Raw genomic sequence first — 111,222 nt, 5'->3', positions numbered from 1 at the left:
GAGGCGGAACGGTCGGCCACCGTCCTCGGGGCGGAGTTGCTGTGGCTCGACGAACCGGACGGCTTTCTGTACGACACCCCAGCCACGCGCGCGAAGATGATCAGCGCGATCCGCACCGCGCGCCCCGATGTAATCATCACGCACTCCCCGGAGGATTACCATCCCGACCACCGCACGGCATCGAAGATCGCGGTGGACGCCAGGCAGCTGGGATGCTGTGCGCTGTTGTCGCCGGAGGAGCCACCCGCGGGCACGATCCCGGTGGTGCTGCTGGCCGACACCCTCGGCGGGATCGGCTGCGAGCCCGAGTTCTGGGTCGATATCAGCGCGACGATCGGGATCAAGCTGGCGATGCTGCGCGAGCACCGCAGCCAGAACGACTGGTTGCGCTCGCTGCACGGCACGGACTACACCGAGTTCGTCGAGCGGCTCGGCTCGCTGCGGGGGCTCCAGGCAGGTACCGGCTACGCCGAGGGTTTCCGGCTGTACCGGGGCTATCCCGTACCTGCCGATGTCACCGAGCTGTTGCCGGGGAAGTGAGGCACCCGCGCAGATCCACCACCGGTACGTACGCCCGCGAAATAGGTAGTCATCTCCGCAATACGCACGATGCCCGGCACCGAATCACAGAGGAGCGTGTCTGGTGTCACATCCCTGCGAGGTGCGTTATGACTGACCACGAACTGCGACTGCTCCGGCATGCCGCCTGCGGCGAGCTACTGTTCCACAGGGGGTCCTGGGGTGGGCCGTCCGGCTACCGGTGGCGCGGCCCGGACGGCATCGAAGCCGGGCGCGTCCCGCCCTGGGACGAGACTGCCCTCGACCGCCTTGCCGAACACCGCCTCATCGCCATCGAAAGCAGGCGCGGCCCGCTCGATCGCCGCGTACACATCACCGGAGCCGGAGTCGCCGCGTTGGTGGCCACGGCACGGGCAGCCTGACCGGGGTGGGATCGCGATGGCGATCGACTCGAGCCCGCAGCCCTGTCCTCGCTGCTGCCGCCCCACAGTGCTGCTCACGCAACCGTGGGGGCGCCAGTGGGTGCATCTCGGCACCTGGCGCCCGCAGTGCGAGCCGTCGCTACGCACGCATGCCAGGCACTACTCACCGCCGCCATAGCACCGGCGCCCCCTCGCCGGTACGCGGCAGTGGTGACGGATACGGTCACACCAGATCGCGGGGCACCGAATCGTCCCAGTTGTAGGACGCGATCCGCTTCTCACCCTCGTAGGCATCCAGCTCCGCGCTGAACTGGAACTCCTCGGCCGTCGACGTCAGCACGGTGCGTGTGCGGGCCGAGATCTTCCAGTCGCCGCGCTGGAAGCCAATGCACCACTCCGTCTCACCCGTCGCCGAGGTGACATCGTTACCGACCCAGGAGTAGCGCTCGTAGGCGCGACGCGTCACGGTCAACTCGATGTCATCGAAGCGCACTGCACCCAGATCCTTGACGACCTCCAGCGCCGACCGGTAGTTGACCAGGTCCCGTGTCACGGTCCATCGCTCGTCACCCGGATCGATCTGGGTCACCGAGATCGGCTCGGCTCCCTCCGGCTCACCGAACGGCGCTTCCTGGTCGCCGTCCTTCTCCCGAGGCGGGCGGATCGGCAACCGCAGCTTGCTCGTCCCGGCGAACACCGTCAACCGCACTGGCTGCGGCGGTGGCCAGGCCAGCGGCCAGTAGGAGGTGGAAAACGCCAGCCGCAGCCGGTGTCCCGGCGGGATCGCCTGCGCCATGGCGTTCAGGGTCACGGTGACGCGGTACCGCTCCCCCGGCACGAGCGGCTCGGGGTCCTCGTGCCCGTTGCGGTGGGTGAGGTTGAGCAACCCGTAGCTGATGCGGGTGGCCTGGCCGTCCTCGGCGACGTCGGACAGCCGCACCGCCACCATCGCCACTGGCTGGTCCACGGAGAATTCCAGGTCGATCTCCGGGGCGCCCACGATCTCGCAGCGCTCGGTGAACTCATCGGTGTCGAACACCAGCGAGCCACCGTCCTCCTCTCGCTGGTCGTAGGGCAGATCAGGGGGCGCGTTGTAGGAGCACCACTTACCCGCGTACTGCCCGACCGACAGCGGCGACTCGATGGTCAGTTCCTCCTCGTTCACGTCCTCGCCCTGCCGAGCGATGCGGTTGCGTTCCAGCGGGAGCGTGGTCTCCGTGACGTTCGGCGACGGCCAGCTCGGCTCGCTGACCCAGCGGCCCGGGCGTTCGACGTAGGCGGTGAACGGCGGGACGGTCTCCTGCATCCAGATCCACAACATCGGATCGGCCATGACGTCGTTCTCGACGTCCTTGAGCCAGTGGTCCCACCAGCGCACCACCTCTTGCAGGAACCCGATCGCTGGCCCTGGCTCGCCCAGGTGCGGATACTTGTGACCCCACGGACCGACCAGGCCCTTACGCGGCACATTCAGGTTGGCCAGCATGCGGAACACGGCGTTGGTGTAGCCATCGGCCCAGCCACTGACGGCCATCACGGGGCACTGCACCGCGGAGTAGTCCTCGCAAATGGAGCCGTGCTGCCAGTACTGGTCGCGGCGCTGGTGCAGCAGCCACTCTTCCAGCCACAAACCGCTGCGGGACAGCCGGCGCAGCCACATGTCGCGCCACCGGTCGCCCACCACGGCGGGATCCGGCGGGCAGGAGTTGTAGGCGAACATGGTCGATGCCCACGACAGGTTGTCCGACAGCAGGCATCCACCCATGTAGTGCACGTCGTCGGCGTAGCGATCGTCGGTGGAGCTCACCGTGACGATGGCGTCCAACCCCGGTGGGCGGCGCGCGGCGACCTGCAGCGAGTTGAACCCGCCCCAGGAGATCCCCATCATGCCCATCCTGCCCGTGCACCATGGCTGCTTGGCCAGCCACGCGAGCACGTCCTCGGCGTCGGCCAGCTCCTCGTCGAGGTACTCGTCGGTCAGCACGCCCTCGGATTCGCCACTGCCCCGCAGATCCACCCGCAGGCACGCATAGCCGTGCCCCGCGAGGTACGGGTGATGGATGGAGTCCCTGCGGGAGGTGAGGTCGCGCTGCCGGTAGGGAATGATCTCCACGACGCCCGGTACCGGCTCAAGATCGGAATGCGCCGGACGCCACAACCTCGCCGACAGGCGCGTGCCATCGGCCATCGGGATCCAGATGTGCTCTTCTTCCCGGACGGCATAGGGCAGCTGAGTCACCGTCCGCATCGTTCACCGCTCCTCGACGCCTTCACTGTGTGCCTTCTAGTCTACGTTGTCGATCTCGAACTGCAGTGCAGCGACAACCTGCTCGAACTTCGCCGTCAGCTCCGCCTCGTCGTCGGCACCCATGTAGACGCTGGCGAGCTGGTAGCTGTAGTTGTCCTGCCGGTGCAGCTCAGACAGCCGATCGCCCTGGTGCACGGTGAGTTCGATCGTGGTGCCTGGCACGATGTGCTGGATCGCCTCGATCTCCTCCGGGGTGGGGATGCGCCGCACCACACCGTCGGTGAACCGCCGCACGAACCATTTCGCGGCGACCGCGTACGGGCCCTCGCGGTGCGGGAACCGCGGGTCCTGCCCCAGCGCCAGCCGCAGCATCGCCGCGTGGTTGGCCATACCGTCGACATAGGCGAACAGCTCGGCGTGCGACTGCGAGTGCCGGGAGTTGATCTCCAACAGTGCCACCGCGTCAGTCCCGGGGTCCCAGAAGTACTCGATGTTGAACGTCATCCGTTCCAGGCCGATCGCGCGGACCAAGCGGTCCGAGATGTCCTCGAGCCGCTCGATCACCGGTTCCGGCAGCGAAGACGGGTACTGGTACCGGAGGAAGCTGGGGCTGTTGTCGTAGCACACCGAGTCGACGACACCGTAGAGGACGACCTTGCCTTCGTAACGGTAGCCCTCGACGGTGACCTGCCTGCCGATGATGGCTTCCTCGACAAGGCACGCCCTGCTCCCTGCCTCGGCGATCTCGGCGGGTAGGTCGACGTACTTCAGCAGCGCTTCGAACGGGGTGGCCACCCAGTCCATGTTGGCGCGGATCGTGCTCAACGCATCCTGGAAGGCCTCGTCATCGTTCACACCGATGGCCAGGACCGAAGCGAACGACTTCACCGGCTTAACCCACATGGGGTATCGCAAGCCCTCCGGCGGTCCGCCGTCGTGGTCGGGGTCGACCAGCCCAAACGCCGGGTACTCCTCGATCACCTGCTGCTGCACCAGCCTGCTCCAGTACTTGTGCTCGCACATGAGCACCTCCTCCGGGCGCGCTCCCGGTAGGCCGTAACGCTTGCGCAGCAGCGGCAGCATGGTGCTGATGGGGAAGTCCCAGAACCCGATGATCGCGTCGATCGGGCCGTCGAAGGAATCGAGTTGCCGCTGGGCCTGCGCCAGCAGCTGGTCGAGGACGATCTCATCGCGGTAGATCTCCTCGAAGGTCAGTAACTGGTGGAAGGCACAGTCCGCGGCGCCGGGCATGTCCTCGAGGACTTGCCGGTTGTGCTCGTCCATTCCCAGGACGAAAACGTTCTTCGGCATCAGGTTCTCCGGTCAGCGATGGGGGTTGGCAGCCGACTGCGCCACGGGAGGCGGATGTGCGTCGTGCCCCTCTCAGCTTGCCGGATCTGGCCGCCAGCCGCAGCGCAGGACGCTCGCTGAGCCGCGCCACGTCAACACGGCGTGTCCAGGCGCCCGACACGACATGCCCGCGCGCCCGACACGGCATGCTGGGGCGCCCGACACGGCATGGCCGGGCCGGTGGTTGCGCGGGTACCTGGTCGGTGGTAGGCACCGAGCGTGGCTACCGTGGGATTCATCGGCCTTGGCATCATGGGTGGCCCCATGGCAGGCAACCTGGTCGCAGCCGGGTTCGAGGTGCTCGGCTACAACCGGAGCGAGCCAGCCAGGCAGCGGCTTGCCGGGCGGGGTGGGCACACGGCCGGTTCGGTCGCCGAGGCCGTGCGTTCGGCCGATGTCGTGGTGACGATGCTGCCCAATTCGGACACCGTTGAGCGGGTCGTGCTCGGCGACGACGGCGTCCTCGCCCATGCCGCCGACGGCGCGACCATCGTCGACTGCAGCACCATCCACCCCGAGACCGCGCGTACCGTGCACCGGCGCGCGGCCGACCGCGCGGTGGGCGCCCTCGATGCGCCCGTCAGTGGGGGTGAGCAGGGAGCCGTCGACGGCGACCTGGCGATCATGGTCGGGGGTGAGGCCACCGACGTCGCGGCCGCACGACCGGTATTGGATGCCATGGGCGCCACCGTGGTCCATGTCGGCCCGGCAGGCACCGGCCAGACGGTGAAGGCGGCCAACCAGCTCGTCGTGGCGGGAATGATTCAGGCCGTCGCCGACGGGCATCGTGTTCCTAGACGCGCACGGCGTGAACACCCAGGCGGCCGTGCGTGTGCTCTCCGGCGGCCTCGCGGGCAACGCGATCCTCGACCGCAAGGCGGACGGCCTGCTACGGCGCGACTTCCGCCCTGGTGGGCGGATGGAACTGCACCACAAAGACCTGGGGATCGCGCAGTCGGCTGCCCGCCAGGCGGGGGCGGCGATCCCGGCGGGCACCGAGGTGGCCCAGCTCATGGGTGCCATGGTGACGCGCGGCGACGGCTACCTGGATCATTCCGCGCTGCTGAAGCTCGTCGAGGAGCTGTCCGGGCGATGAGCCGGGAGCCGAACGTGGCGTTGGTTCCGTAGAAAGCGCTGAACGTCACGTTCAGCCCCACGCCCGACTCAGCGGTGGGCGACTCCGTGCCCGGCCAGTACCGCGCGGTAGCCCTCCCGGTAGGTGGGATAGGTGAAGCGGAAGCCGCTGGTCACCAGGCGGTCATTGCGGCAGCGCTTGCCGCGTACTGGTTCCCGGCCGGTACCCGCTGGTTGCGGCACGCCGAGCTCCGTCGCCAGGAACGACATGATCTCGGCCTGGGACGCGGGCGAGTGATCGGCACCGAGGTAGACCGAGGCGGGGTCGGCGACCCGGGTGGTCAGGTGCACGATCGCCGCGGCGGCGTCGTCGCGGTGGATCCGGTTGGTGTAGCCGGGAGGGTCCGGCACCGGCTCGCCCTCGCGCACCCGCCGCAGCAGCGCACCCCGACCAGGGCCGTACAGGCCGGCTAGCCGGAACACCGTCGCGCGGGGCACCCGCTCGTGCAGCAGCCGCTCGGCTTCGAGTAACACGGCCCCGTTCGGTGATGCCGGTTCGGCGGGCGTCTCCTCGTCGATCCAGCGCCCATCGGAGACCCCGTAGACCGATGTGGACGACACGAACAGCACGCGTTCCGGGTGCACTCGCCGCACCGCCTCCAGGGCGTTGGCCACACCATCCATATAGGTGGAACGGTAAGCCGCTTCCGTGCGCTGGTCGGCAGTCAGGGCGATCACGACGATCTCCGTGGTGCCCGGGATATCCGGTACCCCGTCGGTGAGATCGACCGGGTACCCCGTGATCTCCACGGGCAGGTTCCCCACCGTGCGGCGCAGCGCGACCACGTGGCGCCCCTCCGCCGCGAAACGTAACCCGACCTCGGTGCCGAGATCCCCGCACCCGACAAGCAGTACGCTCATGCTCACCTCTTCTGTCCACCGCCGGGTTCATCATCGCAGCGGTACCGCACCACGCCCGCAGCCGGTTCCCGCGAGGACGATGGAGCTAGTACTCCCTAGACCGTTACCGGCGGGAGTTCGGTGAGCACGTCAAACCGCATCTCGCTGGCCTTGGCCAGGTACACGCGCTGGTTCAGGTGATTGCTGCTGAGCCGAACCTCACCGCGTGGCCCGCCATACGCCACGGCCTCGGCCTCGGTGTACATCCGCCGCACGTCCAGCGCGTCAGCCTGGCAGGCCAGCGCCGACAGCAACCGCATCCCCTCGTAGCACGACTCACCCATGCTGTTCAGCAGCGGCGCTTCCGGGCCGAATCGCGTCGCGTACCGGCCGATGAAGTCCAGCGACTCGGGCGTGGCGACCGATTCGAAAAAGCCGGAGGCGCTGTAGATCTCGCGCGTGGCGCCCGGCCCGCTAGCCGCCAGCATGTTCTCCTCCATCAGTGGGCTCAGCCGCAGCAGCTCGCGGTCGAGCCCGGCCTGCGCGAAAGCCCGGTTGAACCGCACCGCGTCGTTGCCGACGAGGAACATCAGCACACCCTGCGCGCCGCTGCGCTCGATGCGTCGCAGCGGTCCGGCGAAATCCTCCGTGCCGAGCCCCACGTACACCTCGTCGCAGATACGCGCGCCGCACCGTTCGGCGTACCCGTGCGCTGCCGCGGCGGAGCCGCGAGGCCAGACGTAGTCGTCACCCACGATGCACCAGCGGCGCACACCGAGCTCGGCGGCCATCCACCGCATCGCGGGCAGCAGCTGGCGGCCCGGCGTCTCGCCTGTCAGGAACACCCCCGGCGTACGCTCGCCACCCTCGTAAAGTGGGGTGTACACGTACGGCACCCGATCGGCGACACGCGGTGCCACCACCTCGCGGACCGCCGAGATGTGCCAGCCGGTCACGGCGTCGATCGCCCCTGCCGAGATCAGCACGTCCAGCTCGTCGGCGACGCATTCCGGCCCGGCCGCGCCGTCGACGACGACCAGGCGCAGCTCCCGCCCGAGCACACCGGAGGTCGCGTTGATCTCGTCAACCGCGAGCTGGGCACACGCCTCGCAGGACGGTCCGAAGATTCCCTCCGGGCCTTGCAGCGGGATCACCAGCGCCACCTGCATGGTTCCCGTCTCCGGAGTGATCGGGCGTGTCACATCGCCTCGGGTCGACGATATCGGCTGCATGGAAGACTCCCATCGCTTGCCGCCCGGTCGGGAACACATAGTTCCAACAGGAATCATTTATAGTGACTATGACCGTAGTCGCGATCGGACGTGAGGCGCAATGACCGCACGCGTTGGCTGGCAGCTCGCCGAGCTCCTCACCCGCGCCGAGCACGAGGTGTCCCGTCGGCTGGGTGCGGCGCTCGATGCCGAGGGCCTGACGCTCCCCCAATGGCGCGTGCTCGCGTTGCTCGCCGATGGATCAGGGCACACCATGCGCGACATCGCCGAGCACGCCATGCTGCCCGCCGCCACGCTGACCCGGGTGATCGACCGGCTGGTCGAGGTCAACCTGATCTACCGGCGTGGCGACATCGCCGATCGCAGGCGCGTGCTTGTCTACCTCTCCGCCCGAGGCAAGAACCTCTACCGCAACCTCGCCGCCACGCTGGAACGGGAGGAGGAGGCCCTCACCGCGGCACTCACCGAGGAGGACAAGGCCCGGCTGGCCGAGCTCCTCGAACGCCTCACCGCACACCGTCGCTGACCCGGACGCCGCCACCATCCGGCGACGCAGGCAGCACCGCCTCAGCAGCAACGGAAGCCCGTATCAGTCTTGACTTATATTTCCATCCGGATTAGTTTCATCTGAAACTACTTGCGTCGGAGGGACCATATGCCGAGCTATGAGTACCGGTGCCGAAGCTGCGGCCCTCTGGAGCGCGTACACGCCATGGGAGCCGCACCTACCACCGAACCCTGTCCGGGCTGCGACGGCCACGCTCGCCGCGCATTCTCCCCGCCCCGACTGAATCGGGTATCCCGCGAGGTCAGCGCGGCCCGCGAATGCGCGGCCGAGAGCAGCGAGCGCCCGCGCGTCACCCGTCGCGACACCGACCCCCGGCCGGATCCCGCCCCGGCCCGACCGGAACTGGTGAAGCTGGTCGGCAAGCAGGCTGCCCAGCGACTGCGCCAGGCCCCGCACCCGGCAGACCCCGGCCGGTGATCCCGGCGACGAGCGAACGTGACAGCCCAGCCCATCAAGGAGGAAAGCCATGCCTGACGTGGTATTCAGTGTCGATCAGTCGAAAAGCATGACCGAGCAGGACGTTCCCGGGCACAACCGCTGGCATCCCGACATTCCCGCTGCGGTGGAGGTACGTCCCGGTCAAGAATTCCGTGTGGAATGTCGTGAGTGGACCGATGGGCAGATCGGAAACAACGACTCGGCCAACGATGTACGCGACATCGGCCTTGACCGATGCCATATGCTCAGCGGGCCGATCTCCGTCGCGGGAGCTGAGCCAGGTGACCTGCTGGTCATCGACATTCTCGACCTTGGCCCCGTACCGCAGGAGACCGGCCCGGTCGCCGGACAAGGGTGGGGCTATACCGGCGTGTTCGCCAGGAACAACGGCGGCGGCTTCCTCACCGACCACTACCCCGACCCCCTCAAGGCCATCTGGGACTTCCACGGGCAGCAGGCGACCTCCCGGCACCTTCCGGGGATCCGCTACACCGGCATCACCCACCCCGGGCTGTTCGGCACCGCACCGTCGGCGGAGCTGCTGGATCGATGGAACCAGCGGGAGCGCAACCTGATCGCCACGGACCCGGATCGCGTGCCACCGCTGGCCTTGCCGCCCAACACGTCCGACGTGCTCGCGGGAACGCTGCGCCCCGGTTCCGTCGAGTTCGACAAGGTCGCGCGCGAGGGCGCCCGGACCGTGCCAGCCAGAGAGAACGGCGGGAACCACGACATCAAGAACTTCACCCGCGGGTCACGCATCTTCTACCCGGTCTTCGTCCCCGGCGGGAAGTTTTCGGGCGGCGACCTTCACTTCAGCCAGGGTGACGGCGAGATCACCTTCTGCGGCGCGATTGAGATGGGTGGCTTTATCGACTTCGCCGTCGACGTCATCAAGGGCGGTATGGAGCGGTACGGCATCACCACCAACCCGGTGTTCATGCCGGGCAACGTAGAGCCTCGGTACTCGGAGTTCGTGACGTTCATCGGCGTCTCGGTGGACCACGACACGAACACGAACCACTACATGGACGCCACCGTCGCCTACCGGAACGCCTGCCTGAACGCCATCGAGTACCTGAAGCGGTTCGGCTACACCGGGGAGCAGGCCTACCTGCTGCTGGGGTCGGCACCGATCGAGGGGCGGATCAGCGGCGTGGTCGACCTCCCCAACGCCTGCTGCTCGCTGTACCTGCCGACGGCGATCTTCGACTTCGACATCCGGCCGTCTTCGACGGGTCCGGTGTCAGGCGATCGCGGCCAGGCCGCAGTCGCCAGCTGAGCACCGGGAGCACACGATGATCATCGCACTGGTGCTGCTGTACGTCGGCGCCGTACTGGTCGTGAACGGCATTTGGCTGCTCGGCCACATCGCCGACCGCGAGGTCGGGGTGCTCAATACCTTCGCGGGCGGTATCGGGCTGATCTCCGCGATCACCGTGGCGGTGGTGGGAACGATCGAGGGGAACCTCGCCTCGATCGAGCTCGCCGCCTACATCCTGCTGTTCGCCTTCACCTACCTGTGGGTGGCGATCAACCAGTATCTGGATGTCGACGGCAGGGGGTTGGGCTGGTACTGCCTGTTCGTCGCGATCACGGCCGTACCGACCGCCTGGCTCACCTTCACCGCTGCCGACGGCCAGCCGTGGCTGACCTGGTTGGCCGTGAACTGGGCAGTGTGGGCGGTGTTGTGGTTCCTGTACTTCCTGCTGCTCGCGCAGCGGCTGGCCATCACCCGATTGGCAGCTGCGGTGACGCTGCTCGCGGGGGTCGGGACCGCCTGGCTGCCCGCCTACCTGCTGCTCAACGAGCTCCTGCCGTTACCGGCAGCCTGACCGGTGTGGCCCCGGGCAGATCACGCCCGGGGCCACACAACCGCACATCAAAGGATCGATCCGATCAGGACAGTCCCACGTCCTGGAGCATCTCCAGGGTCTCCTCCAGTGGGGCCAGCTCGGACAGATCGATGTCCGGGCTGGGCAGCTCGTCAATCGGCGGCAGGTCGTGCACTGTGGACGTCACCCCGTCGCGGACCGCGTACTCGGCGGTCTCGTCGGCGAAGTACTGCTGCGCATCCTCCGAGACCAGGAAGGCAGCGGCCTCCTCGGCCGCATCCTGGTTGTCACTGCTGTTCAGGATACCGACCCCGGCGATGTTGACAAGCGCGAGCGGGTCGTCCTGCTCCGCGTAGTGGATCTCGACGTCGACGTTGTCCTCACCGCGCTCCTCGACCAGCGCGTGGTGGTAGTAGTGGTTGATCAACCCGAGGGAGACTTCGCCGTTGTCGACCCCTTCCAGGGTGGAGGAGTTGTTCTCGAACTGCTCCGGCTCGTTGTCACGGAACGCCATCAGCCAGTCACGGGCACCGTCATCGCCTTCGAGTACCCGCAAGCCGGTGACGAAGGCCTGCCAGGAAGCATTGGTCGGCGCGAAGCCCACCTCGCCGCGCCAGCGCTCGTCGACGAGCTCATCGAGGTTGTCGGGCAGCTCGGCCTCGTCGACCAGCTCGGCGTTGTAAGCGATCACCCTGGCACGCGCCGAGGTCGCCGCCCAGGTGTCGTCCTCGGCCCGGAAGCGTTCAGGAACCACGTCGAGAACCTCGTCGGGCAGTTCGGCGAGCATGCCCTGCTGGGACAGTGCGCCCAGCGCCCCGGCGTCCTGCGAGAAGAACAGGTCGGCGTCGGTGGCGTCGCCCTCTTCGAGGAGCTGCGCGGCCATCTCGGCACTGTCGCCGTAGCGCACCTCGACATCCCGGCCGGTGGCCTCCTCCAGCTCGTCGAGGATCCCGCCGACCAGCTCCTCGTTGCGCCCGGAGTAGATCGTCAGGGTGCCGCCCTCGCCGTTCTCGGCGGCAGCATCGCCGCCACCGTTCTCCTCGTCGGTGCCGCACGCGGCCAGAGCAGGCAGCAGCACCGCACCGGCGGCCAGCGCGCCGAAACGCAACAGCACAGGTCTTCTCATCGAACTCGAACCTTCCTTGCAGGGAACGATTAACTCGAAGGGAAGCCTAACCTAATTTAGGCAAACCTAACAGTGATGTATGTCGCTCCGGTTTCATCCTCGCTGCGGGTGAGCTGTCCTGCCGAATGGCTCGCTCGGATCTACTCTCATGGGTCCAGATACCGCACTCCCGCCACCTGGCGGGAGCAGTCCCATGAAGGAGGAACCTGCCATGCGTTTGCGGACCTCGCTCGCGGCAACAACCACCCTCGCCGTGCTGCTCGGCGCGTGCTCACCCGCGGACGACCAGGCCGAGGATGCGGCTGACGAACCAGCAGGAACGGCGAGCGAGGACAGCGGAAAGGACGGAGCGACACCGTTCACCTTCGGCTCCGGCACCGACGAGCAGGCCACCGAGGGCGCTGGCCCCATGGTGGTGATCACCGACGTCCGGATGGGCAGCCACGAGGGTTTCGACCGCCTCGTGTTCGAGATCGGCGGCGAGGGCGACGCGGGCTGGCACCTGGCCTACACCGACGACCCGCGCACCCAGGGCAAGGGCGAGGAGGTCGACATCGAGGGGGAGGCGGTGCTGGCGGCCGCGGTCACCAACATCGCCATGCCCACCGACGAGGAGGCCATGCCTGAGGGGATCGAGCCGTGGGACGGCCCGGAACGACTCGACGGCCCGGAGGATGGTCACATCGCAGAGCTCGTCGAGGACACGGTGTTCGAGGGACGGCACCTATTCCACGTGGGGCTGGACGGTGAGGTGCCGTACACGGTGCAGCGGCTCGACGACCCGCAGCGCGTGGTCATCGACTTCCTCGTCGAGCAGACATAGGCGGGCATGATCGCCGGTCACAGCGGCCGGATCACTATCGGCGGAGGCAGGCAGTCGGGCACCGAGCACCGGGGGTGCGGCGTCTCGACCGCCATCGGAGCCCCCTCAGCGCCCGGCGACGGAAGCGCCAGCATCGCACGCAGCGTCCACACGGCGGTGGCGTGGTACTGATAGGAGACCGTTCGTGGGGTGAGCACCGAGGACGCTCCCCACGAGGTGGCGCGGTAGCCCGTGGCATCCTCCTCGGCGCGCAGGATCACCACATCCGCACACCCGTGCCGTTCGGCGATCGCCGCCAGCAGCTCGGGGTTGACCGGAGAGCCCCAGCGCAGCAACGTCCAGCGCCGCCTACGCAGCTCTCCCAGCAGTTCCTCCAGACTCCAGGAGCGCAACGTCACCGCATCCGGCATCGACGACACCTGCCACCATCCCGGCGAGCTCGCCACCTCCCCACCCACTCCGATGCGCGTCCCCCGGCGAACGCGATCGCGGGCAGGCTGAGCACGGCTGCGCCGAGCACGCAGACCGCCATCACCACCAGCAATGTTACGAAACTGGCCATCGACACTCCCTGAACATCATTTCCCCAGTCATTCGAACCTCCAGCCCTCGAAGCACTGTCAGTCCAAGTTTATTCACAACTTATTGCATAAATCAAGAAGTGAAGCGCTGCTGGTCAAGCGTCAGTTCAGGTCAACCGGCGTTCTGGTACACCGCAGTGATGCGCTCCAGGATCGCGCGGGCGTCGTCCCCGTACGAAACGAACGGCTGTAGCTCCGCCCAGTGAGCTTCGTAGTCTGTGACCTCGCGCGATTCGGTGACCAGTGCGGTCGCGGTCTGAGTGCCGAACAGGACGGCACGTGAGTCATAGAGGTCGAAGGCATGAAGCACTGGAACGGTCACCGGAGTGGACCATGGGATCACCCCAAGGCGAACATTATCCCTGCGCGAGACCTCGTCGAGGTACGCCAGCTGCTGGCTCATGACGCGCGCACCGCCCATGTTCCACCACAGAGCACCTTCAGTCAGCACGAAGGTGAACTCACGTTGCGTGTCCAGTAGCCGCTGTCGCATCATGCGCGCATCGACAGTTCGCTGTCGATCATCGTGTGTCAGCGACTCCCCGAAAAGCGCCTCGGCATACCCCCGAGTCTGCAATAGACCTGGGACCAGCGTGGGAGCGACGCTCCGAACGCGACCAGCGACCTCCTCGATACGCCCGATGCGCTCCTGGAGCCGCCAGCCGCCGCGTTCCAATACGATACGCGCCGAGATGCGATCTTCCTGCACCTCACGAGCCATGCCCACCAGGCCTTTTCGCACCTCAGTCGGTGCATCGTAAACCTGACAGAGGGCGTCGACCTGTTCCGGTGTCGGCATGAACGTGCCGGTCTCGGTACGAGACACCTTCGGCTGGCTGAGGCCAGCGCGCCGAGCAGCCTCGGCACCGGACAAGCCAGCATCCTTCCGTAACCGGCGCAGTGTGGCCGAGAGCTCGTTGGTGGGTTCCCGCATCGACACCTTTCTCGGGCTATTGGCTAGCCACGATGGTACTGCGGGTGCTCCCTCCAGTATGCGTTGAAGTCCACCCCGGCTGACCACGCCGCATCGCGGGCGGCGATATAGATAGGAAGTAAGCGGGTATCCCCGACACTCGCTCCCTTGAACGCACCGTGCTCGTCGTAGTGCATGAGGAGGAGGTGTTCGTCGCCGATCAACCAGAAATCCTCGTCCGGAACCGCGTCCGGTTTGCGATGCTCAGCGGTATCGATGATGCGGATACGCTCGCCAGCCAACGAATTGTAGACATATCCCCACTCGAACTCGTATCGCAAGTAATCGGTCAGCGGTGACCGGACCACGTGCACCCGATACGTGTACAGACCGCGAGCTACTTCGCGTCGGATCACGTCCGGCCAGGTACTGCTGGGCTCGGACTCGCCTGCCAGGTAGCGGTAGTAGTCGTGTGCGTCGCTGTCCACCGCATAGTACGGCAACGTCTCCAACCGGAACAATGTCGACGTGAAGTGCTGCTCGATATAGTTTCCGAGCTCGTACTCGGTCAGCATCAACATGGCTCCAGCTCGCGCAGCACCGATCTGGACACCTCGACGGCGTTCTCGCCGTGCGGCATGTTCAACTCTGCCAACAGTTCGGGATCCGTTACCGCAACTCCGCACACGAGGAGGTACTCGTGATCAACGGTTATCAACCCCGCACGCGGTTGTGCATCGCGAAGCTCAGGAACCAGTGACCACGGCACAGCCACCGCAGCAGTACCTACCCCACCAACGTGAGCGCTTGACCACGCGTACCCCTGGACCACAAAAGTACCGTGGTCCGTCATGTTCACATTCGGACATGTTCGCCCGTTGGAACACTGTCCTCGTACCAGCACAACCCCCATCCGACCTCCCACCGCCACGACATCGCTACAAATTATTCACTATACTACGCATAACTTCACCGGGTGTCCATGGCCCTAGTTGCCGCGCTCCCTCGGTACAGCCGAAGGCAACAACATCGCCCGTGGGCTCGCGGCGCGCCGGAAGATGTCAGCGCTGGTCAGATCACGGCGCGGGTGCTTACCCTCGGCGCATGGCCACCTACTACGCCGTGCATCCGAAGAACCCGAAACGGCGCTCCATCGGCCAGGCGGTGGACAGCGTGCTCTCCGACGGCATCATCGCCTACCCGACCGACTCCTGCTTCGCGCTCGGTACCCGGCTGGGCAACCGGAACGGGATCGAACTGATCAAATCCATCCGGCAGCTGGACCACCGCCACCACTTCACCCTCGTATGCCGGGACTTCTCCCAGCTCGGCCAATTCGTGCACGTCGACAACACGGTCTTCCGCGCCGTCAAGGCGGTCACCCCCGGCAGCTACACCTTCATCCTGCCCGCGACCAAGGAAGTGCCGCGCAGGTTGATGCACCCGAAGAAGAAGACCGTCGGGGTCCGCATCTCCGGACACCCGGTCGCCCAGGAACTCGTCCAGATGCTGGGGGAACCGCTGCTGTCCAGCACCCTGCTGCTGCCTGGCGAGGAAGAGCCGCTCACCGACGGCCGCGCCATCGCCGACCGGTTAGGCAAGCAGCTCGACGCGGTGCTCGACTCCGGGGATTGCGGTACCGAACCGACCACAGTGATCGACTTCTCCGCAGGCGTTCCCGAGATCGTCCGGCGCGGCGCGGGCGACACCAGCCCGTTCGAGTAGCGGGCACGCCCGTTCTTGACTGACCGGTCAACTACCCGTACCGTCACCGCGCATGAGCGCACGAGGCGAACCACGTGAGCGCATCGTGCGTCGCGCGGCCCGCCTGTTCCTGTCCCGTAGCTACCGGGACGTCGGGGTGGACGAGCTCTGCGCGGCCGCCGAGGTTCGCAAGGGCAGCTTCTACCACTTCTTCGCGGGCAAGTCCGACGTGGCCAAGGCCGTCATCGACCTGCACACCACCGCCCTGCTCGACCGGCTGTCCCGGGCGTCAGGGGCCACGGCCGCCGAGCGGCTGCACGGGCTCGCCGATGCCATCGGGACCATCCAAACCGGCTTCGAGGAACGGTTCGGCCGCGTCGTCGGCTGCCCGTTCGGCAACCTCGCCGCCGAGCTGGCCACGACCGATGAGGACCTCCGTACCCACCTGGCCAACACCTTCGCCCAGTGGGAAGGCGAGTTCGCGACGGTGTGCAGGCAGGCCGCCGCCGAAGGCGCGCTGCGCCGGGGCGTGGACCCCGACCGGCTGGCCCGCGCGCTCCTTGCACAGGCCCAGGGCCAGATCCTGCTGGCCAAGACCGCCACGGAACCGGCAGCAGGCATCGCCGCGGCCCTGCACGACCTCATCGACGCCCACCTGGAGGAAGGCTTGGCGACATGACGACCGAACCGGCCGACGTCGACTTCCACTTCGATCCGATGTGCCCGTTCGCGTACCACACATCCCGCTGGATCCGCGCCGTACGCGACGAGCTCGGGCTGACCGTGCACTGGCGGTTCTTCAGCCTCGAAGAGATCAACCGACCCGATGGGGCCAAGCACCCGGCCGAACGGCCGTGGTCCTACGGCTGGTCGCAGATGCGCATCGCCGCGCTGCTGCGCAGGCATGACATGGCGCTGGTCGACGCGTGGTATGCCAGGGTGGGCCGGGCGCTGCATGTCGACGGGGAGAAGCCGCACGACCCCGACACCGCGCGCAGGCTACTCGGCGAGGTGGGAGCCGACCCCGCGCTGCTCGACGCGGCGCTGGCCGATGCGACCACGCACGACGAGGTATCCGCCGACCATCACCGGGTGACCGGGGCAGGCGGGTTCGGTGTGCCCACCCTCTTCTTCCCCGACGGCCAGTGCCTGTTCGGCCCCGTGCTGATCGATCCGCCCACCGGGCAACGGGCCGTGCGGCTGTGGGAGCTGGTGACCGGGATGCTCGAGTTCCCTCAGCTCTACGAGCTGCAACGACCGAAAGGCGCGCGGGATCAGCAGGCGATCGGCGACTATCTCGCACCGTACCTGCGCGGCCGCGACTGGCTGAGCATCGATCGCGGCCAGGTCGTCGACCTGACACCACGTCACGATGAGGAGGTCACCGGATGAGCACCGCAGCGACCGGCAAGGAGACCCTGGTCGACGCCCTGGTAGGGCAGTGGGAATCGATGGACGAGCTGCTGGCCTCGCTGCCGGAGCGGGCATGGTCCACGCCGAGCACGTTGCCCGGGTGGACGGTGCAGGACCTCGTCTCACACGTGATCGGCACAGAATCCATGCTCGCGGGCGAGCAGGCGCCGGAGCCGGACATCGACGTCTCCTCGCTACCGCACGTGCGCAACGAGATCGCCGCGTTCAACGAATGCTGGGTCCGCGCGCTGCGCGAGGACACCCCGGCGCGGGTGCTCGAGCGGTTCCGCGACATCACCGCCACCCGCGCCGCGTCGCTGCGCGCGATGACGCAGGAGGACTTCGACGCACCGTCGTGGACCCCGGTCGGCGAATCCACCTACGGCAGGTTCATGCGGATCCGGGTCTTCGACTGCTGGCTGCACGACCAGGACATCCGGGATGCGGTGTCCCGGCACGGCAACGACACCGGGCCGTGTGCCGAGATCGCGCTCGAGGAGATTACCGGCGCTCTCGGCTACCTGGTCGGCAAGCGTGCGGGCGCGCCGGACGGTACCCTGCTGACCATCGAGCTCACCGGCCCGGTCCACCGGACGCTGCACGTTGCCGTGGACGGGCGCGCCGCGCTGATCGATGAGCTGCCGGGCCAGGCGCACGCCACGATCCGATTGGGCTCCGGGCTCTTCGCGCGGCTGGCAGGTGGCCGTGTGCAGCCGGACGACCACCTGGCCGATGTGGAGATCCTGGGTGACACCGAGCTGGGCGAGCGGGTGGTGCGCAACCTCGCGTTCACGATCTGACGTTGCTGGGCGCCCGGACGCGAGCAAGCCGGGCGAGGTAGGCGCCTGTGACTCGCCGATGCAGGTCCTCGGGAAGATCAACCGTAGTTCGCACGGCTACATCATCGCATCGCTGCATCAAGATGTGCAGCGCATCAGCACCCCGTCCCGAACCGCATCCGGAAATCCCGTGCTGCCGCGCTGGCCAGCGGGCTGCGGCCGTGCAGGAATCCGAGCGGCCCGGCAGGCTGGATCGCCCACGACGCGCGAGCCATAGCGGGCCGTGCCGACACCCGCACCGGGCTGCGCAGGGGTCCCTGCTGGATTACGGAGAATCCCGCGGGGATCCGGGCAGGCAACGCGGGCAGCGTCCGGAACCGGGCCGCGGCGATGCCGCTGGTCGGGGTACACGCACTCGCCTCGAACAGCTGGGCGTGGCGCATATCGAACCCGGCGAGCCCCTTCGGGATGTGCCACAGCGCACGGCCCCCGTCGCGGGACGAGGGGCTGTCCACCCAGATATGCGTGATCGACGCGGCGATACGGAGTCCGTCTAGAACAGCCACAGTGGACAGTAGCTCGCGATACGCGAGCACGCCGCCCGGCTGGTAATCCACCCAGGCAGTGATCACGAACCCGCTACCCGCGACCGTCAGCGGCCGCACGCCCGCAGGCAGCGCTGGCAGGCTCGCCACCGGCAGCCGCCACACCGACAGGTACGCCTGGCCTCGCAGGTTCCATGGCTGTGGCGGGTAACCCGGGTCCGTCATACTCCTCCTCAGCGCGGGGTGATCGGCAACCGGAGCGCGCCAGGGGCGTTTCCTGGCACGGCCGGGTTCTTGGGTGCCACGGGGTCCACCTTCCGGTAACCGGCGCCGAGCTCCGGACGCGGATCGGGTTCACCCCGGTTCGGCCAGAACGCCATCGCCCGCTCGGCCTGCGCGGTGATCGTCAGCGAGGGGTTCACCCCGAGGTTGGCGGTGATCGCCGAACCGTCAGCGACGTGCAGCCCGGGATAGCCGTACACCCGCTGGTACGGGTCCACCACACCGGTCTCCGGCGAATCACCGATGACGCAGCCGCCGATGTAGTGGGCGGTGGAGGGGATATTCACTGCGTCCATGTACAGCCCGTACGCGTCGCCGTCGATAGCCTCGGCGAAACGGCGGTTGACCTCATGCCCGATCGGGATCCAGTCGGGATTCGGTTGCCCGCTGCCCTGCCTGGTCGACAGCCGTCCGGTCCGGGTGCGGAAGGAGGTCAGCGAGTTGTCCAGCGACTGCATTACCAGCAGGATCACCGAGCGGTCCGACGCACGGCGCACGTCGAGCGAGCGCGCGAACAGCTTCGGGTGTCGCAGTATCAACAGCAGGAACCGCAGCGCCCGCATCCGGCCCCCGTCCACCATGGGCGCCGCCAGCGGGAACAGCGCGTTCTGCCCCGTTCCGTAGTGGCACACCTCGATGTGGGTGTCGGGCTGCGGGTGGATCGACGAGGTGATCGCGATCCCCTGCGAGAAGTCGGTCCTGCTCCGGCTACTCGCGGTGAGGATGGCCTCGGAGTTCGTACGCGTCAGCTCGCCGAGCCGCGGGGACAGGGCGGGCAGGCTGCCGCTGTCCTTCAGCGTGTGCAGCAGCTTTTGAGTTCCCAGCGCGGCGGCGGCGAAAACCACCTGCTCGGCGGTCAACCGGCGTGGCTGCTTGCGCAACAGCCGCCCGGAACGCACTGCGGTGATCTCGTAGCCGCCACCCGGCAGCGGGCGCACGTCGGTCACGGTCCGCATCGGATGCACCTGTGCGCCCGCCCGCTCTGCGAGGTACAAGTAGTTCATGGTAGTGGTGTTCTTCGCCCCGTACGGGCAGCCGGTGAAGCACCGCGCGCAGTGCACGCAGCCGGTACGGTCGGGACCCGCGCCGCCGAAGTACGGGTCGCTCGCGGTGACTCCCTCCTCACCGAAGTACACCCCCACCTGGGTGGGATGGAAGGTATCGGCCACACCCAGCGACTCGGACACTTCGCGCAGCACCTCGTCGGCCGGGGTCATGCGTGGGTTGGTCGCCACCCCAAGCATCCGCTTGGCCTGGTCGAAATAGGGGGCAAGTTCGGACTTCCAGTCGGTGATGTGCGCCCAGGCGGGGTCAGTGTAGAACTGTTCGAGCGGCTCGTACAGGGTGTTGCCGTAGATCAGTGAGCCGCCGCCCACGCCTGCGGCGCTGAACAGCGCGCACTTGCCGAGCAGGCTGATGCGTTGGGGACCGGTGAGGCCGAGCTTCGGCGCCCAGATCGACTTGCGGATGTTCCAGTTGGTCCGCGGGTAATCCTCCGGGTTCCAACGCCTCCCGGACTCCAGCACGCCGACCCGATAACCCTTCTCGGTCAACCGCAGCGCCGACACGCTGCCGCCGAATCCGGACCCGATGACGAGCACGTCGTAGTCGAACGCGGACATCGACGCCCACCTGCCTTCCTCGCGGCGCACCGTACGCGCACTACCCGACGGTAGCCGGAGCATACCCGCGAAGCGTAAAGACCGGCGGCCGGTGGATCCATAGTTCCGGCCAAGCAGCGTCGGGGTGTGCGACTGCCCGGCACAGGGCGCCTGGCCGGCCCGGTGAGCGAGGGCCGGCCAGGCGCCTGTATATCGCTGGAGGACGACCGGTGGCCAGTTACGACTTGGGGTCGCCCTCGTGCGCATCGGCTTCGGCGTGCGCCACCTGGACATCGACGAACTGGTCGGTACCCGGCAGCGGCGTCTGGAGATCAACCGTCACCCGCACCGCGTTGGCCGCGATGCCCCCGGGAATGGTCTCGGTCTCGTGCAGCACGACGCGAACGCACAAGCTCCCGACCCCGTCCGGGGCCTCCAAGCACTCGTCGATGATCCCGGTGTCCGGATCCGGCTGGACCGCCAGCTCGTCACCCTCCCCGTCGATGTGCAACGAACCACCGACAATGGTCACCTCGCTATCGGTCGTGACCGAACCATCCGGCTGCAACGTGGCCGTGGCGATGGTCTCGACGGCCTGGGCAGTCAGCACCACGGGGACACCACCTGCATCACTGAGGTTGTTCAGGTCGAGCTCGAAGTCCTCATAGGTGATCCTGGTCGTGCACCCCTCTTCGGGTGTGCCACTGTTGTCCGCCTCCAAGGTCACCGCGGTGGCGACTGGTTCGGTGGCGCCGAGTACCGGCATGAACAGTGCCAGCTCGGACAGCGTCTCGTTGTCCGGGAAGACATCCTGCTGGGTCTTGATCGCGGGACCGGCGTAGCCGTCCACGATGCCCTCCGCGTCGACGCGCACATCGAACGCATGCCCGGTGCAGAAATCGGGCTCAGGCGGGGGCGGGGTCGGAGTCGGGTCCGGTTCCTTGTGCTCCTTGTAACAGAACGACGCGTGGCTGAGGCCAGCCTGCTCGCCGGACTTGGGATGGGTAGGCGCCCGAAGTCCGTCGTCGGAGGTTTCCCCGTCGGGCCGGTAGTCGTAGACATTGGTATCGGGACCGCCTTTCACTGCCACCACCTGCACGGGCAGGTTGGACTCCCAGTCGAATGTGGAGTTCGCACCGGAGATGGTGACCTCGAGGGTTCCGTCGGTATACGTACCGTCCTTGACCGGTTCGATCTTGAGCTCGTTGGATGCCGGCACGACGTCGCTGCACGACTGGTTGCCCGAGTGCCGTTCCGGCTGGACATGGCTCGCCGCCGCCCACGGAGCCGCGAGCAAGCCGGCCACCAGTACACCCGCAGCCGTAATGGGCACGATCGTCAGGATGTTTCGTTGTCTGCGCGTAGGTTTGGTCATCTGACACTCCCAGCCCCATCGTTACTAGCGAGTACGCAGCGTTATCTACTGCACATCCAGGGTCGTTTCGGAAAGACACTCCATTAGCGGCATCGAGGAGTTCCACGCGAAAAGACCAGTTACACAACGCGAGTTACGGCAACACGTTCCAGCACTCTGGACCTTTCACGCCCGGTGCAGTACCGTGCACCGAGCGCTCGCACCGACTGCCCTCCGGGTCCGTTGCGGCGCTGTCGAGCCAGCGATCCTGACTCGCGTGGGGTGATCACATGAGCCAACCAGCCACCATGGCGGGACACTGGGTGCGGCGTTACTTCCAGATCCCGCTGATCTGGAAGTTCGCGGTCGCGCTCGTGGCGGGCGCGATCGTCGGATTGATCGTCGGACCGCCGATCGCGGTGATCGAACCCCTTGGCGAGCTGTTCCTGCGACTGCTGCAGATGCTGGTCGTGCCGCTGGTCATCGTCACGCTCATCGCGGGCGCGTCCTCGATCTCACCGGTCCAGCTCGGCCGCTCCGGGGTCAAGATCTTCATTTACTACATCGTCACCTCGGCCGCCGCTATCTGCATCGGCATCGGGCTCGCCCTGCTCGTCACCCCCGGCGCCGGCCTCGACATGCCTGCGGCCGACGCGGAGGAACCGGAGGAAGCGCCGCCGATCATCGACACGCTGCTCGGCATCGTGCCCGAGAACCCGTTCACAGCCATGGTCGAGGGCAACATCCTGGGCATCATCTTCCTCGCGGTCATCGTCGGGATCGCGCTCGGCGTGCTGCGCCACAGCGAGAGCGAGCGGATGCGTGAGCTCGGCGAGCACGTCCGGCGGCTGACCGACGCGGGCGTGCAGATCATGTTCATGATCATCCGCGGCGTGCTGGAGTACGCTCCGATCGGCGTGTTCGCGCTGATCGCCGTGGTGCTCGGCGAGACGGGAACGGATGCGTTGGTGCCGCTCGCGAGCCTGACCGGTGTCGTCTACGGGGGCGTGGCGCTACAGATCGCGTTCTACACCGTGCTCCTGTTGCTCATCGGCGCGAGCGTGCGGCAGTTCTTCGGCGCGGCTCGCGAGCCGATGATGACCGCGTTCGTGACACGGTCCAGCAGCGGGACACTGCCCGTGACGACCCGTGCCGCCCAGAAGCTGGGAATCAAGGAAGGCGTGTACGGCTTCAGCCTGCCGTTCGGCGCCACCATCAATATGGACGGTACGGCGCTCTATGTCGGCGCCTCGACGATCTTCGTCAGCCAGGTGGCGGGAATCGACCTGTCGTTCGGCGAGATCCTCAGCGTGGTGCTGGTCGGCACGCTCGCCTCCATCGGCACCGCGGGCGTGCCGGGAGCCGGGCTCATCATGCTCTCGCTGGCCATCACCCAGGCAGGGCTGCCGTTCGCCGCGGTGGCACTGGTGGCGGGTATCGACGCGCTACTCGACATGGCGCGGACCATGTGCAACGTCACCGGCGATCTCACCGGTACCCGGATCGTCGCGAAGACCGAACCGGGGATGCTGGCCGAACCCGAGCAGCAAGAGACCTCGTGACCGACCCCTGCGGCCGATGAGTTTGCCACGTCCCGCGAGTCCACCCCTGTGGAACCCTGTCACGTCACCCGGCCTCCAGGAGGGCTCGCATGACCGCCAACCCCGCTACTTCCAGCACCGCCCACACGCTGCGCATACCCGGCGCCACCTTGCACTACGAGGTGCGCGGCGACGGCCCCCTGGTGGTGCTGGTCGGCGCCCCGATGGACGCCACGTCTTTCGAGCCACTCGCCGACCAGCTCGGCACCGACCACACGGTACTCACCACCGACCCGCGCGGGATCAACCGCAGCACGCTCGACGACCCCGAGCAGGACTCCACACCGCAGCTGCGCGCCGACGACCTCTCCCGGCTACTTGCGCACCTCGACGCCGGCCCAGCCGCAGTGTTGGGCTCCAGCGGCGGCGCTGTCAGCGCGCTGGCCCTGGCACAGGCCCACCCCGAGCAGGTTCATACAGTCGTGGCACACGAGCCCCCGCTGGACGACCTGCTGGAGGACAGCGAGCAGCTCCACGCGCAGACCGACGACATCATCGCCACCTACCTCGCGGGCGACGTCACGGGAGCGTGGGCGGCGTTCATGGAACAGGCAGGCATCGCCCTTCCGGCGGACGCGATCGAGGACATGTTCGGCGGGGAACGCGACCCGCAGCAGGTCACGGACGAGCGCTTCTGGTTCGCGCACGAGCTCCGCGCCACCACCCGGTGGCGTCCCGACCTCTCGGCGCTGCGCGCGGCGAGTACCCGCATCGTGGTTGGTATCGGTGAGGAATCGGCTGGGCAGCTGTGTGACCGCACGGCGCGTGCCCTCGCCGCGGAGCTCGACCTCGAACCAGAGATGTTTCCCGGGGGCCACATCGGGTTCGTCGAGCAGACGGAGCCGTTCGCTGCCCGGCTCCGTGCCGTGCTGCACGGGGGATGAACGGGCGAGGACGGTTGAAAGCACACCGGCACGGCGTCTACCAAGGAAGTAGCGTGTGCCGTCCAGCCTTCGTCATGTCCGTGACATCGCAGGAGGGGGCCGGGATGAACGTGCGGCTGTACAATCCGAAACGCGAGGTACAGGTGCGTGGCCCGCTGCGGGTCGAGGAGCTCTGCGAACAGCTGGGATTCCCGCGACAGTCGGTGCTGGTCATTAGGGAGGACGAGCTCGTCACCCGGGAGGCCACGCTGGAGGACACCGACACCGTGGAGATCCGTCCGGTGATGTCGGGAGGCGCGCGATGAAGTGCCGTCGCTGCCGCGCGGACGCGGTGATCGAGCTGCCGCAGCACCGCACCGCGTTCTGCGCCGAGTGTTTCCTGCACCACTGCCGCCAGCAGGTGCGCCGCACGATCGAGAAGTATTCGATGATCGGTGCCGGGGAGCGTCCGCTCATGGCGATCTCCGGGGGCAAGGACTCGCTGGCGGCGTGGGACCTGCTGCTGGACCTGGGCTACGACGCCGATGGTGTCTATCTCGGCCTCGGCATCGGCGGCTACAGCGACCGCTCCGGCGAGTACGCCCGCGCGTTCGCACACCAGCGGGGTGTCAAGCTGATCGAGCTGGACCTCGCGACCGACGTCGGCTTCACCATCCCGGAGGCCGCTGCCCAGCGGCGCACGCCCTGCTCGGCGTGTGGCCTGTCCAAGCGGCACCTGCTGAACACCGTCGCGCTGGAGCATGGCTACACCGTGTTGGTCACCGGACACAACCTGGACGACGAGGCAGCGGTGCTGTTCGGCAATGTCATGCGCTGGGACACGGAGTACCTGGCCCGCCAGCAGCCCGTGCTGCCAGGCGGCGATGGGTTCGCCCGACGGGTCAAGCCGCTCGTGCGGCTCGGCGAGCGGGAAACCGCGGCCTACTGCATCATCCGCCGGATCGACTACCAGGTCGAGGAATGCCCGATGGCCGAGGGGAACCGACACCTCGGGTACAAGGAACTGCTCAACCGGATGGAGGAACGCTCCCCCGGCACGAAGCTCGAGTTCTACAACGGCTTCCTACGGCGGATGCAACCGCTGCTCGACGGCGTCAGCTCCCAGGACAAGGGCGACCTCGGCTCCTGCGGCCGGTGCGGCTCGCCCACCACCGGCGAGCTGTGCGCGTTCTGCAGGCTGACCGACCAGGCGACCGACCCCCAGCACCGGTCCACACCGCGCGGGCGACGTGGTCGCAAGCGGCGGAATAACAGCCGCCGGCAGGTTGTTGGTGCCGGGTGAAGGCATCGGATGTCATCGGCGGTGCCTTCGATCACGTGAGAAGCTACGGCGACTTGCGTGAAAGGGGGTGATCGCGATGGCGCTGACGATGCCGAGGAGGTTGGACAAGATCAGATCGGTACCAACCTCGGCCCCGGCCTGACAGGCCGGGGCCTTCCCCATATCGGCGGGGACGCGGAGCGAACTCGCCCTCAGCGGATAGGGCGGGGTCGACATGCGCCGCGCTCGTGGCTCGTGTCGCAGAGCCGTTCCCGGATCTCCCACGTGAGGGAATGGCGCGCGTCGGTGCCGAGTGGACGTCGCACGTCGAGACCGGCCTCGTAACCGCTGTCCTCGCCGATCCAGTGCCGGTACTCCTGACGGGTCGCCCTGACATAGTGGCCGTAGAACGGCCGCGCCAGCGGAGTCGGGCCCCAGTCCGGGATGGTCCACGCGGCGTAGCCCTGGGCCCGCTCCGGATCGATATACCAGCAATCCCACTCCACCGGCGAGAAAGACCACCGGCAGGTGCGCCGCTGCATGCCACCGTGCCGCGTCACCGAGGGATCGCGGGAGATACCGTGCAGCGTGTCGCTGTCCGCGTCGTAGTGCTCGTGGTACCAATCGCCGCACCGATCATCGGTGTCGCGGCAGCCCACCCACGGCTGCCATGCCGCACGGCGGCGCTCGCGCTCGCTACCCTCGGCCGCGCAGTATCGCGCGCTCATCACGCGTGCCGCCTCGTTCGCCGCGTGCCAGCTGTCGATGCGGGCCCAGACCGGCATGTGGGCGCCCGAGCCCGCCGAGTCGAACTGCCACATCCCCACCCCGGGGTGCCAGAACGCTCGCCGCGCGGTCGTGGGATCGCCGAACGAATGCAGGCCGTGCTGGATATCCCACCGACCGAGCGTCATCGGCGATGGTGCCGTGTCGGGTGTGGCCCCGGTCTCGGGCCAGACCACCGCCAGCATCATCGCGGCCAGCCTGTCCCGGGACAGGCCGCAGTCGCGGTGCGCCTCGGCCCGGTCCAGTACGTCATCCAGCGGCTCGTCCCCGAAGACGTGCTCGGCGGAGACGGGCACGGGCACCGCGAGCAGGCCCAGTGCCAGCATCACCACCAGCACGGCGCGGCAGCCACGGCGCACGGCGGCGCGCATCACGACCCCACCACCCACAGCATGGGCATCACGCCACCGAACTCCGCGCCGGGATCCTCCGGTTCGGCATGCAGGAAATCGGCGAGATCGCCCGGTTCTTCCGCATCGAGTGCGGGCAGGCGATCCCCGGAGCCGGGTCGCACGACCGGCGTCTCCGCGACGTGTAACACCTCTCCCTCATCGCCAAGCCAGGCGATCACGACTGCCGGTTGCTCGATCGCCGTCCCGGCATGGTTACGCACCGACCCGTACAGCAGGTAAGGACGCTGCTCAGCGACAGCCTCGTCGAGCAGGTTGCCCACCGCGACATCGCGGCCCCCGCCATAGGAACGCAGCCAATGCACGATGATCTCGGCGTCCCGCCGGGACTCCGCTGCGGCATCGCCCGCATTGACCTGCCAGCGCACCTCGCCGACGGCGGCGGCGGGTACGTCGGCGGCCATCCGGAACGGGCCCGGCTCTCCCGCCCGTAGCGGATCGACAGGAACGGGGGCTGATGCCGAGCCCAGTGCGGTGCCCTCCTCGTCGAACAGCACCGCGTGCACTGTGACCCCGCCGACCGCTTCGCGGGTCTCGTTGCGCACCAGCCCCGTGGCCGTCCACTCGTCACTGCCGGTTGTGCGCACAGTGGACTCCAGCACCGTCAGGTCGTCGCGCACGAGCTCGGTGATGTAGTGCGGCCCGCGGAAACCGGCGAGGTTGCGGTGCGCTCGCTCGTCCACCGGACCCGCGTCCCCCGGCAGGGGCTCGGCGCCGCAGTCGGCCTCGCCCTGCTCGTCCGGCGGGACGCGGATACAGCCCTGCTCGTCGTAGAGCTCCGGGGCACGCTCGTGAAGCGGCGGGAGCTCGGGCAGCTCGACGGTGTCCCGGCCGATACCCGACCCCGCGTGACCGTTCACGCCGAGCAGCCACACCGGTGTCGAGGCCGGTACCAGCGCGATCGCCAGGGTGACCAGCAGCGCCCAGCCGGCGCGGCCAACCCCCGCGGCCGGTGAAGACCTCCTGGACATCGAGCCCACACCTCCGCCGACGCCGGCAACCACTTCGCCCGCTACTCGTTACGGGTGACCATCCGCTGGAGTGCACCGCTCCAACGAGCGTACTCGCAGGCCGTTGCCGGGACACGGTCGTGAACGAGGCGCCGGGGTTCGGCCGAGGCCTGCCGCGCCACCGTGCGCGACTCGCTGAGCGCGGCCGCCGCGCGCGGCCGGTAGGCGGGGCGGCTCACCGCGAGGAAGGCGCGGGTCCGGTCACTCCGGCCAGCGGCTACCGGATCTCGATCGACTCCAGCATCGCCTCGGCGTCCGGTCGCCACTCCTCGAAGGTGTCCGGCCTGGCGGTGTACGTGACGATCACCGCCTCACCGTCCGCCACCGTGTAGCGCGTCAGGAAGCGCATGTCCCCGTACTCGTGACCGCGGTCGCCCGCGTACTCGACCTCGTAGCCGACGCGCCCGTCGAGCTCGACCTCTCGCTCGGAACGTACGTCCGCGAGTTCGTCGAGCTCGGCAATGGACTGCGCGTGGAACTCGTCGGGGCTTGCGCCGCGCGCCGGGTCGACCAGCACGTTGAGGTTGTCGCAGAAGTTCGCCCCGCAGGCTTCCGGGTTGACGATGGTCGTGGCGCCCTCGAGCACGTCGGGGCCGAGCTGCCACCCCGGCAGCATCTCGACCAGCACATCGACCGGCCCCTGGTGCACAACCACGTCATCGTCGGCCACTGCCGGCTCGTCGTCGGCTGCCTCGGCCTGCCCTGAGACGTGCTCGGCACAGCCGGCCAGGAACGCAACTGCCGCGACGGTTGCCGCGGCCGTCGCCGCGCGAGCGGGATTCCCCATGAAGCTCAGCTTCGGGCCGGCGCGCGCCGCTGTCAACCGACGGCAACGGGGACCGGGCAGGCGGCGCAGCCGGTAGGCAGCCGGGACCGCGCCACACTACCCCTTCGTCACGGCGCGCGGGCGGCCCACGCGCCGGTTCGACTAGTGTGTGTCCATGCCGAGCAACCTGGGGTATTGCGCGGCATGCCGCACCTGGCAACCTGTCACCGACGGTCGGCTGGTGTGGCATGACCGCAAACCGTCCAGCCCGACCATCGTCCCGTCCCGACTGCGCTGCGCAGGTTCGGGCGATCCACCCGCGGCTCCGCCGGAGGACGACCCCGACGAGTGACGGGACCGGGCCGGAAACGACCGATCGGGTGCACAGGGTGGGAGCCGAGGGGATCCTCCGGTGCGTATCCGGTACCCGAGGAGCCCTTCGGCTCCCACCTGGCCGGTACGGCGTGCACGTGCCGGTGCAGGGGCGCGGTGTGGCTGACGTCATGGCGAGGTATCTGTGCCGGTCGTGGTGCTCATCGGCGCTGGTCGGCGCTGGTCGGCACCGGGCCAACGAGGTTCCGCGACGTGTCCCCGCTGCGACGGAATAGTTGACAGTTCATCTATGTTGCACGCACCGTATAGATGAAGTTTCAACAACCATTCCGGTTACGGAAACCGCAGGAGGAGACGTCCCCATGGGTCAGCCCGTCAAGATCAGCATCATCTACTACTCCGCCACCGGCACCATCGCCGAGATCGCCTCGACGCTGGGCAAGGTGGCCGAAGCCGAGGGCGCTGAGGTACGCATCCGCCGCGCGCCCGAGCTGGCACCCGACTCGGCGATCGACGCCAACCCCGCGTGGCGTGCGCACGTCGACGCGACCCGGCACATCCCGGAAGCCACTGCCGACGACGTGGTGTGGGCCGACGGGGTGATCTTCGGCTCCCCGACCCGTTTCGGCAACATCGCCGCCCAGCTCAAACAGTTCCTCGACACCCTTGGCGGGCAGTGGCAGCAGGGCCAGCTGGCCGACAAGGTCTACAGCGGGTTCGCCTCCAGCGCCACCCGACACGGCGGCCAGGAATCCACCCTGCTCGCGCTGTACAACACCATCCACCACTTCGGCGGCGTCATCGTCAGCCCCGGTTACACCGACCCGGCGAAGTTCGTCGACGGCAACCCCTACGGCACCAGCCACGTCGATGCCCAGGGGCAGCTGCCCGTAGACGATGACACCCGCACCGCCGCGACGGTGCAGGCCAAGCGGGTGGTCGCGCTCGCCCGCACGCTCGCCGAGTCCGAGGCAGCCTGAGATGCCCGGTGGCGTGCCCCGGATCCCCGCGGAGCACGCCACCGGCGGGATCGGCCGGGCTCACCGGGTGCGTACTACCCGGCTGACGAGGCCACGTTCGTGAGGTTCTCCATCACCCGGGCCGCGTGCAGATCGTTCGCGGTGATACCACCGGCGGAATGCGTCGTCAACGTGACCGTCAGTTTGTTATAGCCGTGGATGAACAGGTCCGGGTGGTGGTTGAGCTCGTTCGCGGCGAACGCGATCGCGTTGGCCAGGTTGACCACCCCGAGGAAACCCTTGCGTTCCCACGTCTTGCTAATAGCAGAGCCGTCCTGCGTCCAGCCCGGTAGCGTCGCGAGACCGTCAGCGATCTCGGTATCCGACAGGAGTTCCGGCATATCCGCCCCCTTTCTCCGCGGTCGCTGGCGGCGCGACCGGCGATCGCTGTCCCTGGCTCAGTGCCAGTGTGCGGGATCGCGCGTGGCCCGGATCGAACCCACCGGGATGTACCGGGCCCGCTCGCCCCGTACATGAGTCAACCACCGCAACCGCAGTGTCACAACGCGGTACCCGCCTGTCGAACGCGGCAAGCACGGCCGAGGTCACACCGCAGGCGGCAGCCGGTCCGGACCGCCCGCTCACGCAGCTCGGCCGGGCACCTCTTCGACGTTCTCCCTGACATGACTCCATCCGTCCCAAAGAATGGAGTCTCCGAACTCGACGGAGCGGTTCAGAGGGAGAGTTGCCCGCTCAGAGGTCAAGCTCGTGCGCTGTGAGGGACGGCGGTTCGAGGTTTGTTCATGTTGCTGGCACTTGAATGGCGTTCTCAGGGAGGCCCGATCCGCTGGTGTGGATGGTGAGATGATTGGTTCCCTTGGGCATGCCGGGTTGGAAGTACAACTCGTCCCGCAACTCGGTGCCAGTACCTCCGGTGCGGCGGGTCATCATCCGATAGGACGTGCCGTGCTCGTCGGTGATACCGATGTTGATGCGGTTCAGGATAAGGGGTCCGGGTTCCTCGGGCGGGGCCTCGGATGTGTCGTTCGGGCTTTGTTGCCGCCGTTCTGCCCATGCCGTCATATCGTGTTCGTGCTCATCGAGCATTCGTTGAGTAGCTTCGTTCGGGAGTCCGGCTAGTCGCAGGACAATTCCGTCGTCCCACAGCTCCACCGTCAGGAGCGCGACGGCAATTCCGTCGACGTCCGTGAGTTGAGTTCGAGGCACCAGTATCCGTGGTAAAGCAGTCACATATTCAGCGTAGGCGAACACGGGGACTACGTCCTCCGTGTCACCTTCACCTTTGCGTGTGCGTAGCTTCGGCAGGATCAAGGGTGCGCGGAGCGCATCGCGTAGCGACGCCGTAGACGCCCTTGATGCCACCGGCGCGACGTTCGATCCGGTTCCGGCATGGGTCCTGCTGGTCCTGCAACTCGCGCAGAAGTCGACGGTGCTGGTCGTCGTAGCCGCTGCCTACAGCGAGTCGTTGGCGATACTTCGTGCGGGCCTCGAGGTCGGGCCGATCCATGCGCTCGTCGGTGATGATCTCGCCGGGAACGATAGCGAGGCTGCCGCCGAGCACGAGCAGGTCGCGATACTCGCCGGTCTCGTGCGCGATGGTGACGGTGCTGGATGGTGATTCGCCGGTCGCAAGGTCGAAGTGGTCGGCCGTTTCGCGGATGGTCTCGGCCAGCGTGGCTGTGAGGTCGGCATCCAGGACCCTGGTCAGCGAGAGGCGCAGGCGCTCGGCACTGGACACGAACGTGCCTGGCGAACCGGAGTGACGCTTGACACTTGATCGGTAACAGGGTTGCCAAATACTAACTCCCAGGTCTGTGACCTGGGAGTTTGGCGCGCCCGTAGGGATTCGAACCCCAAACCTTCTGATCCGTAGTCAGATGCTCTATCCGTTGAGCTACGGGCGCCTGTTCGGTTGTCCGGTCGACTAGGCTAGCCGACCGCCCGATCGCTACTGCAACCGGGTGGCGGAGGCTGCGGGATTCGAACCCGCGAGGGGCGTAAACCCCAACCGCATTAGCAGTGCGGCGCCATAGACCAACTAGGCGAAGCCTCCCAGGGGCCATCAGGCCACTGCCTTAACAGGCTACAGGCCTGCCTGCGCGGCCGTCACAGCGGCCCCGGCACCCTGCCGGGGCCGCTCAGCCCTGCCCGGCGCGCTCCAGAAACGGACGTAGCGCGTCGGGGTTGGCCAGGGCATCGGCGCTGACCGCCCGCTCCGGCGCGGCGCCAGCCAGGATCTTCTTCACCGGCACCTCGCACTTCTTGCCGTTCAGCGTGCGCGGCACGTCGTCGACCGCGACAAACTCGTCGGGCACGTGCCGTGGCGACAGCTCGACTCGCAACTCGGTACGCAGCCGCTGCCGCACCTCCTCCAGGTCGGCACCCTCGGCGAGCACCAGGAAGCACAGCAGCTTGCCCTCGTCCTCGCCCGCGCGTGTGGTGTCGATCACCAGCGAGTCGAGCACCTGGTCGTCGCCTTCCACCACGCGGTAGAACTCGGCGGTGCCCATCCGGATCCCGCCGCGGTTGAGGGTCGAGTCGCTACGACCGTAGATCACAGCCGAGCCACGCGGGGTGATCCGCACCCAGTCGCCGTGCCGCCACACGCCGGGGAAGTCCTCGAAGTACGCGGCGCGCAGGCGCGAGCCGTCGGGATCGTTCCAGAAGAACACCGGCATCGACGGCATCGGCTTGGTGAGCACCAGCTCGCCGACCTCGTCGATCACCTCGTTGCCCTCGTCGTCGTAGGCGGCCACAGCCGCGCCGAGCGCGCGGCAGGACAGCTCTCCCTGCCACACCGGCACGTCCGGCGAGGCCCCGAGGAACGCGGTGCACACGTCGGTGCCGCCGGACACCGAGCAGATCTGTACCGGGCGTCCCTTCGCGTCGCGCCCGAGCTCGTCCACGATCCAGCGGAACCCGTCGGAGCTCAGCGGCGCACCGGTGGTGCCGACGGCACGCAGCGCCGAGAGGTCGTGCTCGACCGCCGGGCGCACCTGGCGTTTCAGGCAGGTTTGCACGTACGGCGCCGAGGTGCCGAAATAGGTGATGCGGTGCTGCTCGGCCAGCCGCCACAGCGCCCCCAGATCGGGATGCCCGGGACTGCCGTCGTAGAGCACCACGGCTGCGCCGACCAGCAAGCCGGAGATGACGAAGTTCCACATCATCCAGCCGGTGGTGGTGTACCAGAAGAAGCGTTCGCCCGGCCCCAGGTCCAGGTGCAGCGCCAACGACTTCAGGTGCTCCAGCGTGATCCCACCGTGCCCCTGCACGATCCCCTTCGGCAGGCCCGTGGTGCCGGAGGAATACAGCACCCACAGCGGATGTTCGAACGGCACCGGTTCGAACTCCAGGTCGGCACCTTCGTGCCGCGCCAGCAGCTCGGTCCAGTCCCGCGCCCCCTCGACCTGGCCGGTCCCGGCGTAGTCGATCGCCACGACCTCCCTGAGCGACGGGATCTCGTCGGTGAGCGTGGCCACGGTGGCGCGCACGTCGAAGGTCTTGCCGCCGTAGCAGTAACCGTTCACGGTCACCAGGACCGCCGGTTCGATCTGGGTGAACCGGTCCGCGATCGCCCGGACCCCGAAGTCCGGGGAGCACGACGACCAGACCGCGCCCAGGCTGGCTGCTGCGAGGAACGCCACCAGCGTCTCGGGGCAGTTCGGTGCGAGCGCCACCACCCGATCGCCGCGCCCGATCCCTAGCTCACGCAGCGCCGACCGCGCGGCGGCGACCTGCGCGCGCAACTGCCCGTAGGTGAGCTCGCTGGCCAGCCCGTCCTCCCGGTGGAAGATCACCGCGAGCTCGTCGTCGCCCTTTGTCGTGCCAGCCACGCCGGGGGCCAGCGCGTGCTCCGCGTAGTTCAGTGTGGCGCCGGGGAACCACCGCACCTCGGGCATACGGTCCCCGTCGCGCACCCGCTCGGCCTCGGCGTGCCAACGCACCCCGAGATACTGGGCACACGCCGCCCAGAAGTCGTCGAGCTCAGCGACCGACCACTCCCACAGCTGCGTGTAATCACCGGTATCCACGCCCTTCTCGGCACGCAACCAGTCGCGGAACCGCGCGATACGGGTGTCGGCCACCTCCTCCGGATCCGGACGCCACAGCACCTCGGGAATGTCGGTCGACGCTCGCAACTCGGTGGTCATGTGCCCTTCCTATCGGAAGCCCGGTTCGGTTCGCCAGGGTCCGAAGCCGGCAGTATCGCGGCACACCTCGAACCGGGCCACCTCACCAGGCGGCGCTGTCCGCGGTTCAGGAGCTGGTTCTCACCCGGTGAGCGAGCCGAGCATGTCCTCGGCCATGCCGAGCAGCCGCGCGTGGTCTGCCGGGGTCACGGTGAGCCATTCGCCCTGCTTGCGCAGCGCGAACCGGCCGTCGGCGGTGTCGACCCAGTTCAGGGTCTCCGGCAGCCACCTCCAACGGGCACCGCCGTCGCGCGACCGCGCCTCCAACCTGCCACCGGCGGCCCTGCCCCCGATAGCACGCGCGATCACACCGACCTCGGCGCCACGCACTCCACCATCACGCAAGGCTTCCTTGAACCCCTCGACACCTTCGCGCTCGCCCACCCGGCAGGCGCGGGTGAACACGTCGACGGCGACGTTGGCTGGTGCACCGGGACCGGCGCCCGCAGGCGGCACGACATCCAACATCGTCGCGGCCATCCTCGTCTCCCGGACCGGGCCGAGCCTGATCTCCGTGCCCGCGCTCGCGACGATGACGCATTCCCGCCCCGGCACGCCGACCGCGCGCAGCGCTGCGTCGGCGGTATCGATGTGCAGTTCACACGCGCGGTTGCCACCTGCCAGCGCCTCCAGGTAGCGCCGCAGATCCGGTGCGGGTCGCTCGACGGTGCCGAGGTCGCGCTCGGCCAACGCCGCCCCAGCCGCTTCGGCGAACCTCGCCCTGGCCGGTGGTGTGCGCCCGATGTGCGGCACACCCAGCACAGCGGGCAGCTCCCCCAGCTCGAGGGCCGACCACAGCAGGAAGAACTCGCCGTGGTGCAGCTGGATCCAACCGGTGTCGGGGTCACGCATCGTCGGGCTCCCGGCTGTCGCCGAGATCGACCGGCGCGCCCTTCTCGTCAGGTGCGAATACGTCCGGGTCACCTTCCAGGTAGTCGGGGCGCTTGCGCTCGCTGCCCTCGCCCTGGCGCCCCGCCCCACCCATCGGCATCCCGGCCATGCCCATGCCACCCCGGGGTGCCGCGCCGGAGGCAGTCGAACCGGAGCCGCCGGGCACGGCAGCCCCCGGACTACCCGCGGTCCCCGCGGCCGTGCCTGGCGCGGCCCCGCTTCCCGGTGCCGGAGCCATGCTGCCGGGCTGCGCTCCCCCTGCAGCAGCGCCGATCCCGCCTACCGCGCCGGAGCCCGCGGTGGACGCCGACGTGCGCTGCTCGTCCGTACCGCTGTCACGGTCCCGGTCACCGGAGGCCCCGTCGCCGTCGCTGTCCTCGCCGTCGAGGTCCGACCGCTGTGCAGGCGGGATGAAGCTGGGCACCGAGCCGTGCACCTCGGCCGATTCGCGCTGCATCCGGCGCATCACCTCGGCTGCCTGGCGGTGACGCTCCCTGAGTTCCTCCTGGTCCGGCCCTACCGGCCCCAGCACATTGGGTGCGGTCTCGAAGCTCCCTCCGGTGAACGGGCTGGCCGACATCGGTGTGGTCGCCCCGGAAGGGCCACCGCCATCGACGATCACCTTCGGTGGTCCCGGCCGCTCATGACGGAAGTCGATCACGTCGAGGGAGTACTCGTGCGGAGGCGGCTCCGGCATGGCGTTCCGTGCCCGCTCCGCGATGTCGGCCTGCCTGCTCACGCAGCCACCCGCCTCGGCTGCCCGAGCGCTCGAATCCCGTGCCCATTCGGTCAGCCGTTCGGCTGTCTCCCTGGCACGCTCCGCGGCCGCACCGCGCCACCCGGCCGCCGCGACCGTCACGACCTCACTCAGCTCGTCGGCGATCGCGTCGAGCTCCTCGGCGAGCTTGGCCCACTCGGCCGCGACGGAGTTCGCCCCCGGCAGGTCGAGGAAGTGACGCACCATCATGTACAGGTGCGCATGCGGGTAGGTCATCCAGTCCAGCGGCTGAGCGAGGTCCTCCTCGCCGGGATCCGGTTCCTCGGGGGGCCACTGCTCCGGCGGCCACGGAACGGGCAGGATCCGCTTGGTCATCGCACACCCCCCTGGTCATCCACACCGGAACCGATGGCATCCAGCTCCGCCGCCGCGTCCTCATCCGTGAGGCGATAGCCGGTCACGGCTTCGCGCACGATCCGCTCGAAGTCGGTGATCAGCTCGTCGAAGGCCGCCAACACCGGGATGGCCGAGGTGTCCTCGCCCGAGGCGGCGCCGTGCAGCCGTCGGGACATCACCCCCGCCACCCAGTTGTTCCCCAGCTGCAACGGGGCATCGAGGCCGGGGGCTTCGGATACGACCCTGGCCACGTGGCAGCGCACGCCGTCCAGCATGGCGAGCACGCGCTCGGCGGTATCCTCGTCCAGCTCCAGATCCCCTTCGGCGACCGCCTCCCGCATCGCGGTCACCCGGCGCGCGGTCTCGTCCAGCTGCGCCGACCCCACCACGGCGAAACCGGCACGCGGGTCCGCCGCCTGCACGGTGGACTCGGTGTCGTCCTGGCTGTCCTTACTGTGCTGCCACGACGAATCGGTCATGTGCCCCTCCCGGAACCGCCCAGTACCACCCAGGTCCCCGACGCGCCCGAACGGCCGGGCGCGCGGAACCTCACGCTAGCAAGAACGCGTGCACCACACCGGCGATTCGACGAAATCGAACGGACCGGTGATCGGCGTGCTAGTGCGGGCGATGGGCGGCTAGTGTCTGGGGCACACCATGCCGACGCGTGTAGAGGTAGGAGCCAACCATGCCCGCATCGCCCCGCGCCGATCTCGACTCGCTGCCCGCCTACGTACCCGGGCAGTCCGTGCCGGGAGCCATCAAGCTCGCCAGCAACGAAACCCCGCTCAGCCCGTTGCCGAGCGTGACCGACGCGATCGCCCGCGCAAGCAGCACCATCAACCGTTACCCGGACATGGGTGCGTTCGCGGTGGTGGAGCGGCTGGCCGCGGAGCTCGGTGTCGAGCAGGACCGGATCGCCGTTGGCTGCGGTTCGGTCTCGCTGTGCCAGCAACTCATCCAAGCGATGTGCACTCCGGCCGACGAGGTGTTGTTCGGGTGGCGATCCTTCGAGGCCTACCCGATACTGACGCAAGTCGTGGGCGCGCAGCAGCGCACCGTGCCGCTCGACGCCAACCACGTCCACGACTTGGACGCGATGTCGCAGGCGCTCACGCCCGCGACCCGGGTGGTGTTCGTGTGCAACCCGAACAACCCCACCGGCACCGTGGTACGCAGCGCGGAACTGGAACGCTTCCTCGACGCCGTACCGGACGACGTGCTGGTGGTGTTGGACGAGGCCTACCGGGAGTTCGTCAGCGATCCGGACGTACCCGATGGGTTGGGCTTCCTCGGCGAGCGCGACAACGTGGTGGTGCTGCGGACGTTCTCGAAGGCCTACGGGTTGGCGGGGTTACGCGTCGGCTACCTGGTGGCCGAGCCGCGCATCACCGAGGCGGTACGCAAGACCTTCATCCCGTTCAGCGTGAACGCGCTCGCCCAGGCCGCGGCGCTGGCCTCGCTGGATGCCGCCGACGAGCTGCTGGCCCGGTGCTCACACATCGCTGCCGAGCGCGACCGCGTCCGGTCGGCGCTGCTCGACCAGGGGTACGAGGTTCCGGAATCGCACGCCAACTTCGTCTGGTTGCCGCTGGGCGAGCGGACCACCGAGTTCGCCGAGCACGCGCTGTCCCGCAAGGTCGTCGTCCGCCCCTTCGCGGGTGAGGGTGCCAGGGTGACCGTCGGCACGTCCGAGGAGAACGACACGCTCCTCGAGGTGACGCGCACCTTCTGAACGTCGCCACCGTGTCCGGGGCTTCGACACCTCGTGTCCGGGCCTGTGGCACATCGTGTTGGGGCCTACGGCACGCCGTGTTGGGTGCTGTCATGATGCTTCGCCCAACACGGGGTGCCGCATCGCCGGACACGGGGTGCTTGGCAGGTGTGTGCCGCTAGGCCCAGAGAAAGTTGACGATGGCGGCCAGCCCGATCACCACGATGGTGGCGCGCAGCACCGCGGGGGGAAGCCGCCTGCCGACGACGGCGCCGAGGTATCCGCCCAGCATGGAGCTCACCGCCAGTAAGCCGATCACCGGCCAGCTCACCGGGGCGTAGAAGGCGTAGACCAGCCCCGCCACCACGTTCACCACGGCGGTGAGCACGTTCTTCACCGCGTTGAGCCGTTGCAGCGAGTCGTGGACCAGGATGCCGAGCACGCCCATCAGCAGCACCCCCTGTGCGGCGGTGAAGTAGCCACCGTAAACGCCGATGAGCAGGATCAACGCCACGGCCATCAGGCCGCCGTGCGAGGCGCGACCACCCCCGCTGCGCAGCACCCAGCCACTCACCTTCGGCTGGATGATCACCAGGATCACGGCAAGGCCGATGAGCCAGGGCACGATCGTCTCGAATGCCGCCTCCGGCAGCGCGAGCAGCAGAACCGTACCCCCTACGGCGCCTGCGGCCGAGAAACCTGCGAACCGCAGCACCCGGTCCCGTTGCCCGGCCAGCTCCCTGCGGTAGCCGATGACCCCGCTGATCGTGCCCGGAGCCAGCCCGATGGCGTTCGAGGTCGTCGCCGTCACCGGCGGGTACCCGAGAGCCACGAGCACGGGAAAGGTGACGAGCGTGCCGGATCCAACCACGGTGTTGATCGTGCCCGCCCAGGCCCCCGCCAGCAGGATCACGACGACTTCCCACCACGTCATGCGCGCATCACGCGAGCAGACTATGCCCCGGTGACGCACGGTCGCGATATGGGCGGGACGCGAGGGTGACCAAGCGAACAGTCGGTGACGCAGCTCACCGTGACTACAGGGGGAACAGAGGGTTGTATTTACCCGCCCCGTTTGGTTAGCCTAGCCTTACGAGCTTCACCTGTAGGAGTGATCATGTACGCCTGTATCTGCGCTGCGGCCACCACCCAGCACGTGCGTGCCGCCATCCTGGCGGGCGCGTGCACGGTGGAGGACATCGGTGACCGCTGCGGCGCGGGCACTGGCTGCGGCAGCTGCGTCGAGCGGCTGGAATGCCTGCTTGGACAGCGTTCCGCGCAACCGGCCGAGTTGGAGGATCTGCCCCGCATCGCCTGACGTGACGCTTGACGATCTCGCCCGGGCACAGCTGGCCTGACGAGCCGCGTGCCCGAGTTGAGTGTGCCTCGCGCCGGGGATATGTTCCATATCACCCGACCGTTTGGAGGCATCAGGCAATGCGCGGCGACGATGAGGTCCTCTCGCTCCTCAACGAGCAACTGACCAGCGAGCTCACAGCCATCAACCAGTACTTCCTGCACTCCAAGATGCAGGCCGACTGGGGGTTCACGAAGCTGGCCGAGAAATCCAGGGAAGAATCCATCGAAGAGATGCACCACGCGGAGTGGATCACCGACCGGATCCTGTTCCTCGGCGGGCTACCCAACTACCAGCGCCTGTTCACGCTCCGCGTCGGCCAGACGGTCCGGGAGCAGTTCAGCTCGGACCTGGCGATCGAGGAGGAGGTACTGGAGCGAATCCGCCCCGGCATCGCCATGTGCCGGGAGAAGGGCGACATCACCACCGCAAACCTCTTCGAGCGGATCCTCCAGGACGAGGAGCATCACATCGACTACCTCGAGACCCAGCTCGAACTCATGGACAAGCTGGGCGAGCAGCTCTACCTCAGCCAGCTCGTCGAGCGCCCGCCCAACGGCTGACCCGAGGTGTGCGGCGTGCGGGATCGCGGTGGCATCACCGTCACAGCCCGTAGGTCCTGGCGATGATGTCGCGCTGGATTTCGCTCGTCCCGCCGTAGACCGTGGACACCACGGTCGCGCGAAGGTGACTTTCCATGTCGTACTCGGTGGAGTAGCCGTACCCGCCCATCATCTGCATACCTTCCAGCGCCACTCGCTTGGCCGTTTCGGTGGCCTTCAGCTTGGCCATCGAGGCCTGCCTCGGTAGCAGCCGCTCGGGGTCCGCGTCGACCGCCTGCGCCACCGAATACACCAGCAGCTCAGCGCACTCGAGCTCGGTGGCCAGGTCGGCCACGCGGTGCGACAGCGCCTGGAAGGACCCGATGGGCCTGCCGAACTGATGACGCTCGCCGATGTAGAACACGGTGTCGTCGAAGGCGCGCTTGGCGCGCCCCAGCATGGCTGAAGCCAGGTACAGGCGCTCGCCGTTGAGCCCGGCCATCAGCTGGGGCCAGCCCCGATCCACCTGCCCGATCACGGCGGTCGAGGGCACGAAGCAGTCGGTGAAGTAGAGCTCGCTGACCTCGTCGGCACCCATGGTGGGTATGCGGCGGACCTCCAAGCCGACCGCGTCGGCCGGGACCTCCAGCATGGTCAGCCCCTCGTGCTTGGCGCCCGCGGTATCGGTGCGCGCCACGAGCAGGATGGTGTCGGCGATGTGCGCGTTGGAACACCAGGTCTTCTGCCCGTTGATGCGAAAGCCGCCGTCGACGGGTTCGGCGCGGCACGACAGCGCGCCGACGTCGGAGCCGGCCTCCGGTTCCGACATCGAGATCGCGTGTACCCTGCCCGCGCTGATCGAGGAGACCATGCGCCGTCGCTGCTCCTCGGTGCCGAACGCCAGGTACGGACCGGCGACGACGCTGGTGGTCACGTACCCGCCGACCGGGGCGAGACCGTAGCCGGTCCGTTCCAGCAGGATGCATTGCTCGGTGATACCGCCCCCGGAACCGCCGTCGGCTTCGGGCAGGCCGACTCCGAGCCAACCCAGCTCGGCGAGCCCTGCGTAGAACTCCGCGTTGTGGTGCTCGCGGCCGCCTGAGGTCAGCGCGTCACGTTGCTGCCTGGTGCCGCACTCCTTGCGGCACAGCTCGTCGATGGCCGCGGCGAACGCCCGCTGCTCCTCGGTCCATGTCGCAGGCATGGCACCTCCCTCACGCCGGGGATGAGACCCCGGCCGGTGCGCGGGATCGTTCACCCCAGCGAAGCAGCTCTATTGGCATTATGTCAACAACCGGTTCGGTGAGCTTGCCGAGCTGGTGTCCCCGTTGACCCGACTACCCGAGGCCGACATGCTCACCACATGGTTGATCAACGTAGCCGGGTCTGTGACGTGGCCGTGGTCGGTGCGGGCTTCGCTGGCCTCGCCGCGGCACGAGCGCTCACCGCTCACGGGCACGCCACCACCGTGATTGAGGCGCGCGATCGCGTCGGCGGCCGTGTCCACAACGAACACCTGCCCTGCGGTACCGCGCTCGAGGTGGGAGGCCAATGGCTAGGCCCGACCCAGGATGCCGTGCTTGAGCTGCTTGGCGAGCTCGGCCTGGCCACCTACGACACCTACGACGAGGGCGTGAAGCTGTTCGAGTTCCATGGCCAGATCCACCGCTACCGCGGGACAATCCCCCGACTCAACCCGCTGACCCTCGCCGATATCGCCCAGACACAGCTCCGCCTTGACCGCATGGCGCGGCGGATACCGCTCGACGCGCCCTGGAACGCACCCCGTGCGCACAGGTGGGATAGCGAGACCTTCGCCTCCTGGATACGGCGCAACGTGCGCACCGCGGGGGGCCGCGCCTACTTCACGCTGATCTGCGAGGCCGTGTGGGCCGTCGCCCCCTCCGACCTGTCGCTGCTGCACCTGCTGTTCTACATCCATTCCGGCGGCGGGATTGACCGGCTGATCTCCACAAGCGACGGTGCGCAGCGATGGCGGGTCACCGGCGGTACCCAGCGCATCGCCGAGCGGATGGCGGCCGAGCTCGGCGACGCCGTCGAGCTCGGCAGACCGGTACGCCGGATCGCGCAACACCACAACGGGGTCACCGTGGACGCCGACGGACTCCAGGTGCAGGCGAACCGAGTCATCGTCGCCGTGCCACCCGCACTAAGCGTGCGGATCGCCTATGACCCGCCACTACCCGGCTACCGGGACCAGCTCTGCCAACGCTACGCGCAGGGCTCGGTGATCAAGTGCATGGCGGTCTACCCGGAGCCGTTCTGGCGCGACGACGGTCTCGCCGGGCAGATCACCAGTGACAACGGGCCGGTCAAGGTGGGTTTCGACAACTCGCCTCCCGACGGGAAACCGGGCGTGCTGCTCGGCTTCCTGGAAGGCAACCAGGCGCGTGAGCTGGCAAGACTCGACACGGCCATGCGCCGCACGATCGTGCTCGACTGCTTCAGCCGCTTCTTCGGGCCCCGTGCCAGCAACCCCGAGCACTACGTGGAGCGAAGCTGGGCAGACGAGGAATGGTCGCGGGGCTGCTACGGCGGGTTCCTCCCGCCCGGTGGGTGGACCGCGCATGGTCCCGCGCTGCGCGAGCCAGCCGGGCGTATCCACTGGGCGGGCACCGAAACCGCCACCCGCTGGAACGGCTATATGGAGGGCGCCGTGCGCTCCGGGTACCGGGCGGCCAGCGAAGCAGCGGCAGCGCGGTCCGGGATCCAGCATCCCGGCAGGTGACCAGGTCGCCTCCGGTCAGGCGCCGGTGCTCACCGCGCTCCACCGGTTGCCGGTGATGCGCTCGTAGGCCTCGATGTAGCGTTCGCGGGTGGCTGCCACGACATCGGCCGGGATCTCGGGCCCCGGTTCGGTCTTGTCCCACCCGGTCGACAGCGCCCAGTCGCGCACGAACTGCTTGTCGAAGGCGTTCTGCGAGCCGCCGGGTTCCCACTCGTCGGCCCGCCAGAACCGAGACGAATCCGAGGTCAGCACCTCGTCGCCCAACGTCAGCGTGTCGCCGTCCCAGCCGAACTCCAGCTTCGTGTCAGCGATGATCACGCCGTTCTCGGCCGCCCGTGCCGCACCCTTGGCATAGATCTCCACGGTCAGCTCGCGCAGCCGCTCGGCGACCTCCTTGCCTTCCTGGGCGACCACGTCGTCGAAGGTGATGAACTCGTCGTGCCCGGTATCGGAGTACTTCGTGGTGGGGGTGAAGATCGGCTCCGGCAGCTTGTCGCCCTCCCGCAGCCCCGGCGGCACGGGCACGCCGGAGATGGTGCCGTGACGCTGGTACTCCCGCAGCCCCAGACCTGCCAGGTAACCGCGAGCGATGCACTCCACGTGGATCATGTCCAGCGGCTTGCACCGTATGCCACGTCCCGCGAACTCCGGCGGCACGTCGGTCGCCGAGATCAGGTGGTTCGGCACGACGTCGGCGAGCTGTTCGAACCACCACACCGACAGCTGGGTGAGCAACACACCCTTGTCCGGGATCGGCGTGGGAAGCGAGACGTCGTAGACCGATACGTGGTCCGTGGCCACCAGCAGCAGGTCGTCGCCGTCTTCGTACAGGTCACGTACCTTGCCGGAGTGAATGTGCTTCATTCCCCGCCTTTCCTTGCTCGGGCAACGAGCCGAAGGCCTCCCTGGGTACCGCACAGGTACCGTAGAGGCCCTTCGGCTCGGCCTCACGCCGAGCGGAGGCGGAGGGATTCGAACCCCCGGACCCTTGCGGGTCGCTCGCTTTCAAGGCGAGTGCATTCGGCCGCTCTGCCACGCCTCCACGGCAGCGCGCACGCTGCTCCCCCAGCGTATCCGGTCGGCCGAAGCGAGCCGTCGCGGCGTTGGGTGTGCTGCGGGACGCCCCGTCACAGCAGGACGGAAGCGCCCCGCAGCCCGGCGACCGGCGTCAGGACGCTTGGTGATGCCCCTGTGAGGCCGCACCGGCATGCATAAGCTGTTGCCCGGCACGCTCGGCCGCCCGCTGCTGCATCGAAACCATGTCGCCCGGGCCGACACCGTTGACGTCCTCGGTGCTCAGCCCGTACGAGCCGATCACGTAGGCCGCCGCCTTGGCGTTGTCCAGCAGCATCTGCCGGTCGAGGTTGCCCAGGTGGTCGCAGGCCTGGTGGTAGCACGGGTCGTAGGCTTGACCTGCCGTGCCGCCCCACTTGGCGGCCTGCTCCTCGGTCTTGACGCCTTCCGCGCCGGTGAACAGGCCACCGATGGGGATGCCCTGATTCATGAACTCGGCGTAGTCCGAACGCATGCTCAGCTCGGACGGTTCGGTTTCCACGCCCTGCTCACCGAGCCGCTCGACGAAGGCGCCCTCGATCGCGGCCGAGCCGTGCGGGCCCGGGACACCGAACTCCTCGCCGTCCCCGTCATAGACGAAGTAACCACCGTTCGGGGAACCGATCATGTCGAAGTTCAGGTACATGGCGATGTCGAGCTGCTCCTCGAAGTCCAGTTCCTGCACATAGTGGGTGGAGCCGACGAGACCGACCTCCTCTGCGCCCCACCAAGCGAACCGCACCGCGTTGTTGACCTCGGGCTCGGGACCCATCTCTACCGCGGCCTGCAACAGCGCGGCCGAGCCGCTGCCGTTGTCGTTGATACCTGGCCCCTCCAGCACCGAGTCCAGGTGCGCACCGGCCATCACCACGTTGTCGGTGGCGCCGGTGGCGGTCTCGGCGAGCACGTTATCGGTGGTGCGCTCCTCGCTAATCGCCCGCAACTCCAGCGTGGCTTCCTCACCCGCGGCGTAGACCAGGTCCGCGCCGGTGGTGTCGCTGACCCCACCGGTCGGGATACGAGCGTCCTCGGGGTCACCGAGCGTGCCGTGCAGCGGACCCTCCACGTTGTTGTAGATCAGCGCGGCCACGGCACCCTCGTCGGCGGCGACCTGCTGCTTCTGCGCGAACGTGCAGGCACCCCGCTGGATCAGCGCGATCGCGCCGTCGACGTCGATGCCCTCGTAGTCACCGGCGTCGCAGCCGGGCTCGTCGCTTTCCGGCACGACGACGGTCGGGGCCGTCAGTCCACCTTCGGGGGTCGCCGGGCTGTGCCGCATGAGGTGGACCTCGTGCTGCTGATTGCCACTTTCCAGCCGTTCCTCGAGCACCTCGAAGTAGGTGAACTCGAACTTCTGGCGTGTTACGTCGAATCCGGCGCGCTCCAGCACGCCCTCGACGTAGTCGGCCGACCGGTCGTAGCCCGGCGTGCCGGAAGCGCGGTGCCCGTCGTGCTGCCAGGCGATGCGCTGGAACGCCGTCAGATGCCGGTTGATGTCGCCGACTGTGAGCGATTCCGCCACTCGTTCGGGTAGCTCCGAGGTGGTATCCGGCTGTTCGGCGAGCGCGGCGGGACCGCTGGTGACGGCAAGCGCCGCGCTCGCCACGATCGCCGTGGGTAAAGCGATCTTCCTGCGTATAGCTGACATGGTGAGAACTCCCCTAGTTCGTGCGACCAGTACGACCACGCTCACGGAACGCTGAGCCCGCGAACGCGGCCGGTAACCGCACAGCTTTGTGGTAGATCACCACACGGTCAAGGGGCCGTCCGTCGGATCATCCCACCGACTCCGTGAGGTGGTCCTCCGCGCGAGGGTCGTAGCCGCTGATCCGTCTCTTCTCGCGCGCGGTCCGATACGCTGGCGGATCATGCATGCGATCACGATCACCGAACCCGGCGAGCCCGACGTCTTGCGGTGGACCGAGGTGCCGGACCCCGAGCCCGGTCCCGGCGAGGTCGTCGTGGACGTGGCGGCGAGTGCGGTCAACCGTGCGGACCTGCTGCAGCGGCAGGGCTACTACGCGCCCCCTGAGGGGGCAAGCGAGTACCCGGGGCTCGAATGCTCGGGAACGATCGCCGAGCTCGGCGAGGGCGTCGAGGGGTGGCAAGTCGGCGACGAGGTGTGCGCGCTGCTGGCAGGCGGCGGCTACGCGGAGAAGGTCGCCGTCCCCGCCGCGCAGCTCCTCCCCGTGCCGGGGGAGGTGGAGCTGCTGGCTGCCGCGGCGCTACCGGAGGTGGCCTGCACCGTGTGGTCGAACGTGGTGATGGTGGCCGCGCTCTCCCACGGCGAGGTGATCCTGATCCACGGCGGGGCGGGCGGCATCGGCACCCACGCGATCCAGGTGGCCAAGGCCCTTGGCGCCACCGTGGCGGTGACCGCGGGGGACGACCAGCGCCTCGAACGCTGCAGACAGCTCGGGGCCGACATCACCATCAACTACCGCGAACAGGACTTCGTCGCGGAGATCCGCGAGGCCACCGGTGGGGCGGACGTCATCCTCGACGTGATGGGCGCCAAGTACCTGGACTCCAACGTCAAGGCGCTGGCCACCGGCGGCAGGATCGCCGTCATCGGCATGCAGGGCGGCACGAAGGGCGAACTCAACCTCGGCAGGCTGATCGGCAAGCGGGGCAGCATCTCGGCGACGACGCTGCGCGCCCGCCCCGTCGAGGAGAAAGGGCGCATCGTGGCCGAGGTGCGCCGGCACCTGTGGCCGCTGGTCGAGCAGGGCACGGTGCTGCCCGTGATTCACGAGGCGTTCCCGCTCACCGAAGCCGCCGCGGCACACCGAGCGATGGACGAGGGCGGCGTGTTCGGCAAGATCCTGCTCACCGCGCATCCGTGACGCCTCCCCGCACCCAGGACCAGGCCCGGCCGCAGGCCCGAGGGTGACGTGGTTCTCCGTGGTGCATACCCGGCGCCGTGGCGGGCTACCCTACAAGGGAGCACCCTGCCACGAGACGACGCGACACAGGATGGAAGCAGATGACTGAGCCGCAATCCTCGCACCAGCCCTCGCGGAACCCCGACGACGGTGAGCGGTCGCAACGCGTGGTGGTCGTCGGCCCGGACGGCTCCCCCGTCGGCGCGGCGAACGTCCCGCAGCAGGCCGAAGGCGAGGACCAGCAAGGGCCAGGCGACCTCGTCGAGGAGCCGGGCAAGGTCATGCGGATCGGCACCATGATCAAGCAGCTCCTCGAGGAAGTGCGCGCCGCCCCGCTCGACGACGCCAGCAGGAACCGGCTCCGCGAGATCCACGAGACGTCGATCAAGGAGCTGGAGCAGGCGCTCGCGCCCGAGCTGCGCGACGAGCTGGAACGGCTGGTCGCACCGTTCACGGCGGACACCACGCCCTCCGACGCCGAGCTCCGGGTGTCGCAGGCGCAGCTCGTCGGCTGGCTCGAAGGGCTGTTCCACGGCATCCAGACGGCGCTGTTCGCCCAGCAGATGGCCGCCAGGGTGCAGCTAGAGCAGATGCGCAAGGGACTACCGGCGGGCAGCCACGACCAGCAGGGCGGCGAGGGACCGCATCACGGCGTCACCGGCACCGGCCAGTACCTCTGAGGGTGGCGAGCCGAAGGGACCGTTCGGTACATATCCGGTACCCGAGGAGTCCTTCGGCTCGCCACCCTCAGCGCAGTTTCGGCCCGTAGCCGCCGTGGTTGTAGGCGGCGCGGGCGATGGAGTGGATCTGCTCGTCGTCGTTGTCCTCGATGAGGTTCAGCTGGCCGTGAACTCGCCTCGCGGCGCGGTTGCAGAACGAGTCGGCGATGAATCGCTCCTGCCCCGAGGCCTCCACCCCCTGGTCGGCGAGCAGGTCCGTGGTCCGCGAGATCGTCGCCACCTGCGCGAAGATATCGGTACTGGCATCGGCTAGCCGCTTCTGGTGCCGCTGTCGCAGCTTGATGTCCTTGCCGTGCGAGCGCAGCAGCTTCTCCACCGTGCCCCGCAGCCGCTTGGTCTGCTCGGCAACCGCCTCGGAGTGGCCACGCAGCTCGGGATGAGCGCTCTCCAGCTGTGCAGGCCGCAGGGTGCGGGACACCCGGCCTCGCACGAAGTCCGCGATGGTCCCGATCGTCCTGATCGGATCGCTCAGCTCGATCTTACGCAGGTCCTCAAACTCGTCGGCGATCACCTTCATGCCGGACAGCGCGATGAACGCGCGCAGCACGTCGTTGGCGCCTTCGAAGATCGGGAAGATCCGGGTGTCCCGCAGCGTCTTCGCGATCGGCGAATCGGCCATGTACGCACTGCCACCCATCAGCTGGAACACGCGGTTGACCGCGTACCACATGAACTCCGTCGAGGCGACCTTCGACATCGCCGACTCCACGGAGTAGTCCTCGACCCCGGCGTCCACCAACCCGGTCGTCAGGTAGGCCAGTGACTCCAGGCCGTACAGATAGGACACCATCCAGCCGATCTTGTCCTGCACCAGCTCGAAATCCGACAGCGGCATGCCGAACTGCTCGCGGTTGCTGGTGTAGTCGATCGCCTGCCGGATCAATGCCTTGGTCCCGCCGACGACACCGGTGCCCAGCGACATCCGCCCGTTGTTCAATGTGGCCATCGCGATACGGAACCCGTCACCCGGCTCACCGAGTACGTTCTCCTTCGGAACCTTCACGTGGTTGAACGTCAGCTTGCGCAGGTCGTTGCCAACCAGCCCGAGGGTGTCGAAGCGATGGGGCGCTTCGAACCCGTCCATCCCCCGCTCGACGATCAGCGCGACGTGCCCCTTGCGCCCGCCGGTGTCGCACCGCGCGAACACCACGACCACGTCCTTCGACCCGTTACCGATCCATCGCTTCTCGCCGTTGAGCACGAACGAGCCATCGGCCTGCTGCTCAGCGTAGGTCTGCACGTTGTAGGCATCAGACCCCGCCGAGGGCTCCGTCAGGCCGAATGCCGCCAGCTTGCGGCCTGCTGCCAGGTCGGGAAGGAAACGTTCACGCTGTTCGGCCGTGCCGAACATGTGAATGGGCTTCATCCCAATGGACTGGTGCACGCCCATGACCACCGACAGCGTGGCGTCGTATCCGCCGAACTCCTCCATCACCCGGCAGTAACCGGTCTGCGACAAACCCGCCCCGCCGTACTCGGGAGAGACGTACAACCCCAGCAGGCCGCGCTCGCCGAGCCCGCGGATGATCTCGTCACCGACCCAGCGCTCGCGCTCGACCACCTGGGGGTCGTAGTGCTCGTCCAGGAACTCGTGCGCCGAGGCCAGCAGCTCCCGCACAGTACGGGACTCCTCACGCCCCAGCCGCGGATACGGGAACACCATCTCGTCCGGCAATGCCCCGGCGAACAGCGACTTGGCGAACGAGGAGGGCTGCCCTCCGGCCCCTTCCGGTGTAGTCATGCGCGTTCTCCCCTCTTCGCGTGGGCCTCGCTCCCGATCCTTCCGGACTGTCGCGCTGCTCGCATCAGCAGCCGTAGACACGTTTGGCGAGGTCGAGCTTGGCCTGCCGCAACCGTGCCACATCCTCGGTGGCGAAACCGGCACCCGACGGTCGTTCGACGACCCCACCGGATCCGTCGAGGATGTGCCAGCCCGAGCCCAGCTCGACCAGCGACCGGTGCTTGACGGTGTAGTAACCGGGTTTGACCGGCACAGCCACCCCCGCGGCACCCGCGGCCGCCGCCATCAGGTGCACGTGGAAACGGGTGGAGATCCAGGTCTGACCGGGGGCGGCAGGCAGGCCGGAGTCCCAGACATCGGCGAACGGGTAGAAGCGCGCGCCCGGGAGCTCGCGCTCCAGTAGCGCGAACACCTCGCGGTCGGTGCCGGGTATCCCCTCGACGAAGCACACCCGTTCCGGAGCCACCCGCCAGCCCTGCAGCAGCTCCCACACCCTGCCAGCGAGCGCGTTCACCCCCTCGTCGACCAGGTCACCCTGTACGCACAGGAACACGTCGGGGGCATCCCCGTCTGGCCAGGTGGCGGCCACGTCGGCAACGCCCAACCTGCCGATGGCCAGGAAGGCATCGTCGACCCCCTGCTCGATGCCCAGCATGCCCGCCGACTCCGCGTCCCGCGCCTCGGCGATGTCGAATCGCCCAGCTAGCGAGGTCAGCAGCGAAGCCCCGTCCTCGACGACGGGCAGTAGCCCGTGGCCGGTCATCGCCGCCCGACCGCCGGACCGCCGTACCGCGGCCGCGACCCCGGCGAGCAGCCCGATGTGCCGCGGCCACAGCGCGTTGATGTAGCCGCCGCCGAGCACGTGCACCACCTCGGCGCGCCACAGCAGCATGATGCCGTGGTGCAGGCGAGGCACCATACCGGGATTCTCGACGGCGGCCTGCACCCAGCTGCCGAGCTGCCAAGCCTGTGACGAGGGGGCCGCGGCACTCAGCTGCCACAACGTGTCGGTGACCCGAAGCCCGGGATGGAGCCCGTCCAGCAGCACCCGGGCCTGCCCAGGGGAGTGGGTGTCGAGCCAGACCTCGGCGTGCGGGGCGTGCTCAGCGAGATACTCCAACCACGCGGCGGCGATCAGGTCATCACCGAAATTGGGGAATCCTGCGGGGGTTACCAGGTAGTACAGGGACTGCGCGGGGGATTCCGGGTTATCGTGCCGGAACGAGCTGAGTGGCATCGGCCCATGATAGGCCCGCACCCGCGCCAGGCAGGTGATCGCGCCACAAGCCCCAGCTCGACCACCATCCCGTTGCGGCCGCGTGCCGCCAGATCCACACAGGGGCCCCCATGCAGCGACGGCTACGTCGAGCGGTTCGATCCCGGCTGTCCGGTGCCGCACACCGCCTCGCCGACCTGATGGCCGAGCGGGTGACCGAGCGGATGTACGCCGAGCAGCGCGCCGAGAACGAGCGGTTGCGCAACGAGGTGTCGGTGCTGCGCGAACTGACCGAACAGCGGCTGGACAAGCTACAGGTCGACCTCGTCGCCGAGCACGAACGGCAGGTCGACCGCGCCATCGATCGGGTCGGACAGTTCGAGTGGCGCAGCCGCCACGACATGGTCTTCGCGGGGGATCGCGAGGCGGCGAGCGAAAGCAGCAGGTTCACCTACGAACACTTCACGGGCCGCCCACATTTCACCCGACCGTGGGAAACCCTGCAGTACGGCCTGTCGCTCGCACCGCAGGGTGGCCTTGCGCTGGAGTTCGGCGTGGCCACCGGCAACACGCTGCGTCAGATCGCCGAGCGGCGCGGCGACGGGCGGGTCTACGGGTTCGATTCCTTCCAGGGGCTACCCGAGGCCTGGCTACCCGGTATCGGCGCGGGTAGCTTCGCCAGCGAGCAGCTCCCCGAGGTAGCAGGCGCCGAGCTGGTGGTCGGCTGGTTCGCCGACACCGTGCCGGAGTTCCTCGCGGCGCACCCCGAGCCGGTGGATTTCGTACACATCGACAGCGACATCTACAGCGCGGCGGTGACCGTGCTCGACCATGTCGGCCCGCGGCTGCGGCCGGGCAGTGTGCTGGTGTTCGACGAGTTCCTCAACTACCCGGGGTGGCAGCAGCACGAGTACCGGGCGTGGTGCGAGTTCGTCGAGCGCACCGGGGTCGCTTTCCGCTACGAGGCCTACACCTACCAGGATCGTCAGGTCGTCGTCCGCTTGTGCTGAACCAGGGACTCCGGCTCCGGCAACAAGGCCGAGGGGGGCAAACGGTACCCTCATCATTCGTGCATACCGTCAGCACGACGCGATCGGGACCACCCCGGGGGGTGGGTGAGCCCGACACCGAGCGCATCCCGCCCGCCAGGAGTTTCCAGCGCGCGTTTGACGACCTGCGCGACGGCCTTGCGATGCGTGAGCTGTGGAGCCACCTCGGCTGGCAGGACATCAAGCAACGTTACCGCCGGTCGGTGCTGGGTCCGCTGTGGATCACCGCGAGCATGGCGATCACCGCGGTGGCGCTCGGCCTGCTCTACTCGCAGCTGTTCGGCGCCGAGATCGGCACGTTCCTGCCCTACATCACCGTCGGCCTGATCCTGTGGCACTTCATCATGGGCTGCCTGCAGGAAGGCGCCAACACCTTCATCGACAACGACGACATGATCAAGCACATGCCTGCGCCGTTGATGGTGTACGCGCTGCGCACGGTGTGGCGGCTGACGATCATGTTCGCGCACAACCTGATCGTGTACGCGGCGATCCTCGCGGCCTTCTTCCCCTGGCTGCGCGAACCCGGGTACACGATCATCGAGAACGGCATCCCGCAGATCGGTCTCGGCTGGTGGTCACTGATGGCGGTGCCCGCGTTCGGCGCGCTCGTGCTCAACGGGGTCTGGGTCGTACTGCTGTTCGGTATCTGCAGCACCCGCTTCCGCGATATCCCGCAGGTGATCACGGCCATCAGCAGCCTGCTCTTCTTCCTGACCCCGATCGTGTGGTCCATCGACATTCTCATCGCCCGATTCGGTGAAGCCGGAGCCGGTTGGCGGGAGTTCCTCTACGAGTTCAACCCGCTGTACCACTTCATCGAGATCATCCGCGCTCCGATGCTCGGCCACACGCAGTCCCTCCATCACTGGTACGTGGTCGGCGCCATCACGGCGATCGGCTGGCTGCTGACCGTGATGATCATGCGCAACTACCGTGCTCGCGTCTCCTACTGGGTGTGAACGATGGTCAGCATTGACGTACGCAACGCCTACGTGGACTTCCCGATCTTCGATGCCAAGACCCGGTCACTGAAGAAGCGCGTGCTCGGCAAGGTCGGCGGCAGGATCGGAACCGAAAGCAAGGTTCCCATCATCGAAGCCCTGCACGACATCACGATGTCCATCCGTGAAGGAGACAGAGTCGGGCTGGTCGGCCACAACGGATCCGGCAAGTCGACCCTGCTGCGCCTGCTGTCCGGCATCTACGAGCCCACCCGCGGGACATCCCGCATCGTCGGCCGGGTCGCTCCCGTGTTCGATCTCGGAATCGGCATGGACAACGAGATCTCCGGCTACGAGAACATCATGATCCGCGGGCTGTACCTGGGGATGACCCGCAAGCAGATGCAGCGACGGGTGGACGACATCGCGGAGTTCACCGAGCTCGGGGACTACTTGCAGATGCCGCTGCGCACCTACTCCACGGGTATGCGAGTACGGCTGGCGCTGGGTGTCGTCACCTCCATCAACCCGGAGATCCTGCTGCTGGACGAGGGAATCGGCGCAGTGGATGACGCGTTCATGACCAAGGCACGTAACCGATTGGTGGATCTGGTCCGCCGCTCCGGCGTGCTGGTCTTCGCCTCGCATCAGGACGCGTTACTGTTGGAGCTGTGCACCTCGGCGGTGTGGTTGGACGAGGGCAACATCCGCGCCAGCGGCTCACTCCGTGACGTCATCACCGCTTACAAGGGCAAGGACCCCTACGAGAGCATCGACGCCGAGACCGCGGCGCGTCTCGGCATTAGCAGGCAGATCATCACAGGAAACGGCGAACCATCGTGAGCAGGGCAGTACCGTGAACGGCACGGGGCACACCGACCCCGACCTCCCGGCATCACCTCCGGGCGAGGCCACGGTCGCCGTCGTCGTCACAAGGGACCGTCGCGAGTTGCTCGCGCACTCGCTGAAGCTCATCGCCGCACAGACTCACCCCGTAAGTCACCTGATCGTGGTAGACAACGCACCCGCGATGCCCGCACGCGACGTGGTGGATAACTGCCCACTACCGCACACCTACCTGCACTCCCACCACAACCTCGGCGGCGCGGGCGGCTTCGCGCTCGGCATGCTGCACGCCCTGACACTCGGCGCGAGTTGGATATGGCTGGCCGATGACGACGGCTGCCCCGCCGACGAGGACGTGCTCGCCATACTGCACCAGGAAGCGCGTGTGCGCGGGCTGGACGAGGTCTCCCCCGTCGTCGTCGACATCGACCGGCCGGACCGGCTCGCCTTCCCGCTACGCAGGGGCCTGCGGTGGAAGCGGTCGCGCGCCGCGATCGGCGAGGAGTTCCTGCCAGGCATCGCATCGCTGTTCAACGGAGCGCTGTTCCGCTCGAGCACGCTGGACGTGGTGGGGGTACCCGACCTCCGGCTGTTCATGCGGGGTGACGAGGTCGAGCTGCACCGCAGGCTGCGACGGTCGGGGCTGACGTTCGGCACCACGCCGAGAGCGGCCTACCTGCATCCGGACGGCAGCGGGGAGTTCAAGCCCATGCTGGGTGGCCGGCTGCACGCCCAGGACCCAGAATGCGAGACGAAACGCTACTACACCTACCGCAACCGCGGTTACCTGCTCTCCCAGCCAGGGATGCGCAAGATCGGCGCGCTCGAGATCATCCGCTTCGGCCTGTACTTCATCGCCGTCAAGCGCAGCCCGAGAGAGTTCACCCGCTGGCTCCGTCTCGCCAGCCAGGGCAGGAAGGAACGCTTCTTCCGCTGCTAGGAGCAGCGGGGGCAGGCGGGCGGGGTGAGCGGATCCGGAGTGCGGGCCGCTGCCGTTACCGCCGTCCCGCTCCCACTCGCTCGTCGACGCCGTACAGCCGGGCCCAGTTCGCCCTGCTGGTCAGCTCCGGGAGCGCGCGGCGGTACGCGGCCGCCGCTGCGGGACCGTCCTTGCGCAGCCGGTTCAGCGCCGTCGCGGCACGCTTGGCCATCTCGATCATGCGTGCCCTGTCGTAGCTGCGGACCCGCACCCCCTGCTGCGAGGCGTCGGTGACCACCGCGGTGCCGAACAGCGAGACATGCCACCAGTGCGCTTCATCGGCGGGAATCGAACCGGATTCGTGGACGTGCTTGCCCAGGATCCGCCACAGGATCCGCTTGATCAGCACCGCGCGCTCCATACTCGGCCGCGGCCCCGCGTTGACGATGCGCAGCTCGATCGGATCGAGACCGGTCTCGGCAGGTTCCTTCCGCTGGGTTTCCGGGTACTGCTCGCGGATCCTGCGGATCTCGGCCATCGCGGCCACCCCGCCGTCGTGCAGCACCCGCGGGCCTGCGAGGAAGTCCTCGATCGCCTTGATCAGTGTGGCCGCCAACCCGTACTGCATACCGAGCAGGTACCGCACGAACTGCGCGACAAGCACGCGCATCAGCACCGTCATGTCGAACGAGCTGTGCAGCGCGGCGGTGATCATCGAGTTGCGCAGGTTGAAGTACCGGTGCCACTCGTCCCAGTCCTTCCACCCGAAATCGACGTGCCACACCCCCGCTCCCGGCAGGGTGACCGTGGCAATGCCGCGCGAGGCCGCCCGGTACGAGTACTCCGCGTCGTCCCACTGGAAGAAGAACGGCATCGGGTAGCCGACCGTGTCGACGACCTCGGCCGGGATCAGGCACGACCACCAGCCGTTGTAGCCCGCATCGACCCGCCGATCCTGCCGATCCGGCCGGTCCATGCCGCGGCGCAGGCCGAGCAGGTCGGCTGTGGTATGACCGTGCGTGGCGGGAATCCCGGGCTCGAGCGTGTTCAGGCTGGCCCACTCGGCACCGACGTGCAGCTGGTGCGGGTGCAGCAGGTTGAGCATCTGGCCACCGACGATGGTCGGTTCGACGGTGTGATTGGCGAACGCCGTCAACCGCACCACCATGTCGGGCTCGAGCACGATGTCGTCGTCCATGAACAGCACGCTGGTGCGCCGATCCTCGTCCTGGCCAGCCACCTCGTACAGGCCGCGGGTGAACCCGCCCGAGCCGCCGAGGTTGGGTTGTTTGATGTAGCGCAACATGCCACCGAGATCCTTGCCGACTTGCTCGAAACCCTCCCGGCTGTCCACCGTGTCGGTTCCCTGGTCGGCGACGTAGACGGCGGTGATCGTCTCCAACGCTTCTAGATCGCGAGCCAGCGACTCCAGCGTCGCCAGGCAGTCGTCGGCGCGGTTCATGGTGCAGATGGTGATCGCGGTGGGGCGCAGCGTCTCGGGTGCGTCGACCAACCACCGCACGCGCTCGACCGTCAGCTCCTGACCCACCTCGGTCTCGCATCGCAGCCACAGCGCGCCACCGTCGTAGTGGCGATCGATCGGCACGGTGAGCGCCACGTGCTCGGCGACCGAGCCCTCCACCGCTCGCGCGAGTACCGTCCGCGGCTCACCGACGAAGTCGCAAGCCTCCACGAAGATCCGGCCGCTACCGGTGGCGACCAGCTCCAACCGGACCTCGCGCACCGGCGTCCATCGCTGCCAGTAGGTGGTGGGGAAGCGTCCGAAGTAACTGTTTCCGGAAACCTCAGTCGCTGGCTGCAACGTGACGCTGTCCCGCCGCCGGACTGCCTTCCCGGTGGTGACCTCGGAATAGAGGTCACGGCTGACCACATCAGATGGACCGGCAAACAGCCCACGCTGCGCGAGAAGCCTGCCGTGCTCGAGATACGTCGCTGTCACGATCTCCTCCGGACATGCCGCGGGTGTGATGCCGATAACGTACATCGGACGCATCTGTGATCTTCAGGGGGATCACGCATCGCATAGCGTGATCACTTTCTGTGACCACGATGGTCCGCGTTCCGTAGTTCTCATGCACAAGTCGGGGCGATCACGCGACAGATTGCCGGTCGGACTCCCGGAAGACCACCAGTTTGAGCATCACGAAGTTGATCGCGCTGGCCATTGCCTGCGAGATCAACCAGGCGAGGCTGCTCTGCCACGGAGTGACGGGCAGCACCTGCAGCATCCATCGGTTCACCCCCACCGCCACGAAGAACACCGTGCCGTACAGCAGCATGAAGCTACTGAGCTGCTTGAGGCCACCCGTCGCGGCGAAAGTGAACCGCTTGTTGGCCAGGTACGCCGTGGTGGTCCCGATGACAAAGCTGATCGCCCTTGCGAGGTCGATCAGGATCCCGGTATCCATACCCAGCGCGCGCAACCCGTGATACGTCGCGAAGTCCAGGATCGCGCAGCAAACCCCGATCGTCCCGAAACGCCAGAGCTGTCCGACCACCCGGGGCCGCGGTCTGACACGGCGCAACCACGAACGTGCCATGAGCCTCCGACGGTTGTGCGGTTACCCCCGATTGTCCTCGCAGGCGCGCGCGGCCGACATCGCGGCCCGCCGGGAAGGGTCGCCGCCGCGGTGTGGCTACCCTTGACAGGCGTGGCAGCTTCGGCACAACCCCGGATCGGGCACCGCCGCGTCCTGCACGGCTGGGGGCGGACCGCCCCGACGGTGGCAGACGTCGTGCCGGTGACCGGTACCGCGGCTGCCTGCGCGGCGGTGGCCGAGGCAGGGCCGCGCGGCGTGATCGCCAGGGGCCTCGGTCGTTCTTACGGGGATCCCGCGCAGAACGCGGGCGGGCTCGTGCTCGACACCACGGGGCTGGACCGCATCCACCGCATCGACGCCGCGACCGGTCTCGCCGAGGTCGACGCGGGCGTCAGCCTGGATCGGCTGATGCGGGCGGCGTTGCCGTTCGGGTTGTGGGTACCCGTGCTGCCCGGCACCCGCCAGGTCACCGTGGGTGGCGCCATCGGAGCCGACATCCACGGCAAGAACCACCACTCGGCAGGCAGCTTCGGCGCCCACGTCCGCTCGATCGAGCTACTCACCGGCGACGGGGATATCCACCACCTCACCCCTGACGGCGAGCGCGCGCCGCTGTTCTGGGCCACCGTGGGCGGGATGGGACTCACCGGGGTCGTGCTGCGCGCCACGGTGGCGCTGCGACCGACCGAGTCCGCCTACTTCGTGGCCGACACCGACCGGACTGCCGACCTCGACGAGACGCTCGCGCTGCTGTCCGAGGATGCCGATACCGCCTACGACTACTCGATGGCCTGGTTCGACGCGCTGTCCACCGGAGGCGACCTCGGCAGGGCGGTGTTGTCCAGGGGGAGGCTGGCCACCCGCGACGAGCTGCCACCCGCGCTGCGTGCCGACCCCCTCCGGTTCGACGCCCCGCGACTGTTGCGGCTGCCCGACGCCTTCCCGTCCGGGCTGGCGAACCGGTTCACCTTCGCAGCGCTGAGCAGCCTGTGGTACCGCAAGTCGCCGAAACGCGCGCGTGGCCAGGTGCAGAACCTGACCGAGTTCTACCACCCGCTCGACGCGATCACCGACTGGAACCGCGCGTACGGGCCGCGTGGTTTCCTGCAGTACCAGTTCCTCGTGCCGCTGTCCGAGGAGCGCACGCTGCGCAGGATCGTGCAGCGGATCGCGAGCTCGCCCCACCCGTCCTTCCTAAACGTCCTCAAGCGGATGGGCGAGGCAAACCCGGCCCCGCTGTCGTTCTCGAAACCGGGGTGGACGGTGACAGTGGACTTCCCGGTAGCCGATGGCCTGCACCGCTTCTGCTCCTGGCTCGACGAGTTGGTGCTCTCCGCGGGAGGCAGGCTGTACCTGGCTAAGGATTCCCGCACCTGCCCGCGGTCCTTCGCAGCCATGTACCCGCGCCTTGACGAGTGGCGGTCCGTTCGCGACGGTGCCGACCCGCACGGGGTCTTCACATCGGATATGGCCCGCCGCCTCCACCTGCTGTAACCAACGGGAGCTGCCGTGATCGATGCCGTAGGGAACCCGCAATCGGTGCTGCTGCTCGGCGGTACCTCCGAGATCGCACTGGCGATCGCCCGCCGCTATGCCGCGGCGCGGACACTGCACGTGGTGCTGGCGGCCCGCCCTTCGCAACGCCGCAAGGACGCGGCCGACCAGCTACGAGCCGCGGGCAACGACGTCACGGAGCTGGACTTCGATGCCACCGACACCGCGAGCCATCCCGATGTCATCGACGCCGCCTTCGCCACCGGCGACATCGACGTCACCGTGGTGGCCTTCGGCGTGCTCGGCGACCCCGAACAGGCCTGGCGGGATCACCGCACCGCGGTGGAGCTGGCGCAGGTGAACTACACCGCGGCCGTGTCGGTCGGTGTACCGCTGGCCTCCAGGCTGGCCGGGCAGGGACACGGTTCGGTGATCGCGCTGTCCTCGGTGGCCGGGGAGCGGGTGCGCAGGGCGAACTTCGTGTACGGCTCCACCAAGGCAGGCTTCGACGGCTTCTACCTCGGGGTCGGCGAGGCGCTCGCGCCGTACGGGGCACGAGTGACGGTGGTGCGGCCCGGTTTCGTCCACACCAGGATGACCGAGGGCGCATCGCCCGCACCGCTGTCGCAGACTCCGGAGCAGGTCGCCGAGATCGCGGTGCGCGCGGCGCAACGGGGCAAGGAACTCGCCTGGGCACCTCCCGCGCTGCGGCTGGTGATGTCGGCGCTGCGGCACGTGCCGAGGGCACTGTTCCGGCGGCTGCCCGTATAGCGCTTACAGGTACACCGACAGCGCGAGGGCACCGACCCAGGCGAGCCCGAGCACCTGCAGCACGCGGTCACGGAGTGCGATCTCCTCCGGCTCGCCCGCGTTACCGCCGTCGACGTCGACGGCATAGCGCAGCACCGCCACCACGAACGGCACCATCGAGATCACCGCCCAGATGTCACCGCCGGAACCGCCGCGGATCTCGAACGCCCACAGGCAGTAAGACATGATCGCGATCGCCGCAGAGGTGGCCCACACGAAACGCAGGTAGCTCGTCGAGTACTTGGCCAGCGCATCGCGGATCCGCGCGCCGGTGCGCTCGTACAGCACCATTTCGGCGAACCGCTTGCCCGCCACCATGAACAGCGATCCGAATGCCGTGACCAGCAGGAACCACTGGGACAACGCGATACCGGCCGCGACGCCGCCCGCGATCGCTCGCAGCAGGAACCCGGAAGCGACGATGCACAGGTCGATCACCGGCTGGTGCTTCCACCCGAGGCAGTAGCCCAGTTGCAGCCCGCAGTACGCACCGAGCACGAGCAGCAGCTGCCAGCCGGCCAACGCCCCGATCGCGGTACCCGCCGCCAGCAGTATCGCCGAGGCGGCGTACGCCACCGGGACCGACACGACCCCGGAGGCGACGGGGCGTTCGCACTTCGTCGGGTGGGCGCGGTCGGCGGCCGCGTCCAGCGCGTCGTTGAACAGGTACACCGCCGAGGCGACGAGCGAGAAAGCCACGAACGCCAGCACTGTCGCCAGCAGCACCGCGGTATCGGCGAGCTGGCCGGACACGAACGGCGCCGCCAGCACCAGCACGCTTTTGACCCACTGTTTCGGCCGCGCGCTGCGGAACACCCCGAGCGCCACACCGCGGGCACCGCCGTCGATGTGCCGCCGGAGAGATCGCTGCGCCGTCATGCTCATGGCTGCGCCTCCCCGGTGCGTGCCGCCTGGAACGCCGAATGGGCAACGGTACCAGGATATGACCACCCGGCGCCCGGTTCGCTCGCCTGCGGGGGCGGGCAGGCAGAGGCCGGTCATGGGCCGGTCAAGCCAGCGGTGCCCCGGAGCTCAGGTGGGGAGCGATCTTGTTGTCGTAGGCCGACAATGCGGCACCGATCGCCATGTGCATGTCCAAGTACTGGTAGGTCCCCAGCCGTCCGCCGAACAGCACGCGACGCTCCCGCGCTTCCCGCTGGGCCAGCTCCCGGTACGCGGCCAGCCTCTCCCGGTCCTCGGCGGTGTTGATCGGGTAGTACGGCTCGTCGCCCTCGCAGGCGAAGCGGGAGTACTCGCGCACGATCACGGTCCTGTCCCTCGGATGCCGGTCCTCACGCTCCGGGTGGAAGTGGCGGAACTCGTGGATACGGGTGTAGGGAATCTCCTCGTCGCTGTAGTTCATCACCGGGGTGCCCTGGAAATCGCCGGTGGGCACGACCTCGCGCTCGAAATCGAGGGTGCGCCAGCCAAGGTGGCCCGCGGCGTAGCCGAAGTAGTGGTCGATCGGCCCGGTGTAGACCGTGGGCGTGCCCGCCGGGATACGGTCACGGATCGCGAAGTAGTCGATGCCCGTGCGCACCGTGATGTGCGGGTGCGCCGCCATCCGCTCCAACCAAGCCGTGTAACCGTCGACCGGCAGCCCCTCGTAGGTATCGGTGAAGTAGCGGTTGTCGAAGGTGTAGCGCACCGGAAGCCTGGTAATGATCGACGGGGACAGCTCCTTCGGATCCGTCTGCCACTGCTTGGCCGTGTACCCCTTGACGAACGCCTCGTACAGCGGGCGCCCGATCAGCGAGATGGCCTTCTCCTCGAGGTTCTCGGCCTTGTCCGTGTCGATCTCCGAGGCCTGCTCGGCGATGAGCGCCCTCGCCTCGTCGGGGCTGTACGCCCGGCCGAAGAACTGGCTGATCAGGCCCAGGTTCAGCGGGAAGCTGTAGACCTGGCCACGGTAGGTGCAGAACACCCGGTGCTGGTAGCCGGTGAAGTCAGTGAACCGGTTGACGTAATCCCACACTCGCTGGTTGGAGGTGTGGAACAGGTGCGCCCCGTAGGCGTGAACCTCGATACCGGTGTCCGGGTCGGGCTCGGAGTAGGCGTTGCCGCCGATGTGGGCGCGGCGTTCCACCACGAGAACCCGCCTGCCCAGCTCGCTGGCCACGCGCTCGGCGACCGTCAAACCGAACAATCCCGACCCGACCACGATCAGGTCGGCACCAGCCAGGTCGTCGTCGGTAATCTGGGGGGCCATGGTGCGCGAGCTCACGGCAGGTCAGGGTACCGGCGAGCCGTGACCACGAACGGGCGACCCGACCGGCCGGTTACACCGCTCGCGCCCGCCTCGTGCCCGCGAGTCGGGCACGACCAGCCAACCACCCCACCCGCGAGCGAGGACCGATAGGACGCCGTGCCACCTGCTGATTCGGGACCGCTGCAGCTACTGGCGCTTGGCACGTTCCTGCTCGTATTGGTGGCCCCGGGGTTGCTGATCGGGTGGGCCGCAGGCGCGCGCGGCTGGGCGCTGGCCGGGCTCGCCCCGGCGTTGAGCTTCGCCGCCTTCGGGCTCGCCGGGCCGTGGCTGGATCTGGCTGGCCTGCACTACACACTGGTCACCGCCGCGCTCGCCGTCGTGGTTCTGGCCGCTGCCGCCTACACCGCCCGCTGCGTCGTCACGCGGGTGCGGGCGCGTCGCGACCCCGTCACCCTGCCAGTGGCGGATCCCCCGCCGTGGCGGCCACGTGCGCATCTCGCCGTGGCGGCGTGCGTGGCGTTCGCGGCGGCGGTATCGATGGTCGTGGTTCTCAGTGCCTCCGGCGGCGTGCTGGATACCGTGATCCAGCGCTGGGACACCGTGTTTCACGCCAACGGCTTGCGCTACATCAGCGAGACCGGCGACGGCGGACTGTACGGCATCAGCAGTGTCAACCGGTACGAACCGGGCGAGGCGCTGTTCTACCCGAACGCCTACCACCTCGTGGGCTCGCTGGTGCACATGATCACCGGGGCGTCGATACCGACGGTGCTCAACGCGAGCATCCTCCCTGCCGCGGGCATCCTCGCGCTGTCGCTGGCGGCGTTGGTGCGCGAGTGCGGAGGCAGGCCCATGTTCGCGGCGAGCGCGGCGATCATCGCGGCGATCGCCACCAACGCCGTCTACGAGTCCATCGCCAACGGCCTGGTGCCGTTCGCGGTGAGCGTGGCGTTGCTGCCGCTCGGGGCCCTCGCGCTGCAGCGGTACCTCACCTGTCCGTGTGTGGAGACTGGCGTCGTGCTCACGCTCACCGCGGCCGGACTGCTCGCGGTGCACTCCAGCGCCCTGTTCGCCGCGATCCTGTTCGCGTTGCCGTTGCTGGTGCGGCGCTGGACTCCCGGGCGTTTCGGCGGTCGCGGCTCCAGCACCGTCGCGCTGGTGGATCTACGGAGGCTGGCGCCCGTGGCCGGGGCGGGCGCGGCGCTGACCGCTCCCCACCTGATCGGCGCGGTGCTGTTCGCGGGAGGGGACTCGTTCGTGTACCGGCCGTGGGCTTCGCAGCTGCCGCTGCTCGAGTCGCTGCGCACCCTGGTGGTGCTGCCGGACTCGATCACCGACCCGCAGCCGCTGCTGACCATGCTGCTGCTCGTCGGGCTGCTCACGATCGCCCGGCTACGGCCGATGCGGTGGGTCGTGGTCTCCGCCGCAGTCTTCGCCACGCTGTTCGTGCTGGTCGCCAGCTACGGCGACAACCCCGTCGTGATCGCGCTGTCACGTCCGTGGTGGAACGACCAGCACCGGCTGCTCGCGCTGACGCTGGTCCCGCTGTGCCTGGTGATGGCGCATGGACTCGCCGAGCTTCAGCGGTGGCTGGCACGAGGGTTGACGCGAGGCATGGCCCGGTCCGGCCGAGGCAGGGCCGCCGGGGTGAGCGCGGCCGCCGCGGTGCTCACCGGGCTGGGTGTAGCCACCAACGGCTTCTACGTTCCCGCTAACGCGCAGGTGGTGGCCTACGCCTACCACAACGCTGCCGAGCACCAGCGAGACGACCAGCCGATGCCGGTGAGTCCGCTCCAGGTGGCGGCGATGCGCGTGATGGCCGACCTGGCCGAACCGGGCGAGAAGGTGCTCAACGACCGCTCGGACGGCTCGGTGTGGCTGTACGCCATCTCGGGGGTGCGCTCGGTGGCGGCGCACTACGACGCCCACCACCCGCCACCGGACGCGCTTTACCTGGCCAACCACTTCCGCAACTACGACCACGACCCCGAAGTCCGCGCTTCGGTCGAACGGCTGGGTGTGCGCCACGTGTTCGTCGGCAGCGGGCAGATCCATCCCGACTACACCCGCAGCCCGGGGCTATCCAATCTGGATGACGCGGACTTTCTCGACGAGGTTTACCGCAACCCCGACGCGGTGATCTACGAGATCGTCGATTCGGAACGGAGCTGAACGTGACGTTCGTGCCTTCTACGGCTCCGAACGTCACGTTCAGCTCCCCGCCCCTGCTAGAACAGGGCGGAGGCGAACTCGACAGGGTGGGTGAGGTGCCCGGCGTGACCCGCACCGGGGATGGTCACGCTGCGCGCCAGCGGGAGCCGTTCGGCGAGTTCCGCGGTGACCATCCGGTTCAGCTCGAAGGTCCGCTCACCGGTAAGCAGCGTAATCGGGAACCGCGCCCACGCCAGGGTCGCGATGTCCACAGAGCGCCCCGTGGGGTCGTTGTACTGATCCAGCCACGTGTGCGCGTTGGATACCATGGTCATACGCTGCTCGCGGGTGAACAGACCGTCCCAGCTTCCCTTGCCGAACCCGACCTTCTCGGCGAAGATGCGCGCCCCCTGGGCGGGGTTGCCCGCGCGGATGAGCTCGGCCGCGTGCGACATCCACACGCCGGTCTCCGCGCCGAACACCTTGGCCACCGGGTTGTGGTCGAGCAAGCCGTACAACGGTGGTTCGTACACCGCGAGGCTACGTACCGCGTCCCTGCGCATCGCGGCCGCGAGCAACGCGACCGACCCTCCGTAGGAATGCCCGACCAGGTGCGCGGGACCACCGATCACGGTATCCAGCACTGCGAGGAGGTCGTCAGCATCGGCACGAATGCTTCCCTGCCCCCTCGGTGCGGTACTCGCGCTGTGACCTCGACGATCATAGCTGGTCACATCCGCCCGGCTCGCCAGTTGTGACAGCAGCGGCGACCAGCTCAGGTGATCGTCGAACGAACCGTGCACCAGCAGTATCGGCTCACCCCTGCCGACCCGCCACCATCTCAGCCTTGCCCCGTCGGCGCGGTCCACGGTGCCGGACACTTGAGCCCGCATGTCGCTATCCTGCACGGTTGGCGCTTCATTCACAGATCCCGGACCTCCTCGAGTACTTCGTCGGCGACGCGCTCGAGGACCGCTTCCCGGCCGGCATACGGCTCGCCGGAACGCGGCCAGTGCACGACGACATCGGTAAACCCCAGTTTGTGTGCTTTGTCTGCAGCCTCCGTGAACGTGTTTACACAGGTAAGCGAATAAACCGGAGCCGCGTCAAGACTCAGATAGCGGCGGATTTCCCCGGGCTGCCTGCCCTCCTGTTCGAGGGCACGCTCGAATTCCGAGGTGAGCGTGGCGACGCCGCCCCACCAGGCGTCGAGGTCATCGCTGGGATATCCGGTCGTGACCCAACCGGAACCGAAGCGGGCGGCCAACCGTAACGTGCGCGGACCGTTGGCGGCGATCACGAAGGGCACCCGCGGATGCTGCACGCATCCCGGCAGGTTTCGCGCCGCCACAGCGGTGTAGTGCGAGCCCTGGTAGTTGAATCCGTCCCGGGTGAGCAGCCCGTCGAGCGACTCGACGAACTCGCCGAAGCGTTCCGCACGTTGCCCGGGGCTGAGCTCCTCGAGGCCGAACACGGTGCGGTCGTAACCGTTCGCCCCTGCCCCCAGGCCGCAGATCAGCCTACCGTCGCAGATGTCGTCCAGCGTGATCAACTCGCGAGCGAAGGAAACGGGATGCCGGAAGTTCGGCGTGGCGACGAACGTTCCCAGCTGGATCTGCTCGGTGACCGTCGCGGCCGCGGTCAGTGTCGGGAGCGCGGCGAACCACGGACCGTCGACCAGCGAGCGCCAGCCGAGATGGTCATAGGTCCACGCGTGATCGAAGCCCAGCTCTTCGGCTCCCCGCCACTTGGGCTCGCCCGACCACCATCTGTCCTCCGTCAGAATCACGATGCCGACCCGCACGGCAGGCCACCGTATCGCTTCTGCCTCACGCGGGTGATCCCCACCTCGCCGTTACCGTAACGCGACCCGTTGAACTGCGATCTTTGCCACACCGGCACCCCCGGTGCGTGCGCGGCGGTACCGTGAAGATCCGGGGCATCGACCGGCTCCCGCGCAGGGCATCTCGACGAAGGGCATACCCGGGCAGGCTCGGCCGGTGCCGAGCGCACGCGACGAATCGACAAGCGGAAACCAGCACCGTGCACCGACCTCACCTGATCGCCTCCGACGTGGACGGCACGCTCGTCACGCCGCTGGAGCGATTCACCGACCGCACCAGAGCCGTGCTGCGGCAGGTCCATCAGGATGACGTGCCGTTCGTGCTCGTCAGCGGGCGGCCGCCACGGTGGATCCCGCCGATCGCGAACCCCGCGGGCATCACCGGCTACGCCGTTTGTGCCAACGGCGCGGTGATCTACGACATTGCCGCCGACCGGGTGATCAGCACCCGGCACCTCCCTCCCGTGACGCTGCGGGACGCCGCGGAGGCGATCGTCGGGGTCCTGCCCCGCGCCCGGTTCGGGGCCGAGCGGGTGGGCACGAGCGCGACCGACAGCAGCGTGGCCCGGATCGTGACCGAGAGCGCGTTCCATAACCCGTGGGGTGACGACACCGAGTGCGACACCGGCTCTCGGGCCGACGTTCTCGGCACGGCGGCGATCAAGCTGCTAGTCAGCGACGAGCGGATGGCCTCGGAGGAGATGGCGGCAGCAGCCACCAGTGTGCTGGACGGCTCGGTGGCGGTCACCTACTCCAGTAACGGCGGGCTCATCGAGATCTCGGCCGTATCGGTGACCAAGGCAACCGGCCTCGCCGAGATCGTCGACTGGTTCGACGTGGACCCCGGAAACGTGATCGCCTTCGGGGACATGCCCAACGACGTCGCCATGCTCGGCTGGGCAGGGCACGGGGTCGCCGTGGCCAACGCCCACCCCGCGGTGCTGGAAGTGGCCGACGAGATCACCGGCCCGAACACCGAGGACGGCGTCGCCCAGGTGCTCGAACGCTGGTTCTGAGTCCGGCCATCCCGATTAGCGTGACCTGCGATGCCCCGCTCAGGCCGCGAGCGCGCCAGGCACGCCCACCTCGCGTGCCGCCTTCGACACGAGGTTCATCCCGTCCAGGCCGGGAAGGCGATGGATCTTCTCGTCGATGCGGTGCACGACCTGCTGCCCGGACTCGCCGCCCAGCAGGAAGCGCAGCACGTAGTCGGTTTCGCTGCTGGGCATGACACCCGAACCGACCGGTGCCCAGAAGGCCCGCAGCGCCGACCGGGTCAGCCACCTCGCCTTCCTTGACCGGTCCAGCCGCTGCCGCGCCTGGGTCGCGTAGAAGGCCACGTGCCGAGTCTCCTGCCGCATGATACGGGTGAGCAGCTCCGTGAGCACCGGGTGCTGCTCCCGCTCGATGAGCCGCGCGTAGCCGGCGTGGGTGGACCATTCGTTGATGGCACCCCAGGTCATGTGGACGGCCACGAAATCCTCGCCGAGCACGTTGGCGACGATGGACTGGTTGATGGGAGCGAGTTTGTCCCTGAACCCCAACCCCTGCCGCAACGTCTGGATGTGGGTGTTGCCGGTGGGGATGCCGTGGGCGTCGAGAACCCGCGCGAGCGCTTCCCCGTGCCAGTACTCCTCGTAGGCCCATATGGTCAGAAACGTCGTCACCTCGGGATCCTGATGTGACGGCGTCACCAGCAGGTCCCGCAGGTAACAGATGGTATGGGTCTCCACATCGCACATGTACCGGATACAGCGAAGCGCTCCCTCGGACAGCGGGTCGGGACCGAACGCGTCGTAATCGAGATCCTCGTACGGTACGGGAGCGGCCTGCCGCGCGTAATCTGCCAGATCGAAGCTCATACCGATAGTTCGAGACCGGCCCGCGCGCGGATTGGCCCGCTACCGGCTCCCGGGACCGCGCTGCGGCGTCACGCTTCCGGCGCCGGTGCCGTACCACCCAGGTGCGCGGGCAACCACCACGGATCGGTCCCGTTCGCAGGGGCGTCCGGGTACACCCGCTGGGCACGGTCGAGCAGTACCTGCAACCTGCCGCGCAATTGCCCGGTGACGGTGTCGGCGTCGTCGGCCGGGCCGGGATGCATCGGTTCCCCCGTGTGGATCTCCACCGGCACGTGCCGCTGGGCCAACCTGCGCGGTCGCCCCTTGGTCCACAACCGCTGGGTGCCCCATACCGCCATCGGGACCAGCGGAACGCCCGCCTCGGCGGCCATCCGCACCGCACCGGTCTTGAGTCCCTTGACCGTGAACGACTGGCTGATCGTCGCTTCCGGGAAGACCCCGATCACCTGCCCGTCGCGTAGCCGCTGGACTGCTTCGGCGTAGGAGGCCTGGCCAGCCTCCCTGTCCACCGGGATGTGGTGCATGCCCCGCATCAACGGACCCGCGATCCGGTTGGCGAAGATCTCCCGTTTCGCCATGAACCGCACGAGGCGATCAGCAGGCTGCGCACCGAGCCCGCAGAAGATGAAATCCAGATAGCTCACGTGATTGCAGGCGATGACGGCCCCGCCGGACCGAGGGATGTTCCCGGCGCCCTCGATCCGGGTCCGGATATCCAGTACCCGGAACATCGTCTTGCATGCCAGCACTACGGGCGGGTACACGATCTCGGCCATGCCGCCAGGCTACGCGACCGTAGGTTCTGTTTCCCGTCGCCACCGCCCACCAGAGGGGCTGTCCATCACACGGCCGTGTCGCATACTCCGTATGGAGTACGATCGCTCCCACTCCCATGGCTCGGAAGGGCCGTACGGGTCAACACCGACGTCCAAGTGGCCGGATCGGCCCGTGGACACCCAGACTCCAGCAGGACGTAGCAGCGTGCCGATCACGATGAGCACCGCCGCGGCGGCCGCCACGGTCGCGATCTATGTCGCCGTCATGCTCGCGCCTGGCGCGCTCGTGGGGCTGGCCGCCGGGCTCCGCGGCTGGACACTGGCGACGGTCGCGCCGCTGCTGACCTTCGCCGTGGCAGGCATCACCGGGCCGTGGTTGGCTCTGGCGCGGGTCGAGTTCACGGTGCCGACCTTCGCTGCGGCCACCGCCATGGCCGCCGCGCTCGCGCTGGCCGCGCATCTGCTCGGACGGCGAGCCTCGAGCGGCGCCCACGCCAGGCGGGATCCGGCGCGACGGCCACCGTGGTCGCGAGCAGCCACCGCGGCCGTGGCCTGCAGCGTGCTGCTGGCCGCCGTGATCGGCGGGTACGTGGTGCTGCGCGGCCTCGGCACGCTCGGCGCGATCTCGCAGGGTTTCGACGCCCCGTTCCACGCCAACGGGATCCGGTACCTCGCCGACACCGGCGACGGCAGCGTAACCGGCATGACCACGGTGAACCGGTTCGACGGCGACGGCGCCGGGCAGTCACCGGGCAGCGGCCTGCTGTACCCGCACGCCTACCACCTGGTAGCCGCGCTGGCCTACCAGCTCGCCCAGCCGTTCGGTGCGACCGTGCCCGCGATCGTCAACGCCAACACCGTGCTGCTGCCAGGGGTTCTGGCGCTGTCGTTTGCAGGGCTGGTGCGCGCGTTCCGGGGCCGCGCCGTGCTGGCCGCCACCGCGGCGATCGTCGCGACCGCCCCCGCACCGTTGCTCTACATCTCCATGGCGCGGGGTCCGATCCTGCCGTTCCTGCTCGGGCTGTCGCTGACCCCGGTCGCGATCGTGGTGCTACGGCGTTTCCTGGAACGCGGCGGGATCGACACCGGGTTCGTGCTCGCGCTGTGCGGGGCCGGGCTCCTGGCGATCCACCCGGCCACGCTGCTGACTGCGATGCTGCTCGCGCTGCCGGTGCTGGCGCAACGGTGGCTCGGTACCCGTGGGCACGGCACCCTCAGCAGGGACACGGCCGCGCTGACCGGGGCGGCGACCGCCGGTGTGCTGCTCGGCGCGCCCCACGTGGCAGGCGCGCTTGCCCGCACCGGCAGCGGGTTCCCTTACGACGGGTGGCCAGCACCGTTCGGCCCCGGCGAGGCCGTCCAGGCCCTGCTGACGTTCCAGCTCATCCCCTCGCCGCACTCCGAGGGGACGGCGCAACTGTGGCTGGCACTGGCACTGCTGTGTGGCCTAGCGTTCGTTCACCGGCTCGGCGAGCTGCGGTGGGTCGCCGGGGCCGCGCTGCTGACCGGACTGGCATGGCTGGTAGTGGCCGTCTCGGATCACCCGCTGGTGCTCGACCTGACCCGCCCGTGGTGGAACGACCCGTTCCGGTTCATGGCTATGGCGGCGATCCCGCTGACGCTGCTGGCCGCGCACGGCCTCGCAGAGGTGCAAGCGGTGCTGCGCGACGCGTTCGCGCGGTGGGCGCGGCGGCGGCAGTGGCAGCGGAGGTGGGGCGCCACCGCGCGGGCCGGCGCGCTCGGCGCCGTCGTGATCACCGGATTCGCGGTGCTCAGTCAGGGTCTGTACGCGCCATCCAACGCCGCGTTGATCGGGCCACGTTACGGCAACCCACCCCCGGACGACCCGACGCACATGGCCGTCAGCGACGGCGAGGTCGAGGCGATGGTCGAACTCGGCAAGCGAGCGGGACCGGACGAGTGGGCGCTGAACAACCGGCACGACGGCACCGTGTGGACCTACGCGATCAGCGGGGTGCGCTCGGTCGCCGCGCACTACGACGACTCCTGGCAGCCGCCGCGAGCCGAGCTGCTCGCGGAGCGCTTCGCCGACTACGCCACCGACCCGCAGGTGCGGGCCGCTGTGGCAGAGCTCGACATCCGCTGGGTCATCGTCGGCACCCACGGGCACCTGGGACTCCCACCAGGGGATCACCGCCAGCCCGGCCTCACCGGGCTGGACGAGCTGCCCTTCCTCGAATCGGTCTTCCGCAACGAGGCCGCGACGCTCTACGAGATCACCGAGAAACCGGCCGAACACCCACCCCGGCAGCCGGACATCGCCCAACGTCCTACCGGGGGATGAGCCGGGCGCGCTGTCGGCTACCGCGAGCGGCCACCACCGCGGTTGCCGCGGTGATGAGGTCGGCGACGATGAACATCACACGCGAGGCCGCCGCGAACGCCGCCGCCTGCGGGGCGGAGATCCCGCTGACCACCAGCACCGCCACGATCACGCCCTCGCGCGCGCCAACCCCGGCCGGGAAAATCGGCGCGGCCGTACCGGCCGCCATCCCCAGCGACATCGCACCGATACACAGCAACAGGCCGAGCCAACCCGGCGTGCCCACCGCGTTCGCCAGCAGCCACAGGTGCAGCCCCTGCAGCAGCTTGGCGATTGAGGAGGCGGTGACGACCTTGCCAATCGTCGCCATCCGCAGCCGACGGGCGTGCTCCCGCCTGCGCAGGATCCGTAGCATCAGCGAGACCGCCCAGCTGAGGATCCTCGGGTGCATGGCAATCAAGCCGATCGGCAGCAGCACAAGCACCCATCGCGCGTTCGGGCTGGTGTCGAAGATGACCGGCAACGCGATCACCCCGACCAACATCGCGATCACCAGCCCGATACCCATGTGCACCAGCGTGGCGACGAAGACCCGGGCGCGGGACAGGCCCGCCTGCCTGCCGAGCTCCATCTGCAGCAGGTACAGCCACACCGAACCGGGGACGTACTTGCCGAGCTGACCGACGAGGAAGATCTGCGCCCCGGTGCGGTAGCCGATCGCCGGGCCGAACGCGTTCACCATGACGTGCCAGCCGTAGGTGGTCACCCCAATCGCTACGCACAGCGCGAGCAGCGACAGCGCCGAGGACTGCCAGGCGATGCCCGCGATCGTCTCCCAGAACTCGTCCCAATGCTGGTGCAGGTAGTACACGGCGAAAGCGGCGACGACAACGACCGCGAGCACGCGCAGCGCCGTGATCACCCGCGCCCTGCCGACTGTGCCGGTTGCCCGCGTCGCGGGCGCGGTACCGGCCGCTGTCCCCGCTGCGGTGTGCCCGGCCATCTACCCGCTCCGTTCCTGGCGCGCGTGCCACGAGGCCAGCAGGTCCGTCAGTCCTTCGCCGAGCACCCCATCGTCGGGGAACGCGGCTGGCTCGTCGTCGCGCTGCCCGAGCAGGAACGGTTCCAGCGCCGCGATCGCTTCCTGTTCCACCCCGAGGCGGGCGAGGCCCGTGCGGTTCACCCCCGTCACGCGAGCGGGTACCCCTACGCTGACGGTGAAGGCTGGCACGTCGGAGCGCACCGCGGCCCCCATGCCCACCATCGCCCCCGGCCCGATCCGGCGGCGCTGGTGCACCACAACGCCGAGCCCGAGGTTGGCGTGCGACCAGACCTCACCGTGCCCGCCGAGAACCGCGTTCGAGCCGAGCACGACCCGGTCGCCAACCAGGCAGTCGTGCGCCAGGTGCACGCCGCGCAGCAGGTACCCCCTGTCGCCGAGCCGGGTGGTCCGCCAGGTGCCCTGGTGCATGCTGGAGTACTCGCGAATGCCGTTGCCGTTGCCGATCGCCACCCCGTACCCGACGCGTTCGGGATCGCCGCGGCCCGCGCCCGGCTCCCATCCGGCGGGGTGGGGCGCGGCGTCGTCCGAGGCCGGGGTGCCGATGGTGACGTGGGGCCCGATCCAGTTACCGTCGCCGATCACGGCGGGACCGAGCAGGACGGCGTAGGGCCCGATCACGTTGCCCTCGCCCAGCTCGACACCGTCGCCGATCACCGCGGTGTGGTGGATGCGATTGGACACAGCGTCGGCCCCCGTTCCCTTCGCTCGACTCGGTGCACCGGATCCGCCCGAACCGGCTCGTTCGTCCGGATCGTCGCTTGTGCCCGGTGGTCGTGGGACCGCCGCTTCCGGCGGGTTTCGCTGATCCGGTGCGGTCGGCACGGCCCGCTGCAGGGGTCGTCGACGTACGTCGGCGGCCATGCGGGCAGAGGGTACCGTAGCGCACGTCCGCGCATCCGGCTGCCGCGTGCCGGGCGCCAACCGTACCCGAGAACGCGCGCCGCACACCGAGAGCGAGGGTGGAGATGATCCCGGTTACGGCCGTCGACGTCACCGACGCCGAATCGCTCGTCATCGAGGTGTTGCGCAGTGGGAAACTCGCGCAGGGAGCGTTGGTGCGGCAGCTCGAGGAGGGGTTCGCCGAAGGGACGGGGACCCGGCACGCGGTTGCGGTCAACAACGGCACCACCGCCCTGGTTGCCGCGCTACAGGCCCTCGGGATCGGGCCGGGCGACGAGGTGATCACCTCGCCGTTCACCTTCATCGCCACGCTCAACGCGATCCTGTCCACCGGCGCCACAGCCCGCTTCGCCGATCTCGACGCCGAGCACCTCACCGTCGACCCCGACGGCGTCGCGGCGGCCATAACACCGCGTACCGCCGCGCTGCTGCCGGTACACCTGTACGGCCAGCCCGCCGACATGGACGCGCTGACCGCGCTGGCTGCCGACCACGGGCTACACCTCGTGGAGGACGCCGCGCAGGCGTTCGGCGCCACCTACCGAGGCGCACCCGTCGGCTCGTTCGGCCTCGGCTGCTTCTCGCTGTACGCCACCAAGAACATCACCACCGGCGAGGGCGGGATGATCACCACCGACGACGGTGGGCTCGCCGACCGGCTGCGGCTGCTGCGCAACCACGGCATGCGCGCCCACTACTCCTATGCCATACCGGGGCACAACTACCGGATGAGCGAACTACACGCCGCGCTGGGCATCCCCCAGCTCGCCCGGCGGGAGGAGCTCGTCGCTGCCCGGCGGCACAACGCGGCGGCGCTGTCGAAAGGGCTCGCCGGGACTCCCGGGCTGATACTGCCCGGCGACGCACCCGGTTGCGAGCACGCGTGGCATCAGTACACCGTGCGGCTGACCGGCGACGCCACGCTGACCCGGGACGGGCTCGCGCGGGCGCTTGCCGAGCGGGGTGTCGAGACCGGCATCCACTACCCGCGACTGGTGTTCGATCACGACTGCTACCGCACCCACCCGCGGGTGGCGGGCACCTCGCTCGACGACGTTCCAGTGGCAGCGGCCGCCGCACGGCAGGTGTTGTCGCTTCCGGTTCACCACGCACTGACCGGTGAGCAGGTGCGGGTGATCGTCACGGCGGTACGGGAGGCGCTCGGGGCATGACACACAGGCTGGCCCTTGTGGGCACCGGAACCATGGGGGCGCTGCACGCGCGGGTGATCTCGCAGAGCGAGCGTGCCCGGCTGGTGCGCGTGGTCGATCCCCGCGAGGACGCGGGCCGGGAGATCGCCGACCGGTTCGCCGTCGACTGGACCCCGGAGATCGATACGCTGTCCGATGCGGACGCGGTGATCCTCTCCGCTCCAACCGAGATGCACCATACACTTGCTATCGAGGTACTCGATCAGGGAAAGCCCTTGCTGATCGAGAAACCGGTCGCGAGCAGCATCACCGAAACACGGGAGATCATCGAACGATCGACCACAGCGGACATACCGTTGATGTGCGGGCTGCTCGAGCGGTACAACCCGGCGGTGATCACCGCTCGCGCCCTACTCGGTGAGCCGATCCACGTCAGGGGTGCCCGTCACGGCCCGTACGCCGCGCGCATCAAGACCGGCGTCGCGTGGGATCTGCTGGTTCACGACGTCGACCTGGCGATCCAGCTGTTCGGCGGGGTAGCGCCACACAGCACCACCGCGGCCGCGGGGTACTTCCACCCGCAGTCGCTGGAAGGCGCCGAGGACACGCTCGAAGCGGTGCTGTCCTTCGAGAAAGGACTCGCAGCCGTCTCCGCTTCCCGGATCGGGCAGCGCAAGGTCCGCACGCTCACCGTGGCCGAGCTCGATCGCCTCATCGAGATCGACCTGCTCCGCAGGGATGTGACGATCTACCGGCATGTCTCGCACGAAGGCGTTGCCGACGGCGGCCGCGGGTACCGGCAGCAGACGGTCATCGAGATCCCGGAGCTGCTCACCGTCCGCGAGCCGCTGGCGAGCCAACTCGATCATTTCCTCGACCTCGTCGAAGGCACCGGCGACCCGGTCACGGAACGTGACTCGATCCTGCCATCACACCTGGTGGTCTCGAGTGTCCTCACCCAAGCAGGGCGCTGAAGACCACGCCGTCAGGACAGGAAGATATCTCGCTGATAATGATTTTTTGTGAAGAAATTTCATTACACGAATGCTATTCAGCAACAAGTTCTACTTGTATGCTAAGTAACTCTACGGTAACAATACACCCAATCGTGTGGATTTAGCCAGGAGAACATTGGGAAGAATTGCGGCCCGTGCGTAGTCGCATCACGCAACGCGCACGATCGGTGGAGTGAATGACAGCGTGAGGGTGGAGTCAGTTGAGTAACGGCAAGCATGGTTCCGAAGGTCTGATCTCGCGTGCCCGTACCCGGTTGCACGACCGCCGTGAACGTCGCCGCAGCACCGGGCACACGCGGTGGCGCCGGTTCGTCGCCGTTCTCGGTGTGGGCGGGGTGGCGGCAGGTCTGCTGGTGACGGCTATGGCCCAGGGGGCTGTAGCAGCCTCGTTCGCCGTCGCCGGGACCACCTTCAAGATCGACGCCGACAGGCTCGAAGGCAATGGCCTCGTGCTCTACGGAAACGAGGTCAACAGCAGTGACGGCACCAAGGCGGCGGCCACCATGGGGTTGCGCAGCACCCAAATCGACAATTTCTGCACCGGCTTCGTAGTGAACAACCTTCCGGTGCTGGACGCCGTGTCGGTCAAGCTCGACATCCCAGGCGGAGTCGACGGCGACAACCTGATCATCGACGTCAGTGATCTGCGGGCGGAGAGTCTGACGTTGAACGACGCGCACCTGGGCATCGACGCCTCACAGGTCGAGTCCGGCCCCGGCGAGGCCACCGGCCAGCCGGGCAGTGCCGCCCTCGACGCCTCCGGACTGAGCGCCACCAACCTGGACGGCGACTCCTGGGCGATCAACGCGGGCACCCTCACGGCACACGGCCTGAGCGTTTCCGCGCGGCAAGGCACCGGCAACACCTGCGGATGACCGGATCTCGGGAGGGAACCATGGTTCAGATGCTCGCCCGCGCCTGGCGCGGCTTCCGGAGCTGGCGGCGCACCCGCCCGTTCTGGGCAGGGGTGTTCGGCATCCTGGCAGCCATCGCTATCTTCGGGCCGCCGGTGCTGTCGGTGAACATCGGCGACGTCATGCTCACCATCGCCACCCTCGGGGGGGTGTCGTCGATCGTGCTCAGCACCGTGATCGCCTGCTGCGCCGTCGCACTGTGGGTGCGCCCGCAGGTGCGCATCCCGTGCGGGGTACTGATCATGGTCGCCTCGCTGACCTCGCTGGTCACCGCCAATTTCGGCGGCTTCGGTATCGGCCTGCTCCTCGGGCTGCTTTCGGCCACCCTCGCGCTGTCGTGGGCTCCCGGTCGTCTGTCCGCGATCCAAGACCGCGGTGACGCGGACACCACCGGGCCGGGGCAAGCACCGGCGAGCGCGAAGCAGACCGGGACCGGACTGTCGCGGGCGGCGTGAGTACTGCGCGGATGCGGGGCCGCGGCCTGCTCGTGCTCGGACTGGTCGGCGTCATCGTCGTCGCCCTCCTTCCCGGGCAGGCCCCGGCCCTGCAGGCACAACACACCAAAGGGCCGGTAGTGCCGGAGATCCCGACGACGATCACGGCATCGAAGCTGTCGCTGTCCGGGCTGTGCTACGACGGAGTCGTCGAGCTCCCCACCGTCAACGGCCCCGTCGAGTCGCTGAAGTTCAAAGCGAGCAGCCTGAGAATCGACGACGCGACGATCTCCCTGCCGGATGATCCCGCGATACGCATCGATACCCCACGGGTGCACGTTGACACCGCGTTCGGCGAGCGCACCGAGCTGTACCTGCGGCGGTTGACGGGAAAGATGATCGACGGGTTGATCACCTACGAGGTGGACTACTCGCCGGAGAACCCACCGCCTGCCAGCTTCCCGTGGATGAGCTTCACCGACGTCACCGTCGGCCTGCACGCGCTGGACGGCGCCGAGATCTCCATGCCGGACCCGTCCCTCGAAGTGGGAGGTGGGCACATCCCGCTCCCGCCGATGGACGGCGACGCCGACGATCCGGACGGCGGCGACGGTCTGACGACCTGCCTGCTGTGACCACGGTTGCCGGAGGATCCTCGCTACCTGCCGGGGATCAGCCTGCGTAGCGCGTCGACGTGCTTGTCGATCACCGCGTCCATGGTGAAGTTCGCGTCGACCAGGTCCGCGCCCGCCCTGGCGATCGAACGTGCCTGGACCGGGTCGTTCAGCGCTTCCACCAGCCTTTCCGCCAGCGCCTCGGGATCCTGCGGCGGTACCAGGTGGACGTTCACCCTGTCGATCAGCTTGATATCCCCAAAGTTGTCCTCCCGCACCGCCGACACCACAGGCAGCCCGGCGGCCATGCATTCCAGGCTGGCGGTACCGAAACCGTAGCCGTGCAGGTCGTGGCACTCGATGTCGGCGGCGGCGAGGTAATGCGGGATGTCGGACCTCGGCACCGCACCCGTGACGATCAGCGCGTGCTCGACATCGAGTTCCCTGGCACGCCGCAGGAACGCGTCGTAGTACACGCCGCCGACGACCACCAGTCTGGTCTCAGGAAGCCGCGCCAGTACCGCGGGCATCGCTTCGATCAGGGTCATCCTGTCCCGCAGCGGGATCACGTGTCCTGTGGACAGGATCACCGGCGCGTCCCCGATACCGTGCCGCTGCCGCATCACGGCCCGGTCTCCGCCGCGCACCGCATCCGGATCGACCCCGATCGGGGTGTGCACCGTTCCCGAGATCCCGCCCCGGTACTTGGTGTGGATGTAGTCGCGCATCTGCTCGTCCATCACCACGAACGTCGGCACGTACCGACGCATGAACGGGGCGACGACCCAGCGGTCGAGCAATGAGAACACAACCTGGTAGAGCTTACTCGGGCTCTCTAGTCTCGTGTGGACGCTCAGCAGCACCGGTACACCGTTCCGTCTCGCCCACAGGCCGGTGGCCCAGGTGAGATCGAAGAACTGGCCGTGTTGGTGGATCACGTCGGGCCGGAAGCGGTCAAGCAGCTCCCGGATCCTGCGCGGCAGCGAGGGTCTGGCACAGAACGCGATGTCGAAGTTCACCGCCAGCCGGGTCTCGGGGAGTTTCACCGCGGGTAGACGCACCACCCGCACGCCGCCTGCGACCTCATCGACAGGCGCGTCCGCGTGCTCGGCTGTGATGACGAGCACCTCGTGTCCCCGCGCGGCATACCCCCGCGCCAGCGATTCCGACAAGTGCGCGCTGCCACCGACGCGTGGCGGGTAGAAGTTGTTGACCACCGCGATCCGCACTGCCGCCCTCCTATTCCTGCCGGTCGGGCGATGACGCGTAGTACACCGGGCGAACGTCCGCGCCGTCGATCTCCAGGTGCCCGATCGGCCGGGCGGGCACCCCGGCGACGATCGACCGGGCCGCGACGTCGCTGGTCACCACCGACCCCGCGACGATAGCCGCGGAATCGCCGACACTGACACCCGGCAGGATCGTCACGTTCGGCGCGATGAAAACATGATCGCCGATGGAGACAGGTTCGGTGTCCACAGTGTTGTACGCCCTGCCGGAAACGCAGCGCTTCATCGTGCTGTGGGTGTAGATCTGCGAACCGACACCGATGTCACATCCCGTGCCGATACGCAGCAACCCGCCACCACCGTCCAGCACGGTGAAAGCCCCGATCCAGGTACCTTCCCCGATCACCGGATCGCCGGTGATTCGAGCGTGCGTGTTGTACGGGTTCGGCGGGATCCCGTGCTCGCCATGAAACGCCGCGGCGAAATCCTCCCCTGTCATTCGCCGTCCCCCGCGCCGTCCCGCGCTTCCGAGGCGGTGGCCGCGACCAGGTCGGCCATCCCCTGCTCCACGGTGATCGTCGGCTCCCAGCCCAGCACGTTCCTGGCCCTGTCGATGTTCGCGGCCCTGCGGGCAACCAGCACATCCCTCGGGTTGAACTGTGGTTCGACGTCGGCGCCAACCGCGTCGATCAGCAACTTGGCCAGTGTCGAGATCGAGGTGTCGATACCGGTACCGATGTTGATCGGCATGTCGCAGCGTTCGCTCTCCAGCGCCGCCACCACCGCCCTGGCGATGTCGTGCACGTGCACGAAATCCATGGACTGCTCACCCTTGCCGTCGATGACAGGGGGTTGGCCCGCCCGCAACCGCTGCAGGAAGTGATTGATCACCGAGGTGTAGTACGCCTCGACTTTCTGGCCGGGGCCGTAGACGTTGAAGAACCGCAGCGCGTTCCAGGACAGTCCCTTGTGGCGCTGGTAGAAGCCGAGCAGGTCCTCACCGGCGCGCTTGCTGATGCAGTACGGCGTGAGCGGCTCGAGCTCGTCGTCCTCGTGCATCGGCAGCTTCTTCGGGTTGCCGTAGACCGAGGCCGTCGAGGCGAACACGAGCCGCCGCACGCCCTCGTCGGCCGCGGCGGCGAAGACGTTGTTGTTGCCGATCATGTTCAGGTAGATCGATTCGTGCGGGTCGGCGATCGACTTGTTGATCGACATCGTCGGGAAGTGGATCACGTGGGTGCAGCCAGCGATGTGCTCGCGAACCGGACCACCGTTGGTGACGTCCTTCTCGACCAGCTCGACCCTGCCGCCGGACTCGGCGATGAACCGCTCGGTGCGTTCCCGGTCGCCACGCCGCATGTTGTCGTAGATCCGCACCGCGTAGCCGCGTTCCAGCAGCAGCGGGATCGTGTGTGAGGCGATGAACCCCGCGCCGCCGGTGAAGAACACCCTCTTGGCCGTCATGCCAGTGCCTCTCCCTCTCGCTTTCCTCTGTCCCGCCGCGCGGGCATACTCGTTACGGCGAACCGGCGACCGCGCTGCGCACCTCGCCGATGACTCGGTCCACTTCAGCTCCGGTCAGGTTGGCGTGCATGGGAATTGCCAGCCGCGTGGCGAGCAGCCGCGCCGAGACCGGCAGGTGCCGGTCCGAGCCGTAAACCGGTTGCAGGTGGCAGGCATAGGTCCCGAAGCCGCAGCCGATGCCACGTTCCCGCAGCCTGGTGGCGATCCGGTCGCGCTCCTCACCACACGCCACGGTCAGGTGGTAGGCCTGCCACGCGTGCTCCCGGTCCGGCAGCTCCACGGCGGGTGTGACGCCCGGCAGGTCCGCGAAACCCTCGCGGTAGCGCTCGGCCACCGCGCGCCGCGAGGCAAGCAACCCGGGCAGCCGGTCGAGCTGGGCCGTCATGATCGCTGCCTGCACGTCCGAGAGCCGGTAGTTGTAGCCCGCTTCCTCACACCCCGGCACCGGGAGTCCCGTGGCGCTTTCCCGCTCGATCGCCGGGACGATGCCGTAGCTGTGTAGCCGCCGCGCACGCTCGATCAGCTCCTCGCGGTCGGACACCAACGCACCACCCTCACCGGCGGTAATGCCCTTGCGGCCGTGAAACGAGAAGGCCGCGAGATCGGCGAGACTGCCCGCAGGCCTGCCCCGGTAGGTGGCACCAGCCGCGCAGGCGGCGTCCTCGAACAACCACAGACCGTGCCGCCGCGCCACGGCGGCGAGCTCGTCGTAATCGGCGGGCTGGCCCGCCACGTCGACCGCGATGATGCCCACCGTGCGGGACGTCACCGCCGCCGCCACCGCATCCGGATCGACCGTGCCGGTGTCACCTCGCACGTCGACGAATACCGGCGTCGCGCCTGCGTGCACCACGGCGTGCGCGGTGGCGAGGAAGGTGTAATCGGCGACGATCACCTCGTCGGCCCGCGCCACGCCGAGCACCCGAAGGCCGAGGTGGAGAGCCGTGCCGCAGCTGCTGGTGGCCAACGCGTGCCGCACGCCGACGGCGCGCGCGAACCGCTCCTCGAACCGGCGGCAGGTAGGCCCGGACCCCGCCAGCCACCCCGAGCGGAAGACCTCGGCGACGGCAGCCAGCTCGGCTTCCCCGACGGTCGGGCTGCCGATCGGGATCGGCGCGTCCTCACCGCGGGCGGTCTCAACCGGGGGGGTCTCAACCGGCTCCGGGTACGAATCGGGCATAACCCTCCTGTCCCATCGCCCTCCGGTGCGAGCTCGCCCACAGCGTATGCCGCCCGCGGTCACCTCGGCTCCGCGGGTGTGTGGCGGCGGCCCGGTCGATACGCTCGCTGGCTGTGCGCACAGTGGTAGTGATCGGCGGCGGCATCCTCGGGCTCGCGGTGGCGCGCGAGCTGGCGCGACGCGGTACCGGTGTGACCGTCCTGGAGAAGGAGGGCCGCTGGGCGGCACACCAGACCGGGCGCAACTCCAACGTGGTGCACGCCGGGCTGTACTACAAACCAGGTTCGCTCAAGGCACGGCTGTGCGTGGCCGGGAACCGCTCCATGGTGGCCTATGCCCGCGAGCGTGAGCTTCCTGTCGACGTGTGCGGCAAGCTGGTGGTCGCCACCACCGAATCCGAGCTGCCCGCACTGCACGTGCTCGCCGAGCGGGCAGCCGCCAACGGGGTGCCCGCACGGCTGATCGGCCCGGAGCAGGCACGGGAGTACGAGCCCGAGGTGCGGTGCGTCCAGGCGCTACGGGTGGAGTCCACGGCTGTCATCGATTTCGGCGAGGTCTGCCGGGAGATGGCGACCGAGCTCACCGCGGCAGGAGCCGAGCTGCGGCTGTGCTCACCCGCGCTGGCCATCACGCGGCGCGGGCCGGACGGCATCGAGGTGGCGACCCCCTCGGGCACGGTGCGCGCGGACGGTCTGGTGAACTGCGCCGGGTTGCACGCCGATCGGGTTGCCCGGATGGCCGGGTTCACCCCTCGGGCGAGCATCGTGCCGTTCCGCGGCGAGTACTTCGAGCTCCGCCCGGAGCGCAGGGATCTGGTGCGTCGGCTGATCTACCCGGTTCCCGACCCGGCCCTGCCGTTTCTCGGGGTGCATCTGACACGGATGCTGGATGGGAGTGTGCATGCCGGGCCGAACGCGGTGCTCGCGCTGCACCGGGAGGGCTACCGGTGGCGCGACATCTCGGCCCGCGATCTCGCGGCTATCGCCCGCTTCCCGGGCCTGTGGCGGCTCGCCCGCCGGTACGCGCTGCCGACCGGGCTGGACGAGGTGCGGCGCTCGCTGTCGCGGCGCCGCTTCGCGGCCAGCCTGGCCCGCCTGGTACCAGCGATCGGTCCCCGCGACATCGTCCCGCTGGGAGCCGGCGTGCGCGCGCAGGCACTACTGCCGGACGGCTCGCTAGTCGACGACTTCCTCATCGAACAGGCACCCGGCCAGGTCCACCTGCTCAACGCCCCGTCCCCGGCCGCGACCAGCGCACTGGAGATCGCGCGGTACGTGGCCGACGCGCTGTGAGGGTGCGAGCCGAAGGGGTCCTCGAGTGCACATCGTGTACCGAAGGAGTCCTTCGGCTCGCACCCCGGCGGTCAGCGGATCGTGGCCTTCAAGGTGCCGGACAGCGCGGTCTTGCCTGCCGAGACCGACCACTCGCCCTTGGCCTTGGTCGGTGGGGCGGGCTTGAACGGCTTGCCGCGGAACTCACCTTCCAGCGAACCCAGCGGGGTGTGCAGCGTGATGCTGCCGCTCGCGAGCCCGTTTGGCCGCACGTGCCCGGAGAACGAGCCGCTCGCTGCACCGACGGACGTGGTGCCCGAGCAGCTCCCCGATACCTTGTTTGCCTTGGTGTTGATGGAATACGTGCACGTCAGCGACCCGTCCGTGCGGTCGAGCGGCACCGCCGACGCCGCTGCGGGCGCGACGGTTCCCATGGTGCCGAGCGCGAGTGCGCTCAGTATGGCTGTGGTGGCGCGCGTCAGTCGGTGCATCGCTACCCTCCGTCCGGCTAGAGGTACCAGCCTGTGATCCCCGTCACTCCAGGTTATGGCGATACAGCCCGATGCGAACCACACGTCACCTCATCGGGGCGGAACACCACGCCGCTGTGTGACAGCCCGGGTGCGAGCCGAAGGGCCCCTTCGGTACATATCCGGTACCCGAGGAGTCCTTCGGCTCGCACCCCCGGCGGTCAGCCGGCCGGTTCGAGCACCTCGCGGCCGCCGAGGTACGGGCGGAGCGCCTCGGGGACACGGACCGAGCCGTCCGGCTGCTGGTGGTTTTCCAGGATCGCGACGAGCCAGCGGGTGGTGGCCAGCGTGCCGTTCAGCGTGGCGGCGGGCTGGGGGCGGCCGTCGGCGTCGCGGTAGCGGGTGTTGAGCCTGCGGGCCTGGAAGGTCGTGCAGTTCGACGTGGAGGTCATCTCGCGGTACGTCTGCTGGCTCGGCAGCCACGCCTCGCAGTCGAACTTCCGGGAGGCCGAGGTGCCGAGGTCGCCTGCAGCCACGTCGATCACCCGGTACGGCAGTTCGACCTTGGCCAGCATCTCCTCCTCGGCGGCCAGCAACCGCTCGTGCTCGGACTCGGCGTCGTCGGGACGGCAGAAGACGAACATCTCCACCTTGTTGAACTGGTGAACCCGGATGATGCCGCGGGTGTCCTTCCCGTACGACCCCGCTTCCCTGCGGAAACAGGTCGACCAGCCAGCGTAACGGTACGGGCCGCCCGCGAGGTCGACGATCTCGTCGGAGTGATAGCCGGCCAGCGAGACCTCCGAGGTGCCCACCAGGTAGAGGTCGTCCTGCTCGAGGTGGTAGACCTCGCTGGCGTGCTCGCCGAGGAAGCCGGTGCCAGCCATGATCTCCGGGCGCACCAGCACTGGCGGGATCATCAGTTGGAAACCGTGCTCGGTCGCCTGCGCCACCGCGAGGTTCAGCAGCGCAAGCTCAAGCTGCGCGCCGACGCCGGTGAGGAAGTAGAAGCGAGCGCCGGACACCTTCGCGCCGCGCTCGGTGGACAACGCCCTCAGTCGCTCCCCGAGATCGAGATGGTCCGCGGGATCGCCGTCGAACGTGGGCGGGGTTCCCACGTGCTTGAGCACGACGTAGTCGTCCTCACCTCCCGCAGGGGTCTGCGGGTGCACCAGGTTCGGCAGTCCGGCCTGCAGCTCGCGGAACGCCTCCTCGGCTTCGACCTGCTCCGCCTCCGCCTCCTTGACCTGCGCGGCGAGGTCCTTACCCTGCGCAAGGAGGCTCTCGCGTTCCTCACCCGCGGCCTGCCCGATCCGCTTGCCGAGCTGTTTCTGCTCGGCACGCAGCGAGTCGGCGCGGGTGATCGCCGACCTCCGACGCTCGTCCAACTCGAGCAAGCGGTCGACGAGCCCGGTGTCCTCACCTCGGGCGCGCTGCGACGCGCGCACCGCCTCCGGGTCCTCGCGGAGTGTCCGTGGGTCGATCACAGGGTGCAGCGTATCCCGCCAGCAGCAGGAACGGCGCCCGGCCCCGGAGGGCGGGCGTGTGCCCGCCCTGGCCCACCTCAGCGAGGGACGAACCGCGCTACCTCCCGCGCCAACCGCTCCCCCGCGTCCTCCTGCAGGAAGTGCCCCGCTCCAGCGAGGGTGGGATGCTCCCTGCCCGCCGCCCCCGGCAACGACCGGCGCAGCACCGGCGCCATGGACTTGGTGATCGGATCGCCGTCGGAGAAGGCACACAACACCGGCCCCGACCAGCGGGAAAGCACTCGCCACGCGGCACGGTTGGCCGGGGTGGCCGGGTCGTCCGTGCTGACCGGAACGAGCTGCGGCATCGCGCGGGGCCCCGCCTTGTACCGCTCGTCAGGGAACGGCGCATCGTATGCCGCTCGCACCTCCTCCGGCAGCGTCGACAGGCAGCCCGCCTGCACGAACCTCCCGATGTCTAGCTCATCGACGGTCGCCACGGCCTCACGGAAGCACCACCATTCCTCAGGCATGTGCTGCTCGCCCGTCGGCAGGCCGGTGTTGGCCGCCACCAGCCGCGCGAACCGTTCGGGGTGCTCGGCGACCAGCCGCAACCCGATCAGCCCACCCCAGTCGTGCGCCACCAGCGTGACGTCCCGCAGGTCCAGCCGGTCGAAAGCCAGCGAGCGTACCCACTCCACGTGCCGCGCGTAGGTGTGGTCGGTGACCTCGGTCGGCTTGTCCGACCGACCGAAGCCCACCAGATCCACGGCGATCGCCCGTATCCCCGCGCCCGCCAGCACCGGCAGCACACTGCGGTAGAGGTACGACCAGGTGGGTTCGCCGTGCAGCAGCAGCACGACCGGACCGTCGGCCGGACCGTCGGCGACGTAGGCCATGCGCAGCGAACCGCCGTCGGCGTCGGCGACCTGAACGTAGCTCGGCTGGTAAGGAAAGCCGGGCAGCGCCGAAAAGCGGTCCTCCGGGGTTCTCAAAGATCGCATTGGTTCAGGCTAGTCGCACGCGCGACGACCATGTCACCGATCGCCCGTTGCGGGAACCGCCTGCTGTATCAGTGAGGCATGATGGGGGAGATGTGGCCCGAGACCGACCGGTTACGGATGCACAGCCGCCAGACATACGCGCGGCTGCTGCTCGTCGGCGCGGTTATCGGTGCCATGCTGGCGCTGACCTCGACGTTCGTGTTCAGCGCACCCTTCGAACCGGAAGCGAGCGCGCCCGGCAGCGCGCAACAAGGGCAGGGTGACGAGGACACCGATGAGGAGTCCCCACCGCTGGAAACCGCGTTCTCCGCGTCACAGGGCGATTGCGTGACGTGGTCAGAGGGTGACGTACGCGACATGCGCACGGTGCCGTGTGACGAGGAACATCTCTTCGAGGTCACCGCGGTGATCGATGTATCGACCGACTACCCCTCGGACGCTCCCCCACCGGACATGGACCAGTGGCAGGAGATCGTCGACGAGCGGTGCACCGAGCCTGCGGATGCCTACCTGGACAGCGGGCTCGACCCCCACGGGCGATTCAAGGTCAGCGCGATCTTCCCGAACGACACCGACTGGGAGGCCGGGCAGCGCCTGGTGCACTGCGGCCTGTGGTGGCTGGCGCCGGGCGGCGAGCCACAGCCGATGACCGCCTCGGTCGCCGGGCTGGACCAGTCGAATGTCTGGGATGTGGGAACCTGCCTCGGCCTGGAGGACAACACCGTGGGTGATCCCGTCGACTGTGCCGAGCCGCACTCCTACGAGATGATCGCGGTGGTCGATCTGGCCGAGGAGTTCGGCGAGGATTACCCGTCGGAGTCCGACCAGATGTCCTGGCTCGACACCGAATGCGCCGAACACGCCGACTCCTACACCGACGGCATGGATCTCGCGGACAACGACCTGATCGTCGCGTGGGACACTCGCGAGGAGGCCAGCTGGGAGGCCGGCTCCCGGTTGGTCAACTGCAAGGTCGGTAGGGTCCTTGAAGACGAGTCGGGATTGGCCCCGGTGACCGGCAGCGTCGCGGCGGATGCCGAGGACGGCCAGGACACGGAGGATTCCGGCGGTACCGACGACAGCGACGACACCGACAGCGAGTAAGCACCCCAACAGCCAGCGAACCACCGACGAATCAGCGACATCTATGCCGGTCGAGATGCCCCGCCAGCGCTTCGAGGATCTGGTTTCCGAAGCGCTCGATCAGGTCCCTGGCGAGTTCGCCGCCGCGATGGACAACGTGGTGGTGCTCGTGGAGGAACGCAACGAGGAAGAGCCGCACATCCTCGGGCTCTACCACGGTGTGGCGCTCACCGACCGGATGCACGACTACGGCGGGGTGCTCCCGGATCGGATCTCGATCTATCGTGAACCGATCCTGGCGATGTGCGACTCGGAGGACGAGGTCGTCAACGAGGTCGTCATTACCGTGGTGCACGAGATCGCACACCACTTCGGCATCGACGACGAGCGTCTCCACGAGCTCGGCTGGGGCTGATCGAACCAGGCCGATCGGGGCCGGACCGGCGTGACTCGTTCCCCCTTAGCGAGTACTAAGCGTTGCTACTTTCCGGCGGTGCACAATGACACCCCGTCGTGGAACCATGATGTAGCTAACAGGTAACCGGCCGATAGACAGCGGGCTCGACCTGAGACGACTCGGTGGCGAGGAGGAAACTCTGGCTCAGCAGGCTGACCAGAACGCGGTGCACAGCTCCAGCGAGAAGCGGCTGAACTGGCTCCTGTCCTCCAGCGCCCTCTCCCAGCTCGGCGATGGTATCGGCAAGGTCGCGTTCCCGCTGCTCGCGGCGACGCTGACCCGCGATCCCGTGCTCATCGCCGGCCTCGCGGCGACCCAGTTCCTCCCGTGGTTGCTGTTCGGCGTCCTCGCAGGCGCGTTCCTCGATCGGGTGGATCGCAAGCGCGCGATGATCATCGCCAACATCACCCGCGCGCTCGTAGTGGGCGGCACCGCCGGGCTGGTCTACGTCGACTCCATCTCCATCTGGGTGGTCTACGCCGCGGCGCTGCTGATCGGCACCGCGGAGACCGTCGCGGACACCGCGGGTAACGTGCTGATCCCTTCGGTGGTGCGCCGCGAGCGGTTGGAAAGCGCCAACAGCAAGCTCCAGTCGGTGGAGATCGTCGGCCAGACCTTCCTCGGCGGCCCGGTCGGGAGCTTGACGTTCGCGGTGTTCGCGGCGTTTCCCTTCCTGCTGAATTCGGTGGCTTACGCGGTCGCCGCGGTGTTGCTGCTCGGCCTGCTCGGCAGCTATCACCCTCGGCGGGCTCGGGCCGCCGCGGCCGGGGCGGACTCCGGCGACGGCGCCCCGTCCACGAGCCCCACAGCGACGGGCACGGGGCGTACCCACCTGCGTACCGAGCTGGTCGAGGGTATGCGCTGGCTGCGCCACAGCCCCGTCATGCTGCGGTTGGTGTTGGTGGCCACGGCGCTGAACCTGCTCGCCGAGCTCGCCCAGGCCCAGCTGGTGCTGTACGCGCTGGAGGACCTGGAGCTGAGCGAAGCGGCGTTCGGGATGTTCGCGTTCATCGGCGGCCTCGGCGGGTTGGCGGGCGCGGCAATGGCACCCCGGTTGATCGCCGCCTACCGGCGCATGCCGGTCCTGATTGGCGGGATCGTCTTCACCGGGATCGGGTTCACCGGCATGGGTTTCACCGGCAACCCGATCCTCGCGGCGATCCTGTTCGGGCTCTTCGCGGCGGCGGTGGTCACCGTCAACGTCATCCTGGCCACGCTACGGGCGTTGCTCGTGCCCGACGAGCTGCTCGGCAGGATCATCGGGGTATGGCGCACGCTGGTCTGGGGCTCGATCCCGGCTGGCGCGATGATCGGTGGCTTCCTGACCCGGATCCTGGACAGCCCCAGCATGACCTTCGCGGTTTCGGGCGGTTGCCAGGTGCTGCTCGCCGCGGCGGTACTGATCATGATGCGTCGCTACCGCACCGAGATCAACACCGCCGGATCCCGCGGCGCCGCCAGCTGAGTCCACCGACGTGTCCGGTGGACGGGTACCGCCTCGCCTCAGAGGTCGAATCCGTCCCAGGCGACGCACCGCCAGCCACCGCCGTCGAGGGTGGCGAGCTCGATCGTGCCGGTGTTGGCGATCAGCCCCGACAGCGGCGATGCCTGCGGCACGTTCTCGGCAAGCAACTCCACCCCCAGTCGCATGATGCCGCCGTGGCTGACCACCACGACGGTGCCATCGGGATGTTCCTGTTCGTGCTTGTTCCTGATCTGCGTGATCGCGGTGACGAACCGGTCACGCACCTCGAAGCCGCTCTCCCCGCCTGGCATGGCATACTGCAGCTCGCCCTGGATCCACTGGTAGAAGATCCGCGCGTAGGCCTCGATCCCTTCCCGGTCGGTGACATCCTCCAGCTCACCCACGAAGATCTCGTGCACCCCGTCGATGACCTGCAGGTCGAGCTCGTGCAGCGCGGCGACGGGTGCCGCGGTCTGCTGCGCGCGCGTGGCCAGCGAGCAGTACACCGCCTCCACCGGCTCGTCGCGGAGACGTTCGGCCAGCTCCTCAGCCTGCCGCTTCCCCAGGTCCGTCAACGGCGGACCCGGGACCTTCGTATTGATCGCTTTTCGTACATTGGCGGTGCTTTCGGCATGCCGGACGAGCTTCAACTTCACGTCAACAGTCCAATCCTCGGTGCGATGTCGCCGAGCTGCGAGCCAGTACCCCCGCCCGCTGTGCCGGGCCGTCCACCAACTCCACTCGGCAGTAACGTCGCCACCGCGACACCCGGTGTTTCAGCATGTGCACGGACAGTCCGGCAGCTGCTCGCGGCCGACCGGTAGCTGGCCAGCGCTGTGCCGCCCGGTTCGACGGTCCGGGCACTCAGGCGGTATCGCCTCGCCGCACCGACTCTACCCAGTCTGTGGCGTTGACGAAGTCCTCGTTACCTGCTGCGGGTTGGATGCTCGCGGGCACGCCGTCGGCGCGCGGGTGCGAGCCGAGGAATCGCACGGCACACCGCCTGCGCAGCGCCGCGAGCGCGTCGCCGATACGTGGCTCCGCGACGTGCCCCTCGAAGTCGATGAAGAACCGGTACTCGCCGAAACCACCCTTGATGGGGCGCGCGTCCAGCCGCGTCAGGTTGATCCCGCGGAAAGCCAGCTCGGTGAGCAGCTCGGAGAGCGCTCCCGTGCGGTTGGCCGCCGCGGCCACCACTGAGGTGCGGTCGCAGCCGGTTGGCTCCGGCAGCCTGCCGGGGCGCTGCAGCAGCAGGAAGCGGGTCCGCGCGTCCTCCACGTCGGCGACATCGGTCGCGATGGCGGCCAGGTCGTAGTGTTCGGCGGCGACCGGCGCGGCGACCGCCGCGTCGTACTCCCCGGACTGCACCGCCAGCGCGGCCGCGGCGGTGGAGGCCGTCGCGACCTGCCGCGCGGCAGGTAGGTTGGCCGAGAGCCAGCCCCGGACTTGCGCGAGGGCGTGGGGGTGGCTGGCCACGGTACGGACATCGGCGGCCGCCAGGTCGTGCCGCGCGAGCACCGTGAAATGGATCGGAAGCAGGGCTTCCGCGACGGCCACCAGCGGCTCGTCCTCGGCGAGCTCGTCGAGCGTGGCGGTGACCGGGCCCTCGACGGAGTTCTCGACAGGGACGCACGCCGCCGACGTCTCACCACCGCGTACCGCCGCCATGGCGCCCGCTATGGTCTCGTACGGCACGAGCTCGGCGGCTGCCTCGCCGCCCGACAGCGAGCGGGCCGCCTGCTCGGTAAAGGTCCCTTCCGGACCGAAGAACGCAATCCGGTGCACGCCAGCAGGTTACGCAATGGCGTGCGAGCACGGTAACGGGTCCCCGGATATAACCGGAATCGCTGCCCGGGAATCCCGACTCACCGGTGGCTGTGACACCGACAATGATCACTCTGAGTACAAATTCGTCGTCGAAATCACTCGGATGCCAGATGGGCGCGTCGGTTAACCCATGCCCGTTTTTTTGGCACCCTAAGGATGTGACCACCGATTCGGGTACCACCCGCAGTGGCTCGACGGCGCCAACCACGCAGCACATGCCGGAACTGGTGCTGTGTTCGGTGGATGATGCCCTCACCCAGGCGTGGCACAGCGTCGTGGAGTCCGCAGGCGACCGTATCCGCGTGCATCACGGTTCCGTGCTCGACGTGCACGCGAATGCCGTCGTCAGTCCCGCCAATTCCCACGGCTGGATGCGCGGCGGCATCGACAGCGTGTACGCCAGGGCCTTTCCCGGGGTCGAGCAACGTGTTCGCAGCGCCATCCTGAGCTATCACGGCGGTGAGCTGCCGGTCGGCAGGGCGGTCGCGGCTCGCACCGGTGAACCGATGCCGGAGTGGCTCATCAGCGCCCCCACCATGCGCGAGCCCGGTGAACACCTGCCAACCGACACCGTCCACCCGTACCTTGCCGCCCGGGCCGTGTTCGAGTTCTGGCGGGACAGCGAGGTGGAGCCGGGCGTGGCCGCCCGCGACGCGATTTCGGTGATCGCGATGCCGGGACTGGGTACCGGCGTGGGCGGGGTGGAACCGCTCAACTGCGCGCGACACGTCGCGGCGGCGTGGCACGACTGCTTCGGCGGTCGGGCTACCTAGAGCGTGCCGTGGGATCTCGAGCCGATCCCACCGCGGGAAGCGCACCGTACGATACAACCGATGACCTCCTCCGATCGATCGGCGCGCGACGCCAGAGCGGAACGGGTGGAGCGGCAGCTGACCGTGCCCGTGGTGCTGGCCGCGGTGGTATCGGTGCCCGCGGTGTTCCTGGCGATGGGCGAGGGCACCGCGGCCCAGGTCGGCACCGTCCTCAACTGGGCGTCGATGATCGTACTCGTCGGCGAGTCGGTCATCCTGCTGCTGCTCAGCGGCGACATCCTCGCGTGGATCCGGACGCACAAGCTGATGCTGACGGTGGCGTGCTTGACGGTGCCTGCTGTCGTGTTCGCGATCGGGCCGGTGCAGATACTGCGGCTCGTACTGAGCATCGGGGCGTTGCGCATCCTGCGGGTGGGACGGATCCTGCGTGCCGGGCGGGTCCTGCGGGAGAAGACCCAGCTCAACAGCTGGCACGGCAGGCTCGTGCTCGGCGGTGCCACCGTGCTCGCGGCGGTGTTCGTCGCGATCGTACTGGCGGATCCCACCTCGGGCAGCAGGCAGATCGTGGAGTGGCTCATCACGCACCTCGGCGTCGTCACCACCACCGTGCTGGCGGTGTTCGCGGCAGCGATACTGGCGGCCGCGACGGTGCTCGTGCTGCGGTACCGTCGCCTTCCTGGCCTCCCGCAGCGAGTCAGCAGGCTGCTCGGTCGCCAGCGGTAAGCCAGGACAGCGCACACCGCCCACGTCGGCCGATCGTGCGTCCGGCGTGACCGTGGTCACCAGTGGCCCGGCACGGACTGGCACCCGATCGGCGGGCGACGGAAACTGGACATGTCGACCGTGACTTCACCGGGCTCTCACCGATCGCTCGGCGAACAACGTCGTGGATTAGGTCACAGCCCATGCCCACAGGCAGCCGCTTACTGTTTACATCGTGTTTCGTGGCTGTTGCCCGTCCTGACCCTGGGACCTGAGGAGTCGAGGAATGGCGAAGGTCCGGGAGCTCACCCCGTACGTCGAGCTCGCGCGCGAGCAGTGGCGGGAGTTACGCCGCTCCACCCCGCTGCCGTTGACCGCCGAGGAGCTGGTGCGGCTGCGAGGGCTCGGTGAGCAGATCGACCTCGCCGAAGTGGCCGACGTGTACCTCCCACTGTCCCGGCTCATCAACCTGCAGGTCGCCGCAAGGCAGCAACTCTACGAGGTCACCACGACGTTCCTCGGCGAGGACACCCGCGGCACCAAGGTGCCGTTCGTGATCGGCATCGCGGGCAGCGTCGCTGTCGGCAAGTCGACAACGGCCCGCATCCTGCGCACTCTGCTGGCGCGATGGCCGGACCACCCGAGCGTGGACCTGGTGACCACGGACGGCTTCCTGTACCCGAGGGACGAGTTGATCCGGCGCGGCATCATGCACCGCAAGGGCTTCCCGGAAAGCTACGATCGCCGGGCGCTGCTGCGGTTCATCATGGACGTCAAGTCCGGGGCGAGCGAGGTATCCGCTCCGGTCTACTCCCACAAGCTCTATGACCGGGTCGAGGACGAGGAGCACGTGGTCCGCCAGCCGGACATCCTGATCCTGGAAGGGCTGAATGTGCTACAGCCCCATCCCCGGCTAGCGGTGTCGGACCTGTTCGACTTCTCCATCTACGTCGACGCCAACACCGAGGACATCAAACGCTGGTACATCGAGCGGTTCCTGACGCTGCGCGACACCGCCTTCGCCGACCCGGAGTCGCACTTCCACCACCTCTCCGGGCTCAGCGACGAGGACGCCAGGGCAGAGGCGCACCACCTGTGGACGACCATCAACGAGCCCAACCTCGAAGAGAACATCCTGCCAACGCGCCCGCGCGCCACGCTGGTGCTGCGTAAGGATGCCGATCACACCATCAACCGGGTACGGCTCCGCAAACTGTGACGCATCCGGGCGGCATGCGACCTACAGTGGGGTGGATGGCTTCCGGTTGCCGTGCCGTGGGGGCACCATGAAAACCGTGCTTACCGTGGTCGTCGCAGGCGTGCTCGTGTTCGGTGTCGTCGTCGGAGCCGGTTACGTGTTCCAGCGCAGCTTGATCTACCTCCCGACGGGAGGACCGTTGCCCGCCGCATCCGCCGAGCTGCCCGGTGGCCAGGACGTCACCCTGCGGACCGGGGACGGGCTGGCGCTGCAAGCCTGGTTCTTCCCCGCGGAGGGGCGGAACGAGCACCGTGCCGAGGATCCGGCTGTGCTGGTGGCTCCCGGCAACGGCGGCAACCGCGCGATGCGTATTCCGCTCGCGGCCGAGCTCACCGAGCGCGGGATGTCCGTGCTGCTGCTCGACTACCGCGGTTACGGCGACAACGAAGGCAGCCCGACCGAGGAAGGGCTGGCCAAGGACGTTCGGGCGGCGCGCTCGTTCCTCATCGAGGAAGCGGGGGTGGACCCGCAACGGCTGCTGTACTACGGGGAGAGTCTCGGCTGCGGGGTGGTCAGCGAGCTGGCCACCGAGCACCCGCCTGCAGGCATGCTGCTGCGATCGCCGTTCACCGAGCTGGCGGACACCGCCGCGCATCACTACCCGTTCCTACCCGTACGCACCTTGCTCAAGGAGCGCTACCCGGTGGCGGAGAACGTGCGCGCGCTGGACGGCGTGCCGGTGCGGGTCGTGTACGGCGACGCCGACTCGATCGTTCCTCCGGAACAGAGCCGCGCCGTGGCCGAAGCGGCAGGGTCCGAGCCGCTGGTAGTGCCGGGCGCCGACCACAACGATCAGGCACTGCTGGACGGCCCGCGGCTGGTGGCCTCGGTCGAGGAGCTCGCGGAAGGCACCGCGGCACCCTGATACGATTTGCCCCGATATCATCGGATTGTCTGTTTTATGTCGGTGACATTAGTCTATCCGGTGGATACAATTGGGTAACTACCATCCGGTTGGCCGATAGCCATGGGAACTCTGTGGGGTCAGCCTTGGGTTGACATGCTTCCCGGCGACAGGGAGTTGAACGGATGTTCACCACCATCGTCACGTGGGTGGGGGCAGCACTCGGCATCATCATTCTCCTGGCCATGGCGATCGGCGCGGTCGCCATCGACTTCGATGCTCTTCGTAAGCCCAAGCCACGGCTACGCCGACGCCGCAAGAACTCCTCGGCCCCCACCGCGTGAGCTGACCGGACTCGTCAGGACAGCCCTCGTTCCCGCCGGTGAAGCGGTAGCCTGCTACCGGTAGTGATCGGGTTACCACGGGGACTGGAGGGGAGATGTCCGACTTCACCGTCGATATCGTCGGGCTCGAAGGGCTGCGCAACAACCTCGACCGCACTGTCGAGAACATCGACTCCGCCAGCAAGCGGCTGGCTGATGCGGGTAGCGACACTATCGGCACCGACCGGCTGGACAAGGCCTGCGGCGACTTCCGATCCGACTGGAAAGACGGGCTTGACCTGCTGCGCGAAGCCGTCGAAGAGGTCGGTGGGGCGCTGGACGCCGCCATCACCACCTATGCCGAGCTGGAAAGCAGCATCGAGGACAACCTGCGGCAGATGGCAGCGGCGATGGACAGCGAAAGCACGGAGGCGCAGCAAGCGTAATGGGGGAGCAGAATTTTCCCGCGCTCGGCTTCGACCCAGCGCGCGGCAATGTCGGCGAAGTTCGGGCCATCGCCGGGCAGATGGCCGACACCAGCACCTACGCTAGCGAGGCCCACACCGTGTTGACCTCGGTGGGCGCCACCGACGCCGCATGGACCGGCGACGCCGCGACAGCGTTCTCGGACAAGCTCGGCGACCTACCCGACTACCTCGACGCAGCGCACCAGTCGCTGCAACAGGCCAACCGGGCGTTGAACACCTGGGCCGACCGACTGGAGTCGCACCAGAACCGTGCCCGCGAGCTGGAACGGCAGGCGCGTGCCGCGCTGAACGACTACGAGCAGAAACAGGCCACCGCCGAGACGGCACGCAACGTATCGATGCAACACCCAATGGACGCGGAAGCCTGGGAGCAGGCCCAAACGGCCGCACGCGCGGCAGGTGCGGCATGGGATTCCTATATCGACATCCAGCGACAGGCCGAGAACCTCCGCGACACCTGGGAAGACGACGCCCGCATCTGCGCCGAAGCACTCGACGAAGCCCGCCAATACGCCCCCGATCAGAGCATGTGGGACAAGCTCACCGACGCCCTCGGCGCGGCCAAGGACTGGGTGGTCGACAACTTGGACACCATCGCTGACGCCTTGGGCATCATCTCCGCCATCGCCGGCGCACTCGCATTGATCCCCGTACTCACACCGCTTGCCGGGCCCCTCGCCCTAGTCACCGGCGCAGCGGCACTGGGACTGCGTGCCGCCGACATGGCCGCCAACGACCGCTGGGACGAACCCGGCGCCTGGGTCGGACTCGGCACTGACACTTTGGGAGCCCTACCCCTGGCAGGGCCGGCATTCCGGGCAGGTGGCGCGGCCGTAGGCAGCCTTCGCTCCGTTGATGGTCTGACACCTGCCGTTCAAGCTGGCGGGGAAGTGTTCCGGAAAGGTTTTGGTACAGCCGCCGCAAAAGCTGGTGACCCCTCTGCACTTTTCAAAGCGTTCGGAGAAAGAACGTCTCAACTAGCTGGCGGAAACCCAGATCTCATAGCAAGAGCTGCAGATGGCGGCGCAACGACACTGAACCTGGGCCTGAACGCTCTCGACACGACTGCCGGAGACTACACGGGGCCTGGTCTGGCTGCGTTCAACAGTGTGGGCAACTGGAGTGAGACCGCTGAGGGTGCTTCCGATCTCGGGCGGTCTGTATCCCAGTTCGCGAGTGCGGTAGGGCGGTACTGATGGACGAGGAGAGAACGTCGAATTACTCGAATCTTCCGCTCACGTTCAAGCTTCAGTCCGGCTTCTTGCCGATCAACTTCTCACTCGACACCGAAACTCGAGCCAATCAGTTGATCGATGCTCTGAGAACCACTGTACCGAACCTCACCAACGAAGAGGTACTCCATGTGGTTATGGTTAACCAGTACATGGTTGAGCATATTATTTCCGAAGGAATCATATTTGCGGCGAACTTTGTCGGACGGTCACGCCAAGATTTCACATCGGCAACAACTGCACAATTCACAGTGAGCACGCGCGAAGCCCATCTGCGCTCTACTCGACCCCTCGATACGGTCGCCGCAGAGATGCGCAAACACTCGAGCAAGCCGGTTCTCGACTTCGTTGATCTACCGATCGGACAATGCCTAACGGTCGTCAGCGAGAACACTTACACGATGCCAAGGCGAATAACCGGACAACAAGAACCAACTACTCGTACGACGCGCCAGATTCAAGTTACGATACCAATACTCGGACACGACAAGATAGCTGTATTCACGCTGAGCACAGAGTTCTTACGAGATTGGCAGGATTACGTCGATATGATGGCCGAGATCTGCTCGACAATTGCATGGCAAGACCATTCCAGCGGAACCATTGGCTCAATACTAGACGGCTTGAATTGACGCTGAATATTATAGCAACCCACTGGGATTCATTATGGACCTTATTGGAACAGTACTGACAATAGCATTTATTGTCTTCGCAGCACTGGTCGTAGTGGTGTTGATCCTTGGGACGCTACGGCAACGTCGCGTCCCAATGGAGAGTCGCAAAGATAACGTACTCGAGAAATTGCGATCTAACGAAACACCGACAGGGCAGACGCAGATCCAGACCCGCCACATGCCCGGCATCTCCGACGATATGGTCAAGGAGATTGCGGCTGCAGCTGGTTATGAGTGGCGCGGGCGTGCCGCATCACGCCATGACATCCTCCAGTTCCAGCGCACGCTGACCCCTAGCACCAGCACGATCCCTGAGCCGCCTGAGCATGACACCGCCATGGAGTCCTACCTGGCCAGCGTCCTACCGACCCTGCATGCTGATGCGCGAGGCTTTGCCTACGTCGACATGACGCGGTACCAGGGAAGGCGGCCGAGCCAGGATGTCTGGAACACGTTGCAGGCCCACGGCTGGCAGCTCGACAGTTTCGACTTCCGCGAAAGCATGAAGGGCCGCGATCGCCGATTCTACTGGCAGCTGCGCCGTTCCGGATCGACAACGGCATCGGCGCCCGATTTCGTGAAAGGCCCTGGCATCGAGGAACTCAGCCAGTACCCGGAAGCTCAGTACGCCGCGGCTGAAGCCCAGCACCGCTTCGGCGTCAACCCGCTCTCGGCCGAAGCCGCCAACGACGCCCGCCAGCAGCACAGCAAGCTCTACAGCCGGATGGTCCGTTCATCCCTGCTCGGCACCGCGCTGCTTGTCCCCTTGATCGTCCTGCTCACCCAGTTCTCCGAGGTATTCACCGACCCGGCGAGTGTTTCCACCGGTGTACTGGCCACCATGGGAACCCTCACCCTCGCCGTCGCCCTCCTCGCCTGGCGCACCACCCATCTCGAAGTCACCCGGCGCAGGCGCACCCGCGACTACACCCGGGCATACGAGTACGTCGTCTCCGAGACTTTCGCCGCGAGGGGCCTTCGCGACGAGCGTTCGGGTGAGCAACCCGGCGACCGGTAAGCCCCGCCTGGGCGGACCGCTGGTCGCCCACCCGGCCAGGTGCCGGGACTACGATCGGTCTCGATCCCCAGGCGACGAGCGAGGAGAAGCACGGTGCCGGACAACGACTCCTTCCCCGTTCCCGGCGGGGCTTCGCCCGATGAGCTGCGCGCGAACCCGACCGTGGCCGAACGCGCCGCGATGCTGCGGCGCACCCTGGGTTACGACCCGCTGGATGACGAGGTGATCGAGCGCGCCGCGCGCCGCAGCTCGCACTGGTCGAGGGTGATCAGCAGGCAGGTGGCGGTCGCGGCACTGTCCGGTGCCGTGACCGTGCTCCTTGTGACGCACCATCTCGTGGGGGTGACCGGCCAGCGCCCGATCGACGGGGAGGATTTCGAGTTGTTTCTCGTCCTGACCGTCGTGCTGTCGCTGTTGTGCTCGCTGTCCATCGCCAAGATCGTTATTGTCGCGCGGCGGCGCGACGCCGAGCTCGGTGACTTCATCGCCGCGCACCGCGAGCTCGACGAACTGTACCGTCGCGAGAACGGTTAGCCGATCAGGTGGGAGGCCCGGCCTGCTGCCCGCCGGACGCACCGTCCGCGTCCCCAGCTGGTTCCGCGAGGCGCTTACGGTTCGACCGGCGCCGCAGGAACACCGGCAGCGCTACCCCTGCCGCCCCCAGCATCCCGAGACCCGCTGCCGTCGCCGAGCCCAGCATCAACCCCTCGGTGGTGTACACCGACGCTTTCGGGCCGACGGCAAACTCGGCATCACTGTCCGACCAGCACTCCACTGTGTACTCACCGACCGGGACCTCACCGCTGGTCCGCATGATCACCTGCCACAGCTGCCCGTCGGCGGTCATCGTCTCAGTGGATGTGACCGGCTCCAGCGGTACGCGCGCGTCCTCCTCGTCGTGCGCCTCGCACCCGCCCTGCAGGAACTGGCGGTCGGTGTAGACCGTCATGCCCTCGCGCTCGAGCTCGACCGATTCGGTGGCACCGGAATCGACCTCGCCTGCCACGGTCGGCTGCGTCACATAGGCCCACCCGCCGAGGACCGCGGCGCCCGCGAGGAACACCGCGAGGATCCCCGCGGCCAGCACATACCAGCGGCGCCGCGGCCGCACCTCGCGCGTCGCAGGCGGCTGCTGGTCAGGGGCAGCGGAGGTACTCATATCCCGAGGCTATCGAGCAGCACTCCCGGTGACCACGCGCCGGTACCCCGAAGCGGCGCGGCCGTGCGGGTCGCGCGAGCCCGGGTCGATCGAGTAGACAGAACTCGACGGACCGGAAGGAGTGACAGCCAGCGATGACCGAATCACCGGGAACCACGGCTCGGGAGCTGCTCGACGAGGCGCGGCAGGAGCTCGCCGATACCGACGCCGCCATCCGTGCCCACCCCTTCCTCGACAGACTCCGGCGCGGTGAGGTATCCACCGAGCTGCTGCGCGCGCTCGCGGGCGAGCAGCACGTGATCATTTCCAGCGACCGCAGGAGCTTCTCGCAGCTCGCCACCCGCTTCTCCTCGGGCCTCGGCGGTGACTTCTTCCTCGGCATGGCCGAAGGTGAAGGCATCGCACTCGGCAAACTCGGCACCTTCGCCGACTGGCTGGGTATGTCCAGCGACGACTTCCGTCAGTACGAACCGCGACCGGGAGCGCACGCCTATCCCGCATACGTCGCGTGGCTCGCGCTCAACGGCTCCCGTACCGACGTGGCGCTCGCCTTCCTGGTCAACCTCGCGGCGTGGGGAAGCAACTGCGGCCGGGTCGCTGCCGCGCTCCGAGAGGTCTACGCCGCTCCGGAGCAGGCGGTTGCCTTCTTCGAGTTCTTCGCCAGCCCACCCCCGGATTTCGAGTCCCAGGCTCTGGCAGTGATCGACGAAGGGCTCGCCACCGGTGACTCACCGTTGCGGGCGCGCCGGGCCGCGCGCCTGTTGCAGGCCTACGAGCTGATGTTCTGGGATGCTTTCGAGGAGCCGAACAGCACGATACGAAAGGGGGAAGGGTGATGGATTCGCAACCGACAGCCAAGCTGAGTGACCAGCTCCGCGTCGACGCAGCCGAGATCTGGGAGGCCCAGCACAATCACCCGTTCGTGCGGGGAATCGGGGACGGGACGCTCGACAAGGAGCTCTTCCGGTTCTGGATCCGGCAGGACTACCTGTTCCTCATCGAGTACTCGCGCCTGCTGGCGATAGCCACCGCGCGCGCACCGGACTTGGAGACGATGGCGCAGTTCGCGAACCTGGTGCACGAGACGCTGCACCAGGAGATGTCGCTGCATCGTTCGTACTGCGCCGACCTCGGCATCGAACCCGCCGACTTGGAGCGCGAGCGGATGGCGCCCACCACCCGCGGCTACACGGACTTCATGCTGCGCACCGCTACCATCGGCGACTTCGGTGAGCTGCTGGCCGCGCTGCTGCCGTGCATGTGGGGCTTCAGCGAGATCGGCAGGGCGCTCGCGGAGCGGGGCCTGCCCGCCGACGAAGGCTACGCACGCTGGATCGACATGTACGCCTCCGACGAGTTCACCGAGTTCGTCGAGTGGCTGCGCGCGCTCACCGACCGGGTCGGCGACGAGCTGCCGGATTCCGGTAAGGAACGTATGCGCGAGGTGTTCCGCACCAGCAGCACCTACGAGCTGGCCTTCTGGGAGATGGCGTGGACACGTGAGGACTGGCCACGGCTCGGCCGGTGACGGGAAACGCGATGAGCCCACGCCCGTACATCCTGCTATCGGTTGCCGCCTCATTGGACGGCTACATCGACGACACCACGACCGAGCGCCTCATCTTGTCCAATGAGGAGGATCTCGACCGAGTCGACGAGGTCCGTGCCGGGGTGGACGCGATCCTGGTGGGTGCGGGAACCGTACGGACGGACAACCCGCGCCTGCTGGTGCGCTCGCCGCAACGCAGACAACAGCGGGTCGAGGAGGGCAAGCCGGAACAGCCGACCAAGGTGACACTTACTGCCAGCGCCGACCTCGATCCCGGCGCGCGGTTCTTCACCGCAGGCGGTAGCGACAAGATCGTGTACGCGACGTCGGCGGCGGCGCCCCGGCTCGACGCGAACCTCGCCGGGGCCGCCACCGTCGTCAATACCGGCGCGGGCCTCGACCTCGACCAGGTACTGGCCGACCTGGCCAGCCGCGGGATCGGGCGGCTGATGGTCGAGGGAGGCGCGCACGTGCATGCCCGATTCCTCGGCGGCGGGCACGCCGACGAACTACAGCTCGCCTACGCACCGGTGTTCGTCGGTGACAGCGATGCCCCGCGGCTCACCTCCGCGGGCCCGCTCCGACGACGCCTGCAGCTGGCCGAGAGCCGGGTGATGGGCGACGTCGTGCTGCTGCGCTACCTGATGGCCCCGGCCGAGGACTGAGATCCCGGCGAACCGCACCCCACCTTGCTCGACGCGACAACGGTCGCGAAACACTCAGGCAATGACGAAGCAGAAGTGCCTGGCGCGGTAACGTTATGGCAATGTCAGGTCGAATAGCCTGGTGGAGACCTGTTACCGACCGTTCGCGTACGTTCGCCGACCGTGAGCCGCACCCGCGGCGCTCGCCTGGCGCGGTGCATGCCGCCTTGGGGGACAATCGAGGTGTGCGTACCTGCACGACCGGTGACACCATCCCCACAGAGCCCGTGAACGCACGATCGGCGAAGGCGTGGGACAAGCCATGAGCACAGCGCTGGAACAGGCTCTGGACTGGTCTGACGCTGCCACGATCGGGTACCCGGCGCTGTTCGGTGGCGTCCTGATCGGCTCGATCACACCTGTACTCCCCACCGGCGCCATCGTGAGCGCGGCCGCCGCGGTGGCGATGACCACCAGCGAACTCTCCATGCCCGCGGTGCTCGTGCTGGCCGTGCTGGCCGCGTCCATCGGGGACGTCGTCACCTACTCCATCGGGCGCATCGGCAGCGGTGTCGCGCTGCGCTGGCTGACGAAGACCCAGCCAAGCGAGCGGCTTGAAGCGGGCCGGGAACAGTTCCGCAGGCGCGGCTGGCAGATCATCATCGTCGGCAGGTTGATCCCCGCGGGCCGCATACCGGTGCTGCTCGCCGCTGCCGCGCTGTCCTACCCCTGGCAGCGGCTGGTACCGGTGACCCTCGCCGCAGCCGGTGTGTGGGCCATCGCCTACTCCTTCCTCGGCATCGTCAGCGGCGGCATCTTCGAGACCCCGCTGCCCGCGATCTTGCTCGCCGTGGCGCTGGTTTTCCTCGTCACCGCGCTGACGAACCTCGTGAGCAGGCATCGCAACCGGCTGGCGGCCAGTACCGGCAACGCGGGGAGCTCCGCATGACCAGGAGCGGGCGCTCGGGTCGGCTGGTGCGTGGAGGCCGCACCGTCGCCCGCGCGCTGCTGGTCTGGCTCGCTGTCACGGGTGCGCTGTACGTGTTGCAGGCGCTACTGCCCGGCTTCGCGATGACCCAGTGGTGGCAACCCACGGTGTGCGCGCTCCTGCTCGGCGTGCTGATCGCCGGTGTGTGGCCCGTGGTGATGCGGCTGGCGCTGCCCCTGGTTTTCTACACGCTCGGGCTGGCCAGTTTCCTGATGCTCGGCGCGGGGACCCTGGTGATCTTCTACGCGGTGCCCGGGGTGGAGATCGCCGACCTGCGCAGCGCCGTGATCGTGGTGGTGGCCATGTCGGCCGTGGCGGGCGGCATCAGCAGCCTGCTGGCGATCGACGAGGACGAGATCTTCTTCCGCCGCGCCGCACGCCGCAGCAGGCGAGCTGAAACGCACACCGGAACCAAACCACCCGGCGTGCTGTTCCTGCAGGTCGACGGGCTCGGGTACGAGGTAATGCAGCGAGCCGTCCGGGACGGGAACATGCCCACGCTCGCCGCCATGCTGGAAAGCGGCACCCACCGGTTGACGTCCTGGCACACCGACTGGAGCGCGCAGACCGGAGCCAGCATGTGCGGCATCCTGCACGGCTCCAACCACGACATCCCCGGTTACCGCTGGTACGAGAAGGACGCCGGGCGGGTGATGGCCTGCTCCAGCCCGCGCGACGCGGCCGAGATCGAGCGCAGGCATGCCGACGGGCGCGGGCTGCTGGCCGGTGGCGGGGCGAGTAGGGGCAACCTGTTCACCGGCGATGCCTCCCACGCCAGCCTCACCATGAGTTCCGTGGCGCTGCTGCTACCGAAAGGGCTGCGCCGCGTCGGCGGGAACCGCACCGGCGCCGGTTACTACACCTACTTCGCCAACCCAGTCAACGCCCTGCGCACCATCGGCTCCGCGATCGTCGACATCGTGCGGGAAGTGCTGGCGGCGGCGAGCCAGCGGCGAGCCGACGTCCGGCCCCGCGTCGACCGGGGCGGCCTGTACCCGTTCAAACGGGTCGGCACCACGGTGATCTCGCGCGATGTCGTGGTGTTCGCGATCCTGGAGGACATGCTGGCAGGCAGGCCGGTTGTCTACGCCGACTTCGTCGGCTACGACGAGGTCGCCCACCACTCCGGTATCGAGCGCTACGACACCCTAGCGACCCTCCGCTCCATCGACCAGCAGATCGGCAGGCTACGCCGCGCCTGCCAGCTCGCGCCACGCGAGTACCACATCGTGCTGCTGTCCGATCACGGGCAGACCCAGGGATGGGCGTTCACCGACCGTTTCGGGGAGTCTATCGAGGAACTGGTCGCGCGCCTGTGCAACAGCCCACCACCCGCACCTGGCCATGAGCACGACTCACGTGATAGGGCAGAAGGGTGGCAGCTAGACGCCGCTGTCGCGGAAGCAGCGTCACACACCGGATTCATGGCACGCCGCTTGCGTTCCAGGGTGGCGCGGCTGGAGTCCTCTTGGGAGCACCCACCCGAAGAACGCCTGGACTCCGATGTGCTCAGTCTGGTCTCAGGTCATATGGCGCTGGTGTACTTTACCCGCCATGAAGGCAGGGTTGACCTCGAAACGATCGAGCGGACCTACCCGCGCCTACTTCCGTCTCTTGTGGAGCATACTGGTGTTGGCTTCCTGCTGGTACACAGCGAGGAGTACGGACCTGTGGTACTGGCCCAAGATGGCGTTCATCGGCTTCAGGACGCGACCGTCGTAGGCTCCGACCCGCTCGCCGACTACGGACCGCACGCCGCGGAACTGGTGCGCCGGATGGACACTTTCCCCCACTGTCCGGACATTGTGATCAACAGTTGCTACAACCCACAGACCGATAACGCGTCCGCGTTCGAGCCGCACGTCGGTTCGCACGGGGGGCTCGGCGGGCAACAGAGCCACGGATTTCTGCTCTATCCGTCGGGATTCAGCGAACCAGGCGAGCGCGTCGGGGCGGAATCCCTCTACACACTATTCCGCCACTGGCTCGGCGAGCTCGGGCACCCGGAACCGGCCACAGCCGGACATGACAGCGTCTCCCGAGCTTCCCGTTAGGGAGACGACCGTCACGTCCGATCCTCCACCCCCTGACCACCGGTTCCCGGTACCCTACCGGGGCACCGGGAACCGGTGGTCAGCACTCGTCGATCTGGGCCTGGTAGTCCTCGGCATCCAGGTCGACCGCCTCGATGCAGTCCATACGCTCCTGGAACTCCGCCTCCGACTCGTCGAGTTGGCGCTCCATCTCCACGCCGATCTCTTCGAGCTCATCGGAAAGCTCCTCGACCGCGCCGAACACGATGGTCATACCCCAGATCCCCAGCGCGATCGCGCCTGCGCCGAGCAGGCTGCCGATGACCGACATCTTCGTGTTGGTGGCCGTGCCCCTGCGCGCCCGACCCCAACCGAGGAAACCGAACAACACTGCCAGCGCACCAAGGATGAGTGCGATGAACCCGGTAAACGGGACGAGCCCGAGCACCAGACCGATCAGCGCGAGCACCAGCGCGGTGATACCGAAGCCATTGCGCGGCTCCTGCGTGGGCATGGGAGCCTGTTGGGCTTCTGTCATGCTCGAATCCTTTCCTGAAACCGATGTCGATATGAACGTATTTCGCGGTAGATGGATTATTAGCACTGCTGAGAACTACGAGTGATTAGCCACACTCGCTGCTGCCGGTGACACACCGGCTCAGTCCAGTGCATAGAAGGCGCGGGTGTCTCCGATACTCAGCAGCTCCTCGATCCGGATCGTGGCTCGCTCAAGCTGCTCGGCGGGCACGGCGATGCAGACGTTGCCGCTGACCTGGCCACCGGGAAACGTCTCGCCGGTGTCGGCCAGCGGCTCCGGAATGACCCCGCAATAATCGTCCAGGGACGCCGCGCCGAAGGTGTTCCCGTCACCGCCCACCACGGCCCAGCTGAAGTCGGTCCACGCGGTCCCGGAGTCCTCCCCGACGTAGGTCGCCGCCACGCCGAACATCACGAACTGGCGACCGTCCGCAGGCGGTTCGTTGAACTCGTTCTCGGCGAGTATCTCGTCCGTGGCATCCGGGGTCACCTCGGTGACTGCTAGCTCCCAGCCCGCCACCTCGATGGTGGTGCCGACCTCCAGCGGGTTGTCCCGAGTCCCGTACTCGCCGCCGTCCCCTGCGTCCCCGTCGCCCGTTCCGTCGCCGGTTTCTCCGGACTCGGCGGAATCAACTGCCTCCGTCGACTCGCCGTCACCGTCGACGACGTCAGCCCCCGAGCCCGACGCGGGCCCCGGCGAGCATCCTGCGAGGACGAGCAGCGCCGCCGCTCCCGCGGCGATCGAACTCCGTCGTGTCATGGTGTGCCTCCTTGCCTTGACGACCGCGGTCGGTGAGACGGCCGCGCGAACCAGATCCAGCACACCTGCCGCTACCCCGCTGCCGCGTCGTTCGCGTGGCTAGAGGTCGCTACGACGAAAGTCGTCACTGCCGGGAGAGCAAGCGACGTTCGGTTGACGCGGCACCGTCGGTGCCGGACCGTACGCTCGTTCCATGCGCCCCGTGCCGGATTCACCACCCGACTGCAGGCGGGACACGAGCAGCGTGGTGCGCCGGATCGGGCGCACCACGTTCACGACGTTCGTCATCGGCTCCAGCGTTTTCAGCAGCTTCTTCGTTTTCGGCGCCCAGGCTTTCGAGCCGGGGCCGCTGGAACAGTTCCCGCCATGGCTGGTGGGGATCAGTTTCGTCGCCGCGCTCGCCGCTGCCACCGCGCTCCGCTGGCGGCACCAGCATCCGGTGCTGGTCACCGGCATCGCCGTGATCCCGCCGTTGCTGTTGGTCGCCGAAGCCCTCGCGGCGCTGATCGCGCTGGCCGCCCTCGCGGCCAGCCGCCGGGATCGCGTGTTGTGGCTCGGGGTGGTGCTGGTGCTGGCGGGTACGACCCTCGCGGTACGGCGGGACGCGCGCCGCGAACCCGACCTGTCCGTGGTGCAGGCGTTGTTCGGTGCCGACAGCACGGGCGAGCGGGTCGACGTGCCGCTGTATGCGTCCGTGCTGATCGCCGCCGTGCTGACCGCGATCCCCCTCGGGGTGGGGCTGTGGCGCCGCACGCGGCGGGAGCTGAGCAGGAGCGAAGTCAAGGAGCAGGAACTGCTGTCCGAGATGGCGCGGCAGGAGGAGCGCGCCAGGATCGCGCGCGAGATGCACGACGTGCTCGGCCACCGGCTGACGCAGCTCTCATTACAGGCGGGCGCGTTGGAGGTCAGCGCTCCGACGGACGACTCGCCCGCGACCCGTGCCGCACGCTCGGTACGGGCCACCGCACGCGAGTCACTGGACGACCTCCGCCAGGTCGTCGGCGTGCTGCGGGAGGGTGGCAGCCTTACCGCGAGTGGTGGTGGTCGGATCGCCGAACGCACCCAGCCGACATTGGCCGATATCCCCGAGCTGATCGCCGAGACGCGCCGCACCGGGGTGCCCGCCAACGTCACCGTGGTGTTGGAGGAGTCCACGGCCGCTCCCACGGCGTTGGCCGCCGGGGCGTACCGGATCGTGCAGGAATCGCTGACCAACGTCGCACGCCACGCAGGCGGCGCTGGCGCCGAGGTGTCGGTGCTGGGTAAACCGGGAGACGGGGTGAGCATCGAGATCAGCAACCCACTCCCGAGAGAGGTCTCCGGTGCTCCCACCGTTGCCCCGGGCACCGGGCTGACCGGCATCGCCGAACGGGTGGACGCGCTCGGGGGCACGGTCAGCACCGGACCGACAGGCGAAGGCACGTTCCGGGTGCATGCCTGGCTCCCGTGGGAACGAACGGTCGGGGACGCGTCCTAACATGAGCGGGTGCCCCTTCACGCCGATCACCCGGACGGTGCGAGCCCGCCGCTGCGGGTGTTGATCGTCGACGACGACCCGATGGTGCGGTCGATGCTGACGACGATCCTGGACAGCGCGGGCGACGTCACCGTTGTCGCCGAGGCGGAGGACGGCGACCAGGTGGTGGACCGGGTCCACCGGCACGCCCTGGACGTGGTGTTGATGGACATCCGGATGCGGCGCACCGGCGGGCTCGCGGCCACCCGCGAGGTGCTCGGGCTTCCGGACCCGCCGAAGGTCCTGGTGCTGACCACATTCGACCTCGACGAGTACGTCTACTCTGCGCTGCGGGCGGGCGCAAGCGGATTCCTGCTCAAGGAGGAGTCCCCGCAGGACATCATCAATGCCGTGCGGGTCGTCGCGGCGGGCGAGGCGATGCTGTCTCCGCCGCTGACCACGCGTTTGATCACCAGCTACGTCACAACCGGCGCATCGCCCCGGCGGGAACGGGCGCGGGACAAGCTCGCGGATCTGAGTGAGCGGGAACGGCAAGTCATCACCGAGGTCGCACGCGGCAAGTCCAACGCCGAGATCGGCGCAGAGCTGCTTCTCAGCGAGGCCACCGTGAAGACCCACCTCACCAGGAGCTTCACCAAGCTGGACGTCACCAGCCGCGTGCAAGCGACGATCTTCGCCTACGAGGCGGGCCTCGTGACGCCGTAACGGGAGCAGGCGGAGCCGAGCGCTCCGGGCGCCACCGCCGGGGGGTGGGAGCCGAAGGACTCCCTGGGTACCGGATATGTACCGAAGGCCCCCTTCGGCTCGACCCGCCGCCTCTGACCGGGCGACATGAGCCGCGTGCCGGGTTACCGTGGCGGCATGCGGATCGTGTCGCTGCTGCCTTCGACCACCGAGATCCTGTTCGCGCTCGGGCTGGGCGACGATGTGGTCGGGGTGACGTTCGAGTGCGACTACCCGCCTGAGGCGCGCGTGCGCCGGATCGTCTCCACCAGCACGCTGCCCGCAGGGCTGAGCCTGGCCGAGATCGATGCCGCGGTCAGCGAACGCAAAGCCGCGGGTGAGGACCTGTACCACCTCGACGAGGGGGCGCTGGCGGAGCTGGACGCCGACCTGATCGTCACCCAGGACCTGTGTGCGGTGTGCGCGGCGAACGTCTCCACCGTCCACCAGGCGCTGCGGCACTTGGGATCGTCGGCGGAAGTGCTCACGATCAACCCGCACACACTCAGCGAGGTGCTGAAGTCGATCGTGACGGTTGGCGACGCCACCGGCGCCACAGCCACGGCCGAGGAGCTGGTCACCGCGCTGTCGCGCCGCCTCGACACGGTCAGGCAGCGGGTCGACGGGCACCGCCGGGTGCCCACCATGGTGCTGGAATGGACCGACCCGCCATACGCTCCAGGCCACTGGGTGCCGGACATGATCTCCGAAGCCGGGGGCCGTCCCGTCCTCGGCACCGCGGGGCAGCCGTCGTTCGCCACCACGTGGTGCGAGGTCGCAGCCGCCGGGCCCGAGGCGATCGTCAGCGCCCCGTGCGGATTCGATCTCGACGAGGCCGCGCAGCATACTGCAGAAGCGCGTGACCGTGGTGTGCTGCCCGCAGGGACCCCGATGTGGGCCGTGGACGCCAACGCCGCCTTCGCCAGGCCGGGGCCTCGCCTGGTCGACGGGGTCGAGGCGATGGCCGCGATCCTGCATCCGGATGTGTTCGGCGAACCGGATCCGGCGGTCGCCCGCCGGGTGGCGTGACCGGCCGGGTGGTCACTGGCCGCGCAGCCGTGCCAGCACCGCGTGCCCGCGTGACGACAGCCGGTACCCCACGTCGAGGCTTTCGGTGAGCCCGAGCTCCTTGATGCGCCGCACGTCGCTTTTGAACCGTTCGGTGTCGCGCCCGGCGAGTTCTGCGAGCTCGGCGGCGCGCACTCCTGGGCGCGCTCCGATCAAGTCGAGATAGCGGCGGGTCCACGGCCCACGCCTACTCCACGCGTCCATTGTGGTGAGCTTGTGCACGGTCGATTCGACCGCCTCGGAGCCGGGTTCGCTCACCTCGCGGAGCGCCACCCTCCCGTCCGGCCCGGCATAGCGGACCTCGATCCGGTGGATATCGCCGCCTCCTGCCTCGCCGAGCGCGGCCAGCAACTCCGTTCGGGAGGCGTACCCGGCGCGAGCGGCCTCACGCTCGGTGATCGCGGCTTCGGTCACCACGTGCACCGAATCGAAGGCGAGCACGCCGACCGCCGTGCGCCGCGAACCGCCCGGGGTGACGCTGCGCCTGCGCCACCGCCGGAACGCCAGGTCGATCTCCCCCGCGAGGATCCCCTCCAGCGCGCTCCGGGTGAACAGCATCAGTCGCCCCGCCGTGCCTCGGGCCGGTCGGCGTTGGCTCCGGCCCAGTCACCGACCGGGGAGAGTCCCGCGTACTCGCGGATATCGCCTGCCGCGTGGTGCTCGCCGTCGTGCCCGGTGAAGTCGAACGCGCTCAAGTACCGGGCGGAGAGGAAGTTCGCCCGCCACGGGTACTCGTCCTTCCCGTGCGTCGCACCGTCCGGCACCGGGCCCTCCAGCAACGCGCGGGTGCCCAGCTCCTGCCGCTGCGGGTCGGGGTGGAGCTGCCGATCGAACCACGCCAGCGTGTAGAAGTCGACCTGGCGCGTGCCGTAGGTGGTGGCCGGCAGGATGTAGGGAACCTCGTTCCACTCCACATGCGTACCACCGCGCACGGTGAGGTCGAAGGCGTCCACCCCCGCGTCGCGCCAGGTGTCGAACGCGCCGAGCCGTTCAGTGGGTTCGGGTGCGCGCGGCATCGGGTGCGGGGTGAAGAAGTACCCGTCCGCCTGCTGGTTCATCGCGGGCACCACCGGCTCGACCTCGCCGGAGAGGGCGTCCCACGCGACAACGGCCCGGATCGGGTACGACTCACCGCCGCACAGCGCCGCGTCCTGCCAGGCTTGCCCCGCGTCGGAGCATTGCTGCACCTTCGAGACTGCCTGGGCACCGAGCGAGTGCCCGGCGAGCCCGATGCGGGACGGATCGAGGTACTCCGCGAGCGGGTTCGACCAGTGGAGCGACCCCTGCCCCTGCGCGCGCACGGCATCGACATCCGATTCCGTCCAACCACCGGGACGGTACTGATCATCGCTTGTAGATAGCAGGAACCGGATCGCGTCGATCGTCCCTTCGTCGAAGTTGCTCGCCTGCTGCGAGGGGAACCCATCGAGGTTGGGAAGGAGGGAACCGGGTTCGTGCCCGAACCCCTCGCTGTCGCCCTGCCCCTGGGCGTCCCATGTGAACACCAAGTAGCCGTTACGTGCCAGCGTACGGGCCGCCCACCAGTAGCTCTGCTGCGGCGCCTGGATGGAACCGGAAGTGACGACCACCCCTGGGCGTGGTCCCGGGGTACCGTCCCAGAACAGGTGCCCCTGTAACTCCGCACCGGTGCGGGAGACGAAGCTGACCTCCACCGGCTGAACCTCGTGGTAGTCCCTTGGATTGCCGACGGCTCCGCCGGGGATCAACCGCCCGAGTCCCGTGTAGAGCCTGCCCTGCGGGAGCCCGGAGAGCTGCCCTCCGAGGTTCTCGAACCAGGTCTGGCCCGCAAGGGGGAATAACTCCGCGTGGTACTCGGGATCGGTCAACTGCTCCAGCTGCTTACCCTCGACGCTCGCGCGGGCTGCGGTGTCCGCGTCGAACTCGACGTAATCAGCATCGCTGTAGTCGTCGGCGGCAGCGGGCGGCGCGCCGAGGATCAGCGTCAGGCAGGCGAGGACAGCGGTGGCGGTCGGGGCCGTCGGGACCCTACGACGGACGGTAAACACGCGTACATCATGCAGCAAAGGCCGCCGGGTGTGAAGGTCTTCTCAGCGAACTCGGCGGCAAGCGGCGGTTAACGGGATGGTGATCACCTAGATCGAGGTGGCGCCCAGAACTCCCCTATTGCGATCAGGATGACTCCGACCACGATGGAGAAATTCTTTCCCCAGAAAAGCGAATACAGACTCAACATCGGGCCGCTCGTTACCTGAACGTCTTCCCGCGCACACGTCAGCTCGATCCCGCTCGCGGGCGGGTCAAGATACTCGCCACGTACTGTCGCCCGGGTTGTCGGTGGCAGCTCGATCGTTTCTGCTTCCCGTCCTGGCGACCGGACCGTGCATTGGCGATCCTCGGCCGGTCCGCTCGAAGTCACCAGGAAGCGGGTGTCAGTATCCCCTGCGGGGATAACCATCGCTTCCCCGACTTGCTCGCCGCCAAATCGGGCGTAAAACGAAGCGCTGAAGGTTACCACGATCAGCAGGCCGCCGATGATCCTCAGCAGCCATCGCACCTGAAATCGAGTTCGCTCGCTCATGGACCGCCCAGTGGTCGCCCGAAACCCCGCCACAGCTCGTCGGGCTCATCGCCTGTTTCGTCGGATTCGTGTTTCGATTCCGATTCCACCTGCTCTTCTACGGCCTCATCAAGTTGCGCCGACATCTCGCCGAGGTCCAGCTCGCCCATCCGCGCGAGGCCAGATTCCAGCGCCTCACGGTACGCGGGAACGTCCGCCAGCCCTCGCCACGAGACATTTCCATCTCGGAGTTCCCGGCCCATCTCACGGACAACGCGATCATCGCTTTCGGTCATCAGATCACAGATCATGCGATCCATCGCGCGTTCGTCGCGAAGTAAGGGGCCGAGCGGACTTTGGTCGATCTTCGCAAGTACTTCATCGATGGATGGCTGCCCCACGGGCCTGTCACCTTCTGCGCCGGACATACCTTCACTCCTTACGTCGCACGTCAGGTCTCAGGACTCGGGACCCTTGGAGCGCCGTCGGGAAGCCGCGGCAAGGGATTGTCGGCATCGACTTGACCAAAGCTGTTACCCGCACTGTCAAAAGCTCTGGCAGCGGACTCGATTCTGTCTGCAAGATCAAGCGCTGTACGAAGCAGATCGATCACGCGGTAGATCTTGCTGACGGTGAATGCGCCAACGATCAACGCGACGGGCAGGCCGACTTTGGTCGAACCTGCGGCCACCGTGATTCCGGCGCTAGCAGCGGCCTTGAGTGCCGCGTCTCCCGCATCGGAAATGACGGGCCCAAGGGCGTCACGAAAGTCTCTGGCACCGTCCGCGGCGGCTTGGTACTCTCCCGCGATTGCATCGAGCGGCTCGGCAGCGGAATCGAGCGCTCGAGCCAATTCGAGCAGGTGCACCTGGCAGCCATCGGCTGCATTGCCGGTCCAGACATCCGTCATGCCTTGTGTCGACCACCGGATATTCTCGCTCATGTCCTCAGCTGCACGAGCCACGTTGCGGAACACATCAGCGCACGCACGCATACCGGCCCAGTCACCACATACCGGCTTGAGGATCAGCTCGTAAATGTCATAGCCGCGATCACAGGCGCCAACCATTGCGCCCAGCTCGGTGACCTTGAGGATGGCATTGCGGATCATCGCGCTGGGGCTGGCAATGTCCCACCACGACGGCTCGTAGGCGAGCTCATCGTGGTAGTCCTTCGGCGCCGTGTAGTGGCTGGTCGGGTCGGTAACGTCCTCGAAAGCCCCTGCCTGTGCACTTACCTCGTCCACGTCGCGTCGCGCCGCCGCGACATCACTTCCCGGGTAGGTACCATCCAGCTGTTCGGCGCTGGCGTGGTCGGTCGACCGGTAGTAACGCGCGGCATCGATCAGCGCTTCGGACATGGTCGCCGCGGTCGGTTCAGCGAGCCTGGACAGGAAGTGCTCGACCTGCCCCTGCACCTCACGGTGTCCACCGGCGATCAGGTTGATCAACCCCTCACCGGTGAAGCTGATCTCGGTGTGGGACCCCACATATGACTTACCCGCGGTCGCGTGCTCCTGCAGCCGTTCCATCTGCTTGCTCAGCGCGGCGACCGCGTCCGGATCGACCGAGAACCCCATGCCTCCCCCTCATCTTGTACCAGTGACTCCACTCGCGCGAAGTACTGTATCAACCCACCATGTCAACAAGATCGCGATCGGCTGCGGCCGTGCGTGCTGTCGCGCCGG

Annotated in this window: 114 protein-coding genes, 3 tRNA genes and 1 pseudogene (1 of these 118 cut by a window edge); 60 read left to right on the top strand and 58 right to left on the bottom strand. The window is 68.0% G+C overall.

Translation table 11 applies throughout. The features are described from left to right. Together F8178_RS08155 and F8178_RS08150 are read left to right on the top strand one after the other, a co-directional pair. On the top strand, positions 1-540 hold the 3' portion of the coding sequence (locus F8178_RS08155) for a PIG-L family deacetylase (RefSeq protein WP_317494079.1). 171 nt of this gene lie to the left of the window's left edge; only the last 540 of its 711 coding nucleotides appear in the window; the start codon falls outside the window, past its left edge; its stop codon occupies positions 538-540. Positions 541-668: 128 nt separating this feature from the next. After that, on the top strand, positions 669-941 hold the full coding sequence (locus F8178_RS08150) for a hypothetical protein (protein ID WP_317494078.1): 273 nt from the start codon (positions 669-671) through the stop codon (positions 939-941). Positions 942-1,164: 223 nt separating this feature from the next. On the opposite strand, the gene F8178_RS08145 is transcribed toward F8178_RS08150, so the two are convergent. Together F8178_RS08145 and F8178_RS08140 are read right to left on the bottom strand one after the other, a co-directional pair. Then, positions 1,165-3,189: a CocE/NonD family hydrolase gene (locus tag F8178_RS08145; RefSeq protein ID WP_317494077.1), complete on the bottom strand. Its 2,025-nt coding sequence runs from the start codon at positions 3,187-3,189 to the stop codon at positions 1,165-1,167. A gap of 36 nt (positions 3,190-3,225) precedes the next feature. After that, positions 3,226-4,500 carry an ATP-grasp domain-containing protein gene (locus tag F8178_RS08140; protein ID WP_317494076.1) on the bottom strand — a complete coding sequence of 425 codons (1,275 nt, stop codon included), beginning with the start codon at positions 4,498-4,500 and terminating at the stop codon, positions 3,226-3,228. A 258-nt stretch (positions 4,501-4,758) separates the two neighbouring features. On the opposite strand from F8178_RS08140, the pseudogene F8178_RS08135 reads away from it, so the two are divergent. Next, a pseudogene (locus F8178_RS08135) lies at positions 4,759-5,635 on the top strand (NAD(P)-dependent oxidoreductase). Positions 5,636-5,703: 68 nt separating this feature from the next. Here the strand turns inward: F8178_RS08135 and F8178_RS08130 are convergent. Then, positions 5,704-6,534 (bottom strand): NAD-dependent epimerase/dehydratase family protein, encoded by an 831-nt coding sequence (locus tag F8178_RS08130; protein WP_317494075.1) that lies wholly within the window; start codon positions 6,532-6,534, stop codon positions 5,704-5,706. 95 nt (positions 6,535-6,629) lie between these two features. After that, a complete protein-coding gene (locus F8178_RS08125; RefSeq protein WP_317494074.1) occupies positions 6,630-7,715 on the bottom strand; it encodes a substrate-binding domain-containing protein in 1,086 nt (361 codons plus the stop codon). A 130-nt stretch (positions 7,716-7,845) separates the two neighbouring features. On the opposite strand from F8178_RS08125, the gene F8178_RS08120 reads away from it, so the two are divergent. The 4 genes from F8178_RS08120 (at position 7,846) to F8178_RS08105 (ending at position 10,586) form a co-directional block, all read left to right on the top strand. Next, positions 7,846-8,271, top strand: a complete 426-nt coding sequence (locus F8178_RS08120; RefSeq protein ID WP_317494073.1) for a MarR family transcriptional regulator — start codon at positions 7,846-7,848, stop codon at positions 8,269-8,271. A 129-nt stretch (positions 8,272-8,400) separates the two neighbouring features. After that, positions 8,401-8,730: a zinc ribbon domain-containing protein gene (locus F8178_RS08115; protein ID WP_317494072.1), complete on the top strand. Its 330-nt coding sequence runs from the start codon at positions 8,401-8,403 to the stop codon at positions 8,728-8,730. 49 nt (positions 8,731-8,779) lie between these two features. Next, entirely contained in the window at positions 8,780-10,033 is a 1,254-nt protein-coding gene (gene fmdA / locus F8178_RS08110; protein ID WP_317494071.1) for a formamidase, read from the top strand. Positions 10,034-10,049: 16 nt separating this feature from the next. After that, entirely contained in the window at positions 10,050-10,586 is a 537-nt protein-coding gene (locus F8178_RS08105; RefSeq protein WP_317494070.1) for an AmiS/UreI family transporter, read from the top strand. A 64-nt stretch (positions 10,587-10,650) separates the two neighbouring features. Here the strand turns inward: F8178_RS08105 and F8178_RS08100 are convergent, their stop codons facing one another. Beyond that, complete coding sequence (locus F8178_RS08100; protein ID WP_317494069.1) at positions 10,651-11,712, bottom strand: iron ABC transporter substrate-binding protein; 1,062 nt, start codon at positions 11,710-11,712, stop codon at positions 10,651-10,653. A 211-nt stretch (positions 11,713-11,923) separates the two neighbouring features. Here F8178_RS08100 and F8178_RS08095 point away from each other — a divergent pair, with 211 nt between their 5' ends. After that, positions 11,924-12,535 (top strand): hypothetical protein, encoded by a 612-nt coding sequence (locus F8178_RS08095; RefSeq protein WP_317494068.1) that lies wholly within the window; start codon positions 11,924-11,926, stop codon positions 12,533-12,535. 17 nt (positions 12,536-12,552) lie between these two features. On the opposite strand, the gene F8178_RS08090 is transcribed toward F8178_RS08095, so the two are convergent. From F8178_RS08090 to F8178_RS08075, 4 genes are all read right to left on the bottom strand, one after another. Next, entirely contained in the window at positions 12,553-12,945 is a 393-nt protein-coding gene (locus tag F8178_RS08090) for a hypothetical protein (RefSeq protein WP_317494067.1), read from the bottom strand. Beyond that, positions 12,930-13,097, bottom strand: coding sequence for a hypothetical protein (locus F8178_RS08085; protein ID WP_317494066.1), 168 nt, complete (start codon positions 13,095-13,097; stop codon positions 12,930-12,932). Before F8178_RS08085 ends, F8178_RS08090 begins: the two co-directional genes overlap by 16 nt. 131 nt (positions 13,098-13,228) lie before the next feature. Beyond that, positions 13,229-14,050: a helix-turn-helix transcriptional regulator gene (locus F8178_RS08080; protein ID WP_317494065.1), complete on the bottom strand. Its 822-nt coding sequence runs from the start codon at positions 14,048-14,050 to the stop codon at positions 13,229-13,231. 23 nt (positions 14,051-14,073) lie between these two features. After that, positions 14,074-14,610: a DUF6879 family protein gene (locus F8178_RS08075; protein WP_317494064.1), complete on the bottom strand. Its 537-nt coding sequence runs from the start codon at positions 14,608-14,610 to the stop codon at positions 14,074-14,076. Positions 14,611-15,133: 523 nt separating this feature from the next. On the opposite strand from F8178_RS08075, the gene F8178_RS08070 reads away from it, so the two are divergent. From F8178_RS08070 to F8178_RS08055, 4 genes are read left to right on the top strand one after another with little or no spacing between them, the layout of a single operon-like run. Further along, complete coding sequence (locus tag F8178_RS08070; protein WP_317494063.1) at positions 15,134-15,754, top strand: L-threonylcarbamoyladenylate synthase; 621 nt, start codon at positions 15,134-15,136, stop codon at positions 15,752-15,754. A 52-nt stretch (positions 15,755-15,806) separates the two neighbouring features. After that, positions 15,807-16,412 (top strand): TetR family transcriptional regulator C-terminal domain-containing protein, encoded by a 606-nt coding sequence (locus F8178_RS08065; RefSeq protein WP_317494062.1) that lies wholly within the window; start codon positions 15,807-15,809, stop codon positions 16,410-16,412. Continuing rightward, positions 16,409-17,125 (top strand): DsbA family protein, encoded by a 717-nt coding sequence (locus F8178_RS08060; RefSeq protein ID WP_317494061.1) that lies wholly within the window; start codon positions 16,409-16,411, stop codon positions 17,123-17,125. Before F8178_RS08065 ends, F8178_RS08060 begins: the two co-directional genes overlap by 4 nt. Further along, the gene (locus F8178_RS08055; RefSeq protein ID WP_317494060.1) at positions 17,122-17,946 is read left to right on the top strand and encodes a maleylpyruvate isomerase family mycothiol-dependent enzyme; all 825 of its coding nucleotides are present in this window, start codon (positions 17,122-17,124) and stop codon (positions 17,944-17,946) included. The genes F8178_RS08060 and F8178_RS08055 overlap by 4 nt, the downstream gene beginning before the upstream one ends. A gap of 134 nt (positions 17,947-18,080) precedes the next feature. Here the strand turns inward: F8178_RS08055 and F8178_RS08050 are convergent, their stop codons facing one another. From F8178_RS08050 to F8178_RS08040, 3 genes are all read right to left on the bottom strand, one after another. Continuing rightward, positions 18,081-18,695 carry an acetoacetate decarboxylase family protein gene (locus tag F8178_RS08050; protein WP_317494059.1) on the bottom strand — a complete coding sequence of 205 codons (615 nt, stop codon included), beginning with the start codon at positions 18,693-18,695 and terminating at the stop codon, positions 18,081-18,083. An 8-nt stretch (positions 18,696-18,703) separates the two neighbouring features. Continuing rightward, positions 18,704-20,374 carry a GMC family oxidoreductase gene (locus tag F8178_RS08045; protein ID WP_317494298.1) on the bottom strand — a complete coding sequence of 557 codons (1,671 nt, stop codon included), beginning with the start codon at positions 20,372-20,374 and terminating at the stop codon, positions 18,704-18,706. A 217-nt stretch (positions 20,375-20,591) separates the two neighbouring features. Further along, positions 20,592-21,728: a choice-of-anchor P family protein gene (locus F8178_RS08040; protein ID WP_317494058.1), complete on the bottom strand. Its 1,137-nt coding sequence runs from the start codon at positions 21,726-21,728 to the stop codon at positions 20,592-20,594. A gap of 269 nt (positions 21,729-21,997) precedes the next feature. Between F8178_RS08040 and F8178_RS08035 the strand changes: the two genes are divergently transcribed. The 4 genes from F8178_RS08035 (at position 21,998) to F8178_RS08020 (ending at position 25,474) form a co-directional block, all read left to right on the top strand. Continuing rightward, the gene (locus tag F8178_RS08035; RefSeq protein ID WP_317494057.1) at positions 21,998-23,269 is read left to right on the top strand and encodes a dicarboxylate/amino acid:cation symporter; all 1,272 of its coding nucleotides are present in this window, start codon (positions 21,998-22,000) and stop codon (positions 23,267-23,269) included. Between the two features lie 89 nt (positions 23,270-23,358). Beyond that, a complete protein-coding gene (locus F8178_RS08030) occupies positions 23,359-24,192 on the top strand; it encodes an alpha/beta hydrolase (protein ID WP_317494056.1) in 834 nt (277 codons plus the stop codon). 74 nt (positions 24,193-24,266) lie between these two features. Beyond that, the gene (locus tag F8178_RS08025) at positions 24,267-24,497 is read left to right on the top strand and encodes a MoaD/ThiS family protein (RefSeq protein ID WP_317494055.1); all 231 of its coding nucleotides are present in this window, start codon (positions 24,267-24,269) and stop codon (positions 24,495-24,497) included. Further along, positions 24,494-25,474, top strand: a complete 981-nt coding sequence (locus tag F8178_RS08020) for a TIGR00269 family protein (protein ID WP_317494054.1) — start codon at positions 24,494-24,496, stop codon at positions 25,472-25,474. The genes F8178_RS08025 and F8178_RS08020 overlap by 4 nt, the downstream gene beginning before the upstream one ends. A gap of 191 nt (positions 25,475-25,665) precedes the next feature. On the opposite strand, the gene F8178_RS08015 is transcribed toward F8178_RS08020, so the two are convergent. From F8178_RS08015 to F8178_RS08005, 3 genes are all read right to left on the bottom strand, one after another. Beyond that, complete coding sequence (locus F8178_RS08015; protein ID WP_317494053.1) at positions 25,666-26,613, bottom strand: hypothetical protein; 948 nt, start codon at positions 26,611-26,613, stop codon at positions 25,666-25,668. Then, positions 26,610-27,620 (bottom strand): FxLYD domain-containing protein, encoded by a 1,011-nt coding sequence (locus F8178_RS08010; RefSeq protein WP_317494052.1) that lies wholly within the window; start codon positions 27,618-27,620, stop codon positions 26,610-26,612. Before F8178_RS08010 ends, F8178_RS08015 begins: the two co-directional genes overlap by 4 nt. Positions 27,621-27,876: 256 nt before the next feature. After that, a complete protein-coding gene (locus tag F8178_RS08005) occupies positions 27,877-28,446 on the bottom strand; it encodes a hypothetical protein (RefSeq protein WP_317494051.1) in 570 nt (189 codons plus the stop codon). A 154-nt stretch (positions 28,447-28,600) separates the two neighbouring features. Here F8178_RS08005 and F8178_RS08000 point away from each other — a divergent pair, with 154 nt between their 5' ends. Both F8178_RS08000 and wrbA read left to right on the top strand, forming a co-directional pair. Beyond that, a complete protein-coding gene (locus F8178_RS08000) occupies positions 28,601-28,777 on the top strand; it encodes a hypothetical protein (RefSeq protein WP_317494050.1) in 177 nt (58 codons plus the stop codon). 343 nt (positions 28,778-29,120) lie between these two features. After that, positions 29,121-29,738 (top strand): NAD(P)H:quinone oxidoreductase, encoded by a 618-nt coding sequence (gene wrbA, locus F8178_RS07995; RefSeq protein ID WP_317494049.1) that lies wholly within the window; start codon positions 29,121-29,123, stop codon positions 29,736-29,738. Positions 29,739-29,812: 74 nt separating this feature from the next. Here the strand turns inward: wrbA and F8178_RS07990 are convergent, their stop codons facing one another. From F8178_RS07990 to F8178_RS07950, 9 genes are all read right to left on the bottom strand, one after another. Then, positions 29,813-30,118: a 4a-hydroxytetrahydrobiopterin dehydratase gene (locus tag F8178_RS07990; RefSeq protein WP_317494048.1), complete on the bottom strand. Its 306-nt coding sequence runs from the start codon at positions 30,116-30,118 to the stop codon at positions 29,813-29,815. A 400-nt stretch (positions 30,119-30,518) separates the two neighbouring features. Then, positions 30,519-30,968 (bottom strand): hypothetical protein, encoded by a 450-nt coding sequence (locus F8178_RS07985; protein ID WP_317494047.1) that lies wholly within the window; start codon positions 30,966-30,968, stop codon positions 30,519-30,521. 46 nt (positions 30,969-31,014) lie between these two features. Then, entirely contained in the window at positions 31,015-31,476 is a 462-nt protein-coding gene (locus F8178_RS07980) for a hypothetical protein (protein WP_317494046.1), read from the bottom strand. Between the two features lie 90 nt (positions 31,477-31,566). After that, positions 31,567-31,642, bottom strand: a tRNA-Arg gene (locus tag F8178_RS07975). A gap of 58 nt (positions 31,643-31,700) precedes the next feature. Further along, positions 31,701-31,791, bottom strand: a tRNA-Ser gene (locus F8178_RS07970). 85 nt (positions 31,792-31,876) lie between these two features. Then, positions 31,877-33,889 carry an acetoacetate--CoA ligase gene (locus tag F8178_RS07965; protein WP_317494045.1) on the bottom strand — a complete coding sequence of 671 codons (2,013 nt, stop codon included), beginning with the start codon at positions 33,887-33,889 and terminating at the stop codon, positions 31,877-31,879. A gap of 120 nt (positions 33,890-34,009) precedes the next feature. Continuing rightward, complete coding sequence (locus F8178_RS07960) at positions 34,010-34,780, bottom strand: ESX secretion-associated protein EspG (RefSeq protein WP_317494044.1); 771 nt, start codon at positions 34,778-34,780, stop codon at positions 34,010-34,012. Then, on the bottom strand, positions 34,773-35,912 hold the full coding sequence (locus F8178_RS07955) for a PPE domain-containing protein (RefSeq protein ID WP_317494043.1): 1,140 nt from the start codon (positions 35,910-35,912) through the stop codon (positions 34,773-34,775). Before F8178_RS07955 ends, F8178_RS07960 begins: the two co-directional genes overlap by 8 nt. Beyond that, positions 35,909-36,412, bottom strand: coding sequence for a hypothetical protein (locus F8178_RS07950; protein ID WP_317494042.1), 504 nt, complete (start codon positions 36,410-36,412; stop codon positions 35,909-35,911). Before F8178_RS07950 ends, F8178_RS07955 begins: the two co-directional genes overlap by 4 nt. Positions 36,413-36,621: 209 nt before the next feature. On the opposite strand from F8178_RS07950, the gene hisC reads away from it, so the two are divergent. Further along, complete coding sequence (gene hisC, locus F8178_RS07945) at positions 36,622-37,668, top strand: histidinol-phosphate transaminase (protein WP_317494041.1); 1,047 nt, start codon at positions 36,622-36,624, stop codon at positions 37,666-37,668. Positions 37,669-37,825: 157 nt separating this feature from the next. Here the strand turns inward: hisC and F8178_RS07940 are convergent, their stop codons facing one another. Beyond that, positions 37,826-38,581, bottom strand: a complete 756-nt coding sequence (locus F8178_RS07940; RefSeq protein ID WP_317494040.1) for a sulfite exporter TauE/SafE family protein — start codon at positions 38,579-38,581, stop codon at positions 37,826-37,828. Positions 38,582-38,764: 183 nt separating this feature from the next. Here F8178_RS07940 and F8178_RS07935 point away from each other — a divergent pair, with 183 nt between their 5' ends. Further along, entirely contained in the window at positions 38,765-38,965 is a 201-nt protein-coding gene (locus tag F8178_RS07935) for a (2Fe-2S)-binding protein (RefSeq protein WP_317494039.1), read from the top strand. 119 nt (positions 38,966-39,084) lie between these two features. After that, positions 39,085-39,567, top strand: coding sequence for a bacterioferritin (gene bfr, locus F8178_RS07930; protein WP_317494038.1), 483 nt, complete (start codon positions 39,085-39,087; stop codon positions 39,565-39,567). A gap of 40 nt (positions 39,568-39,607) precedes the next feature. Here bfr and F8178_RS07925 read toward each other — a convergent pair whose 3' ends face one another. Then, on the bottom strand, positions 39,608-40,750 hold the full coding sequence (locus F8178_RS07925) for an acyl-CoA dehydrogenase family protein (protein WP_317494037.1): 1,143 nt from the start codon (positions 40,748-40,750) through the stop codon (positions 39,608-39,610). A 159-nt stretch (positions 40,751-40,909) separates the two neighbouring features. Here F8178_RS07925 and F8178_RS07920 point away from each other — a divergent pair, with 159 nt between their 5' ends. Then, positions 40,910-42,295 (top strand): flavin monoamine oxidase family protein, encoded by a 1,386-nt coding sequence (locus F8178_RS07920; protein WP_317494036.1) that lies wholly within the window; start codon positions 40,910-40,912, stop codon positions 42,293-42,295. A 15-nt stretch (positions 42,296-42,310) separates the two neighbouring features. Here F8178_RS07920 and F8178_RS07915 read toward each other — a convergent pair whose 3' ends face one another. The 3 genes from F8178_RS07915 to F8178_RS07905 form a co-directional block, all read right to left on the bottom strand. Next, the gene (locus F8178_RS07915) at positions 42,311-43,213 is read right to left on the bottom strand and encodes a phosphoribosylaminoimidazolesuccinocarboxamide synthase (protein WP_317494035.1); all 903 of its coding nucleotides are present in this window, start codon (positions 43,211-43,213) and stop codon (positions 42,311-42,313) included. A 39-nt stretch (positions 43,214-43,252) separates the two neighbouring features. Next, positions 43,253-43,337: transfer RNA gene (locus F8178_RS07910), tRNA-Ser, on the bottom strand. Positions 43,338-43,463: 126 nt separating this feature from the next. Continuing rightward, a complete protein-coding gene (locus F8178_RS07905) occupies positions 43,464-44,996 on the bottom strand; it encodes a M28 family metallopeptidase (protein ID WP_317494034.1) in 1,533 nt (510 codons plus the stop codon). A 220-nt stretch (positions 44,997-45,216) separates the two neighbouring features. Between F8178_RS07905 and F8178_RS07900 the strand changes: the two genes are divergently transcribed. Together F8178_RS07900 and F8178_RS07895 are read left to right on the top strand one after the other, a co-directional pair. Next, on the top strand, positions 45,217-46,194 hold the full coding sequence (locus F8178_RS07900) for an NAD(P)H-quinone oxidoreductase (RefSeq protein ID WP_317494033.1): 978 nt from the start codon (positions 45,217-45,219) through the stop codon (positions 46,192-46,194). A gap of 140 nt (positions 46,195-46,334) precedes the next feature. Then, entirely contained in the window at positions 46,335-46,913 is a 579-nt protein-coding gene (locus F8178_RS07895) for a bacterial proteasome activator family protein (protein WP_317494032.1), read from the top strand. Positions 46,914-46,980: 67 nt separating this feature from the next. Here the strand turns inward: F8178_RS07895 and F8178_RS07890 are convergent, their stop codons facing one another. Then, positions 46,981-48,714, bottom strand: coding sequence for an acyl-CoA dehydrogenase family protein (locus F8178_RS07890; protein WP_317494031.1), 1,734 nt, complete (start codon positions 48,712-48,714; stop codon positions 46,981-46,983). A 64-nt stretch (positions 48,715-48,778) separates the two neighbouring features. Further along, the gene (locus tag F8178_RS07885) at positions 48,779-49,951 is read right to left on the bottom strand and encodes a polysaccharide pyruvyl transferase family protein (protein ID WP_317494030.1); all 1,173 of its coding nucleotides are present in this window, start codon (positions 49,949-49,951) and stop codon (positions 48,779-48,781) included. Between the two features lie 110 nt (positions 49,952-50,061). Between F8178_RS07885 and F8178_RS07880 the strand changes: the two genes are divergently transcribed. The 4 genes from F8178_RS07880 to F8178_RS07865 are packed head-to-tail and all read left to right on the top strand — an operon-like array spanning position 50,062 to position 53,709. Further along, a complete protein-coding gene (locus F8178_RS07880; RefSeq protein WP_317494029.1) occupies positions 50,062-50,940 on the top strand; it encodes a class I SAM-dependent methyltransferase in 879 nt (292 codons plus the stop codon). Between the two features lie 59 nt (positions 50,941-50,999). Next, the gene (locus F8178_RS07875; protein WP_396345114.1) at positions 51,000-51,941 is read left to right on the top strand and encodes an ABC transporter permease; all 942 of its coding nucleotides are present in this window, start codon (positions 51,000-51,002) and stop codon (positions 51,939-51,941) included. A gap of 3 nt (positions 51,942-51,944) precedes the next feature. Next, complete coding sequence (locus F8178_RS07870; protein WP_317494028.1) at positions 51,945-52,766, top strand: ABC transporter ATP-binding protein; 822 nt, start codon at positions 51,945-51,947, stop codon at positions 52,764-52,766. A 13-nt stretch (positions 52,767-52,779) separates the two neighbouring features. Beyond that, positions 52,780-53,709 carry a glycosyltransferase family 2 protein gene (locus tag F8178_RS07865; protein WP_317494027.1) on the top strand — a complete coding sequence of 310 codons (930 nt, stop codon included), beginning with the start codon at positions 52,780-52,782 and terminating at the stop codon, positions 53,707-53,709. A 55-nt stretch (positions 53,710-53,764) separates the two neighbouring features. Here the strand turns inward: F8178_RS07865 and F8178_RS07860 are convergent, their stop codons facing one another. Continuing rightward, positions 53,765-55,693 (bottom strand): glycosyltransferase, encoded by a 1,929-nt coding sequence (locus F8178_RS07860; RefSeq protein ID WP_396345111.1) that lies wholly within the window; start codon positions 55,691-55,693, stop codon positions 53,765-53,767. A gap of 106 nt (positions 55,694-55,799) precedes the next feature. Further along, a complete protein-coding gene (locus F8178_RS07855) occupies positions 55,800-56,249 on the bottom strand; it encodes a GtrA family protein (protein ID WP_317494025.1) in 450 nt (149 codons plus the stop codon). Between the two features lie 111 nt (positions 56,250-56,360). On the opposite strand from F8178_RS07855, the gene F8178_RS07850 reads away from it, so the two are divergent. Together F8178_RS07850 and F8178_RS07845 are read left to right on the top strand one after the other, a co-directional pair. Then, positions 56,361-57,743: an FAD-binding oxidoreductase gene (locus tag F8178_RS07850; RefSeq protein ID WP_317494024.1), complete on the top strand. Its 1,383-nt coding sequence runs from the start codon at positions 56,361-56,363 to the stop codon at positions 57,741-57,743. Between the two features lie 15 nt (positions 57,744-57,758). Next, entirely contained in the window at positions 57,759-58,514 is a 756-nt protein-coding gene (locus F8178_RS07845; protein WP_317494023.1) for a decaprenylphospho-beta-D-erythro-pentofuranosid-2-ulose 2-reductase, read from the top strand. Between the two features lie 3 nt (positions 58,515-58,517). Here F8178_RS07845 and F8178_RS07840 read toward each other — a convergent pair whose 3' ends face one another. Continuing rightward, positions 58,518-59,438, bottom strand: a complete 921-nt coding sequence (locus tag F8178_RS07840; RefSeq protein ID WP_317494022.1) for a decaprenyl-phosphate phosphoribosyltransferase — start codon at positions 59,436-59,438, stop codon at positions 58,518-58,520. A gap of 124 nt (positions 59,439-59,562) precedes the next feature. Continuing rightward, positions 59,563-60,762 (bottom strand): UDP-galactopyranose mutase, encoded by a 1,200-nt coding sequence (gene glf, locus F8178_RS07835; protein WP_396345194.1) that lies wholly within the window; start codon positions 60,760-60,762, stop codon positions 59,563-59,565. Positions 60,763-60,918: 156 nt separating this feature from the next. Between glf and F8178_RS07830 the strand changes: the two genes are divergently transcribed. Continuing rightward, on the top strand, positions 60,919-62,934 hold the full coding sequence (locus F8178_RS07830) for a DUF6541 family protein (RefSeq protein WP_317494020.1): 2,016 nt from the start codon (positions 60,919-60,921) through the stop codon (positions 62,932-62,934). A gap of 56 nt (positions 62,935-62,990) precedes the next feature. On the opposite strand, the gene F8178_RS07825 is transcribed toward F8178_RS07830, so the two are convergent. Both F8178_RS07825 and F8178_RS07820 read right to left on the bottom strand, forming a co-directional pair. Further along, positions 62,991-63,806, bottom strand: coding sequence for an alpha/beta hydrolase (locus F8178_RS07825; RefSeq protein ID WP_317494019.1), 816 nt, complete (start codon positions 63,804-63,806; stop codon positions 62,991-62,993). Positions 63,807-63,835: 29 nt separating this feature from the next. Then, the gene (locus F8178_RS07820; RefSeq protein ID WP_317494018.1) at positions 63,836-64,717 is read right to left on the bottom strand and encodes an LLM class flavin-dependent oxidoreductase; all 882 of its coding nucleotides are present in this window, start codon (positions 64,715-64,717) and stop codon (positions 63,836-63,838) included. A gap of 239 nt (positions 64,718-64,956) precedes the next feature. Here F8178_RS07820 and F8178_RS07815 point away from each other — a divergent pair, with 239 nt between their 5' ends. After that, entirely contained in the window at positions 64,957-65,772 is an 816-nt protein-coding gene (locus F8178_RS07815) for an HAD family hydrolase (RefSeq protein WP_317494017.1), read from the top strand. Positions 65,773-65,811: 39 nt separating this feature from the next. Here the strand turns inward: F8178_RS07815 and F8178_RS07810 are convergent, their stop codons facing one another. After that, complete coding sequence (locus tag F8178_RS07810) at positions 65,812-66,618, bottom strand: hypothetical protein (protein WP_317494016.1); 807 nt, start codon at positions 66,616-66,618, stop codon at positions 65,812-65,814. A gap of 68 nt (positions 66,619-66,686) precedes the next feature. Next, the gene (locus tag F8178_RS07805) at positions 66,687-67,394 is read right to left on the bottom strand and encodes a lysophospholipid acyltransferase family protein (RefSeq protein WP_317494015.1); all 708 of its coding nucleotides are present in this window, start codon (positions 67,392-67,394) and stop codon (positions 66,687-66,689) included. Positions 67,395-67,599: 205 nt separating this feature from the next. On the opposite strand from F8178_RS07805, the gene F8178_RS07800 reads away from it, so the two are divergent. Beyond that, positions 67,600-69,699: a DUF6541 family protein gene (locus tag F8178_RS07800; protein ID WP_317494014.1), complete on the top strand. Its 2,100-nt coding sequence runs from the start codon at positions 67,600-67,602 to the stop codon at positions 69,697-69,699. Here the strand turns inward: F8178_RS07800 and F8178_RS07795 are convergent. Both F8178_RS07795 and F8178_RS07790 read right to left on the bottom strand, forming a co-directional pair. Then, positions 69,686-70,681, bottom strand: a complete 996-nt coding sequence (locus F8178_RS07795; protein ID WP_317494013.1) for a lysylphosphatidylglycerol synthase domain-containing protein — start codon at positions 70,679-70,681, stop codon at positions 69,686-69,688. The two genes, F8178_RS07800 and F8178_RS07795, sit on opposite strands and share 14 nt — an antisense overlap. Beyond that, positions 70,682-71,422, bottom strand: a complete 741-nt coding sequence (locus F8178_RS07790) for a UDP-N-acetylglucosamine acyltransferase (RefSeq protein ID WP_317494012.1) — start codon at positions 71,420-71,422, stop codon at positions 70,682-70,684. A 284-nt stretch (positions 71,423-71,706) separates the two neighbouring features. On the opposite strand from F8178_RS07790, the gene F8178_RS07785 reads away from it, so the two are divergent. From F8178_RS07785 to F8178_RS07765, 5 genes are all read left to right on the top strand, one after another. Continuing rightward, positions 71,707-72,813 carry a DegT/DnrJ/EryC1/StrS family aminotransferase gene (locus F8178_RS07785; RefSeq protein ID WP_317494011.1) on the top strand — a complete coding sequence of 369 codons (1,107 nt, stop codon included), beginning with the start codon at positions 71,707-71,709 and terminating at the stop codon, positions 72,811-72,813. Then, positions 72,810-73,766, top strand: a complete 957-nt coding sequence (locus tag F8178_RS07780) for a Gfo/Idh/MocA family oxidoreductase (protein WP_317494010.1) — start codon at positions 72,810-72,812, stop codon at positions 73,764-73,766. Before F8178_RS07785 ends, F8178_RS07780 begins: the two co-directional genes overlap by 4 nt. 242 nt (positions 73,767-74,008) lie before the next feature. After that, complete coding sequence (locus F8178_RS07775) at positions 74,009-74,683, top strand: DUF6230 family protein (RefSeq protein WP_317494009.1); 675 nt, start codon at positions 74,009-74,011, stop codon at positions 74,681-74,683. A gap of 20 nt (positions 74,684-74,703) precedes the next feature. Continuing rightward, positions 74,704-75,177 (top strand): DUF6114 domain-containing protein, encoded by a 474-nt coding sequence (locus tag F8178_RS07770; protein WP_317494008.1) that lies wholly within the window; start codon positions 74,704-74,706, stop codon positions 75,175-75,177. Then, entirely contained in the window at positions 75,174-75,791 is a 618-nt protein-coding gene (locus F8178_RS07765; protein ID WP_317494007.1) for a hypothetical protein, read from the top strand. The genes F8178_RS07770 and F8178_RS07765 overlap by 4 nt, the downstream gene beginning before the upstream one ends. 23 nt (positions 75,792-75,814) lie before the next feature. On the opposite strand, the gene F8178_RS07760 is transcribed toward F8178_RS07765, so the two are convergent. The 4 genes from F8178_RS07760 to F8178_RS07745 are packed head-to-tail and all read right to left on the bottom strand — an operon-like array spanning position 75,815 to position 79,634. After that, positions 75,815-76,999: a glycosyltransferase family 4 protein gene (locus F8178_RS07760; RefSeq protein WP_317494006.1), complete on the bottom strand. Its 1,185-nt coding sequence runs from the start codon at positions 76,997-76,999 to the stop codon at positions 75,815-75,817. A gap of 10 nt (positions 77,000-77,009) precedes the next feature. Continuing rightward, a complete protein-coding gene (locus F8178_RS07755; RefSeq protein ID WP_317494005.1) occupies positions 77,010-77,498 on the bottom strand; it encodes an acyltransferase in 489 nt (162 codons plus the stop codon). Further along, on the bottom strand, positions 77,495-78,463 hold the full coding sequence (locus F8178_RS07750) for an NAD-dependent epimerase/dehydratase family protein (protein ID WP_317494004.1): 969 nt from the start codon (positions 78,461-78,463) through the stop codon (positions 77,495-77,497). The genes F8178_RS07755 and F8178_RS07750 overlap by 4 nt, the downstream gene beginning before the upstream one ends. Before the next feature lie 52 nt (positions 78,464-78,515). Then, positions 78,516-79,634: a DegT/DnrJ/EryC1/StrS family aminotransferase gene (locus tag F8178_RS07745; RefSeq protein WP_396345192.1), complete on the bottom strand. Its 1,119-nt coding sequence runs from the start codon at positions 79,632-79,634 to the stop codon at positions 78,516-78,518. Positions 79,635-79,816: 182 nt separating this feature from the next. Between F8178_RS07745 and lhgO the strand changes: the two genes are divergently transcribed. After that, positions 79,817-80,995 (top strand): L-2-hydroxyglutarate oxidase, encoded by a 1,179-nt coding sequence (lhgO, locus tag F8178_RS07740; RefSeq protein WP_317494002.1) that lies wholly within the window; start codon positions 79,817-79,819, stop codon positions 80,993-80,995. Positions 80,996-81,066: 71 nt separating this feature from the next. Here the strand turns inward: lhgO and F8178_RS07735 are convergent, their stop codons facing one another. The 3 genes from F8178_RS07735 to F8178_RS07725 form a co-directional block, all read right to left on the bottom strand. After that, positions 81,067-81,465, bottom strand: coding sequence for a hypothetical protein (locus F8178_RS07735; protein WP_317494001.1), 399 nt, complete (start codon positions 81,463-81,465; stop codon positions 81,067-81,069). 200 nt (positions 81,466-81,665) lie between these two features. Beyond that, positions 81,666-82,931 (bottom strand): serine--tRNA ligase, encoded by a 1,266-nt coding sequence (gene serS, locus F8178_RS07730; RefSeq protein WP_317494000.1) that lies wholly within the window; start codon positions 82,929-82,931, stop codon positions 81,666-81,668. A gap of 77 nt (positions 82,932-83,008) precedes the next feature. Further along, entirely contained in the window at positions 83,009-83,914 is a 906-nt protein-coding gene (locus F8178_RS07725) for a haloalkane dehalogenase (RefSeq protein ID WP_317493999.1), read from the bottom strand. A gap of 78 nt (positions 83,915-83,992) precedes the next feature. Here F8178_RS07725 and F8178_RS07720 point away from each other — a divergent pair, with 78 nt between their 5' ends. The 3 genes from F8178_RS07720 (at position 83,993) to F8178_RS07710 (ending at position 86,919) form a co-directional block, all read left to right on the top strand. After that, the gene (locus F8178_RS07720) at positions 83,993-85,018 is read left to right on the top strand and encodes a septum formation family protein (RefSeq protein WP_317493998.1); all 1,026 of its coding nucleotides are present in this window, start codon (positions 83,993-83,995) and stop codon (positions 85,016-85,018) included. 43 nt (positions 85,019-85,061) lie between these two features. Beyond that, a complete protein-coding gene (locus F8178_RS07715; protein WP_317493997.1) occupies positions 85,062-85,412 on the top strand; it encodes a metallopeptidase family protein in 351 nt (116 codons plus the stop codon). A 208-nt stretch (positions 85,413-85,620) separates the two neighbouring features. Then, a complete protein-coding gene (locus tag F8178_RS07710; protein WP_317493996.1) occupies positions 85,621-86,919 on the top strand; it encodes an MFS transporter in 1,299 nt (432 codons plus the stop codon). A 38-nt stretch (positions 86,920-86,957) separates the two neighbouring features. Here the strand turns inward: F8178_RS07710 and F8178_RS07705 are convergent, their stop codons facing one another. Together F8178_RS07705 and pheA are read right to left on the bottom strand one after the other, a co-directional pair. Then, positions 86,958-87,575, bottom strand: coding sequence for a histidine phosphatase family protein (locus F8178_RS07705; protein WP_317493995.1), 618 nt, complete (start codon positions 87,573-87,575; stop codon positions 86,958-86,960). 208 nt (positions 87,576-87,783) lie between these two features. Further along, positions 87,784-88,704: a prephenate dehydratase gene (gene pheA / locus F8178_RS07700; protein ID WP_317493994.1), complete on the bottom strand. Its 921-nt coding sequence runs from the start codon at positions 88,702-88,704 to the stop codon at positions 87,784-87,786. A 200-nt stretch (positions 88,705-88,904) separates the two neighbouring features. Between pheA and F8178_RS07695 the strand changes: the two genes are divergently transcribed. The 10 genes from F8178_RS07695 to F8178_RS07650 all read left to right on the top strand — a co-directional run bounded on the left by F8178_RS07695 (position 88,905) and on the right by F8178_RS07650 (position 96,592). Continuing rightward, complete coding sequence (locus tag F8178_RS07695; RefSeq protein WP_317493993.1) at positions 88,905-89,519, top strand: macro domain-containing protein; 615 nt, start codon at positions 88,905-88,907, stop codon at positions 89,517-89,519. A 60-nt stretch (positions 89,520-89,579) separates the two neighbouring features. After that, positions 89,580-90,242, top strand: a complete 663-nt coding sequence (locus F8178_RS07690) for a hypothetical protein (protein WP_317493992.1) — start codon at positions 89,580-89,582, stop codon at positions 90,240-90,242. 265 nt (positions 90,243-90,507) lie between these two features. After that, positions 90,508-91,440, top strand: coding sequence for a type I pantothenate kinase (coaA, locus tag F8178_RS07685; protein WP_317493991.1), 933 nt, complete (start codon positions 90,508-90,510; stop codon positions 91,438-91,440). 67 nt (positions 91,441-91,507) lie between these two features. Next, positions 91,508-92,344, top strand: coding sequence for an alpha/beta hydrolase (locus F8178_RS07680; RefSeq protein ID WP_317493990.1), 837 nt, complete (start codon positions 91,508-91,510; stop codon positions 92,342-92,344). 164 nt (positions 92,345-92,508) lie between these two features. Then, on the top strand, positions 92,509-92,667 hold the full coding sequence (locus tag F8178_RS07675) for a hypothetical protein (RefSeq protein WP_317493989.1): 159 nt from the start codon (positions 92,509-92,511) through the stop codon (positions 92,665-92,667). 95 nt (positions 92,668-92,762) lie between these two features. Beyond that, positions 92,763-93,092, top strand: a complete 330-nt coding sequence (locus F8178_RS07670) for a hypothetical protein (protein WP_317493988.1) — start codon at positions 92,763-92,765, stop codon at positions 93,090-93,092. After that, positions 93,092-94,330, top strand: a complete 1,239-nt coding sequence (locus F8178_RS07665) for a putative T7SS-secreted protein (RefSeq protein ID WP_317493987.1) — start codon at positions 93,092-93,094, stop codon at positions 94,328-94,330. Before F8178_RS07670 ends, F8178_RS07665 begins: the two co-directional genes overlap by 1 nt. Further along, positions 94,330-94,998, top strand: a complete 669-nt coding sequence (locus F8178_RS07660; RefSeq protein ID WP_317493986.1) for a hypothetical protein — start codon at positions 94,330-94,332, stop codon at positions 94,996-94,998. The genes F8178_RS07665 and F8178_RS07660 overlap by 1 nt, the downstream gene beginning before the upstream one ends. Before the next feature lie 136 nt (positions 94,999-95,134). Next, positions 95,135-96,058 (top strand): hypothetical protein, encoded by a 924-nt coding sequence (locus F8178_RS07655; RefSeq protein ID WP_317493985.1) that lies wholly within the window; start codon positions 95,135-95,137, stop codon positions 96,056-96,058. Positions 96,059-96,151: 93 nt separating this feature from the next. Further along, a complete protein-coding gene (locus F8178_RS07650) occupies positions 96,152-96,592 on the top strand; it encodes a hypothetical protein (RefSeq protein WP_317493984.1) in 441 nt (146 codons plus the stop codon). Positions 96,593-96,596: 4 nt separating this feature from the next. Here F8178_RS07650 and F8178_RS07645 read toward each other — a convergent pair whose 3' ends face one another. Continuing rightward, a complete protein-coding gene (locus F8178_RS07645) occupies positions 96,597-97,217 on the bottom strand; it encodes a hypothetical protein (protein ID WP_317493983.1) in 621 nt (206 codons plus the stop codon). Positions 97,218-97,351: 134 nt separating this feature from the next. On the opposite strand from F8178_RS07645, the gene F8178_RS07640 reads away from it, so the two are divergent. The 5 genes from F8178_RS07640 to F8178_RS07620 all read left to right on the top strand — a co-directional run bounded on the left by F8178_RS07640 (position 97,352) and on the right by F8178_RS07620 (position 102,452). After that, entirely contained in the window at positions 97,352-98,053 is a 702-nt protein-coding gene (locus F8178_RS07640; protein WP_317493982.1) for a transcriptional regulator, read from the top strand. Continuing rightward, positions 98,053-98,745: a thiaminase II gene (gene tenA / locus F8178_RS07635; RefSeq protein ID WP_317493981.1), complete on the top strand. Its 693-nt coding sequence runs from the start codon at positions 98,053-98,055 to the stop codon at positions 98,743-98,745. The genes F8178_RS07640 and tenA overlap by 1 nt, the downstream gene beginning before the upstream one ends. Positions 98,746-98,756: 11 nt before the next feature. After that, positions 98,757-99,431, top strand: a complete 675-nt coding sequence (locus tag F8178_RS07630; RefSeq protein WP_317493980.1) for a dihydrofolate reductase family protein — start codon at positions 98,757-98,759, stop codon at positions 99,429-99,431. A gap of 301 nt (positions 99,432-99,732) precedes the next feature. Next, positions 99,733-100,359, top strand: a complete 627-nt coding sequence (locus F8178_RS07625) for a VTT domain-containing protein (RefSeq protein WP_317493979.1) — start codon at positions 99,733-99,735, stop codon at positions 100,357-100,359. After that, on the top strand, positions 100,356-102,452 hold the full coding sequence (locus F8178_RS07620; protein WP_317493978.1) for a phage holin family protein: 2,097 nt from the start codon (positions 100,356-100,358) through the stop codon (positions 102,450-102,452). Before F8178_RS07625 ends, F8178_RS07620 begins: the two co-directional genes overlap by 4 nt. Before the next feature lie 79 nt (positions 102,453-102,531). On the opposite strand, the gene F8178_RS07615 is transcribed toward F8178_RS07620, so the two are convergent. Both F8178_RS07615 and F8178_RS07610 read right to left on the bottom strand, forming a co-directional pair. Then, on the bottom strand, positions 102,532-102,969 hold the full coding sequence (locus F8178_RS07615) for a DUF4190 domain-containing protein (RefSeq protein ID WP_317493977.1): 438 nt from the start codon (positions 102,967-102,969) through the stop codon (positions 102,532-102,534). A gap of 120 nt (positions 102,970-103,089) precedes the next feature. Next, positions 103,090-103,728: a hypothetical protein gene (locus F8178_RS07610; RefSeq protein ID WP_317493976.1), complete on the bottom strand. Its 639-nt coding sequence runs from the start codon at positions 103,726-103,728 to the stop codon at positions 103,090-103,092. A 193-nt stretch (positions 103,729-103,921) separates the two neighbouring features. Here F8178_RS07610 and F8178_RS07605 point away from each other — a divergent pair, with 193 nt between their 5' ends. From F8178_RS07605 to F8178_RS07595, 3 genes are all read left to right on the top strand, one after another. After that, positions 103,922-105,205, top strand: a complete 1,284-nt coding sequence (locus F8178_RS07605; protein WP_317493975.1) for a histidine kinase — start codon at positions 103,922-103,924, stop codon at positions 105,203-105,205. Between the two features lie 57 nt (positions 105,206-105,262). Continuing rightward, entirely contained in the window at positions 105,263-105,910 is a 648-nt protein-coding gene (locus F8178_RS07600) for a response regulator transcription factor (RefSeq protein ID WP_317494296.1), read from the top strand. 156 nt (positions 105,911-106,066) lie between these two features. Beyond that, entirely contained in the window at positions 106,067-106,957 is an 891-nt protein-coding gene (locus F8178_RS07595) for a cobalamin-binding protein (protein WP_317493974.1), read from the top strand. Between the two features lie 12 nt (positions 106,958-106,969). Here the strand turns inward: F8178_RS07595 and F8178_RS07590 are convergent, their stop codons facing one another. The 5 genes from F8178_RS07590 to F8178_RS07570 all read right to left on the bottom strand — a co-directional run bounded on the left by F8178_RS07590 (position 106,970) and on the right by F8178_RS07570 (position 111,114). After that, positions 106,970-107,554, bottom strand: a complete 585-nt coding sequence (locus tag F8178_RS07590; protein WP_317493973.1) for a hypothetical protein — start codon at positions 107,552-107,554, stop codon at positions 106,970-106,972. Then, the gene (locus tag F8178_RS07585) at positions 107,554-109,023 is read right to left on the bottom strand and encodes a hypothetical protein (RefSeq protein ID WP_317493972.1); all 1,470 of its coding nucleotides are present in this window, start codon (positions 109,021-109,023) and stop codon (positions 107,554-107,556) included. The genes F8178_RS07590 and F8178_RS07585 overlap by 1 nt, the downstream gene beginning before the upstream one ends. A gap of 83 nt (positions 109,024-109,106) precedes the next feature. Continuing rightward, positions 109,107-109,556, bottom strand: coding sequence for a hypothetical protein (locus F8178_RS07580; protein WP_317493971.1), 450 nt, complete (start codon positions 109,554-109,556; stop codon positions 109,107-109,109). Next, the gene (locus F8178_RS07575; RefSeq protein WP_317493970.1) at positions 109,553-109,963 is read right to left on the bottom strand and encodes a hypothetical protein; all 411 of its coding nucleotides are present in this window, start codon (positions 109,961-109,963) and stop codon (positions 109,553-109,555) included. The genes F8178_RS07580 and F8178_RS07575 overlap by 4 nt, the downstream gene beginning before the upstream one ends. 23 nt (positions 109,964-109,986) lie before the next feature. Continuing rightward, positions 109,987-111,114, bottom strand: a complete 1,128-nt coding sequence (locus F8178_RS07570) for a hypothetical protein (protein ID WP_317493969.1) — start codon at positions 111,112-111,114, stop codon at positions 109,987-109,989. Positions 111,115-111,222 lie beyond the last annotated feature (108 nt).

Source organism: Haloechinothrix sp. LS1_15, assembly GCF_033042135.1.
Lineage (GTDB): Bacteria > Actinomycetota > Actinomycetes > Mycobacteriales > Pseudonocardiaceae > Haloechinothrix.
Note: the sequence above shows the minus strand (reverse complement) of the source record. Positions and strands in the feature narration are given on the sequence as shown.

Excerpts from the sequence above, each read along its gene's own strand:
- F8178_RS07755 (WP_317494005.1), bottom strand. The coding sequence starts at position 77,498 with ATGACAGGGGAGGATTTCGCCGCGGCGTTTCATGGCGAGCACGGGATC.
- F8178_RS07780 (WP_317494010.1), top strand. The coding sequence starts at position 72,810 with ATGACACACAGGCTGGCCCTTGTGGGCACCGGAACCATGGGGGCGCTG.
- F8178_RS08100 (WP_317494069.1), bottom strand. The coding sequence starts at position 11,712 with ATGAGAAGACCTGTGCTGTTGCGTTTCGGCGCGCTGGCCGCCGGTGCG.
- F8178_RS08000 (WP_317494050.1), top strand. The coding sequence starts at position 28,601 with ATGCCGAGCAACCTGGGGTATTGCGCGGCATGCCGCACCTGGCAACCT.
- F8178_RS07935 (WP_317494039.1), top strand. The coding sequence starts at position 38,765 with ATGTACGCCTGTATCTGCGCTGCGGCCACCACCCAGCACGTGCGTGCC.
- F8178_RS07950 (WP_317494042.1), bottom strand. The coding sequence starts at position 36,412 with ATGACCGATTCGTCGTGGCAGCACAGTAAGGACAGCCAGGACGACACC.
- F8178_RS08140 (WP_317494076.1), bottom strand. The coding sequence starts at position 4,500 with ATGCCGAAGAACGTTTTCGTCCTGGGAATGGACGAGCACAACCGGCAA.
- glf (WP_396345194.1), bottom strand. The coding sequence starts at position 60,762 with ATGGCCCCCCAGATTACCGACGACGACCTGGCTGGTGCCGACCTGATC.
- F8178_RS07610 (WP_317493976.1), bottom strand. The coding sequence starts at position 103,728 with ATGACACGACGGAGTTCGATCGCCGCGGGAGCGGCGGCGCTGCTCGTC.
- F8178_RS07990 (WP_317494048.1), bottom strand. The coding sequence starts at position 30,118 with ATGCCGGAACTCCTGTCGGATACCGAGATCGCTGACGGTCTCGCGACG.
- F8178_RS08025 (WP_317494055.1), top strand. The coding sequence starts at position 24,267 with ATGTCCGTGACATCGCAGGAGGGGGCCGGGATGAACGTGCGGCTGTAC.
- F8178_RS08085 (WP_317494066.1), bottom strand. The coding sequence starts at position 13,097 with ATGGCCAGTTTCGTAACATTGCTGGTGGTGATGGCGGTCTGCGTGCTC.
- F8178_RS07720 (WP_317493998.1), top strand. The coding sequence starts at position 83,993 with ATGATGGGGGAGATGTGGCCCGAGACCGACCGGTTACGGATGCACAGC.
- F8178_RS07750 (WP_317494004.1), bottom strand. The coding sequence starts at position 78,463 with ATGACGGCCAAGAGGGTGTTCTTCACCGGCGGCGCGGGGTTCATCGCC.
- F8178_RS08075 (WP_317494064.1), bottom strand. The coding sequence starts at position 14,610 with ATGTTGATGCTGACCGAGTACGAGCTCGGAAACTATATCGAGCAGCAC.
- F8178_RS07620 (WP_317493978.1), top strand. The coding sequence starts at position 100,356 with ATGACCAGGAGCGGGCGCTCGGGTCGGCTGGTGCGTGGAGGCCGCACC.
- F8178_RS07645 (WP_317493983.1), bottom strand. The coding sequence starts at position 97,217 with ATGAGTACCTCCGCTGCCCCTGACCAGCAGCCGCCTGCGACGCGCGAG.
- F8178_RS08090 (WP_317494067.1), bottom strand. The coding sequence starts at position 12,945 with ATGCCGGATGCGGTGACGTTGCGCTCCTGGAGTCTGGAGGAACTGCTG.
- F8178_RS07570 (WP_317493969.1), bottom strand. The coding sequence starts at position 111,114 with ATGGGGTTCTCGGTCGATCCGGACGCGGTCGCCGCGCTGAGCAAGCAG.
- F8178_RS07625 (WP_317493979.1), top strand. The coding sequence starts at position 99,733 with ATGAGCACAGCGCTGGAACAGGCTCTGGACTGGTCTGACGCTGCCACG.
- wrbA (WP_317494049.1), top strand. The coding sequence starts at position 29,121 with ATGGGTCAGCCCGTCAAGATCAGCATCATCTACTACTCCGCCACCGGC.
- F8178_RS07795 (WP_317494013.1), bottom strand. The coding sequence starts at position 70,681 with ATGGCCGGGCACACCGCAGCGGGGACAGCGGCCGGTACCGCGCCCGCG.
- F8178_RS07960 (WP_317494044.1), bottom strand. The coding sequence starts at position 34,780 with ATGCGTGACCCCGACACCGGTTGGATCCAGCTGCACCACGGCGAGTTC.
- bfr (WP_317494038.1), top strand. The coding sequence starts at position 39,085 with ATGCGCGGCGACGATGAGGTCCTCTCGCTCCTCAACGAGCAACTGACC.
- F8178_RS07860 (WP_396345111.1), bottom strand. The coding sequence starts at position 55,693 with ATGTACGTTATCGGCATCACACCCGCGGCATGTCCGGAGGAGATCGTG.
- F8178_RS07965 (WP_317494045.1), bottom strand. The coding sequence starts at position 33,889 with ATGACCACCGAGTTGCGAGCGTCGACCGACATTCCCGAGGTGCTGTGG.
- F8178_RS07810 (WP_317494016.1), bottom strand. The coding sequence starts at position 66,618 with ATGAGCTTCGATCTGGCAGATTACGCGCGGCAGGCCGCTCCCGTACCG.
- F8178_RS07905 (WP_317494034.1), bottom strand. The coding sequence starts at position 44,996 with ATGTCAGCTATACGCAGGAAGATCGCTTTACCCACGGCGATCGTGGCG.
- F8178_RS07920 (WP_317494036.1), top strand. The coding sequence starts at position 40,910 with ATGGTTGATCAACGTAGCCGGGTCTGTGACGTGGCCGTGGTCGGTGCG.
- fmdA (WP_317494071.1), top strand. The coding sequence starts at position 8,780 with ATGCCTGACGTGGTATTCAGTGTCGATCAGTCGAAAAGCATGACCGAG.
- F8178_RS07925 (WP_317494037.1), bottom strand. The coding sequence starts at position 40,750 with ATGCCTGCGACATGGACCGAGGAGCAGCGGGCGTTCGCCGCGGCCATC.
- F8178_RS08020 (WP_317494054.1), top strand. The coding sequence starts at position 24,494 with ATGAAGTGCCGTCGCTGCCGCGCGGACGCGGTGATCGAGCTGCCGCAG.
- tenA (WP_317493981.1), top strand. The coding sequence starts at position 98,053 with ATGGATTCGCAACCGACAGCCAAGCTGAGTGACCAGCTCCGCGTCGAC.
- F8178_RS07825 (WP_317494019.1), bottom strand. The coding sequence starts at position 63,806 with ATGCGGGCTCAAGTGTCCGGCACCGTGGACCGCGCCGACGGGGCAAGG.
- F8178_RS07725 (WP_317493999.1), bottom strand. The coding sequence starts at position 83,914 with ATGCGATCTTTGAGAACCCCGGAGGACCGCTTTTCGGCGCTGCCCGGC.
- F8178_RS07735 (WP_317494001.1), bottom strand. The coding sequence starts at position 81,465 with ATGCACCGACTGACGCGCGCCACCACAGCCATACTGAGCGCACTCGCG.
- F8178_RS08115 (WP_317494072.1), top strand. The coding sequence starts at position 8,401 with ATGCCGAGCTATGAGTACCGGTGCCGAAGCTGCGGCCCTCTGGAGCGC.
- F8178_RS07785 (WP_317494011.1), top strand. The coding sequence starts at position 71,707 with ATGATCCCGGTTACGGCCGTCGACGTCACCGACGCCGAATCGCTCGTC.
- hisC (WP_317494041.1), top strand. The coding sequence starts at position 36,622 with ATGCCCGCATCGCCCCGCGCCGATCTCGACTCGCTGCCCGCCTACGTA.
- F8178_RS08005 (WP_317494051.1), bottom strand. The coding sequence starts at position 28,446 with ATGGGGAATCCCGCTCGCGCGGCGACGGCCGCGGCAACCGTCGCGGCA.
- F8178_RS07955 (WP_317494043.1), bottom strand. The coding sequence starts at position 35,912 with ATGACCAAGCGGATCCTGCCCGTTCCGTGGCCGCCGGAGCAGTGGCCC.
- F8178_RS07715 (WP_317493997.1), top strand. The coding sequence starts at position 85,062 with ATGCCGGTCGAGATGCCCCGCCAGCGCTTCGAGGATCTGGTTTCCGAA.
- F8178_RS07660 (WP_317493986.1), top strand. The coding sequence starts at position 94,330 with ATGGACGAGGAGAGAACGTCGAATTACTCGAATCTTCCGCTCACGTTC.
- F8178_RS08050 (WP_317494059.1), bottom strand. The coding sequence starts at position 18,695 with ATGACGGACCCGGGTTACCCGCCACAGCCATGGAACCTGCGAGGCCAG.
- F8178_RS07900 (WP_317494033.1), top strand. The coding sequence starts at position 45,217 with ATGCATGCGATCACGATCACCGAACCCGGCGAGCCCGACGTCTTGCGG.
- F8178_RS07605 (WP_317493975.1), top strand. The coding sequence starts at position 103,922 with ATGCGCCCCGTGCCGGATTCACCACCCGACTGCAGGCGGGACACGAGC.
- F8178_RS07640 (WP_317493982.1), top strand. The coding sequence starts at position 97,352 with ATGACCGAATCACCGGGAACCACGGCTCGGGAGCTGCTCGACGAGGCG.
- F8178_RS07680 (WP_317493990.1), top strand. The coding sequence starts at position 91,508 with ATGAAAACCGTGCTTACCGTGGTCGTCGCAGGCGTGCTCGTGTTCGGT.
- F8178_RS07595 (WP_317493974.1), top strand. The coding sequence starts at position 106,067 with ATGCGGATCGTGTCGCTGCTGCCTTCGACCACCGAGATCCTGTTCGCG.
- F8178_RS07890 (WP_317494031.1), bottom strand. The coding sequence starts at position 48,714 with ATGACTACACCGGAAGGGGCCGGAGGGCAGCCCTCCTCGTTCGCCAAG.
- F8178_RS07670 (WP_317493988.1), top strand. The coding sequence starts at position 92,763 with ATGTCCGACTTCACCGTCGATATCGTCGGGCTCGAAGGGCTGCGCAAC.
- F8178_RS07895 (WP_317494032.1), top strand. The coding sequence starts at position 46,335 with ATGACTGAGCCGCAATCCTCGCACCAGCCCTCGCGGAACCCCGACGAC.
- F8178_RS07590 (WP_317493973.1), bottom strand. The coding sequence starts at position 107,554 with ATGCTGTTCACCCGGAGCGCGCTGGAGGGGATCCTCGCGGGGGAGATC.
- F8178_RS07855 (WP_317494025.1), bottom strand. The coding sequence starts at position 56,249 with ATGGCACGTTCGTGGTTGCGCCGTGTCAGACCGCGGCCCCGGGTGGTC.
- F8178_RS08010 (WP_317494052.1), bottom strand. The coding sequence starts at position 27,620 with ATGTCCAGGAGGTCTTCACCGGCCGCGGGGGTTGGCCGCGCCGGCTGG.
- F8178_RS07870 (WP_317494028.1), top strand. The coding sequence starts at position 51,945 with ATGGTCAGCATTGACGTACGCAACGCCTACGTGGACTTCCCGATCTTC.
- coaA (WP_317493991.1), top strand. The coding sequence starts at position 90,508 with ATGGCGAAGGTCCGGGAGCTCACCCCGTACGTCGAGCTCGCGCGCGAG.
- F8178_RS08035 (WP_317494057.1), top strand. The coding sequence starts at position 21,998 with ATGAGCCAACCAGCCACCATGGCGGGACACTGGGTGCGGCGTTACTTC.
- F8178_RS08150 (WP_317494078.1), top strand. The coding sequence starts at position 669 with ATGACTGACCACGAACTGCGACTGCTCCGGCATGCCGCCTGCGGCGAG.
- F8178_RS07675 (WP_317493989.1), top strand. The coding sequence starts at position 92,509 with ATGTTCACCACCATCGTCACGTGGGTGGGGGCAGCACTCGGCATCATC.
- F8178_RS08070 (WP_317494063.1), top strand. The coding sequence starts at position 15,134 with ATGGCCACCTACTACGCCGTGCATCCGAAGAACCCGAAACGGCGCTCC.
- F8178_RS07655 (WP_317493985.1), top strand. The coding sequence starts at position 95,135 with ATGGAGAGTCGCAAAGATAACGTACTCGAGAAATTGCGATCTAACGAA.
- F8178_RS08080 (WP_317494065.1), bottom strand. The coding sequence starts at position 14,050 with ATGCGGGAACCCACCAACGAGCTCTCGGCCACACTGCGCCGGTTACGG.
- F8178_RS08045 (WP_317494298.1), bottom strand. The coding sequence starts at position 20,374 with ATGTCCGCGTTCGACTACGACGTGCTCGTCATCGGGTCCGGATTCGGC.
- F8178_RS07575 (WP_317493970.1), bottom strand. The coding sequence starts at position 109,963 with ATGTCCGGCGCAGAAGGTGACAGGCCCGTGGGGCAGCCATCCATCGAT.
- F8178_RS07615 (WP_317493977.1), bottom strand. The coding sequence starts at position 102,969 with ATGACAGAAGCCCAACAGGCTCCCATGCCCACGCAGGAGCCGCGCAAT.
- F8178_RS07885 (WP_317494030.1), bottom strand. The coding sequence starts at position 49,951 with ATGCCACTCAGCTCGTTCCGGCACGATAACCCGGAATCCCCCGCGCAG.
- F8178_RS08055 (WP_317494060.1), top strand. The coding sequence starts at position 17,122 with ATGAGCACCGCAGCGACCGGCAAGGAGACCCTGGTCGACGCCCTGGTA.
- F8178_RS08105 (WP_317494070.1), top strand. The coding sequence starts at position 10,050 with ATGATCATCGCACTGGTGCTGCTGTACGTCGGCGCCGTACTGGTCGTG.
- F8178_RS07665 (WP_317493987.1), top strand. The coding sequence starts at position 93,092 with ATGGGGGAGCAGAATTTTCCCGCGCTCGGCTTCGACCCAGCGCGCGGC.
- F8178_RS08065 (WP_317494062.1), top strand. The coding sequence starts at position 15,807 with ATGAGCGCACGAGGCGAACCACGTGAGCGCATCGTGCGTCGCGCGGCC.
- F8178_RS07770 (WP_317494008.1), top strand. The coding sequence starts at position 74,704 with ATGGTTCAGATGCTCGCCCGCGCCTGGCGCGGCTTCCGGAGCTGGCGG.
- F8178_RS08130 (WP_317494075.1), bottom strand. The coding sequence starts at position 6,534 with ATGAGCGTACTGCTTGTCGGGTGCGGGGATCTCGGCACCGAGGTCGGG.
- F8178_RS08030 (WP_317494056.1), top strand. The coding sequence starts at position 23,359 with ATGACCGCCAACCCCGCTACTTCCAGCACCGCCCACACGCTGCGCATA.
- F8178_RS07630 (WP_317493980.1), top strand. The coding sequence starts at position 98,757 with ATGAGCCCACGCCCGTACATCCTGCTATCGGTTGCCGCCTCATTGGAC.
- F8178_RS08145 (WP_317494077.1), bottom strand. The coding sequence starts at position 3,189 with ATGCGGACGGTGACTCAGCTGCCCTATGCCGTCCGGGAAGAAGAGCAC.
- F8178_RS08120 (WP_317494073.1), top strand. The coding sequence starts at position 7,846 with ATGACCGCACGCGTTGGCTGGCAGCTCGCCGAGCTCCTCACCCGCGCC.
- F8178_RS07580 (WP_317493971.1), bottom strand. The coding sequence starts at position 109,556 with ATGAGCGAGCGAACTCGATTTCAGGTGCGATGGCTGCTGAGGATCATC.
- F8178_RS07840 (WP_317494022.1), bottom strand. The coding sequence starts at position 59,438 with ATGAGCATGACGGCGCAGCGATCTCTCCGGCGGCACATCGACGGCGGT.
- F8178_RS07805 (WP_317494015.1), bottom strand. The coding sequence starts at position 67,394 with ATGGCCGAGATCGTGTACCCGCCCGTAGTGCTGGCATGCAAGACGATG.
- F8178_RS07940 (WP_317494040.1), bottom strand. The coding sequence starts at position 38,581 with ATGACGTGGTGGGAAGTCGTCGTGATCCTGCTGGCGGGGGCCTGGGCG.
- F8178_RS07690 (WP_317493992.1), top strand. The coding sequence starts at position 89,580 with ATGACCTCCTCCGATCGATCGGCGCGCGACGCCAGAGCGGAACGGGTG.
- F8178_RS08060 (WP_317494061.1), top strand. The coding sequence starts at position 16,409 with ATGACGACCGAACCGGCCGACGTCGACTTCCACTTCGATCCGATGTGC.
- F8178_RS08040 (WP_317494058.1), bottom strand. The coding sequence starts at position 21,728 with ATGACCAAACCTACGCGCAGACAACGAAACATCCTGACGATCGTGCCC.
- F8178_RS07880 (WP_317494029.1), top strand. The coding sequence starts at position 50,062 with ATGCAGCGACGGCTACGTCGAGCGGTTCGATCCCGGCTGTCCGGTGCC.
- F8178_RS08095 (WP_317494068.1), top strand. The coding sequence starts at position 11,924 with ATGCGTTTGCGGACCTCGCTCGCGGCAACAACCACCCTCGCCGTGCTG.